This is a genomic window from Mycobacterium sp. AZCC_0083, assembly GCF_014202335.1.
Lineage (GTDB): Bacteria > Actinomycetota > Actinomycetes > Mycobacteriales > Mycobacteriaceae > Mycobacterium.
In genome coordinates this window covers 1-86,063 of record NZ_JACHGP010000028.1, presented here as the reverse complement: position 1 = coordinate 86,063, position 86,063 = coordinate 1, and the positions used below count along the sequence as shown (strand labels likewise).

87 protein-coding genes, 1 tRNA gene and 1 other RNA gene are annotated in these 86,063 nt (G+C 65.3%); 55 read left to right on the top strand and 34 right to left on the bottom strand.

Features of this window, described 5'->3' with window-relative positions; translation table 11 throughout:
• The first annotated feature begins 69 nt into the window (after positions 1-69).
• Positions 70-468 carry a hypothetical protein gene (locus HNP02_RS40400; protein ID WP_309241870.1) on the top strand — a complete coding sequence of 133 codons (399 nt, stop codon included), beginning with the start codon at positions 70-72 and terminating at the stop codon, positions 466-468.
• A 207-nt stretch (positions 469-675) separates the two neighbouring features.
• Here the strand turns inward: HNP02_RS40400 and HNP02_RS40395 are convergent, their stop codons facing one another.
• Positions 676-1,359, bottom strand: coding sequence for a hypothetical protein (locus HNP02_RS40395; RefSeq protein ID WP_184446361.1), 684 nt, complete (start codon positions 1,357-1,359; stop codon positions 676-678).
• Between the two features lie 467 nt (positions 1,360-1,826).
• On the opposite strand from HNP02_RS40395, the gene HNP02_RS40390 reads away from it, so the two are divergent.
• Entirely contained in the window at positions 1,827-2,693 is an 867-nt protein-coding gene (locus HNP02_RS40390; RefSeq protein ID WP_184446359.1) for a trypsin-like peptidase domain-containing protein, read from the top strand.
• Here HNP02_RS40390 and HNP02_RS40385 read toward each other — a convergent pair.
• Positions 2,690-3,592: a hypothetical protein gene (locus tag HNP02_RS40385; protein WP_309241869.1), complete on the bottom strand. Its 903-nt coding sequence runs from the start codon at positions 3,590-3,592 to the stop codon at positions 2,690-2,692. The genes HNP02_RS40390 and HNP02_RS40385 overlap by 4 nt on opposite strands.
• Before the next feature lie 509 nt (positions 3,593-4,101).
• Between HNP02_RS40385 and HNP02_RS40380 the strand changes: the two genes are divergently transcribed.
• Complete coding sequence (locus HNP02_RS40380) at positions 4,102-4,362, top strand: hypothetical protein (RefSeq protein ID WP_184446357.1); 261 nt, start codon at positions 4,102-4,104, stop codon at positions 4,360-4,362.
• Positions 4,363-4,579: 217 nt separating this feature from the next.
• Positions 4,580-5,017, top strand: coding sequence for a hypothetical protein (locus tag HNP02_RS40375; protein WP_255507497.1), 438 nt, complete (start codon positions 4,580-4,582; stop codon positions 5,015-5,017).
• A gap of 767 nt (positions 5,018-5,784) precedes the next feature.
• Here the strand turns inward: HNP02_RS40375 and HNP02_RS40370 are convergent.
• A complete protein-coding gene (locus HNP02_RS40370; protein WP_184446355.1) occupies positions 5,785-6,960 on the bottom strand; it encodes a DUF4062 domain-containing protein in 1,176 nt (391 codons plus the stop codon).
• Positions 6,961-7,104: 144 nt separating this feature from the next.
• On the opposite strand from HNP02_RS40370, the gene HNP02_RS40365 reads away from it, so the two are divergent.
• From HNP02_RS40365 to HNP02_RS40350, 4 genes are all read left to right on the top strand, one after another.
• Positions 7,105-7,401, top strand: coding sequence for a hypothetical protein (locus tag HNP02_RS40365; RefSeq protein WP_184446353.1), 297 nt, complete (start codon positions 7,105-7,107; stop codon positions 7,399-7,401).
• A 60-nt stretch (positions 7,402-7,461) separates the two neighbouring features.
• Positions 7,462-7,905 (top strand): hypothetical protein, encoded by a 444-nt coding sequence (locus HNP02_RS40360; RefSeq protein WP_184446352.1) that lies wholly within the window; start codon positions 7,462-7,464, stop codon positions 7,903-7,905.
• A 197-nt stretch (positions 7,906-8,102) separates the two neighbouring features.
• Positions 8,103-10,340 (top strand): metallophosphoesterase, encoded by a 2,238-nt coding sequence (locus tag HNP02_RS40355; RefSeq protein ID WP_184446350.1) that lies wholly within the window; start codon positions 8,103-8,105, stop codon positions 10,338-10,340.
• A 319-nt stretch (positions 10,341-10,659) separates the two neighbouring features.
• Entirely contained in the window at positions 10,660-10,920 is a 261-nt protein-coding gene (locus HNP02_RS40350; protein ID WP_184446348.1) for a hypothetical protein, read from the top strand.
• A 22-nt stretch (positions 10,921-10,942) separates the two neighbouring features.
• Here HNP02_RS40350 and HNP02_RS40345 read toward each other — a convergent pair.
• The 3 genes from HNP02_RS40345 to pgm form a co-directional block, all read right to left on the bottom strand.
• Positions 10,943-11,015: transfer RNA gene (locus HNP02_RS40345), tRNA-Ala, on the bottom strand.
• A 55-nt stretch (positions 11,016-11,070) separates the two neighbouring features.
• Entirely contained in the window at positions 11,071-12,336 is a 1,266-nt protein-coding gene (locus tag HNP02_RS40340) for an MFS transporter (protein WP_184446346.1), read from the bottom strand.
• The gene (pgm, locus tag HNP02_RS40335; protein WP_184446344.1) at positions 12,333-13,967 is read right to left on the bottom strand and encodes a phosphoglucomutase (alpha-D-glucose-1,6-bisphosphate-dependent); all 1,635 of its coding nucleotides are present in this window, start codon (positions 13,965-13,967) and stop codon (positions 12,333-12,335) included. Before pgm ends, HNP02_RS40340 begins: the two co-directional genes overlap by 4 nt.
• Positions 13,968-14,038: 71 nt before the next feature.
• On the opposite strand from pgm, the gene crcB (HNP02_RS40330) reads away from it, so the two are divergent.
• The 4 genes from crcB (HNP02_RS40330) to HNP02_RS40315 all read left to right on the top strand — a co-directional run bounded on the left by crcB (HNP02_RS40330) (position 14,039) and on the right by HNP02_RS40315 (position 16,736).
• Positions 14,039-14,437 (top strand): fluoride efflux transporter CrcB, encoded by a 399-nt coding sequence (gene crcB / locus HNP02_RS40330; protein WP_184446342.1) that lies wholly within the window; start codon positions 14,039-14,041, stop codon positions 14,435-14,437.
• Positions 14,434-14,799: a fluoride efflux transporter CrcB gene (crcB, locus tag HNP02_RS40325; protein WP_184446340.1), complete on the top strand. Its 366-nt coding sequence runs from the start codon at positions 14,434-14,436 to the stop codon at positions 14,797-14,799. The genes crcB (HNP02_RS40330) and crcB (HNP02_RS40325) overlap by 4 nt, the downstream gene beginning before the upstream one ends.
• Positions 14,796-15,857: a DUF190 domain-containing protein gene (locus HNP02_RS40320; RefSeq protein WP_184446338.1), complete on the top strand. Its 1,062-nt coding sequence runs from the start codon at positions 14,796-14,798 to the stop codon at positions 15,855-15,857. The genes crcB (HNP02_RS40325) and HNP02_RS40320 overlap by 4 nt, the downstream gene beginning before the upstream one ends.
• 534 nt (positions 15,858-16,391) lie before the next feature.
• Positions 16,392-16,736, top strand: coding sequence for a hypothetical protein (locus tag HNP02_RS40315; RefSeq protein WP_184446336.1), 345 nt, complete (start codon positions 16,392-16,394; stop codon positions 16,734-16,736).
• Between the two features lie 8 nt (positions 16,737-16,744).
• Here HNP02_RS40315 and HNP02_RS40310 read toward each other — a convergent pair whose 3' ends face one another.
• The gene (locus HNP02_RS40310) at positions 16,745-17,173 is read right to left on the bottom strand and encodes a hypothetical protein (protein WP_375373765.1); all 429 of its coding nucleotides are present in this window, start codon (positions 17,171-17,173) and stop codon (positions 16,745-16,747) included.
• Between the two features lie 55 nt (positions 17,174-17,228).
• Here HNP02_RS40310 and HNP02_RS40305 point away from each other — a divergent pair, with 55 nt between their 5' ends.
• A complete protein-coding gene (locus HNP02_RS40305; RefSeq protein ID WP_184446334.1) occupies positions 17,229-17,420 on the top strand; it encodes a hypothetical protein in 192 nt (63 codons plus the stop codon).
• Here the strand turns inward: HNP02_RS40305 and HNP02_RS40300 are convergent.
• Together HNP02_RS40300 and HNP02_RS40295 are read right to left on the bottom strand one after the other, a co-directional pair.
• Positions 17,417-18,085 (bottom strand): hypothetical protein, encoded by a 669-nt coding sequence (locus tag HNP02_RS40300; RefSeq protein WP_184446332.1) that lies wholly within the window; start codon positions 18,083-18,085, stop codon positions 17,417-17,419. The genes HNP02_RS40305 and HNP02_RS40300 overlap by 4 nt on opposite strands.
• 47 nt (positions 18,086-18,132) lie before the next feature.
• The gene (locus HNP02_RS40295; protein ID WP_184446330.1) at positions 18,133-18,879 is read right to left on the bottom strand and encodes an IclR family transcriptional regulator; all 747 of its coding nucleotides are present in this window, start codon (positions 18,877-18,879) and stop codon (positions 18,133-18,135) included.
• Positions 18,880-19,013: 134 nt separating this feature from the next.
• On the opposite strand from HNP02_RS40295, the gene HNP02_RS40290 reads away from it, so the two are divergent.
• Genes HNP02_RS40290 through HNP02_RS43475 form a run of 5 tightly spaced genes read left to right on the top strand, consistent with a single transcriptional unit; the run spans position 19,014 to position 24,029 of the window.
• On the top strand, positions 19,014-19,775 hold the full coding sequence (locus HNP02_RS40290; protein WP_184446328.1) for an MIP/aquaporin family protein: 762 nt from the start codon (positions 19,014-19,016) through the stop codon (positions 19,773-19,775).
• Positions 19,776-19,786: 11 nt separating this feature from the next.
• A complete protein-coding gene (gene dhaK, locus HNP02_RS40285; protein ID WP_184446326.1) occupies positions 19,787-20,785 on the top strand; it encodes a dihydroxyacetone kinase subunit DhaK in 999 nt (332 codons plus the stop codon).
• Between the two features lie 15 nt (positions 20,786-20,800).
• Positions 20,801-21,430, top strand: a complete 630-nt coding sequence (dhaL, locus tag HNP02_RS40280; RefSeq protein ID WP_184446381.1) for a dihydroxyacetone kinase subunit DhaL — start codon at positions 20,801-20,803, stop codon at positions 21,428-21,430.
• On the top strand, positions 21,427-23,865 hold the full coding sequence (gene ptsP / locus HNP02_RS40275; protein WP_255507496.1) for a phosphoenolpyruvate--protein phosphotransferase: 2,439 nt from the start codon (positions 21,427-21,429) through the stop codon (positions 23,863-23,865). The genes dhaL and ptsP overlap by 4 nt, the downstream gene beginning before the upstream one ends.
• Before the next feature lie 35 nt (positions 23,866-23,900).
• Positions 23,901-24,029 (top strand): hypothetical protein, encoded by a 129-nt coding sequence (locus HNP02_RS43475; RefSeq protein WP_255507495.1) that lies wholly within the window; start codon positions 23,901-23,903, stop codon positions 24,027-24,029.
• Here the strand turns inward: HNP02_RS43475 and HNP02_RS40270 are convergent.
• Genes HNP02_RS40270 through HNP02_RS40255 form a run of 4 tightly spaced genes read right to left on the bottom strand, consistent with a single transcriptional unit; the run spans position 24,026 to position 26,862 of the window.
• Positions 24,026-24,424 (bottom strand): DUF4267 domain-containing protein, encoded by a 399-nt coding sequence (locus tag HNP02_RS40270; RefSeq protein ID WP_184446324.1) that lies wholly within the window; start codon positions 24,422-24,424, stop codon positions 24,026-24,028. The genes HNP02_RS43475 and HNP02_RS40270 overlap by 4 nt on opposite strands.
• A gap of 9 nt (positions 24,425-24,433) precedes the next feature.
• Positions 24,434-25,597: an N-acetylglucosamine-6-phosphate deacetylase gene (nagA, locus tag HNP02_RS40265; protein WP_184446322.1), complete on the bottom strand. Its 1,164-nt coding sequence runs from the start codon at positions 25,595-25,597 to the stop codon at positions 24,434-24,436.
• Between the two features lie 8 nt (positions 25,598-25,605).
• Entirely contained in the window at positions 25,606-26,391 is a 786-nt protein-coding gene (gene nagB, locus HNP02_RS40260; protein WP_184446320.1) for a glucosamine-6-phosphate deaminase, read from the bottom strand.
• Positions 26,392-26,862: a PTS glucose transporter subunit IIA gene (locus tag HNP02_RS40255; protein WP_184446318.1), complete on the bottom strand. Its 471-nt coding sequence runs from the start codon at positions 26,860-26,862 to the stop codon at positions 26,392-26,394.
• Between the two features lie 144 nt (positions 26,863-27,006).
• On the opposite strand from HNP02_RS40255, the gene HNP02_RS40250 reads away from it, so the two are divergent.
• The 8 genes from HNP02_RS40250 to HNP02_RS40215 all read left to right on the top strand — a co-directional run bounded on the left by HNP02_RS40250 (position 27,007) and on the right by HNP02_RS40215 (position 35,679).
• Positions 27,007-28,590, top strand: a complete 1,584-nt coding sequence (locus HNP02_RS40250; RefSeq protein WP_184446316.1) for a PTS transporter subunit EIIC — start codon at positions 27,007-27,009, stop codon at positions 28,588-28,590.
• Positions 28,591-28,720: 130 nt separating this feature from the next.
• Positions 28,721-29,593, top strand: coding sequence for an alpha/beta fold hydrolase (locus HNP02_RS40245; RefSeq protein ID WP_184446314.1), 873 nt, complete (start codon positions 28,721-28,723; stop codon positions 29,591-29,593).
• A gap of 4 nt (positions 29,594-29,597) precedes the next feature.
• A complete protein-coding gene (gene mdcA / locus HNP02_RS40240; RefSeq protein ID WP_184446312.1) occupies positions 29,598-31,262 on the top strand; it encodes a malonate decarboxylase subunit alpha in 1,665 nt (554 codons plus the stop codon).
• Positions 31,263-31,264: 2 nt separating this feature from the next.
• Positions 31,265-32,113: a triphosphoribosyl-dephospho-CoA synthase gene (locus tag HNP02_RS40235; RefSeq protein WP_184446310.1), complete on the top strand. Its 849-nt coding sequence runs from the start codon at positions 31,265-31,267 to the stop codon at positions 32,111-32,113.
• Positions 32,101-32,415 carry a malonate decarboxylase acyl carrier protein gene (mdcC, locus tag HNP02_RS40230; protein WP_184446308.1) on the top strand — a complete coding sequence of 105 codons (315 nt, stop codon included), beginning with the start codon at positions 32,101-32,103 and terminating at the stop codon, positions 32,413-32,415. Before HNP02_RS40235 ends, mdcC begins: the two co-directional genes overlap by 13 nt.
• The gene (gene mdcD, locus HNP02_RS40225) at positions 32,412-34,139 is read left to right on the top strand and encodes a biotin-independent malonate decarboxylase subunit beta (protein WP_309241868.1); all 1,728 of its coding nucleotides are present in this window, start codon (positions 32,412-32,414) and stop codon (positions 34,137-34,139) included. Before mdcC ends, mdcD begins: the two co-directional genes overlap by 4 nt.
• Positions 34,136-34,756 carry a malonate decarboxylase holo-ACP synthase gene (locus tag HNP02_RS40220; protein WP_184446307.1) on the top strand — a complete coding sequence of 207 codons (621 nt, stop codon included), beginning with the start codon at positions 34,136-34,138 and terminating at the stop codon, positions 34,754-34,756. Before mdcD ends, HNP02_RS40220 begins: the two co-directional genes overlap by 4 nt.
• Complete coding sequence (locus tag HNP02_RS40215) at positions 34,753-35,679, top strand: ACP S-malonyltransferase (RefSeq protein WP_184446305.1); 927 nt, start codon at positions 34,753-34,755, stop codon at positions 35,677-35,679. Before HNP02_RS40220 ends, HNP02_RS40215 begins: the two co-directional genes overlap by 4 nt.
• A 4-nt stretch (positions 35,680-35,683) precedes the next feature.
• On the opposite strand, the gene HNP02_RS43465 is transcribed toward HNP02_RS40215, so the two are convergent.
• On the bottom strand, positions 35,684-36,799 hold the full coding sequence (locus HNP02_RS43465) for a DUF2993 domain-containing protein (RefSeq protein WP_375373764.1): 1,116 nt from the start codon (positions 36,797-36,799) through the stop codon (positions 35,684-35,686).
• Positions 36,800-36,979: 180 nt separating this feature from the next.
• Between HNP02_RS43465 and HNP02_RS40205 the strand changes: the two genes are divergently transcribed.
• Together HNP02_RS40205 and HNP02_RS40200 are read left to right on the top strand one after the other, a co-directional pair.
• Positions 36,980-38,074, top strand: coding sequence for a catalase family peroxidase (locus HNP02_RS40205; RefSeq protein ID WP_375373763.1), 1,095 nt, complete (start codon positions 36,980-36,982; stop codon positions 38,072-38,074).
• Positions 38,071-38,649, top strand: a complete 579-nt coding sequence (locus HNP02_RS40200; RefSeq protein ID WP_309241867.1) for a cytochrome b/b6 domain-containing protein — start codon at positions 38,071-38,073, stop codon at positions 38,647-38,649. Before HNP02_RS40205 ends, HNP02_RS40200 begins: the two co-directional genes overlap by 4 nt.
• Here HNP02_RS40200 and HNP02_RS40195 read toward each other — a convergent pair.
• The 4 genes from HNP02_RS40195 to HNP02_RS40180 all read right to left on the bottom strand — a co-directional run bounded on the left by HNP02_RS40195 (position 38,594) and on the right by HNP02_RS40180 (position 41,401).
• Entirely contained in the window at positions 38,594-39,490 is an 897-nt protein-coding gene (locus HNP02_RS40195) for a hypothetical protein (RefSeq protein ID WP_184446303.1), read from the bottom strand. The genes HNP02_RS40200 and HNP02_RS40195 overlap by 56 nt on opposite strands.
• A gap of 6 nt (positions 39,491-39,496) precedes the next feature.
• Positions 39,497-39,937, bottom strand: coding sequence for a cupin domain-containing protein (locus HNP02_RS40190; protein ID WP_184446301.1), 441 nt, complete (start codon positions 39,935-39,937; stop codon positions 39,497-39,499).
• Positions 39,938-39,974: 37 nt separating this feature from the next.
• Positions 39,975-40,589, bottom strand: coding sequence for a sigma-70 family RNA polymerase sigma factor (locus HNP02_RS40185; protein ID WP_184446299.1), 615 nt, complete (start codon positions 40,587-40,589; stop codon positions 39,975-39,977).
• Positions 40,590-40,735: 146 nt separating this feature from the next.
• Positions 40,736-41,401, bottom strand: coding sequence for a nitroreductase (locus HNP02_RS40180; protein WP_184446297.1), 666 nt, complete (start codon positions 41,399-41,401; stop codon positions 40,736-40,738).
• A gap of 122 nt (positions 41,402-41,523) precedes the next feature.
• Between HNP02_RS40180 and HNP02_RS40175 the strand changes: the two genes are divergently transcribed.
• Entirely contained in the window at positions 41,524-43,254 is a 1,731-nt protein-coding gene (locus HNP02_RS40175) for an L-aspartate oxidase (RefSeq protein WP_184446295.1), read from the top strand.
• Positions 43,255-43,421: 167 nt separating this feature from the next.
• Complete coding sequence (locus HNP02_RS40170) at positions 43,422-44,381, top strand: helix-turn-helix domain-containing protein (protein ID WP_184446293.1); 960 nt, start codon at positions 43,422-43,424, stop codon at positions 44,379-44,381.
• A 156-nt stretch (positions 44,382-44,537) separates the two neighbouring features.
• Here HNP02_RS40170 and HNP02_RS40165 read toward each other — a convergent pair whose 3' ends face one another.
• Positions 44,538-44,729: a GMC family oxidoreductase N-terminal domain-containing protein gene (locus HNP02_RS40165; protein WP_184446291.1), complete on the bottom strand. Its 192-nt coding sequence runs from the start codon at positions 44,727-44,729 to the stop codon at positions 44,538-44,540.
• Between the two features lie 217 nt (positions 44,730-44,946).
• Between HNP02_RS40165 and HNP02_RS40160 the strand changes: the two genes are divergently transcribed.
• A complete protein-coding gene (locus HNP02_RS40160; RefSeq protein WP_184446289.1) occupies positions 44,947-46,890 on the top strand; it encodes a S9 family peptidase in 1,944 nt (647 codons plus the stop codon).
• A gap of 237 nt (positions 46,891-47,127) precedes the next feature.
• On the opposite strand, the gene HNP02_RS40155 is transcribed toward HNP02_RS40160, so the two are convergent.
• A complete protein-coding gene (locus tag HNP02_RS40155; protein ID WP_221318570.1) occupies positions 47,128-47,706 on the bottom strand; it encodes a DUF2165 domain-containing protein in 579 nt (192 codons plus the stop codon).
• A gap of 486 nt (positions 47,707-48,192) precedes the next feature.
• Complete coding sequence (locus HNP02_RS40150; protein ID WP_184446287.1) at positions 48,193-49,263, bottom strand: aromatic ring-hydroxylating dioxygenase subunit alpha; 1,071 nt, start codon at positions 49,261-49,263, stop codon at positions 48,193-48,195.
• Positions 49,264-49,805: 542 nt separating this feature from the next.
• On the opposite strand from HNP02_RS40150, the gene HNP02_RS40145 reads away from it, so the two are divergent.
• From HNP02_RS40145 to HNP02_RS40120, 6 genes are all read left to right on the top strand, one after another.
• Positions 49,806-50,615, top strand: coding sequence for an alpha/beta hydrolase (locus tag HNP02_RS40145; protein ID WP_184446285.1), 810 nt, complete (start codon positions 49,806-49,808; stop codon positions 50,613-50,615).
• An 84-nt stretch (positions 50,616-50,699) separates the two neighbouring features.
• A complete protein-coding gene (locus HNP02_RS40140) occupies positions 50,700-51,542 on the top strand; it encodes an alpha/beta hydrolase (RefSeq protein ID WP_255507494.1) in 843 nt (280 codons plus the stop codon).
• Between the two features lie 13 nt (positions 51,543-51,555).
• Positions 51,556-52,095 carry a DUF302 domain-containing protein gene (locus HNP02_RS40135; RefSeq protein WP_184446283.1) on the top strand — a complete coding sequence of 180 codons (540 nt, stop codon included), beginning with the start codon at positions 51,556-51,558 and terminating at the stop codon, positions 52,093-52,095.
• A gap of 79 nt (positions 52,096-52,174) precedes the next feature.
• Positions 52,175-52,906: an alpha/beta fold hydrolase gene (locus tag HNP02_RS40130; RefSeq protein ID WP_184446281.1), complete on the top strand. Its 732-nt coding sequence runs from the start codon at positions 52,175-52,177 to the stop codon at positions 52,904-52,906.
• A 43-nt stretch (positions 52,907-52,949) separates the two neighbouring features.
• Entirely contained in the window at positions 52,950-53,678 is a 729-nt protein-coding gene (locus tag HNP02_RS40125) for an alpha/beta fold hydrolase (RefSeq protein WP_184446279.1), read from the top strand.
• Positions 53,679-53,793: 115 nt separating this feature from the next.
• The gene (locus HNP02_RS40120; protein ID WP_184446278.1) at positions 53,794-55,191 is read left to right on the top strand and encodes an NAD(P)/FAD-dependent oxidoreductase; all 1,398 of its coding nucleotides are present in this window, start codon (positions 53,794-53,796) and stop codon (positions 55,189-55,191) included.
• Between the two features lie 9 nt (positions 55,192-55,200).
• On the opposite strand, the gene HNP02_RS40115 is transcribed toward HNP02_RS40120, so the two are convergent.
• Together HNP02_RS40115 and HNP02_RS40110 are read right to left on the bottom strand one after the other, a co-directional pair.
• Positions 55,201-57,981, bottom strand: a complete 2,781-nt coding sequence (locus HNP02_RS40115; RefSeq protein WP_184446276.1) for an AAA family ATPase — start codon at positions 57,979-57,981, stop codon at positions 55,201-55,203.
• A gap of 102 nt (positions 57,982-58,083) precedes the next feature.
• The gene (locus HNP02_RS40110; protein WP_184446274.1) at positions 58,084-58,839 is read right to left on the bottom strand and encodes an SDR family oxidoreductase; all 756 of its coding nucleotides are present in this window, start codon (positions 58,837-58,839) and stop codon (positions 58,084-58,086) included.
• Between the two features lie 130 nt (positions 58,840-58,969).
• Here HNP02_RS40110 and HNP02_RS40105 point away from each other — a divergent pair, with 130 nt between their 5' ends.
• Complete coding sequence (locus HNP02_RS40105; protein WP_184446272.1) at positions 58,970-59,932, top strand: DUF808 domain-containing protein; 963 nt, start codon at positions 58,970-58,972, stop codon at positions 59,930-59,932.
• Position 59,933: 1 nt separating this feature from the next.
• On the opposite strand, the gene HNP02_RS40100 is transcribed toward HNP02_RS40105, so the two are convergent.
• Complete coding sequence (locus tag HNP02_RS40100) at positions 59,934-60,209, bottom strand: hypothetical protein (protein WP_184446270.1); 276 nt, start codon at positions 60,207-60,209, stop codon at positions 59,934-59,936.
• A 108-nt stretch (positions 60,210-60,317) separates the two neighbouring features.
• On the opposite strand from HNP02_RS40100, the gene HNP02_RS40095 reads away from it, so the two are divergent.
• From HNP02_RS40095 to HNP02_RS40080, 4 genes are read left to right on the top strand one after another with little or no spacing between them, the layout of a single operon-like run.
• Positions 60,318-61,385: a DUF2855 family protein gene (locus HNP02_RS40095; protein ID WP_184446268.1), complete on the top strand. Its 1,068-nt coding sequence runs from the start codon at positions 60,318-60,320 to the stop codon at positions 61,383-61,385.
• Between the two features lie 12 nt (positions 61,386-61,397).
• On the top strand, positions 61,398-61,751 hold the full coding sequence (locus HNP02_RS40090) for a hypothetical protein (RefSeq protein WP_184446266.1): 354 nt from the start codon (positions 61,398-61,400) through the stop codon (positions 61,749-61,751).
• The gene (locus HNP02_RS40085) at positions 61,748-62,557 is read left to right on the top strand and encodes an SDR family oxidoreductase (RefSeq protein ID WP_184446264.1); all 810 of its coding nucleotides are present in this window, start codon (positions 61,748-61,750) and stop codon (positions 62,555-62,557) included. Before HNP02_RS40090 ends, HNP02_RS40085 begins: the two co-directional genes overlap by 4 nt.
• Positions 62,558-62,561: 4 nt before the next feature.
• A complete protein-coding gene (locus HNP02_RS40080) occupies positions 62,562-63,335 on the top strand; it encodes a DUF1906 domain-containing protein (RefSeq protein ID WP_184446262.1) in 774 nt (257 codons plus the stop codon).
• A 3-nt stretch (positions 63,336-63,338) separates the two neighbouring features.
• Here the strand turns inward: HNP02_RS40080 and HNP02_RS40075 are convergent, their stop codons facing one another.
• A complete protein-coding gene (locus HNP02_RS40075; protein WP_184446260.1) occupies positions 63,339-64,757 on the bottom strand; it encodes an SDR family oxidoreductase in 1,419 nt (472 codons plus the stop codon).
• Between the two features lie 77 nt (positions 64,758-64,834).
• Between HNP02_RS40075 and HNP02_RS40070 the strand changes: the two genes are divergently transcribed.
• A complete protein-coding gene (locus tag HNP02_RS40070) occupies positions 64,835-65,377 on the top strand; it encodes a nuclear transport factor 2 family protein (RefSeq protein ID WP_184446258.1) in 543 nt (180 codons plus the stop codon).
• Positions 65,378-65,517: 140 nt separating this feature from the next.
• Here HNP02_RS40070 and HNP02_RS40065 read toward each other — a convergent pair whose 3' ends face one another.
• Entirely contained in the window at positions 65,518-67,050 is a 1,533-nt protein-coding gene (locus HNP02_RS40065) for an adenylate/guanylate cyclase domain-containing protein (protein WP_184446256.1), read from the bottom strand.
• A 245-nt stretch (positions 67,051-67,295) separates the two neighbouring features.
• Between HNP02_RS40065 and HNP02_RS40060 the strand changes: the two genes are divergently transcribed.
• A complete protein-coding gene (locus HNP02_RS40060) occupies positions 67,296-68,213 on the top strand; it encodes an Ig-like domain-containing protein (protein ID WP_184446254.1) in 918 nt (305 codons plus the stop codon).
• 153 nt (positions 68,214-68,366) lie between these two features.
• Entirely contained in the window at positions 68,367-68,843 is a 477-nt protein-coding gene (locus tag HNP02_RS40055) for a Crp/Fnr family transcriptional regulator (RefSeq protein WP_184446252.1), read from the top strand.
• 102 nt (positions 68,844-68,945) lie between these two features.
• Here HNP02_RS40055 and HNP02_RS40050 read toward each other — a convergent pair whose 3' ends face one another.
• Entirely contained in the window at positions 68,946-70,274 is a 1,329-nt protein-coding gene (locus HNP02_RS40050) for an MFS transporter (RefSeq protein WP_184446250.1), read from the bottom strand.
• A gap of 215 nt (positions 70,275-70,489) precedes the next feature.
• Positions 70,490-70,858: a transfer-messenger RNA gene (ssrA, locus tag HNP02_RS40045) on the bottom strand.
• Between the two features lie 97 nt (positions 70,859-70,955).
• Here ssrA and HNP02_RS43460 point away from each other — a divergent pair.
• Positions 70,956-71,090 (top strand): hypothetical protein, encoded by a 135-nt coding sequence (locus HNP02_RS43460; RefSeq protein ID WP_255507493.1) that lies wholly within the window; start codon positions 70,956-70,958, stop codon positions 71,088-71,090.
• 34 nt (positions 71,091-71,124) lie between these two features.
• Here HNP02_RS43460 and smpB read toward each other — a convergent pair whose 3' ends face one another.
• The 3 genes from smpB to ftsE are packed head-to-tail and all read right to left on the bottom strand — an operon-like array spanning position 71,125 to position 73,208.
• The gene (smpB, locus tag HNP02_RS40040; protein ID WP_184446248.1) at positions 71,125-71,622 is read right to left on the bottom strand and encodes an SsrA-binding protein SmpB; all 498 of its coding nucleotides are present in this window, start codon (positions 71,620-71,622) and stop codon (positions 71,125-71,127) included.
• Between the two features lie 2 nt (positions 71,623-71,624).
• Positions 71,625-72,518: a permease-like cell division protein FtsX gene (ftsX, locus tag HNP02_RS40035; protein WP_184446247.1), complete on the bottom strand. Its 894-nt coding sequence runs from the start codon at positions 72,516-72,518 to the stop codon at positions 71,625-71,627.
• Positions 72,519-73,208, bottom strand: coding sequence for a cell division ATP-binding protein FtsE (gene ftsE, locus HNP02_RS40030; protein ID WP_184446365.1), 690 nt, complete (start codon positions 73,206-73,208; stop codon positions 72,519-72,521).
• 134 nt (positions 73,209-73,342) lie between these two features.
• Between ftsE and HNP02_RS43935 the strand changes: the two genes are divergently transcribed.
• Positions 73,343-73,591, top strand: a complete 249-nt coding sequence (locus HNP02_RS43935) for a hypothetical protein (protein WP_184446245.1) — start codon at positions 73,343-73,345, stop codon at positions 73,589-73,591.
• 130 nt (positions 73,592-73,721) lie between these two features.
• Here HNP02_RS43935 and HNP02_RS40020 read toward each other — a convergent pair whose 3' ends face one another.
• Positions 73,722-74,690 carry a mechanosensitive ion channel family protein gene (locus tag HNP02_RS40020; RefSeq protein ID WP_184446243.1) on the bottom strand — a complete coding sequence of 323 codons (969 nt, stop codon included), beginning with the start codon at positions 74,688-74,690 and terminating at the stop codon, positions 73,722-73,724.
• On the bottom strand, positions 74,680-75,795 hold the full coding sequence (gene prfB, locus HNP02_RS40015; protein ID WP_184446242.1) for a peptide chain release factor 2: 1,116 nt from the start codon (positions 75,793-75,795) through the stop codon (positions 74,680-74,682). The genes HNP02_RS40020 and prfB overlap by 11 nt, the downstream gene beginning before the upstream one ends.
• A gap of 176 nt (positions 75,796-75,971) precedes the next feature.
• On the opposite strand from prfB, the gene HNP02_RS40010 reads away from it, so the two are divergent.
• The 8 genes from HNP02_RS40010 (at position 75,972) to HNP02_RS39975 (ending at position 85,504) form a co-directional block, all read left to right on the top strand.
• Positions 75,972-77,336, top strand: coding sequence for an FAD-dependent oxidoreductase (locus HNP02_RS40010; RefSeq protein ID WP_184446240.1), 1,365 nt, complete (start codon positions 75,972-75,974; stop codon positions 77,334-77,336).
• A gap of 219 nt (positions 77,337-77,555) precedes the next feature.
• On the top strand, positions 77,556-79,361 hold the full coding sequence (locus HNP02_RS40005; RefSeq protein WP_184446238.1) for an SDR family oxidoreductase: 1,806 nt from the start codon (positions 77,556-77,558) through the stop codon (positions 79,359-79,361).
• 30 nt (positions 79,362-79,391) lie between these two features.
• Positions 79,392-80,288, top strand: a complete 897-nt coding sequence (locus tag HNP02_RS40000) for a metal-dependent hydrolase (protein WP_184446236.1) — start codon at positions 79,392-79,394, stop codon at positions 80,286-80,288.
• Between the two features lie 89 nt (positions 80,289-80,377).
• Entirely contained in the window at positions 80,378-81,385 is a 1,008-nt protein-coding gene (locus HNP02_RS39995) for a PDR/VanB family oxidoreductase (RefSeq protein WP_184446363.1), read from the top strand.
• A 92-nt stretch (positions 81,386-81,477) separates the two neighbouring features.
• The gene (locus tag HNP02_RS39990; RefSeq protein ID WP_184446234.1) at positions 81,478-82,851 is read left to right on the top strand and encodes an AarF/ABC1/UbiB kinase family protein; all 1,374 of its coding nucleotides are present in this window, start codon (positions 81,478-81,480) and stop codon (positions 82,849-82,851) included.
• A gap of 157 nt (positions 82,852-83,008) precedes the next feature.
• On the top strand, positions 83,009-83,662 hold the full coding sequence (locus HNP02_RS39985; protein ID WP_309241871.1) for a TetR/AcrR family transcriptional regulator: 654 nt from the start codon (positions 83,009-83,011) through the stop codon (positions 83,660-83,662).
• Positions 83,663-83,692: 30 nt separating this feature from the next.
• Positions 83,693-84,664, top strand: coding sequence for an oxidoreductase (locus HNP02_RS39980; protein WP_184446231.1), 972 nt, complete (start codon positions 83,693-83,695; stop codon positions 84,662-84,664).
• A gap of 45 nt (positions 84,665-84,709) precedes the next feature.
• Entirely contained in the window at positions 84,710-85,504 is a 795-nt protein-coding gene (locus HNP02_RS39975) for an SDR family NAD(P)-dependent oxidoreductase (RefSeq protein ID WP_184446229.1), read from the top strand.
• Here HNP02_RS39975 and HNP02_RS39970 read toward each other — a convergent pair.
• On the bottom strand, positions 85,485-85,886 hold the full coding sequence (locus tag HNP02_RS39970; RefSeq protein ID WP_184446227.1) for a TIGR03618 family F420-dependent PPOX class oxidoreductase: 402 nt from the start codon (positions 85,884-85,886) through the stop codon (positions 85,485-85,487). The genes HNP02_RS39975 and HNP02_RS39970 overlap by 20 nt on opposite strands.
• Positions 85,887-86,063: the final 177 nt, after the last annotated feature.

The window sequence follows — 86,063 nt, the reverse complement described above, 5'->3', positions numbered from 1 at the left end:
CCAGCAGCATCGAGGGAGGCCCGCCCTTCTCGGCGGAGCCACACGGGTGGGGAATTTCGATGAGCGGCAGTGGGGAATTTCAGCGAGCGCGGTCAACGGATCGGAGAGTCATTATCTCGTCCACCCCTATTGTATGAAGAACACTCGAAAACTCGTTCGAAACGTTTCCTAAAGCTACAAGACATCGTCGACATCGTGCGCCGCTACCAAGCCGGAGAAACGACCCAACAGGTCGGCAGTCACTACGGCATCTCCAAGACACGAGTCGCCAGCATCCTTCGAGAGCAGGGCGTCACCATCCGCCGCCAAGGCCTGAACGACGAACAGGCCAGGGAAGCTGCCACGCTCTATGCCACCGGCAAATCACTTGCCTGGCTTGGTGCCCGCTTCGGCGTCTCCCACACGACCGTCGCTGCCATACTCCGCCAACAAGGCGTCGACATCCGACCGCGTCCAGGTTGGCGTTAACCCATGGATCGACGAGCAGGCCAGAGAAGCTGCAGACCTCTGTCGCGCCGGTCGCTCACTAGCTTGGATCGCCAATCAGTTCGCCGGCATCTTCCCTACAACGGTGCTCCGAGCTCTGCGGCGACAAGGTACCGGGGCTCGTCGCCGACTTGGTCGTCTCAGGGGCTAGCGTCCGTCTGATGCCAGATTGAGGCATCCCGCTCCGGGTCATGTTCGGCCAAACCCATTGCCTGTCGCTATCAAACGTCCTATAGCGAAGCCCATTTGGAAAGCTACACCTGTCACGGCCACGCCAAGCGCCACGGCCAGCGTATTGCCCCTCCAGCCGGCTCGCAGTCGACGAAAGGTTAGCCAAATGGCTTTGTAGGCGAGCCATGCGCAAGTGGCGATGGCAACAATGGTGATCGTCGCCGTCAGACGCGCTATGACGTCGACGACGTCGACGGAACCATTCGCCCGTTCGATGCCCCGATATATGGCGTAGATGGCAATGAGAGAGGCGACTATGAGGGCAAACGCGACGCGCTCTGTAAGAGCCTCATGTAGCTTCTTTGCGGGCACGCTCGTGTCTCGAATCCCAAACGTAACCAGCGCCGCAGCAAGCGAAACCACGGCAAGTCCAATCACCATGCCAACCAGCACCCCCGCCGTAAGCCGCTCATGGCCTTGCATCTCGGAGGGATGTGTCAGTTGCTGATAGAAACTCTGCGTTACCCAAAGCACGCCGAAGAAGATGCCGATACTGAGAAAGAACTGTGAGGCATTCGCCGGGACGATGAGGGCTGGCTGGCCTTGTTTGGCGCTGGAGTCGTCCTTTTGGCTTGGGCTTTGCGTCGTCGCCTCAATTGAGTTGACACTAGTGGTGGAGTCGGAGTCGTCTTCGTCGGTCAACTCGTTCCGATCTGGATCGCTCAGCCGGTTGCCGGGCCTAGGGTGGGGCGGCGCCATATCCGGGGCCCCGGCGTGGGTGCTTGATTCGGCTCATCCCTCTGTTCGGGTACCTGCGGATGCGTCACGGAAGCGCTCCCCCTAGCGTGCTTTCGCAAGCGTATCACCCACCCCAACTTGATTCGGCTGTATCGCCGTCTCCACTACCGAAGCGCCCGGCTCAAAAACGCTTCATGTAGCTCGTTAGCGTGGCCCAATCTTTCCAGGAGGTCATCGAATCGCGGATCGAATACATATTTGGCGTCAGACAAGTGACCGAATCAGCCATGCGGACGGGCGAACGCGCCTACGCCTACGCCGTCGGCGGTCACCTCGTGGTGCACCAAGGTGAAGGGGACGTTGGGCAAGTACGCTGGACATGCAGACGTCCCGGGAGGTGTGAGCGCGGTGCCCGACCCCTTGGTGCGCCCTTGCGGCCGGACGCAGCCCAACGCCTGCAGCCGATAATGTACAGACTCGACTTCGCTAAGTCCAACACCATCGAGGTCGACGTTACCGAAGCAGGATTGCTGTCGACCATCGTGCCAATTGTCCTCCGCCGCAAACGGTTCGATCTATCACTGGAGGGCACCGCGTTCTGCATTGGGACATTGGCGAACGGTGAGGCGATCTTCGTGACGGCGCGACATGTCGTCAAGAAGCTGGCCGAAACCGACGCCATCGACGCGGCGTACATCCCGCTTCCCCGGTCTGGGGAGCCGTGGAGTGCCCTGAACGTCCACGCGGTGCCGCTGAAGGTGTTGTCCACGGCGGACACACACAGCGACGTCGCGGCGTTTGTGGTGAATGTTAACGACGATCCTCAGACTCACGGACTGGAAATCAAGACGCTGCCGGTCGCCGTCTCCGAGCCCGTCGTGGGCGCGGAATTAATCGGCTTCGGCTACCCACAGGAGAAGGGGGTGCTGTCCTTCACGATGCTGGCCGCGCGCGGCACAATTGAAGAAGTCCACCCGCACAAGCGGGACTCGTCGTTTGTGACCTGGCCGAGTTTTCGCATGGACGCCGACTTCAACTTCGGTACCAGCGGCGGCCCGGTACTCGATGGCGACGGACATGTCATCGGGGTCGTGTCCACGAGCTCCCATGGCTTCAGTTACGCCGCCCTCATCGGCGGACTAATGGAACTGAAGGTCGACTTACACGGCGTCGACGGGCGCCTCGGCGAACTCAGCATCAAAGACCTGATGACGATGGACGTGATCGCGACGAGGGGGCAGGCGATTCTGCGTCGGGATGCCGACGGCGTCCAGATCGACTGGTCCCGAATAACTTAGGACGGCGCCGCAGTCGTTTCCATCCATGACGAGTATGCCGCGGCATTCAGCTCGTTGGCCGAGAGGCCGAGCTCGCGGGCGCGGTCTTTGATGTCCTCCAGCAGGTGCGCGTCGAGCCTGCCCGGGACGCTCTTCAGCCCCGCCGATGGCTGCGGAACTGGCGCCGTTCGCAACTCGTCATACGGAAATAGGTCGATGAGCGAAATCATCTGCTCAGCACTGATTTCGATCGGCTTACCCTCGACGAAGCCCCACTGCAGGACAACGGTGTTGGCCGATTCGTCACAGATGCCTTTGTTGTGGACGACGTCGTTTCGGATGAGCCGGATATCACCGAAATAGTCGACGAGTATGTCGCTGCGCCTGATCTTCTCGTCGGTCTGCGAGTCCCAGTACTTCGCCAACCTGCCGCGGAACTGTTCTTCCCAGATCGCGAAGGCGTAAGTGAACCACTGGGCGTAAACGACGGCCTGTATCTCGGGCTGATGCTCAACGCTTTGCTGACCGGCGCCACCCACAAAGGACGTCATGCCGGCATCGCAAGCTGACACCAGGTGCTGCATGTGGATACGCCCCGGCCCAGGTTCGTCGACGCAGCTGAGCGTCCTGACGGCGAAATAGTGACCCATGTCTGAGGGGACGTTTCCCTGCAGGAATCGCTGACGCTCGTTGGTCCATTTGTCCACCAGCGGCAGTATCGGATTGTGCGCCGTGAGTGGGGCCACGATCGAAATGAATAGCGAACGTTCGAGATCGGCGACGATCTCATCGATTGACTCGTCCGGTTCGATAATCCGCTCTTCGAGTACGGGTATTGCATTCTCGATGGCGGCGGACAGCGCTGCGACGCTCGGAACGAAGCCGTCGCCGTAGTCGATGTTGTCCAGCTCTGTCGTCACTTCGCTCAGGGCTTCCGCGAGCCAACTGCCCGGTACGAGTGGCTGACTTCCGAGTGTCATCCGAATCTGGTCCGTCGGAAGCAGCGCCGTGACGCGCTTGTCGCGCGCACGATTTGCCTGGCGTCAGGTACGTGGGCGTGAGCTGCGAAGTACTCCATCATCTGACCGCCCTGGCTGAGAATGGTGCTGGCGTAACGCAACGCCTGAAGCCACCGCCGGGTTCGGCTGTGCAAATACATGTGAGTGAGGGTAAGGCCGTCCGCCGACAGAACGTGGGCGTCAACAACGGTGTTTCAGCCGCTTACGACTTCGGCGGACTGTCCGAGACCCGGTGTACTCTGGCAACCTTCGCCTGGTAGCGGAGTCACAGAAGGAGCCCCGCAATGGCGGGTCTTATCACCTGCTCGTGGTGCGACCACAGCATGATCGGTATTGAGAATCATGGCCAAACCAGGACAGACGAACGGCCGAAGCAGTGCGCCGACTGCGGCGAATGCAAGGCGCGGCGATTGCGCGGAGAAGCGCCCGGCGTCGAGGACGATGTCTCAGTCGCCCGGATCCCAATCGAACAGGCCGACACAGGTATGTCGCTGATGGTCAAGCGCAGTGCCCACGCCTACCTGTTCCAGATCGAGAAGAAGACGTTTTCCTACTCGCCCGACGCTGGAACCGTGTTCACCCTCGAGTCCGAGCCCGTCGACGGTGGCGATCCGTGGGTGATCTGTGGTTCGCCGGGGACACCCGTTTTCCGCGTAATGCGTAAGCGGTAGCCGGCCGCACTGGCGATCATCGATCGAAGGTCAGACAGGCGAAACGACATACCGGTGGACCCTCCGCGGCTCGCTTCCACCGCAGCCGTTCGGGAATTGGCGCGATTCTTACTTGGTCCTGGCACCGCTCTGATCGCTTCGGAGAAGACTCACCGGTGAAAATGCCGCGCGAACCTTTGAGGCGGGGTTCGAGTAAGGACACTTAAGTGCCGGGTCAGTGGAGGCAATAGGAAGAAACTCGAACCTCGGTCACCTCTGTAAAAAGTGGTCTGACCTGCGCGAACACATCGCCGAATCACCGGGTCGACCACTTCTATCGGCCCAGAACGGTCCAATACCCCGCTCCAAACGCTTCCTCACCGCCGAAGATGTCATCGACATTGTGCACCGCTACCAACTCGGCGACACCACTCAGGGGATCGGCAATCGGTACGGCATCTCCAAGACTCGCGTTGCAGACGTGCTCTGCGAACAAAGTGTCGCAATCCGCCGTCAAGGTCTGAATGAAGAACAGGTCAATGAGGCGGCAACCCTCTACGCCGCGGGGAGATCGCTGGCGTGGCTGGGTGTTCGCTACGGTGTCTCGCACACAACGGTCGCCGCGGCCCGTCGGCGCCAAGGCTGTCTGTTGCGGCGACGGCCAGGCTGGATTTGACCCTCGACCCCCGATGACCTCCGCTGCGCCGAGGTCAGTTTTCACCCGCCGCTGACACGATTTGGGGCGGCACAAGAGACGACCGACTGTGTCCGCTGACTCAGGGGAATGCTGCCGCGTTTGTCCCCCAATCCGTCCTCATCCGGCAGGCTCCAGGCGCATAGTTCTCAACCGGCTTATCGCACCGTCTCGCTACGGTCGCATGCATGTACATCGAGTCGTGGGACGAAGACTTCCAGGCACACTTCATCGCCGGCGAGCATCCACCGCCGGTCTTCGTATACGACGTCGCAGCTGCCTTGGTCGCCGACTGCAAAATCAACGCGGCCTGGACGACGTATCAAGTCGGCAGTAACTCATCGCAAGGCAACGATCAGCGGACGACGTGGCGGTCATGGCTGGTTCTGGACGGGTCTATCGCCCATTTCGAGGTCGTATTCGATACGGCGTACTACGACGAGTACGAAGACCGCGATCGCGGTGAGCACCCCGTTCCCGGTTTGGTGACGCAGTGTTGGCAGCGCCACCTCAGCGACGTCGTGGGTTATCGGATCACCGGCTTCGGCCCCGTCGCCCAGACACCGCGTCGTTACATGGCGTGGAACTCAGCTTCGCCAACGGTCAAGTCATTGAGTTACCCGGCGAGAGTGAGCTGCACGGTCCTGATCGCCAACGTGCGAACGACTTCCACGCCGCCCTCCGCCAGGTCTGCTCGTCCTAACCGAATGTCGACGCGTCGTCGAGACGGGATCCGGCGGCGTTGCGGTCTAATGCCGTTTACGGAGCTCGGCAATGATGGCGTGCGCCAGGTCGGCGCCGAGATCGCCGAACGAACTTGCGAGTCGACCGGTCGGGACGACGAAGTCGCCACCAGCTCTCAGTTCGGCCGGTCCCGTCATGCCCAGCCGCCCTCCATTACGGGCCCCAACCAGGCGCGGGTCACCCTCGCCGACCCGGTCAGCCCGAGACAGACTCGCGGCCAGCGTCACCGACTCCACCGTGGGAAGCTGCGCCGCGATGACTCCGAACAACGATGCGAGGTCGGTCTGCAAGCTCTGCTGGTCGACCAGCGCACCGATGATGTCGGTATCGAGCGATCGAAATGCACACAGCCCTGCCGGATGCACGAGTGCACCGCGGAACAGCTCGACGGTTAGTTGCTCGGGGAACGAACCCGACGATGTCGTCGCCGGTGGACGCACCGCCCACCCAAAACCGTCAGCTGCCTTGACGACCAACTGATCACCCTCCGAGACGAACCCGACGAAGCGCATGTCGCGCGCCAAACTCCGAGCTTGTTCTTCGAGCTGACGCAGACTGGGCGCCTTCGTCACGCCGATACCCAGCACGTGAAATTCGAGCACCGGCGCCGACACCGAGGCCGGCACGGCGCTGTTGCGCCCTCCGACGAACCCGCTTGCCGGAGTTATGGCCGTCGAAGGCTGGATCTCGCACAACCACGGCACCGTCACAGGCTCCTGCGGTATCGCACGCGGAATCGGACCCCGTTCTGCGTCAAGTGCTTTCAACGCTTCACCGACCGCCTGATTGCAGCTGGCCGGATCGGTAAACGAACGCCACAAGCGCCCGTTCACGTAATGGCCGACCTCGTTTTTGAAGTCGACCTGCGCCGGTTCGTCCTTCTCATCCACGGTCTTGTTGAAGACCAGGATGGGGATTCCACGTTGACGAGCGCGCAGGAACTCCTCCGCCGTCGGAGAAAGACCGGTATCGGGAAACGGTGTCCCATAACGCGGGCCAAGCAACAGGACGTAGACATCGGCCGCCTCGACCCCGGCCAGGCATGCCTCCCGGCTCGACCGGTCCTGAGCTTCGAAGTCCTCGAACCTCAGCGGCTCGTGATTGAACAATTTCAGGAACGGTGGGAGTGCCCTGCGCGCCTCCTTGAGCAGGTGCGTGACCGAGGAGATGAAGACCTTCATGCCGCTCCTCTCCAGTAGGCGATCGATCAACGGATCCGTTAAGGCGCACGAGCGCGGTTTGGACGATAGAGGTGGCCGCCGACGCCAACGTGCGCTCCCGTGAAAGTGTATTGCACTTTCCAAAAACTGTCATACACTTTACCGGTGGAGATCGTGAACCGGTCGAGCGCCCGCGCGCACCTCATCGTCGATGAGGAGGCTAGGGCCGTGATTGCATATCCCGCACTGCGCGTTGGGCTTGCTCCCCGACGAGCGAACACGGCGCCGGTGCTGTTCATCGGGCCCGGCCGCCGACAACCAACCGTGGATCGAGGTCATCGCCGACCTCACCGCCCGCACGTCGTCGAGGTATTCCACGCGACGATGCTGCGTTCCGGCCTCATCACGCGCCTCGGCCTTGACTCGTCGGTGGATCGCGACTACGGCCCTCAGCGGGCCTGATCATTGAAAGGAGTTATCGACATGGGCAAGTCCCGAATCACTGACGACGAATTCGCCGAGATGGCCGCCGACTACGAAGCCAGTCCCCCAACTGCAGCCGAGGTCACCTCAGTCGAGCGGAATCCTGCCTACCTGCCGACGGGGCGACCGAACAAGGGCACTCGGACGGCAGGCAAGACACCTGTTCTGGCGATCCGGCTTCCCGAATCACTTCGCAACGAGTTAGTGCACAGCGCCACAATCCAGGGAGCAACGCCCTCGGAAATGATCCGTCGTGCCGTGGTCGACAGCGTGTCGTTCTACGTGCTGTGGGAGCAGACGTTCGATGGTGACGATTGGCAATGGGTTCGTTTCGACAAGGCACTGACGCCAGATCAAGCCGAGGAGATGTTCAAGCACTTCTCGCGCATCGCACCAACCCATGGTTATCGTCGCGTCCAGATCCGTCATGGCCGCGACCAAGTGATCAAAGAGTGGACGGCACCGGTGTGCGGCCACCGCTGACATCGCGACCGTCAAGTACTGCACCGGAGCGGGAGCTACCAATGGTGAATGAATGGCTCAAAGCGGAACTCAGCGATGCCATGCCGGTGACCGGGGAACTCAGACAAATGTTCAGGAAGCTTCGTGACGACTACGGGAAGCATCGGGCACTGAACCTGATTATCGGACGGGTCTGCTGAGATTAGGTGGGAAAGCGAATGAACCAGCTCGAGAAAGCATTAATTTTTATCACCGACCACAAGACCGAACTGGTGGCCGTCGTGGTGCACCTTAACGACACATATCTAGTCGACGAGCGCCGCGACCGCAAGCTACCGGGTTTCGCCAAACTCATTGCCACTGTGGGGCGACTGCGGGCCCACATTGAGAAGGAAACGGGAGTCGATCTCCTGCTCGTGGTTCATAGCGGTGACTTCCTCGGTCCGTCCCTGCTGAGCAAGTTCGACAAGGGCGAAGCAATGGTGGAACTCCTCAACAGACTCGGCGTTGACTACTGCGTACTTGGCAATCATGAATTCGATCACGGCGCAGAAGTACTTGCTGATCGCCTCAGAGAGGCGAGATTTAAGGTGCTTCTTGCGAATGCAGCCGACCCGACCGGCCTCATCAAGAACGAGTTGACTGGCCTCGCCATGATCAGGATGACGCGAAGAGCCGTCTGGCCGGAAGACGCCCGGCGCAATCCTCCCCCTCGCGTCGCGCTGACGGCTGTCGTCTCCGCCGACGTGCATAGCAGCTTCGAGAGCCCCGACCCATCCGCCGCCTACGGCAAGAAGAAGGGCAAGAAGACCAAGAAAGGGAAGGAAGATAAGGTGAAGTGGAACTTCACCCCCCCGAACGAAACGCTGATCGACGTCTTCGAAGAGTTCACGACCCTCGAAAAGACGAACAGCTCCAACGTGCCGTTCCGCATCGTGCTCACCCACGCCACGCAGACCGAGGACCGGCAGCTGCGGCGACAGATTCCAAGAACGCCGCGCACTTACATTCTCGGCGGTCATGACCACGACATTGAATGGGTCGAAGATGACCAAGAAGTACTCGTGATGAAGAACCTCGCCAATGCAGAAACCGTGCGAGTGATCGTCCTCCTGACGGGCGGGGATGCCATCACCAACGAGATCGCTTCGGCCCACGGCCGTTTGCGGCGCGAGGCGAGTCGGAGAACCCTGTCGTATCCGAAAGATCTGCCTGCTGTCCTGACACCCGCCTCCGATTTGGACAGCAAAGTCTTCAGAGAGCGCATCCGGAAGGCGAAACCGGACTCAGGGTTCAGCGATCTCGCAGAAGCACTCAACGCAGCAAAAACAAAGCCATCGGAAAGTGACATTGCCACCTTCGTGCTGCGCTACGACGACCACGAGGACGCCGCGCCGGATGAGGTCGAGTTCATTAAGGCGGCGCTCAGGATCACGAAAGATCCGGCTGATGCTGTGCCCGTGTGTAATTTCAGCAAGAGAACTGCCAAACTCGAGGCCCGCGATGGTCATATCCGGCGGCGCCCAACAAACGTGGGAGTCTTTGTCGCCGAGTGCGTTCGGCGACAAGCCGGTGCCCAGATCGCCATCATCAATTCGGGTGCGTTCCGCTGCGATAGCGAGCTCAACGCGGAGCTTTCCGTGCGCGACCTGCGCGAGACATTTTTGTACGACGACCCAGATGCGATCATGGTCTTGGACGTCGACTCAACGGTAGTCGACGCACTCATCCGACACGGCCTCCAGCCGGCCAAGAGCGGAACCGGAGCTTTCCCTCAGATCGCGGACGAACGCAATGGTGACACCGGCACGGTACGCCTTGCGATTAGCTCCTTTCTCCTGACCCGAAGCGACAGCAACGATGGCTACGACGTGGTGCTGCATGACTTTTGGGGATCACCAACCAGGAAGTCACCAACCGTCAATGCGACTCGCGATGCCGCACTGAAGGCGGCCACCGAACCGAAGTTCGGCATCATTGCAGCCGTCAGGAACCAAGCGGAAGCAGTACAACGGAAACCGCCCAAGGCGATGTTCCGAAAGCCTGCAGGGCGGGCCGTCAACGAGACACAAAGAATGGCCGAGTTACTACAGCACTACGCCGCCACCTTCGACAAGCACATGAGTCCTGGTCGCGATTCCAGCGAAAAGTTCCGAAGATGGCTCGGGACGGACGAACCCATCGAAGGACAGCTAGAGATACAGGAAGCACGCGACGACGTGCGCGCCTTCCTCCGACAACGCCCAGCCGTTAAGGCATACGCAAGGCAGAAGGGTCTGCTGCACCCGAAGACCGACTGGAGTACCGCCTGGACCGCCGCAGAGGAAAGGCTCAAATCCTTACAGCGAAGCTTAGTAGGTCACGACTTCGTGTTCCGCTATCGCCGCGACTACGCCAGGATGTTCGACATGGCCGCGCGCGGCATACCGGGCTGGTTCCCTTCTTATCCTGACTGATCCGACTGCACGTCTTATCCTGACTGATCCGACTGCACGTCACATTCGAAGGCGCGGGCCGCGCGAAGCGACATCCCATCCCTTCAGACCTGCTCGCTTATGGAAACCAACAAAGGGCGGCGGGACGCCAGCCGCCCACGATGCCGTCAGAACTGTTCGGAATTGGGCGAACGGGCTGCAGACTGCATGCGAGCAGCCGAGAATTCACTTCAAGTCATCTCAGTCACATAAGTAATGAACCGAATCCCGCGCTGCGCGATGGTCGCGATCGTTCGCATGACACAGCCAGGAACCGACGACCAGTTCTAACCTTCCAGTCATGACGCGTGCTGCGATGCGACTTCAGACCATGCCAGTGCCACTGTCGGCTGCGCGCCGCGTGCTCGGTGCGCGCAGCCGGATCCTGAATCTCGCCGATGCTGCGCTGCCAGGCGAGGCGGCGCTGCTCACCGAAGTCGTGTTCGGAATGCAGAGGACGAAGATCGCGGGCGTGCTCGCCTCTTCGGGATTGGCCGATGCGCTGGGTCTGGTCCCCATTACCAGCACCGCGACCTACGGACGAGCCCAGGGGTTCGAGTAACGACACCGGGGTGCCGTGAAAGTGGAGCTAAGGGGACTCGAACCCCTGACCCCCACACTGCCAGTGTGGTGCGCTACCAACTGCGCCATAGCCCCGTAAGTCGTGCTGGTCGACGGTACACCACACTCACTTATGGTTCAAAACCGCAGGTCACGGCACCTCGCCACCGGCCTCGGGGCCGAGCGGACGAGACGGTGTGTGCTCCGTGCTGTTCGGCGGCCTGGTCTCCGGCGCGAAGATCCAGCCGACGGCTGCGATCAGCAGGATCACGCCGCTGATCACGAACGCACTCCCGAACGTCAGGTGCTCGGCGATCTGACCGACGGCCAGCGAGCCGAGGATCGCCCCGAAGTCCGACATCATCTGAAACGTCGCCACCGCAGTGCCGCCACGCGACTTGCTGCCGATGATGTCGGCGACCGCCGCCTGCTGCGGCGAGATGAACATGCCGGTCGCGGCGCCCGTCAGGTACGCGGCCGCCACGAACAGCGGCAGCGAGTCGGTGAACCCGACCAACGCGGTCGTCACGGCCGACACCGTCAAGCCGCAGATCATCAACTTACGCCTGCCGATTCGGTCGGATAGATAGCCGCTCGGGATCACCGCAGAGACGTTGCCGATCGCGAACGTCGCCAGCGCCAGCCCCGCCATTCCGGCACCGCGCCCGAGCACCTCGACCACGTACAGCGGCACCAGTGCGATGCGAAGCCCGAACGCCGTCCAGCCGGTGGCGAAGTTGGAGAACAGTGCCGCACGGTAGGCCCGGTTGCGCAGCGCCGTCCGCACCGAGATCGCCGGCTCGGTCTCCACGTCCGGCGCCGCCAACGACGAGTGGCGCAGGCGGAAGAACACCACGGCCACCGCGATCAGCAGCGCGACGCCGTAGATGACGAACGGTGCCGACAAGCCGAGTCCCACGGTCAGGCTGCCGAGCACCGGCCCGCCCACCGAGCCGACGAGGAACGCACTCGAGAACAGGCCCGCCACGCGTCCGCGTGCATCCGACGGCGAGATGCGAATCATCAATCCCAACGAGGACACCGTGAACATCGCCGAGCCGAGGCCGCCGAGTGACCGGAACACCAACAGCTGCCAGTAGGTCTGCGCGAACGCGCATGCTCCCGTCGACACGGCCACGATCACCAGGCCGGTCAGGTAGATGCGGCGCTCCCCCAGCCGCTGCACCAGCAGGCCGCTGGCCGGGGCGGCGCACAACCGCATCAGGGCAAACGCCGTGATGACGAACGTCGCGGCCGCGATGCTGACGCCGAAGTTGCGCGCATACTGCGGCAGTACCGGGGCGACGACGCCGTACCCGAGCGCGATCACCACGTTGGCGGTGACGAGAACCCAGACTTCGCTCGGAAGCTTCGGCTTGTTGGGCGTCTTACAGTCACCCTCCGCGACGGAACTCACCCTATGACTGTATTCACCACGTCCTTGGCCGCTTCCTGCACCTCCGCGAGGTGGTCGGGTCCCTTGAAGGACTCGGCGTAGATCTTGTAGACGTCCTCGGTGCCGGACGGTCGCGCGGCGAACCACGCGTTCTCAGTCGTCACCTTGAGTCCGCCAAGTGGGGCGCCGTTGCCGGGGGCCGTCGTCAGCTTCGCCGTGATCGGCTCGCCCGCGAGCTCGGTCGCGGTCACCTGCTCGGCCGAGAGCTTGGCCAGCCGCGCCTTCTGCTCCCGATTCGCGGGTGCGTCGACGCGCGCATACGTTGGCGCGCCGTACTTCTCGGCCAGTGCCTCGTACCGCTGCGACGGCGTCGACCCCGTCACCGCAAGGATCTCCGACGCCAGCAGGGCCAGGATGATGCCGTCCTTGTCGGTGGTCCACACCGAACCGTCAGTACGCAGGAAGGACGCCCCTGCGCTCTCCTCCCCGCCGAAACCGATTGTGCCGCTGATCAACCCGTCGACGAACCACTTGAACCCGACGGGCACCTCGATCAGCTTGCGACCCAGCCCGGCCACCACCCGGTCGATGATCGAGCTGCTCACCGCCGTCTTGCCCACTGCCGTGGACCCCGGCCACGACGGCCGGTGGGTGTAGAGGTAGTCGATCGCGACCGCCAGATAGTGGTTGGGGTTGAGCAGGCCGCCGTCGGGGGTGACGATCCCGTGCCGGTCGGAGTCGGCGTCGTTGCCGGTGGCGATCTGGAAGTTCCCGATCTTGGCGGTCAGCGACGCCATCACGTTCGGCGAGCTGCAGTCCATCCGGATCTTGCCGTCGGTATCCAGCGTCATGAACCGCCACGTCGCGTCGACCAGCGGATTGACCACGGTCAGGTCCAGCTTGTACCGCTCGCCGATCGCGCCCCAGTAGTCCACGCTCGCGCCGCCAAGCGGATCGGCGCCGATCCGGATGCCCTCGGCGCTGATCGCATGCACGTCCACCACGTTCTGCAGATCCTCGATGTAGGCATTGAGGTAGTCGTGCCGTTCGGCGGTCTGCAGCGCGCGCGCCAGCGGGATCCGCTTCACGTCGGCCAGGCCGCCGCACAGGATCTCGTTGGCGCGCTTGGCGATCACCCCCGTCGCGTCCGTGTCGGCGGGGCCGCCGTTGGGCGGGTTGTACTTGAAACCGCCGTCCCTTGGCGGGTTGTGCGACGGCGTGACGACGATGCCGTCGGACAGGTCGGTGTCACGGCCGCGGTTGAACGAGAGGATGGCGTGGCTGACCGCCGGGGTCGGGGTGTACCGGTCGGCGGCGTCGATCATCGCCACCACGTCGTTGGCGGCAAGCACCTCCAGCGCAGAGGCCCACGCCGGCTCGGACAACGCATGGGTGTCGCGGCCGATGAACAGCGGGCCGGTGGTCCCCTGCGAGGCTCGGTACTCGACGATCGCCTGTGTGGTGGCCAGGATGTGGGCCTCGTTGAACGCGGCGTCGAGGCTGGAACCCCGATGCCCCGACGTTCCGAAGACCACCTGCTGATTGACGTCGTCGGGGTCGGGCACCACCGTGTAGTAGGCGGTGACCACGTGGGCCACGTCGATGAGGTCGTCTGGTTGCGCCAACTGTCCGGCGCGGGGATTGGCCGCCATGTTAAGAGATTCTGCTCCTGATGCAATCCCGGCGTTGGGCACTCGGAGACTAGCCACCATACTTTCGTCTTGTGTTCGGCCACGACAATCGTGAGTTGGCCGCCGTGTTCATCGGCGGCGCTGTGGGGACCCTCGCCCGCGCCGGGTTGGAACTGCTTGCCGACGGCGATCCGGGCCGTTGGCCGTGGCCGACATTCGTGGTCAACATCGTGGGCGCCTTCCTGCTGGGCTACTTCACCACCCGCCTGCTGGAGAGGTTGCCGGTGTCGAGTTACCGGCGCCCGCTGCTGGGCACCGGGCTGTGCGGCGGGTTGACGACGTTCTCCACCATGCAGGTCGAGACCGTCCGCATGCTCGAACACCAGCACTACGGTTTGGCGATCGGCTACACGGCGGCCAGCATCGCCGCGGGCCTGCTCGCCGTTTACCTCGCCACCGTGCTGGTGCGCCGAGTTCGGATCCGGCGATGACGGCGGCGGTCTGGGCGGGTGTCCTCGTCATCGGCGGGTTCGGCGCGGTGCTGCGCTTCCTAGTCGATCGTGCGGTGTCGGCGCGCGTCGGCGGTCGGTTCCCGTTCGGCACGCTGGCGGTGAACTTGAGCGGCGCGCTGCTGCTGGGGCTGTTCGGCGGGTTGGCGTTCAGCCCTCACGTCGCACTGCTGGCGGGCACGGCGTTCGTCGGCTCGTACACGACCTTCTCCACGTGGATGCTGGAGACGCAGCGGCTGGCTGAAGAGCGGCAGTTGTTCGGGGCTCTCGCGAACGTCGTGGTCAGTGTCATCCTCGGGCTGACGGCGGCGTGGCTCGGACTGTGGATCGGGAGCGCGCTATGAGCGACGACATCCTCAAGCTCACCAGCTACTTCGCTGAACGACAGCGCCACGGGAAACGCTTCGTCTCCGACGAGTTGCTCGACCTCTACGCCGAGAACTCGGTGGCGACCAGCGTGGTCCTGCGCGGCATGGCCGGATTCGGCCCGCGACACGCGCTGCGTAGCGACCAGTCGCTGAGCATGTCCGAGGACCTCCCCGTCGCCATCGCCGCAGTCGACACCGCCGAGAAGATGGCTGGGTTGGCCGAGCGCGCCGTCGGGCTGATGAAGCGCGGGCTCGTCACCCTTGAACGTGCTCGTCTCGCCGCACCGTCGACACCGGTGATACCGGATACCGCCAAGCTCACCGTCTACGTCGGACGCCAAGAGCGAGTATCCGGGCGCCCCGCCCACCGCGCGGTGTGCGACCTGTTGTATCACCACGGATTTGCCAGTGCCGCAGTGTTTCTCGGCGTCGACGGTACGACCCGCGGACAACGACACCGCGCGCACTTCTTCAGTCGCAACGCCACCGTCCCCGTGATGATCGTCGCCGTCGGCGCCGGCGCACGGGTAGCCGAGGTGTTGCCACCGCTCAAGCTCGTGCTGCGCGATCCACTGGTGACCGTCGAGCGCGCCCAGCTGTGCAAGCGGGATGGGGATCTGCTGACCCGACCCGCGGCGTTGCCGGCCACCGACGGCGACGGTCGGGCACTCTGGCAGAAGCTGATGGTCTACACCTCGGAGGCCACTCTGGACGACGGCGAACCGATCCATCGTGCGATCGTTCGTCGGCTTCGAGGCACGCCCGAAAGTCGCGGGGTCACGGTGCTGCGAGGGGTCTGGGGCTTTCACGGCGACCACCCGCCACAGGGAGACAAGCTGATTCAGCTCGGACGGCAGGTGCCAGTGACGACGATCGTCGTCGGCAGCCCTGATCGCATCGCCGCGGCCTTCGACGTGATCGACGAGCTGACCAGCCGCCACGGTGTCGTCACCGCCGAACGGGTGCCCGCGCTGGTGTCGATCGACGGCGGCGAACGACACGGCGGCACCGCTCTCGGACGTTTCGATCCGTGAGCTCCGGCACAAACGACGTAAGCTCCGGAATGATCGCAGCCATCGGCTTTTCCGCGTTCAACGTCGCACCGGGCATGACAGCACCCTGGTACGCGCAAGCACCGTTGAACGTGGGAATGTGGGTACTCGCGGGCGGCGGACTTCTGGTCATTGGGCTCGCTGTCGGCGGCACACTCATCGGCGGGTCTCGCCCACTTGGGCTGGCGTGGGATCTGATGTGTTTCCTTCCACGCGCAGGGCATCCGCTGGCGCCGCCGTGTTACGCCGGGCGGGTGGTACCCGAGCTTTCCGAACGCTGCCGCGTCTGGCTGAGGGACCACGGCGATCATCCGACGGACATCGTGCTGTCCGCACACAGCCTGGGCTCGGTTCTGGCCGTGGGCGTGATTCTCACGCCGCGCATCGCAGAGTCTTCGAAGAGCGCATTGGTCGTTGCTGTCCTACGGCAGCCAGCTGCGCGCCTACTTCAGTCGGATCTTCCCGGAATTGTTGGGCCCCAATGTTCTTGGAACTCAGGAATGTAGGTCGTCCAGTTTGACGACGCCCGACCCGTGGGCAAGGGAGATCGAGGCACACGGCAAGCCGGTGTCCGAGCTCCCGAACGCTCACCAGGATTCGATGCGTGGAGTGCTGTCGGCAGCGAAAGCCACCAACACCCGATGGCGAAACCTGTGGCGACGCACCGACTATCTCGGCTTCCCAGTGTGGGGATACCTCGACAATCCGATCGACCGGCGCGCCGAGGAAGTCATCCGGTTCGACTACCTCGCTGAGATCCAAACCCATGGCGGTTACCCGCGAACGGTTGCATATGACGACGCGTTCGAAGCATTGACGGGACTTCGCAACGCCGGTCGGCCATCACCGCGGCAGCCCTAGCGAACGCCTCATGCGGTGGTGAGCTGGACGCCCGCGGCGATCAACGCAATCACCTTGACGACCTCGAGCGCCACGTAGGCGTAGTGGCCACTAGACCGACCACCCTCGCCCTCCCCCGCGAGCACGGACGACGTTCGTCGCGCCAGAAAGGGCCGCACTAGAACGATCTGAATGAGCAGGGCCGCGACCGCAACCGTCAGCGCGACGTCGAGGCCGACCGTGCTCTGGTGGGTGAAGAGCGCCACCGCAATGACGACGGCCAGAAGCGATTCGCAGACGTTGAGCGCGCGGAAGACCAGCCGGCCGATGCTCAGCCCGAGCTTGAGGTCCATCCCAGGTGCGCGGAACTTGAGCGGCGCCTCGATGAAGGAGATGGCCAGCACCATGCCGAGCCAGATGAACACCGCCGCGACCGCCAACCGCCAGCTTGCGTCCACGGCGGCAGCCTACGACAGCAGGTCTTGAGATTGGGCGCGTGGAATCCTGGGACGTGTGGATCGCGATCGCGTCGCCGAGCTCGTCCGGTGGGAGGACGCCGGTGCCACGTGGCAGGTGATCTCGCGGACGGCCCAGGGTGTGACGATCGCGCTGCTGCGATGCGACGGCGGCGAGGAGGTCGACCGGTTCAGCTCCGACGATCCCCGCCTGCTGGCCTACATCGACGGCCGCCAGCGACCTGACTAACCGTCGATCTCCCCGGCGATCCCGCGTTCGAGCCCGGCGCGCGTCGTGGCAGGCAACACGATGAGACCGTCGAGCTCGCGCACCGCCACGTCGTAGGCCTGCCCACGTTCCTGCGGTGTCGCGCTCAGGTCGGACGCCACCCGCAGCAGGCTGTGCGCACGCGCGATCCGCTGCCGCCCCTCCCGCGAGAAGTCGTTGCGACGACGCCGGATCGCCTCCGCCTCAGCGGTGTTGAAGGCGCTCGCGTAGTCCTCGACGGCGCTCAGGTAGCGCTCGAACGACGCCCTGTCGTCCACGAGGTCCTCGGCCTTGCCCGGCCGCAGGACCTCGGCGCGCAGCTTCGCCTTGTGGAAGGTCGTCATCAGCGGATCACGCATGTCGGTCATGAGCGGGAAGTCGAGCAGCTTGGTGACGTCGAGCTCGTAGTCCAGCCAGCGCCCGTCGATGCGGGCGTGCTCGTCGAGGGTGCGGGTGATGGCCCGCCATTGCGCGGCGGGGGTCGTGGTGGTGCGATCCGCTGGCGCGCCAGCCACGTCGTCGTACGGCGTTGGCGTGCGGTCGGGCGACTGCGCGTACCGCTGAAACGCCCTGAATCCGGCGATGATGGCCCCGACCAGTGGCACGAGGACGATCAGCAGCTCCGCGAGGCGGAATATCAATCCCACATGGCCAGGATGCCACCGCGGGACCAATACCCGCGTCCGACCGACCGTCAGTGATAGCGGCGCGGCGGCCAGACCGGCGCGCCCAGCTCCCGTGACACGGCGCGGGCGGTGTCGCGCAACGCGTCGATCGCATCGGGCGCCAACGGCCAGCGTGCGGAAGGCACGACCAGCCCGATCGCCCCGGTGGCCTCGTCGGAGGAATCGAAAACCGTTGCCGCCACGGCGCATTCCCCCAGCACGGCCTCCTCGACTTCGGTGGCGATCCCGGTCGTGCGGGCCTGCTCGAGTTGACCGGCCAGCACGGCGGGATCGGTGACCGTCTCGCCGGTCATGCTGCGCAACTCGGTGGCCTCGCGATCCGGGCCGAAGGCGAGCAGCGCCTTGCCGAGCGCGCTGGCGTGCGCGGGGATGACGATCCCGACCTCGGGCATCTGGCGGGTGCCGTCCGGACGCGGTTCGTGGGCGACGACCACGACCTCGTCGAATAGCAACACCCCGGTGCGCACCGCGCAGCCGGTCCGGCGCGCCAGGCCCTCGGTCCAGATCGCCACCCGCGACCGCAGCTCGAGGGTGTCGAGGTACACGTTGCCCAGCCGCAAGGTGGCCGGACCGAGCCGGTAGCGACCCGAATCCAGCTCCTGGCCCACCATGCCGTGCGCCAGCAGCGTGCGGACCAGCCCGTGCACGGTCGACGGAGCGAGGTCGATGGCGGTGGCGATCTCGCCGAGGCTCATCCGACGTCCGCCCTGCAGCACGGTGAGAATCCGCAGCGCACGGTCGACGGCCTGGATCATCTGGCCCCGCCTCTCCTAGAAATCGCGCGAATCCGGTCTTGTGGCCCTCGAAGCATAAGCGTATGGTCCAGATCACATTCGATAATGCCGAATGCCATCCGAGATAGTCGATCGCTACTCAAAGGAGAGCACGCATGGACGAGCCGTCGATCATCCAAAAACTCGCCGCCGAAGTGCTGGGTACGGCGTTCCTGGTGTTCATCGGCGTGGGGTCGGTCCCCGCGACGATCATCGTCAACGGCGATGCGCCCTTCACGATGGCCGACCTCGGCATGATCTCCTTCGCCTTCGCCACCGTCGTCGTGGCGGCCGTGTACGCGCTCGGACACATCTCCGGCTGCCACATCAACCCCGCCGTCACCCTCGGACTGGCCGTCACCGGCAAGTTCCCGTGGTCACGGGTGCCTGCCTACGTCGCCGCGCAGCTCGTCGGTGCGGTCATCGGAGCTGGGGCCATCATCGGCGTGCTCGGCACCGCCGCCCGCGACGCCGGCCTCGGGGTCGCCACCTATTCGGCAACCGTCAGTCCGGTACAGGCCTTCTTCGCCGAATTCGTGGGTACGTTCATTCTCGTGTTCACCGTCTTCGGCGTGATACACCGCAAGGCGACCGCCGGCTTCGCTGGCGTCGCCATCGGCCTGGTCGTGTTCGCCGCGATCATCCCGGTGGCACCCACCACCGGCGCCTCGATCAACCCGGCCCGCACGTTCGGCCCGATGCTCGTCCAACAGCTCGCAGGCGGCTCCGTCTCCTGGCATCAGCTGCCGGTCTACCTGGGCGCCGAGCTGCTCGCGGGTGTGCTCGCCGCCGTTGCCTACGTCGCGATCTCCCGCACCAGCGCCGACGCGGCCCCGCAGTCCGTGCCCGCCCCCGCCGTCCAGACCACCGCAGCCTGAGGAGTCACACCGTGAAGAAACTCATCAACGATCCGGCCGACGTCATCGACGAAGCGCTACGCGGGATGGCGATCGCGCACCCCGAGCTTCGGGTCGATCACACCAACCGCATCATCTACCGCGGCGACGCACCGGTCACCGGCAAGGTCGGGCTGATCTCCGGCGGCGGGTCCGGCCACGAGCCGCTGCACGGCGGGTTCGTCGGACGGGGCATGCTCGACGCCGCCTGCGCCGGTGAGGTCTTCACCTCCCCGGTGCCCGACCAGATGCTCGAAGCGACCAAGAACGTCGACGGTGGCGCAGGCGTGCTGCACATCGTGAAGAACTACACCGGCGACGTGATGAACTTCGAGATGGCCGCCGAACTGGCCGACGCTGAGGGCATCACGGTCGAGTCCGTCCTCATCGACGATGACGTCGCGGTGCAGGACAGCACCTTCACCGCGGGCAGGCGTGGTGTCGGTGCCACCGTGCTCGTCGAGAAGATCGCAGGCGCGGCGGCTGATCAGGGGCGCTCCCTCGCGGACGTGGCCGAGGTCGCCCGTCGGGCGAACGCGGCGTCGCGCAGCATGGGCGTCGCGCTGACGTCGTGCACGGTGCCCGCGGTCGGCCACCCCACGTTCGAGTTGTCCGACACCGAAATCGAAGTGGGCGTGGGCATTCACGGTGAACCTGGCCGGCAGCGCCTGCCCATGCAGTCGGCCAGCGCCGTCGCCGAGCTGATGATCGAGCCCGTCCTTGCCGACCTCGACTTCTCCGGCGACGACGGTGTGATCCTGTTCGTCAACGGCATGGGCGCCACGCCGTTGATCGAGCTGTACCTCATGTACGCGGAGTACGCCGCGCTGCTGGACAAGGCGGGCGTCCGCATCGCCCGCTCGCTGGTCGGGCCCTACATCACCAGCCTCGACATGGCCGGCTGCTCGGTCACGTTGTTGCGCGCCGACGATGACATGCTCCGACTGTGGGATCACCCCGTCAACACCGCGGCGCTGCGGAGAGGATGCTGAATGACCGACAGCACGGTGGGCCTGGACACGCTGACCGCGTGGATCCGTGAATTCGCAAGGGTGATAGGCGAAAACGCGCAGTTGCTCAGCGACCTGGACGCGGCTATCGGTGACGCCGACCACGGCATCAACATGGAGCGTGGCATGACGGCGGTGCTCGGTTCACTCGACGAGACGGTGCCCACCGACATGTCCGCGCTGTGCAAGCAGGTCGGCATGACGTTGGTGAAGTCGGTCGGCGGAGCGAGCGGACCGCTCTACGGCACGTTCTTCCTGCGCATGGCAGCGCCATTGGGTGCGACGGACGGCGTTTCCGCCACCGACTTCGCCGCGGCCCTGCGCGCCGGCGTCGAAGGTGTCGTGCAGCGCGGCCGCGCCGAGTCCGGCGACAAGACCATGTACGACGCGCTGGCACCGGCACTCGAGGCGCTCGACGCCGCACTGGCCTCGGGTACCGACCTGTCGGCAGCCCTGTCGGACGCCGCCACGGCCGCCCAAAAGGGCCGCGACGCCACCGAATCCATGGTCGCGCGCAAGGGCAGGGCCAGCTACCTCGGGCAGCGCAGCGTCGGTCACCAGGATCCGGGCGCCACGTCGTCGGCGATGCTGGTGGCTGCCGCGGCGACCGCCTTCGCGGGCCGATGAGCACGATGTCCGTCGGCCTCGTCGTCGTGTCGCACAGCCGCGCGCTGGCTCGGGCGGCAGTCGCACTCGCCCAGGAAATGCTGCACGGCAAGCAGATTCGCATCAACGTTGCCGCCGGCCTTGACGAAACCACCTTCGGCACCGACGCTGCGGCGATCGTCGACGCGATCACCGCCGCCGACCACGGCGACGGCGTGGTGGTGCTGATGGACCTCGGCAGCGCGGTGCTGTCGGCCGAACTCGCCTGCGAACTGCTCGACGACGACGTCCGCGAGCGCGTCCGGCTGTGCCCCGCTCCCCTGGTGGAAGGACTCATCGTGGCGGCGGTCGCCGCGGCAGGCGGAGCCTCGGTCGACGAGGTCGCCGCCGAAGCCAGTGGCGCGCTGGCGGGAAAGATCGGCCACCTCGGGCCCGCGCCGGTCAGCGCAGCGACCGACGAACCCAACGCAGCCGACGAGGTGTCGGGGGCATTCGTCGTCGCCAACCCGCACGGCCTGCACGCACGGCCTGCCGCGCGGTTGGTGCAGGAGGTGCGCCGCCGCGATGCCCGCGCGCGAATCCGCAACCGCAGCACCGACTCCGGGTGGGTGGACGCAGGCAGCCTGTCCAAGCTGGCCACATTGGGTGTCCGGTGCGGCAACGAGGTCGAGGTGCGGGTCTCGGGCAGCCAAGCCGCCGAAACCCTCGACCACGTGCTGGCGCTGGCCGGCCGCCACTTCGACGAATCACTCACCGCCGCAACCCCGATCGCCGAGCCGGCGGTGGCGCATGCCCCGATCGGCGCAGGGCCTGGCCTGGGAATCGGCCCGGCCCGCTCGGCGAGACTGGCCGCGATCGAGGTACCCGACGTAGCCGCCGAGGAACCGTCGGTCGAATGGCGTCGGCTGAGCAAGGCCATCGCCACGGTGCGCCGCACGATCAGTCAGCTGCGCACCAGGACCGCGCGCGAAGTCGGCGAGGCGGAAGCGGCGATCTTCGACGCCCACCAACTGCTGCTCGACGACGACGCCTTGCTCACCGCGGTGCGGGAGCGCATCGACGGCGGCATGTCCGCGCCTGCGGCGTGGTCGGCGGCGGTCGCGGATCTGGCCGCCGAATTCGCCGACGTACCCGACCCATATCTGCGGGCCAGGGCCGAGGACGTCCGCGCAGTCGGGGAGCAAGTGCTGCGCGTAATGCTCGGCACTGCGACGACGACGTCGGCCCTTGCGGGGGTGCTGATCGCGACCGACCTGACCCCTGCCGAAGCCGCGGAGCTTGACCCCAAGCAGGTGGCCGCCGTGCTGCTGGCGTTCGGCAGTCCCCATGCACACAACGTGATCCTGCTGCGCGCCAAGGGAATTCCGGTGATCGTCGGCGCAGGACCCACGGTGCTGACGATTCCCGACGGCACCGTCCTCGCGGTGGACGGTGCCCGCGGCGAGTACGTCGTCGACCCTCACGAGAACGTGCGGCAGGACTTCGCGGCCAGGGTCGCGGCGCTGGCGCAGCGGCAGTCCGACGCGATGGCACGCGCCGCCGAGCGTGCGGTCACCCGTGACGGTGTGACCGTCGGGGTCGGAGCCAACGTCGGCTCTGTCGACGACGCGCGGGCTGCGGCGGCCCAGGGTGCCGACTTCGCAGGCCTGGTGCGCACCGAGTTCCTGTTCCTCGGCCGTCAGGACGCCCCCGACGTCGAGGAGCAGTTCGCCGTCTACCGCAAGATCGCCGAATCGCTGGACGGGCGCCGAATCACGTTGCGCACGCTCGACGTTGGCGGCGACAAGCCGCTGGAGTTCCTGCCGACGGCGGCGGAGCTGAACCCGTTCCTCGGGGTGCGTGGCATCCGGTTGTCGCTGGCTCATCCGGACCTGCTGGCCGACCAACTGCTCGCGATGGTGCGGCTGGCCGAGCAGACGCCAGTCAGCGTGATGTTCCCAATGGTCAGCACGCTCGACGAACTGTTCGCTGGGCGCAGGCTCTTGGACGAGGCGATCGCGCACAGTGGGCGGGACCGTCCCGCCGGCCTACAGGTCGGCATGATGGTCGAGGTGCCCGCGGCAGCACTCAAGGCGGCGGCGTTCTCACGGCACGTCGACTTCTTCTCCATCGGCACCAACGACCTCACGCAGTACGCGCTGGCGGCCGACCGCAACAACGACGCCGTCGCCACCGTCGGCGACACGTTCGATCCCGGACTGTTGGCGTTGATCAAGGCCACGTGCCAGGGCGCCGCGGGACGCGCGTCGGTGTCGGTGTGCGGGGAGTTCGCGGCGGACGAGCGTGCCGTCGCACTGCTTCTTGGGATGGGCGTCGACTCGCTGTCGGTGACACCGCCAGCGATACCGGCGACCAAGGAGGCCGCCCGCGCGGTGGACACCGGTGAGGCGCGACAGCTTGCCGAGGAGATGCTGTCGCTGGACGGCCCCGCCGCGGTGCGAGAACGACTGGGCTGACGCCGCTCAACGGGCATCATGACGGTGGTCGATGATTGATCCGCCTACGCCGAGGCCATCGGCAAGCGGGCAACACCCTGGTGTGGGGCGGGTCCAACACCGGGCTGATGAAGGTGGCCAGAGTGGACGCCGACGCCCTCGCCCATCTCGAGGCGGTCGTTTAGCGGGAAGGGATCTCGTCGACGTCCCGTGAACGTCGTCGGGTGCCGCCCCAGAGCCCGACGGCGACGCCGACGATCGCGCCGCCAAGGCCGATGACCTGCTGGGAGCGCGTCAACTCGTGGTGCACGCGCAGCCCGCCAAGCAGGTCGGCAGCGTCGGCCCCGCCGGATGCGAGGAACCACCCGCGGGTGTCCCGGCCACGCAGCGCCGCCGCGATCAGCAATCCGCCGATCAAGGAGTCGCGGTAACCCATCGAGTGCAGCAACAGCTTCGTCTGCCCCACCGCTTCCTCCTTGGTGCCCCAGAGCCGGTCCGCCCGGATGGGGTCGACGAGGAACGAGATACCCGAGGCAAGACGAATGCTGCCCGCCGCGAGCGCGGCACGGTCGATCGACATGGCCGCAGCCTAAGGCGAGTAGGAGCGATCGGAGGTCGGTTCGAGCACCCACGCCCCGTGTCGCAGCACACCGGTGACGGCGAGCTCTGCGTCCAACACCACCAAGTCCGCGCTCGCGCCTTCGACGAGCCCCCAGGACGGCAGACCCAATGCCCGTGCGGGATTGAGCGACGCCTGACGCGCGGCTTGCAGCAGGGCCTCGTCGCGGGGCAGTCCAGCGTGGGCGACGGCGAATCCGAACACCCGGTCCATCGTCGCGGTGCTGCCAGCGATGGTGTCGGTTCCCGATACGCGCGCCACCCCGCCGACGACGTCCACCCCCAACGGCCCGAGGTGATAGACCCCGTCGGCCATTCCGGTCGCCGCCATCGCATCGGTCACCAGCGACACCCGGTCGGGCCCCGCGCTGCGGGTGACGTGTCGGTAGATGGCGGGGTCGACGTGCACGCCGTCGGTGATGAGTTCGACGGTCACCCTGGATTGCTCGAGGAGCGCGATGACCGGACCTGGCTCGCGGCGATCGATCGGGCGCATCGCGTTGAACAGGTGTGTGCCCACCGTTGCGCCGGCGTCGATCGCGGCCAGGGTCTGCTCATAGCTGGCCTCGGTGTGCCCAACGGCGACCACCACACCCGCATCGACGAACTGCCGGATCGCTGCAAGGGCACCGTCGCGTTCCGGCGCGAGCGTGACCATGCGGATGGTCCCCTCACCCGCGTCGAGGACGCGGTCGATCTCGGCGGGGTCCGGGTCGCGCATCAGCGACGGCTGGTGGGCACCGGACCGCTTGGTGGACAGCCACGGTCCCTCGAGGTGGATCCCGTCGATCAGGCCTGCACGAACGTCGTTGGCCAATTCGCCGACCTGGCGCAGCAATTCGGCGGAGCCTGCCGTAACCAGGGACGCGATCATCGCGGTGGTGCCATGCCTGCGGTGCAGTGCCACGGCGGTCGAGGTCTCGGCGGTCGACGCGGTAGAGAAGTTCGCCCCGCCTCCGCCATGCAGATGGGTGTCGACGAAGCCAGGCACCACCGTCACCGCGCCAAGATCGCGGTCGGCCGGCCGGGGTGCGGTGCCAGCGCCGATCGCCTGCACGGTGTCCTCGGAAATCTCAATCCACCCGGGTCGCAACAGTTCTCGACCGGTGATCAGAGTGTCGGCGGTGATCAGCATCGTGGCGCTCAGATGCTCTGCCAGTCCGGCTTGCTGCGGTACGTCTCGCGGTAGTAGTCGACCAGTTGAAGCCGGCGGGCCGCCGCGTCGTCGAGCAATACCGTCACGTGCGGGTGATGTTGCAGGATGGTCGCCGGCCACAGCGCGCTGACCGGGCCTTCGACCAGCTGATGCACGGCTTCGGCCTTGCTGCGACCGGTCGCCACCAGAACCACGTGCCGGGCCTCCATGATGGTTGCCAGTCCCTGGGTGAGGCAGTGCGTCGGCACCGATTCGACGTCGCCACCGAAGAATCGGGCGTTGTCGATCCGCGTCTGCCTGGTCAGCGTCTTGATCCGGGTCCGCGACGCCAGCGATGACCCGGGCTCGTTGAACGCGACGTGCCCGTCGGTGCCGATCCCGAGAATCTGGAGATCGACGCCGCCCGCTTCGCGAATCGCGTTCTCGTAGGCCGCACATGCGGCCGGGATGTCGGTGGCCAGGCCGTCGGGACTCTGGACTGCGCCTGGCGCGAAGTCGACCCTGGACACGAAGACGTTGTCGATGACGGTGCGGTACCGCTCGGGATGGTCTGCGGGCAGGCCGACGTACTCGTCGAGGGTGAAGCCGCGGGCGTTGGCGAAGGAGATCAGCCCGGCATCGCAGCGCGCCGCCAGCTCGTCGTAGATCGCCAGCGGTGACGACCCGGTCGCGAGGCCGAGCACCGCGGCCGGTGTGCGTCCGAGCAGGGCGCCAATCGCATCGGCGGCGACTGCGCCGATCTCCTCGGAACCCGCGAGGATGACGACTTCCATTTACTTGTTGGCTATGAAAAGGCCTGCACCGGAAGCGATGTCCGCACCCGCGGTGACGGCATCGGACGGCACCACGTTGCCTGCTTCTCGTTCGTCCATGATCACAACGGGGACAATGGGATTGAGGCCCTTGGCCGCGATCGCAGGCACGTCGTAGGTGATGATCAGCTGACCCGCCGTGACGTCGTCGCCCTGGCTGACGTGCGCCGTGAAACCCTCGCCCTTCAAGGCGACGGTGTCCAGGCCAAGGTGAACAAGAACGCCGACGTTGTCCGGGGTCATGACGACGTAGGCATGCGGCATCAACCGCAGGAGCTTGCCGCTGACCGGGGCGACCGCCTCGATCACCCCGCGCGGCGGGTCGATGGCGGCACCATGGCCCACCATGCCCTGGGAGAACACGGGGTCGGGGACGTCCTGAAGCAGAACCGCCCGCCCTGCGACGGGGGCGAGGACTTGCGTCGTACTCACTGTGGGTGACTCCTTCGTCGGGCCTGTGCGCACCAACAATACGAGCGTGCCCGCAACACGGTCTCACGTTCGCACGTTCTCGTCTAAGCTTCCGCACAGCTTCGACGGCGGGCGACGTCTTGCGGAAGCGGAGAGGCACCAGAAATGACCGATACCACGAAACTGCAAGGAGCGCAGGCTAAGTCGGGCTTGCGCATTCCCGGCTTCGCACAATTGCAGCGGCTGGGCAAGAGTCTCATGCTGCCCATTGCGGTGCTGCCAGCGGCGGGAATCCTGCTCCGACTTGGCCAACCCGACGTGCTTGGCAGCATCAAGACCCCGGTCATCGGGCCGTTCTTCCAGGCCATGAGCGCGGCGGGCGGCGCGCTGTTCGACAATCTGGCGCTGCTGTTCGCCGTCGGTGTCGCGATCGGATTCGCCAAGAAGGCCGACGGCTCGACCGCACTTGCCGCCGTCGTCGGCTATCTGGTGGTGCAGCAGGTCTTCAAGACCATGTCGCCGGTCGTGCTTGCTGGTTTGGTCGACAAGGCGGGCGACCAAGCCCAGATCAACTACGGCGTGTTCGCTGGGATCGTGGTGGGTCTGGTCGCTGCGCTTCTCTTCGACCGATATCACACCATCCAATTGCCCTCGTACCTCGGCTTCTTCGGCGGCAGGCGCTTCGTTCCAATTGTCGTGTCACTGGCGTGCCTGTTCCTCGCGTTCGCCATGAGCTATTTCTATCCGATCTTCAACGCCGGACTGAATCACCTCGGCGCGTTCATCGCCGGCTCGGGAGCAATCGGCGCGTTCGTCTACGGCTTCGTCAACCGCATGCTGCTCCCGCTCGGACTGCACCACATCGTGAACTCGTACGTCTGGTTCCTCTACGGTAGCTATCCCGGCGCAGACGGGAAGGTCATCCACGGCGACATCCCGCGATTCACTGCCGGCGATCCGACGGGAGGCGCCTTCACGGCCGGCTTCTACCCGATCCTGATGTTCGGGTTGCCCGCCGCCGCGCTTGCCATGATCCACGTGGCGAACAAGAAACAAAGGAAGGTTGCGGTCGGCATCCTGTTGGCGGCGGCACTGACCGCGTTCCTGACCGGCATCACGGAGCCGCTCGAATTCGCCTTCATGTTCGTGGCGTTCCCGCTGTACTTCGTCCACGCGGTGCTGACCGGGCTCTCGCTGGCCATCGCACACCTGCTCGACATCCACCTCGGTTTCTCGTTCTCAGCGGGGCTGGCTGACCTCATTCTCTACGGCACTGCCCCAGCCGCCAAGAACGTCCCGCTACTGATCGGCATGGGCGTTGTCTTCTTCGTCGTCTACTACCTGTTGTTCCGGTTCGCGATCACGAAGTGGAACTTGAGAACCCCTGGACGGGAGCCAGAGGCCGAATTCGAGGCCGAGGAGGAAGCGAACCTCACCGCCGGCGCCGACGCCGTCACGTCCACTGTTGCGGGCGGATCCGGCATCGCGACCCAGACGGCAACCGCACCCGCCGCCGTCGATAGCAAGGCCGAGCAGCTCATCGCCGCATTCGGCGGCAGGGAGAACCTGGTGAACGTCGACGCCTGCATCACGCGCCTGCGCATGGAAGTCGCCGACAAGACCAAGGTCGATCAGGCTCGCCTGAAGAGTCTCGGAGCCGCCGGTGTCATCGAGGTCGGCAACAGCGTTCAAGCGGTCTTCGGCACCAGCGCGGAGGCCCTGAAGAACGACATCATCGACATCCTTTAAGGACCACCTTGCAGCTACCCGGTAGTGCACCTGCCCGGTAGCGTCGATGCTTCCGCGGTTCGCATCGAACAAGGTAACTCCCATGACCCGCACAGCTCGCTCAAAGCGCCACACTAATCGACAGGAGCCGATGTCTCGGCCCCTCGTCCGCACGCTCCTGACGTTGATCGGTGCCGCGGTGGTCGCGACAGCGCTCATCGCGTCCTGCTCGCCGAAGACCTCGAGCAGCGAGCCGAGCTCCAGCCCTTCGGTCAGCGCACCGCAGGCGCCACCGCCGAATGGCGTGAAGCCCACCGTCGTGCTCGTTCACGGCGCGTGGGCCGACGCGTCCAGCTGGGACGGTGAAGTCGATGCACTGCAGAAGCAGGGTTACGACGTTCGCGCGATCGCCAACCCGCTGGAGGACCTCACCACCGATGCCGAAGCCGTCTCGGCCTTCCTGAAGACCATCGACGGGCCCGTCGTCCTGGTCGGCCACTCGTACGGCGGATCGGTGATCACGAATGCGGCTGAGGGCAACCCGAACGTCAAGGCGCTCGTCTACGTTGATGCCGCCGCCCCCGACGTCGGCGAGAGCAACGGTTCGCTGAGCGGCGCCGACTCGGCACTGCAGAAGCAGCCCAAGAATGAACTGTTCGACTCGGTTCCATACCCCGGGGCACCCCAGGGAGCCGTCGACCTCTATCTGAAGAAGGACATCTTCCTGCTGCACTTCGGCAACGACCTGCCCACCGACCAGGCCACCCGGCTCTGGGCGACGCAACGGGCGGCGTCGACGGCGGCCTTCGACACCCCATCCAAGTACGCCGCGTGGAAGACGATCCCGTCGTGGTACTTCATCAGCAGCGGAGACCAGATCATCACGCCCACATCGGAAAAGGCGATGGCGGAACGCGCCAAGTCGAAGGTGACCGTGTTCGACGGCGGCTCGCACCTGACGCTGATCTCGCATCCCGATGCGGTGACGGCCGTCATCGATCAGGCCATCGAGTCAGTGCACTGAGACGATGACGACGACACCGGCCGCCACCGCGCAGAGATGGGACACGCGCCGCATCGCGAAAGCCGAACGCCTGCAAGCCGGTGCCGCCTACAGCAGCGACAAGGTCGTCGACCCCAGCCGGTTGAAGGACCTGCTGCAGAACGTCATCCGCCCCGGTGACCGCGTCGCGCTGGAGGGTGACAACCAGAAGCAGGCCGACTTCCTGTCCCGCACGCTTGCCGACTGCGATCCGAAGCGCCTCAACGGATTGCACATGCTGATCTCGTCGGTGTCGCGGTCCGAACACCTCGACCTGTTCGAGCGCGGCATCGCGACCAAGCTGGATCTGGCCTACGCCGGGCCACAAAGCGTGCGGATCGCGCAGATGGTCGAGGACGGCACCGTACACATCGGCGCCATCCACACCTACGTCGAGCTGTACGCCCGCATGTTCGTCGACCTCTCCCCTCACGTCGTGCTGCTGTGCGCGGAGAAGGCCGACCGCAACGGCAACCTCTACACCGGCGCGAACACCGAAGACACCCCGACGATCGCCGAAGCCGGCGCCTTCCATGACGGTGTGGTGATCGTGCAGGCCGACGAGATCGTCGACGACGCAGAAGCATTGCCGCGGGTGGACATCCCCGGCAGCTGGGTGGACTTCGTGGTTCAGGCCGACCAGCCGTTCTACCTGGAGCCGCTGTTCACCCGCGACCCCCGCCACATCGGCGACGTCGAGATCCTCAAGGCCATGATCGCCATCCGCGGCGTCTACGAGCGCCACCAAGTGGTGTCGCTCAACCACGGCGTCGGATTCGACACCGCGGCAATCGAACTGCTGCTGCCGACCTACGGCGCGCAACTCGGGCTCAAGGGCCGGATCGCCAGGCACTGGGTGCTCAACCCGCACCCCACGCTGATCCCCGCCATCGAATCCGGCTGGGTCGAATCGATCCACAGCTTCGGCGGCGAATCCGGCATGAACCGCTACGCCGCCGCCCGTCCCGACGTGTTCTTCACCGGGGCCGACGGCGCGCTGCGCTCCAACCGGGTGCTGGCCCAGCTGGCCGGCCAGTACGCCATCGACATGTTCATCGGGTCGTCGCTGCAGATCGACGCGGACGCCAACTCGTCAACGGTCACCGACGGACGGCTTTCCGGTTTCGGCGGCGCCCCGAACATGGGCCACGACCCACACGGGCGACGACACTCGTCGGCGGCATGGCTGGATCTCGCCAACGGTGAGGGGGCCAGCAGGCGCGGCCGAAAGCTGGTAGTGCAGATGGCCCAAACCTTCAGGGCCGGCGGCGTACCCACCTTCGTGGAGACCCTCGACGCGGTCCAGGTCGGCAAGCAGGCCGGAATGCCGCTGGCTCCGGTGATGATCTACGGCGACGACGTCTCCCACGTCGTCACCGAAGAGGGCGTCGCCTACCTGTACAGGGCACCTTCACTGCACGATCGGCGAGCTGCCCTTGCCGCGATCGCCGGCGTCACGCCGATCGGCCGCAATGCCGACGCACGACAGGTCGAGCAGCTGCGAAAAGATGGACTGGTCGCGTTCCCCGAGGACCTGAAGGTCGAGACCCGACTCGCCAACCGGTCGCTGCTGGCGGCGCGCAGCATCGACGACCTGGTCGCCTGGTCCGGCGGCCTCTACGATCCGCCCGCGCAGTTCAGGGACTGGTGACCATGACTGCCACCGCACCCCTTTTGGCGGTTCTCTCCGATGCCGACATCGCCGAAGTCGCCGTCGCCGCCATCCGGTCCGAAGCCGAGCTCACCCCGAAGCCGGGCCTCGTCGATCGGCGCGGATCCGGCGCGCACACCGACATGGACCTCGACATGCTGCGTGCATCGGCCGAGGCACTGCGGGACGCCTTCGTCGAATGTGCTTCAGCAGCACGACGATTGCCCATCGGTCCCGACCTGCGCGCCCTCATCGGTCGGATCGGTCGGGCAGGCGAAGCGCACATGCTCGACGCCACCGGTGGAGTGAACACGCACCGGGGCGCACTGTGGGCACTGGGCCTGCTGAGCGCAGGGGCAGCGACCGGAGGCGGCCTCGCCGTCGCGGTCGACGTCGCAGCGAGGTTGGCGTTGATCCCCGACCGTGACGCCATCCCGACGACGTCACACGGCGCGCTCGCCCGTCAACGCCACGGCGCTCGTGGTGCGGCAGGCGAGGCGCAGTCCGGGTTCCCGCACGTCCGGTTGCACGCGCTGCCAGCACTGCGCGCCGCACGCCGCTCCGGCGCCGACGAGTCCACCGCACGCCTGGAAGCGTTGCTGGCCTTGATGACTCGGCTCGACGACACCTGCGTCCTGCACCGCGGCGGACCCGATGGGCTGCGCGCGGTGCAGGCCGGCGCACGAGCCGTGCTGACCGCGGGCGGGATCGGCACAGCGCAGGGCCGCAGGCACTTCACCGCGCTCGACGACCTGTGCCTGATGCGGCGGCTGTCACCCGGCGGCAGTGGAGATCTGTTGTCGGCCACGCTGTTTCTCGACGCCCTGGAGAAGCGATCATGCAGACTCTGAACTACACGTTCCCCGCAACACGAGCGGTGCCCCGCGCAGTCCACATCGGATGTGTCGCCTCCGGCGACCTGGAGATCCTCGCCCAACCGGCCGCCGACGGCGATCCATCGGACAACGTCGTCGTCAGGGTGCGCACCAGTGTCAACGGATTCGACACCGTATGGCACGACGTCCTCGAGAGGTTCTTCACCCGCATGCCGTTGGCAGGCACCTGGGAGCTCAACGACTTCGGCGCCACCCCCGGAGTCGTCACCCTGCGACTGCGCCAAGCGGCCGAGGCAGCAAGTGAGGCAACATCGTGACCAACACCGTCCTGCTCCCTGGGCAGAGCTGGCAACAGCTGCTGACGCGCCGCAGCTTCATCGAACTCGACGCACTGGGCCGCGCCACCGCGCTCCTCGATCCCGGCTCCGTGCGGGTGCTCGCAGGTCCGTTCGACCGGCTCGAATCCCCTTGGCTGGCACCGCAAGGCATCACCCCGCAGGCCGATGACGGCACCACCATCGCCCGCGGCACCGCAGACGGTCACCCCGTCGTGATCGCCGCTATCGAGCAGGGTTTCCAGGGCGGAGGGACCGGCGAGGTGTCCGGCGCCAAGATTTCCCAGGCGCTGCTGCTCGCGGCCAAGGAAACTCGAGCTTCACGCACACCCGTCGCTGCCGTGATCCTCTTCGAGACCGGTGGAGTGCGACTGCAGGAGGCGAACCTCGGCCTCAACGCCGTTGCCGAGATCTGTTCGGCCGTCTTGGATCTGCGCCCCCTGGCCCCGGTGATCGGGATCGTGGCCGGCACCGTCGGATCGTTCGGCGGGATGAGCATCGCGGCGGGTCTGTGCACCCGGTTGATCGTAACGCCGCAGGCCCGCCTGGGCCTGAACGGGCCTGCCGTCATCGAACAGGAAGGCGGGGTCGCGGAATTCGACTCCAGCGACCACGCACTCATCTGGGCGATCGACGGCGGTGAGCAGCGGTGCGCCACCGGCCTTGCCGACGATCTCGTCCCCGATGATGCGGATCTATTGCGAGTGGCCCTCATCGACGCAGTCAACGCCCGGGCTACCGACGCCGGGCAGCACCGCAGCCAACGACTCGACGTGCTGGCCTCACGTCTCGCGACGCTGGACCCGTCCGATTCCCCTAGCCCGGATGACCTTCGCCGACTGTGGGGTCCGCACTACACGCCGGTTCCCGCGCCCGCGACCACCGAGGCCACGGCGGTCGACTACCCGCAGACCCGCGGCCGGTCCTGGCTGCGCGCCCTCGTCGGTGACGCCACCATCGACCCGATCATCCCCTCAGTGCTCGCGGCCACCACGCCGACCGCCACCTACATCGCCGTCGTCCCGGACCCGGCCAACCGGTTCTACCGCGCACGGCAAGGCGAGGTCGGATTGACCGAGTCCCTGGCGTTGGCCCAGGCCGTCCACGACGTGATCGACGCCGACGACGGCAAGGCCGTCAAGCGGCCGATCGTCGCAGTCGTCGACCTGCCCAGCCAGGCGTACGGGCGCAACGAGGAGATGGGTGGTCTGCACCAGGCCATGGCCACCACCGTCGATGCGTATCATCGCGCCCGCAACGCGGGACACCCGATCGTCGCCTTCGTGGTCGGCACCGCACTGTCGGGCGGATTCCTCACGCACGGACTGCAAGCCAACCAAATCCTTGTCCTCGACGACCCGCACGTGGAGATCCACGCCATGCACGAGGCCGCCGCGGCACGCATCACGCTGCGCACGGTCGACGAGCTCAACGAGCTCGCCAAGACGATCCTGCCGATGAGCTACCGCGTCGAAGACTGGGCGAAACTCGGTTTCTGCGACGGCTTGCTCTCGGTCGAGAATGCCGATGCCCCAACGCCATCCGACGTCGAGAAGGCGACCACGGCGATCGCCGACGCCACCGACCGTGCTCGTCGCGGTCCTCTCGACCTCTCCAACCGGCTGGACTCCGAGGCTGCCGTCACCGTGCGGCACGCGTCCCGTGCCGTTCGTGAACTGCTTGCGAGACAGTGGAACCCAGAGTGACGCCCCGGCCACACGACCTGTTGCGGCTGTCCGCTGCGGCGGCGGGGGCGTTGCCCTCCCACGCGCCGCCGTGGACACGGGGTGTGCTGCGGACCGCTCCGTGGGTGGTGGTGCGACGCGCCACCGCGCCCGCCGGATTCGTCGCCGCCGGCATCCGCGGCGCCGATCGGTCTCACCGCTACGCCTGGCTGGTCAACTCGGATGACGTCCAAACGACACTGCCCCCGGAGGATCTCGCCGACGTCGGTGCCCTCGCCGGCCGGGACGTACCCGCGATCTTGGCACTGCCCAAGGCACGGGAAATATTGGGCGAAGCACGGTTCCCGTGGGGGCCGACGGGCAGCGTCGGGTTCGAGCTGGCCACCGGAATCCCCACGGCGACTTCGGATAGCGACCTCGACCTGGTGGTCCGGGTGGACCAGCTCGACGCCGTCGCCGTTGCCCGGCTGACCACCCTGTTCGAACGCCTCGCGCACCTAGGCGTCCGTGTCGACTGCCAGGTCGACACTCCCGTTGGCGCGATAGCCCTTGCCGAGCTCGTCTCGGAGAGCAGCGAGGTCCTGGTCAGGACACCGTCAGGACCGCGTCTGGTCGAACGTGCCGTCGCGGTGCGATGAGCCTGGCACTGCTCTTCCCCGGCCAGGGCGCCCAGCAACCGAACATGTTGAGCATGCTGCCGAAGACTCCCGCGGTGACCGAGGTCGTCGACGAATCCCGTTCCTGGCTCGAGCATCTCGGTATCACCACCTCCGTCGACGGTGCCGCCGCGCTGCATGACACGACGAACGCCCAACTGGCGCTCCTGATCGCCGGCGTGGCGTGCGCGCGTGCACTCACCAAGGACCACGGCCTTGCGGCCCAGTTCGTCGCCGGGCATTCCGTCGGCGCGTTCGCCGCGGCCGTCATCGCAGGCGTGCTGACACTCGGCGAAGCGATCACCGCCGTGCAGCTACGCGCAGACCTCATGAAAGAAGCCTGCGGGGAAGGTGATTGGGGAATGGCCGCCGTCACGGGGCTGCCGATCCGGGCCGCGGTGCAGCTGGTCGCGCGAGTGCACACCGACGACGAACCATTGTGGGTGGCCAACGTCAACGGCTCCAGCCAGACCGTCGTCAGTGGGTCGGCATCGGCATTGCGCGAAGCGGCCGTTGCCGCCAAGGCTGCGGGGGCCCGCGACTACACCCTCATCGACGTCGCGGTTGCGTCGCACTGTCCGCTGCAGGCCGACACGGCCGAACAGATGAAGGCGCACCTGGCCGGACTGCCGCGACGTCCCGCCACTGCCTCGTACCTCACCAATGTGCGCGGACGTTCAGTGGGCAGCGCCGATGCGATCCTCGACGATCTGGCCGAGGCCGTGGCGCATACCGTTCAGTGGTACGACGCCACCCGTCTCATGCCCGAACTCGGCGTCACGGTCGCCGTCGAAACCCAGCCCGGCCACGTCCTCTCTCGGCTCAACGCCGCGAATGCGCCGACGGTGCTGGCACTGTCGATGCAGCACAACGGGATTGACGCCGTGGTGGCCCGCGCTCGCTAACCCATTAGAGCCGCGCGAAGCAGGGGTTCGCGTCCGCCTTCGGGATCGACGCGTTCTGGCTGGAGAACTTCCCGACGACACCGGCATCGGTCACCGTGACGCTGTCGGCGTGGATGCCGAGCGGATAGTTGTCGTTCAGCTTCTTCGTCAGCGTGTTGAGTGCGGTCTGCACCGCATCCTTGGGCAGCGGGCCGCTGACGTCGAGGACCTGCAGATCGAGGTCACCGTCGGTGACGACGGGCTTGGCGGTGACGCTGTTGTCGCCTGCCTCGAGGACGATCGTTCCAGCAGCGGGATCCGTCCGCACACCGGTGATCAAGCTGCCCACCCCTGGAAGGTTGGCAGCCACGGTGTCCTTGATGCCTGCGGATTTCCAGGTGAGCGTCGCGTTGAGCGATCCGATGGTGCCTTTGGAGTCCGCCGTCTCCTGCAGCCGCACGTCTTCGAGCGTCACGTCGGCGGTCATGCCGTTGGCCTCTTGCACTCGGTCCCCTGCGGTGGAGACCGAGATGTTGGTGTAGTGGCCAGTGATGTGCTGCCACAGGAAGGGCGGGTTCACACCGAACGAGATGGTGGCGCCGTCCTGCACGACGCACTCGGTGACCTCCGCCAGAATGCTGTCCGCCCGGTGCCGCGCATAGAGCTCGGCGCCGGCAAGTCCACCAGCCAGCAAGGCCACGACGATGACCGCGATCAGGGCGATCGTCTGCCGGTTGAGGAAGCGTGAGCCGCGCTGCTTGTCACCTTCGGGCGGCTCGGTGAGAGCAGGCGGCGGAGTCGGTCGCGGTGGCGGAGGTGGAGCCGCTCGGGGCGGTGGAGGCGGTGCCGCTCGGGGCGGTGGAGGCGGTGCCGGACGCGGAGGCGGCGGCGGTCCCGGACGCTGCGGCGGTCGGCCGGCGGGGGGCGGGGCGCCGGCGGACGGACGCGGCCGGAACTGCTCGGTGGGTACCGCATCCGGAGGCCGTTGCCGCGAGCGGAGCGCCTCGGTGGGCGCGTCGGGCCGATTGGGGAGCGGAATCCGCCGCGTCGCAGGATCGGGCGGCGGAGGTGGAGGGGGCGGCGGGGTTCCCCTGCCGCGCCAACCAGGCTGCCCGGGGCGTTGCGGCGGCGGCGTCGTCACCTGCGCAATTCTGCCTCATCCGCGTGACTTGGCGGGTCAATGCGAGATTCGGGCACATGAGCAGTACCGACGGCGGCCCATGCGAACATCGAGCTCAGGGATAGTTTCGCGGTCTTTGCCAGGCAGCATCGCTACAGTCGCCGACGTGCTGAGTCCTTTGACCGGTCCTGAGGAGCGCTGGTGACCGCATCACCAAGTCCACGCCCGACGTGGGGAGGGGTTCCGCTGACGCGCCGCCGATTGGTGCTCGGCATGGCCGCCGTCGGGGGGTTCCTAGCCGTCGACCTGGGTGCCGTTGCCTGGGCGGGCGGGTGGATCGGCGCTGCGCATCGCCTCGTACCGGATGACTTCATCAAGGCCTTCGCGTGGGTCAACGGGAAGCAACCGGGTTTCCGCAAGAACCATGGGAAGGGCGTCGCCGTCGCCGGCTACTTCGAGAGCAACGGCAACGGTCGCGAGTTGTCCAGCGCGACCGTGTTCCAGTCGGGGCGCACTCCGGTGGTTGGCCGCTTCTCGCTGGCGGGCGGCAACGCGCACGTCGCCGACGCGGCGGCGACGGCGCGGGGGCTCGGCCTGGCGTTCGGGTTTCCCGGCGATTCGCAGTGGCGCACCGCGATGCTGAATCTTCCCGTCTTCCCCGACAACTCGCCTCAGGGGTTCTACGACCGACTCCTCGCCTCCAAGGCGTCCCCCGACACGGGCAAGCCCGACCCGAAGGCCATGGCGGCATTCCTTGCGGCACACCCGGAGACGGCGAAGGCCATGAAGATCATCGGTCAGACTCCGCCAAGTCCAGGTTTCGCGGACAGTACGTTCTGGAGCCTCAACACGTTCTACTTCGTCAGCGAATCCGGCTCCCGAACACCGGTCCGCTGGTCGCTGGTGCCGGTGACTCCCCCGGCGCCGAGGCCATCGTCGGGGCCCAACGCCCTGTTCGACGCCGTCGTCCGCCAGATCCGTTCTAGCCCACTGCAATGGAAGTTGATGCTCACCGTCGGCGAGCCCGAGGATCCCCTCAACGACGCCACCCTGCCCTGGTCTGCCGACCGACGGGCCATCGACGCAGGAACGCTGACCCTGTCGTCGATCGAGACCGAACGGGCGGGCAACGCGCGCGACATCAACTTCGATCCGCTAGTCCTTCCGCCCGGCATCGAGCGGTCCGACGACCCGCTGCTCAGCCCGCGGTCGGCGGTGTATGCGGCGTCCTACCGCGTGCGGGCCCGCGAATCCAACGGCTCCCCCGCCGTCAACGTCGACCAGGTGACACCGTGAGCACCGAGATCCACGACACCGCGGCGACGGTTACGCCTCCGCAGAAGTTCACCGCACTGAGCCGGATGTTCCACTGGCTCACCGCGATTCTGATCTTCGCCGCCCTGCTCATCGGGTTCACCATGGTCAACTGGCTTGCCGGATACGCCACGTTGCGGGTGGTCCACATGTCGATCGGCATACTCGTTCTGATCGTCGTCGTGCTGCGAATCGTCAACCGCCTCGGGCATCACCCGCCCGCATGGCCACCGACGGTCGGGCGACGCGAGGGCAAGGCCGTGATCTGGCTGGAACGCGCCCTGTATGCACTGATTCTCGCCCAGCCGCTGGTCGGATGGGCGATGGTGTCCGCCACGGGAAAGCCGGTACGGGTATTCGGCGTGCTGCCGCTGCCACGTATCGCGCCGTTCAACATCGATGTGTACTCCGTTCTACGCGAGACACATTCGATCCTGGCGTACCTGCTGGTCGTCGTCATCGCGGCACACGTGTCACTGGTACTGGCGCACACCACCGTGCTCAGGGACGGAATGCTGCGCAGAATGACGTTTCAGCTCCGACCCGCGAGGAAGTGACCGGCTCCAGCCAGGTGGCGATGTTGCGGACGTAGTCCTTGAAGACCGCCAGACGCGAAGGGTCGGCCTTGATCTGAGTGCCCGGTGTCTCGGTCACGAATGAGGGCGCCTCGCGATCGAGATCCCAGTTGTAGTCGGCAAAGTGGTGGAACGTCGACTCGGCAACCGCCCGCCCCATCGGCCTGCCATCGAGACCGAGCTCCCCGTCCAGGACGACGGCGAGGTTGAAGCGACGGCCCGTCGTGGCGCTTCGCCCCTGCGCGAGCACTGCGGCGAATGACACGTCGGCCGACACCAAGCCTTCGTGCGGATGGGCGGGGAACCATTCGATTCGCCCGCTGGCGTTCCTCTTGGTGCGCAGCAGCTCGTGCACGGGTTCATTGATCAGTACCGGCTGATAGTCGCCGTTGGCACCGGAATGGAAATTGGGCCAGGAGATCGTGGGGGTGTCCTGATCGTCGGACATCGTGGCCGGGTCGACGCTCTCGTCGTGGAACTGGTTGACCAAGCCCACCGACCCAAGTCCACACAGACAGCTGCCCAAGTTCTCGTGGTCGCGTGCGGTGAGCAACCCGCCGCCCGCCCCGCGGAACCTCGTGATCGCAGCAGCTTCGACATCGGTCAGACCATCTCCGACGTCGACAGCCAAAAGCCACACCTGGTCGTAACCCAACTCGTCGACGTGACTCAGGACCGGGTCGTCATGGCACCCGTCGACGCGGTTGCGCGCAACCACGTCGTGGCCGGCCGACCGCAGCTCGTCGGCAAGAAGCGAGAAGCGACTGATGTCCCAGTCGTCGGGATGAGCTGCGATCGTCGTCTGCAGCAAGATTCTCGACATCGAAACTCAGTCCTCGTCAATGGGTTTCGGCGTGTCCGATTCGGCAGGCACGCGCAGGTGCTTGCGCGTCTCGAGTTCCTCCTCGTCGACGAGGGTGAGCATCGGCTGGCCAGGGACGCAGAGCATGGTGACGACGAAACGGCTGGGGATGTCGTCGCGGTTGTTGCCATCCGAGTAGTGGATGACGTCGCCGCCGGGCTCCCAGAACGCCTCACCCGGGTAGATGACGCGAGGCGGCTCGCCTTCCAGCTCGAAGAGCATTTCGCCTTCCAGCATGAAGCCGAACGCTGGGCCGCTCGGGTGCCGGTGTGGCGGGGCGCCCGCACTGCCCGGCGGGTAGCTGATGACGACGGTCATCGCGTGCGCGCCATCCGGGATGAAGGGAGGCTGCACCTCCTGCACGACGGTGAGCGCGTTCTCCCAATCGGCGTCATACGTCTTCGACATCGGTCGTTCTCCTTCGGTTGGGGTTATCGGATGGTGGTCAGGCGATGCGCTGCTCGGCTGCGGCGTAGTCGCCCCGGCCGTCGGCGACGTGGGCCAATTCGATGCGCAGCCGTTGCCGGCCACGGGCCACCCGCGACATCACGGTGCCATGCGGGATGTTCATCATCACCGCGGTTTCGGCGTAGGTGTATCCCTGCACGTCGGCGTAGTACACGGCGGTCCGGAATCCTTCAGGAAGGGTGTCCATCGCCGCTTTGATGACGTTGTCGGGCAAGGCATCCAACGCCTCCGCCTCGGCGGAACGCAGCCCCGCCGGGAGCCGTTCAGCACTGTCGGCCAGTTCGCGCTCGGTGATGTCGTCGACAGGGACTTCGGATGGGCGGCGCTGATTCGAGCGGTACGTGCTGACCCACCGGTTGTACTGGATCCGGAACAGCCACGCCTTGAGGTTGCTGCCCTGCTTGAAGGTACGGAAGCCCGCGTAGGCGTGCAGCAGGGTGTCCTGCCACAGATCTTCCGCGTCGGCGTCGCTGCGGGTCAGTCGCCGCGCCCCACGCAGCAGGACGTCGAACATGGGTTCCACGTCACGGGCGAAGCGCGCGGCGAGATCCTGGTCCGGCTCGGTGTGCTCGTCGAGCTGCAAGACCGACATGATTTCGAACCTCCAAGGTGCGGATTGGGCTGTCCACCTCAGACTCGCGGTTGCGATGCCGAAGCGAACCCTTGGAAGTCCGTAGTCAGTAGCCCTGGGTCCGTAGTCGTCTCAAGAATCCGCAAGGCGACCTCTGACGCCGACCGCTACCCCTCGACGAACGTCACGGTCTCGTCGAGCGGGGCCCGCGCGTTGCGGACGAACGCGACAGTGGGGTCCTCGTGCCCGATCGACATGCCACAGAACAGCATGAGTTCGTCGGGGGGCGACACCACCTCGGCGACGCTCTTGCGCACCTGCGACCAGGCCATCTGCGGGCAACTGTGCAGGCCTTCGGCGCGCAGCAGCAGCATGACGGTTTGCAGATACATGCCGAGATCCGACCATTGGGGTCGGCCGAGATGACGGTCGATGTAGCAGAACAGCGCGACAGGTGCGCCGAAGCAGTTCCAGTTCGCGATCGCCGCGCGCTGGATCGCGTCCCAGTCGCCCCGCTGAATTCCGAGCGCGCCGTACCGGTCCCTGCCGAAGGCCGACCGACGGTCGCTGTACGGCGACTTCATGTCGTCGGGGTACATCACGTACTCGCGCTCGTCCCAAAGGTCCTTGGACTCCACGCGGGCGGTGGCCACCTTCTTGAGCTGCGTCAGCGGTGCGCCGGTCACGACGTAGATCCGCCACGGCTGGACGTTGGACCCGGACGGGGCGTTACCCGCGGCGGTCAACACGCGCTCAAGGACCTCCCTGGGCACGGGCTCGTCGGTGAAGCCACGCACTGCCCGTCTGCTCGTCACTGCCTCGTAGACGTCCATCCGCTCTTTCTACCGATCTCGGCAGACGAGTGAACCCTTGGAAGTTCGTAGTCACTCGGCACCGATGTGAGAAGCGGAACAGCCATGGATGACTATCTCGGCGTCGATCCGTTCCAACGATCATGCGCACCGCTGAACAGCAGATCGCCACCACCGTCCTCGTCATCGGGACCGGAGGATCAGGGCTTCGCGCGGCAATCGAACTGGCGGAGCGCGGAACCGACGTCCTCATCGTGGGTAAGCGGCCGAAGGCGGACGCCCACACCACGCTCTCCGCCGGTGGCATCAACGCGGCGTTGGCCACCATGGATGCGCAGGATTCGTGGCAGCAGCACGCGGCCGACACCATCACCGAGAGCTATCTCTTGGCCGACCCCGTCACGGTGCAGACGGTGACCGAGGGGGCGGCCGGGTCGATCCGGGACCTCGAGCGGTGGGGCATGGCCTTCGCCCGTGAAAGGGACGGCAGGATCTCCCAACGCTTCTTCGGTGCGCACACGTTCCGCCGCACCGCCTTCGCCGGCGACTACACCGGCCTGGAACTGCAGCGCACCCTCATCAAGAGGGCAGAACAGCTGGACATTCCGATTCTCGACTCGGTCTACGTCACCCGACTTCTCGTCCGTGACAACGTCGTCTTCGGCGCATACGGCTTCAACGTCCTCGACGGCACCCGCTACACGATTCACGCAGATGCCGTCATCCTCGCCACCGGTGGGCACACCCGGATCTGGCGACGCACCTCGTCGCGTCGCGACGAAAACACCGGTGACGCCTTCCGTTTGGCACTCGAAGCGGGCGGGCGGATCCGAGACCCCGAGCTCGTCCAGTTCCATCCGTCCGGGCTGATCGAACCCGAGGACTCCGCTGGCACCCTGGTGTCCGAGGCCGCTCGCGGCGAGGGCGGCATCCTGCGCAACGAGCTCGGCGAACGATTCATGGAACGCTACGACCCCGAGCGGATGGAACTGTCCACCCGCGACAGGGTCGCATTGGCGGCGTACACCGAGATCAAGGAGGGTCGCGGCACGCCCCGCGGCGGTGTGTGGTTGGACGTCTCGCACCTGCCGCGGACGCAGATCATGGACCGCTTGCCGCGCGTCTATCAGACCCTGATGGACCTGCAGTTGCTCGACATCACCTCCAGCCCCATCGAGATCGCACCCACGGCGCACTACTCGATGGGCGGTGTCTGGGTCCGACCGGAAGATCACCGCACCGACGTGGAAGGCCTGTACGCGATCGGCGAGGCATCGAGCGGGCTGCACGGCGCCAACCGGCTCGGCGGCAACTCCCTGATCGAACTGCTCGTCTACGGCAAGATCGTCGGTCGAGCAGCAGCGGCGTACTCCGCGCAGCTCGATGCCCAACGGCGTTCCCGCGCAGCGGTATCCGTGGCCCGAGGCGAGGTCGACGGGGTCTTGTCCACCGACGGTCCCGAGAACGTCCGGTCCCTGCAACGTGCACTGCGCAACACCATGACCGAGTACGCAGGCGTCGTACGTGACGACGCCGGACTACGCAACGGCCTGACCGTACTGGCGGAGATCGAGGAGCGGCTCACCCACCTCGGCGTGCACCCGGACATCGCCGGGTTCTACGACCTCGCCCACGCATTCGACCTCAAGGCCAGTGTGATTGCGGCCAGGGCCACCATCGAGGCTGCTCTGGAACGGCGCGAAACACGTGGCTGCCACAATCGTTCCGACTACCCGCAGCTCGACGAAGCACTCAAGGTCAACATGGTGTGGTCCGGACCGGGCCGCATCCAACGCGAAGCCATCGCCGACATCCCCGTTGAGATTTCGTCTCGGATGCGCGAGGTGTCCAGCCACGGCAAGCTCGTGGAATAGAAGCCAACGCTAGCTTGGTTAGACTGACCTAGGAAGGACAGCAAACTTTTCGACGACGAGGAGGTTGTCATGATCTCGGCTGCAGACCGGTGCGCTCCGCTGACAGACGGTCTTCGATGTGGTCGACGTAGCAACCGAGAGTCGTGCGGTAGCACTCGGACGCCTTGATGACGGTCAGATTCGACGCTCAGGGAATCCCGATTGCCGATCGGGCGGAAGTGGTACGTGCCACGGTCTCGCGGACTCTTGCGCCTCTCGAGATCGACTTCATGGCTGATCGTGGCCCGGCGGCGGCGAGTTTGGCGATCACTGACCTGACTGATCTCACGGTGTGGTCGGTGACCTCGACGGCCAACAAGGTCCACTACAAGGCGTTGCCGCACGACGACTTCAGGCCGAGCCTCTTCCTTGGGCTGCAGAGGATGGGGTCCTGCGTGGTGAGCCAGCGTGATCGCGAAATAATCTTGCGCCCAGGCGATCTTGCGGTCTGGGATTCGACGACGCCATTCGTCATCACTGACGCCGACGGCATCTCCCAGCACAAATTCCGAATACCCCTGGATCGATTGGCGTTGCCGGTTGACGTCATCCGACAAGTTAGCGCTCTTCGACTGTGTCCAGATCACCCAATCGCAGACATGGCCGTCGCCTATTTCCAACGGCTGGCTTCCCGGCCGGGAGCATTTGATCGTCCGGGCGGAGAAGTGGTCAGTCAACCGGGCATTGAGCTGCTTCGAGCGGCGATCACCACCCATCTCGACGCCGTCGACTTGGGCAAGGATGCGCTCCAAGCCACTCTCTTCATGCAAATCATGGAGTACGTAAAACTGCACATTCGCGAACCGGACCTCGACGCCGGCCGCATTGCCGCTGAACATCACATATCGGTGCGGCAGCTCTACCGGGTCCTGGCCGCCGAAGGCGTCTCGTTGGGCGACTGGATCCGACTGCGGCGACTCGAAGGAGTGCATAGGGACCTCGCCTTGGCATTTCAGCAAGATCCAATCTCCGCAGTTGCCCGGCGGTGGGGGTTTACCGATGCCTCCAGTTTCGCGCGAATGTTTCGAACCACCTACGGCGTCTCCCCGAGTGAATGGCGCGAACTGAGCCGCCGACCACCTGCCTGAGCGCGACCGCTCCCCTTCCACACTCAGCAACCTCATGGCTACCGGCGACCGTCGCGAGGCATGTGCCGACAGCGTGCCACAACCGTGTGCCAACACCGGCGAGGCACACGGGCGGCGAGAAGGCCGCCCATGCTCGCGCCGAGCACGACTGCGCTGTCACGACGTTCGGGCGACTAATTCCATTGCCATCGCCGCCAGGGGGTCACGGGCCCCCGCCTCCAGCAGGAGCACGCGGGTACTCAGATCCTCGGACAAGCTCGCCGCCAGCACACAGCACGCAGTTCCCCCGCCCACCACGATGTAGTCATAGCTCTGCCGGGTCGGTCCCACGGGGAGCAAGCTGCTCATCGAGTCACGCTGCCGGTCCCAAGCTGGCGACCGATTCCGCGGTGGCACTCTACGGCACGCATACCGACGCGTCTGATGTCCTCTTGAGCTGCGCCCCAGAAGTTTTCACTGCCTCAGCATCCCCGTCGCGCCTTACGATGCGCTGAATGCCGACTGTGACTTCGGTGCTGCCACGGTGAAAAGGCGGAAGCCGTTGTAGGGCAGCTATAGTCGAAAGATGTCAAGGACGACGCCCTACGGCAGCTGGCAGTCACCGATCGATGCTGTGGCAGTGGCTGCGGGCGAGACCCCGCTCGAATCAGTACAGATCGTCGGACAAGCCGTCTATTGGAGTGAGCGCAGGCCACGCGAAGGCGGTCGCTCGGTCATCATGTGTCACAACGGCTCTGAGGCACATCTGGAGCTCACTCCTCCGCAGTTCAATGTGCGGAGCCGCGTCCACGAGTACGGCGGGGGAGCCTTTATCGGGCATGAGTCAACGATCTATTTCTCGAACTTCGACGACCAACGGCTGTACCGCCAAGACGTCGGCGAGACGATACGTCCCATCACCCCGGAGCCAGGGATCCCTAGTGGGGCGCGGTATGCCGACACACGAGTGACCAATGACGGAAGACTGTTGTTCTGCGTTCGCGAGGTGCACTCGGTAGACGGCGAACAGCCCGTCAACGATGTCGTTGTCATCCCAACCGATGGATCTCGGCCACCGAAGACGGTCGTATCAGGTCACGACTTCTTCGCGGCGCCGCGCATAAGCCCCGACGGCCGTCGCCTTGCGTGGATTGCCTGGGATCATCCACTCATGCCATGGGACGGCTGCGAGTTGTGGGTTGGCGATCTCGCGGAAGACGGTTCAGTGCTCGGGCCGCGTCGCGTCGCCGGCGGCCCAGATGAGTCGATCTTCCAACCGAATTGGAGTCCACGCGGAGAACTGCACTTCGTGTCCGATCGGACCGGCTGGTGGAACATCTACCGGCTCGACGACAATGCGATTACGGCACTGGCGCCCAAGGACGCCGAGTTCGGCGTTCCGCATTGGACGTTTGGGCTCAGCAGCTACGCGTTCTTGTCCGACGGGCGCATCGCGACGGTCTTTTCGAGTGGCGGCTTCGACCAGCTGGCCTTCGTGTCGCCGGATGGCGAACTCACAGTCGCCGAGCTGCCATACACCGCGCACGTGCCGTCATCGTTGTCTGCAAGTGGGGACTCGCTAGCATTCATCGCCGCCTCACCGACGGAGGCCGCAGCAGTCATTCGCATGAATGCGACATCTGGTCAGCGCGAGGTGCTGCGAAGCAGCTCGGAGCTCGCGGTCGAGCCGTCGCACGTCTCACGCCCCCAGGCGATCGTCTACCCCACCAAACACGCTGCGCAGGAGTCGTATGCACTGTATTACCCACCAAACAATCCTGGGTTCGTCGGACCGGACAACGAGCTTCCGCCACTCATCGTGGTGAGCCACGGTGGGCCCACGGCCATGGCGCAAGCCCAACTGAATGCGGAGATCCAGTACTTCACGAGTCGTGGATTCGCCGTCGTCGACGTCAACTATGGCGGTAGCTCTGGATTCGGGCGCCTCTACCGACAGCGCCTCAAGGGCAAGTGGGGACTCGTCGACACCGATGACTGCATAAGTGCCGCACAGTACCTTGCCGCACAGGGGCTTGCCGACAAGGAGAGATTGGTCATCCGGGGAGGAAGCGCGGGCGGATACACGACATTGTGCGCACTGGTCTTCCACGACGAATTTGCCACTGGGGCTAGTTATTACGGAGTAGCAGACTGCGAGACGTTGGCAACCGACACGCACAAATTCGAATCTCACTACCTGGACGGGCTCATGGGTCCATACCCGCAGGATCGAGGCGTGTATCGGCAGAGATCCCCGATCCATTACGCAGACCAACTGTCGTGCCCGGTCATCTTGTTTCAAGGCCTCGAGGACCACGTAGTACCGCCATCTCAGGCCGAAACCATGGTTGAGGCACTACGGGCGAAGCATCTTCCGTTCGCCTATCTGACCTTCGCGGGCGAGCAACACGGTTTCCGCAAAGCGGAAACCATCAAGAGATCACTTGAGGCCGAACTGTTTTTCTATTCGAAGATTCTTGGGTTCCCTTTAGTAGATGACATTGATCCAGTCGATATCGAAAACCTGTAGTGACGTTGGCACTGAACCGGCTCGGGTGAGCTTCTCGGGCACTACGTCAACGAATTCAGGCCCCCGAAACCCCCCGCCCCTCCCGCACCAGGTGAGCGCTCCTGCTTGGGGTCGTCGGGTTTTGGGAACGTCGTCAGACCCGCGGACTGAAACCCGGAGCGGTCACCCGGCGGCGGTGACACGACCGCAGCAGATTGGTCCAATTGAAGCCTGCTAGCTCGGTGGGCATGACCCTGGCTACGAGTCGTCCCGGCAGTGTCGAGCAGTCGGACACCGCCAAGTTGTCACGGGTAGGTGAATCAGAATCAACGGCAGTGATGCCAGCACGATGTTGCGGAAAGCGGTATCCAAGCCGTTCCAGCTGGTTGACCTCCACATCTGGAACCATTCGCCACCGATGTCGATGAAACCGCCCATGAACAGCGAGATGATCATCAACAGGCCGATCGTGGAGAAAGCGCGCGCGCGGGTGTAGCAGGTGCCGCGCTCGATGAACCATTCGGCGGTCGCAGCGACTAGCACAATGCCCGCGACTGACTCCCAGACGATGATGCAGACATAACCGGCGTTCTGCAGTGGCAATGCAGTTGCCGCGCGCCACATCACGTTCGGGTCGAGGCCCGTACCCGGTTTGGCCCCAAAGTTCGTGGTGTCCATCGCCAACACGTGGTGCACAAAGGCTTGGTTGGTTGCGAAGTCGGTAATGTTGCCAACGGCAACGAGCATGATGTAGCCGGCATTCAGGACGACGAAGACACCGATGACGACGGGCAGCGATCCAAGTGCCGTCCAACGCGGCGGCTTACTCGCGCTCACCGCGCGCTCCGTAGGTGTGGCCCAAGTCGTCTCTGCGCTTCGAATGTCAGTCGGATTGCACGAGCGCGGCCCTGCCCACGCGCAGGTGCCGTCACCATTACGGCCCGGCCTTGCACATCACCGCCAGCTGTCATTGCCAAATATTCTCTCCGAGACGGACTTTGCGCAGCCGCCCGACTACGCACACTAGGCGGACAGCTGATGATGGTCGACACACCATCAACGCCTCCGTTTGCAACCTTACCGGATGTCAAATTGCTCACCGGCCAAAGTGAAGGACAGGAACGCCTGTCCCATCAGAAAGGCGGACCCGGGTGGCCCGTCACCCACGGGCGGCGAGAAGGCCGACCATGCTCGCGCAGACGACGACTGCGCTGTCACGACGTTCGGTCATCTAATTCCATTGCTGGTGACACCAATTGGCGAAAGAGACCGCGGTGCCGCACGCCAAACCCGCACGCAACGCGGTTCTGTTCCGCTGCTCTCCTAGGAGGTGAAGAATTGTGTCAGTCCGAGTGAGCGCAGACCCCTGCGGTAGGCCACCGAGCTGCGGTCAGCGGCGATGTTGACTTCGATGCGGGGATCGAGGGGGAGGTTCTCGGGTTTCTGGATCTCGACGATCACCCGATCCTCTTCAAAGATTCTCAAGTTGAAGTCGAAGATGTCCTGCTCGGGTTGATCGATGTCGAAGTTCTTGGCGATCGGGGCGAACATCCTGGTGCGTCGGGTCGACACCGGTGAGGCGGCGTTCATTATGCAGAGCCGTCCTTCGTTGGGGAAGTGCACTACCAGGGTTGCGGTGAAGGGCAGATGCGCCTCGAAGTGCCGCAGCCACTTGAATCCGGGTTCGCCGGTCTTCGCGCCGTGGGGATAGTTCGCCACGGTGCTCCAGTAGTCGACCTCGAAGCCAGAGTCGGTGGTTATGGGGCTGTAGTCGGGGACTTCGGCGTTGTCGGGGTCTCCGAAGGTGTCGACGTGCACGAAGCCGAAGTGCGCGACGTCGAGGAATCCCTCGACCTGGCGGCCGGCGAAGGCCGCGACGTCGAAGGCCGGGCAGGTGACCTGTTGGTAGTCGGGCTCGCCCCAACCGGGCATCCGCGGTATCGGCGCTGTCGAGGGATCGGCGACGTGATGCGGGTCCGGCAGTAGGCAGGTCCAAATCAGTCCGTACCGCTCGACGGCCGGGTAGGTGCGGAGGGTGAGTCTGGCCGGGATCTTCGCCGTGGGGTGGGCAGGGACGGAGATGCACGCGCCGCCCGCTCCATAGCGGATGCCGTGATAGGCGCATGCCACGCTCTGCCCATCGCCAGTGCCTGCCGAGAGTGGCACGCCCCGATGCGGGCAGATGTCGCTGGCGACGACGATCTGCTCCCCAGCCCTGTAGACCACCAGCGGTTCGTCCAGCAGGGTCGCGCTTAGCGGCGCGGTGGTGGCGTCGGACGAACGTGCGATCGGGTACCAATACCGGGCAATGATTGCGAAGTCACTTGCGTCGAAGGTGCAGTCCCTCGGCAATTCGACGACGGGGATTTTCTGATCTGGATCGGTGGCAGTCATGAGACCTTCCCATGCGTGACGGGTGTGGGAGGGCATATGCGCGGCGGGGTTGGGTTGCCTTGCAGCGCAACGCCTCAAGTCGTTCGCCATCCGGCAGCCTTGCCGTATACCCGGGCGAGCAGGCGGGCGACGCACGTCGAGTGCGTCGGTGAGTCGAGATCAAGCTAACACGGTGAACTGGGTGTCCCAGCTGAGAATTGGCTGTCGATCGGTTGTCAGTGGTGCGGGTTGTGCTCGTACACACCGGATTTCGCCACCCGGCGCAGGCGGCTTCGCCCGAGTAATCCCAGCCATCAGCCATCAGCTCTTACGAAGTAGGCCAACGTGCCCTATCTGCAAGTCATCTGGGTTTCACTGACCCCATGAGGAGGCATGTTGCCGACAGCGTGCCTCACCGTGTGCCAACACCTGTGCACCGCGTGCACGACCTGCCTGCCAAGGGTTTGGCGTGCCAGATTCGACCTAGGGTCGCAGTCAAGCGCCATGTCGATGCTCGGCGCCCGAATGAACCAACTCCCCCTTCACACACGAGGAAACGCCATATGACATCGCCCACGAAGCCCAACCCGGTCATCTTCATTCACGGGCTGTGGATCCACTCGTCCGCTTGGCAGCCGTGGCTGGACCTGTTCGAGAACTATGGCTACGCGGTGTCCGCACCTGGCTGGCCCGGGGAACTCGCAACCGTCGCCCAAACACGCGAAACGCCCGATGGGATGAACGATGTCGGCATCCAGCAGATGGTCGATCACTACGCGGAACTGATCCGCGCCCGCGGCGGCGTCAAGCCCCTCGTGGTGGGGCACTCCTTTGGCGGGTTGATCGCCCAAGAATTGCTGGCGGAAGGCCTCATTGCAGCTGCCGTTGCCATCGACCCCGCGCCCATCAGAGGAGTCAAGGCGCTCCCGGTGGCTCAGTTGAGGTCCGCATTCCCCGTCCTCGGCAACCCTGCCAACCGACACCGAACGGTCGCTCTTACTGCCAAGCAATTCCACTACGCCTTTGGCAACGCTCTCAGCGAAGAAGAATCCAACGCCCTGCACGAGGCATGGTCCATCCCCGCAGTCGGCAAACCACTGTTCGAGGATGCGGGCGCAAACTTCTCACGTCACTCGGCAGCCAAGGTCGACACCCACGTGGCCCATCGCGGCCCACTGCTGTTGACCTCTGGCACCGAGGACCACGTCGTTCCCTTGAAGGTCGCCAAGGAAGTCGTTGCCATGTATTCAAAAAGCCCGGCAGAGACGGACTTTCACGTTTTCGAAGGACGTGGCCACTCCCTCACCATCGACAATGGCTGGAAGGAAGTCGCCGGAGTCGTCCTGGACTGGCTCGCGGCCAAGGGATTCTGATCGCCTTGCAGCAGCTTGCTGCGGTACCGCGTCGATGACCGCCAATGCGAATTGGCCTACACCTCAAGCAGATTGGAAGTACTGATGACTTTCAGTTCGAAACGAACCATGCGAGTGGCGGCATGCGCCAGCGCCGCAGCGATGGCATGGGCCATGTTGGGCCCAGCGCCCACCGCCGCTGCTGAACCGGCCGCGCCCCCACCGGGCGGCGTCAAGCCCACCATCGTTCTGGTCCACGGCGCCTTTGCCGACGCGTCGAGTTGGGGCGGCGAAGTCGCGGCGTTGCAGAAGCAGGGATACGACGCCCGCGCGATCGCCAATCCGTTGGAAAACCTCGACACCGACACCCAATCGGTGAAGGACTTCCTCGCCACTCTGAGCGGACCGATCGTATTGGTCGGGCATTCCTACGGCGGATCGGTCATCACGAACGCCGCCGAGGGCAATCCCAACGTCAAAGCACTGGTCTATGTCGACGCCGCAGCTCCCGACGTCGGCGAGACGACTGCCTCGCTCAGCGGAGCCAACTCGGTGCTGACCAGACCCGCAGCCGAATTATTCGACCCCGTACCCTCTTCCGATGGACCCGACGGAGCAGCGGAGCTCTATCTGAAGAAGGACATCTTCCTTCAGCACTTCGGAAACGATCTTCCGCCCGACCTCGCTACCCGAGCCTGGGCCAGCCAGCGGGCAGCCTCGATGGCCGCATTGTTCACGCCGTCCAAGAATGCTGCGTGGAAGGAGATTCCATCCTGGTACTTCATCAGTAGCGGAGACCAGGTCATCACCCCTGACTCAGAATCCGCCATGGCCGAACGAGCACACTCACAGGTCACCCGCTTCAACGGGGGCTCACACCTGACACTGGTCTCACATCCCGAAGCCGTCACACAGGTGATCGAATCCGCAATCGCATCCGTGCACTGAACCGGAGATACCCATGGCTGAATCATTCAATGGCTCAATCGAAACGATCTCATATCGGGTCGACCGGTTGACGATCCAGATCGACGACTCGTTTGATGGTTTCAGGGATCGCTACGAGCGAGCGGTACCGGAGTTCCAGACCGATCGGTTCGACACCCTCATCGAGGAGGGTGTCGACTGGCAGACAATTCTGGATGCGACCGCAGAGAACGCGCCACACGACTTCATCGCCTACTGGTCCCGCGAATTCACCTCGCTCATGGGCCTGGCCGGAGAGCGCGGCCGCTGCGTCGCGTACCTCATGGGCAATCACACCATTGCCCAAAGAATGTATCGCTACAACCCAGGCATCATGCTCCACGCCCCGCTACGTACCGTCATTGTGGAAGACGCCGACCATGGCACGTGGTTCTCCTTCGACCGACCGAGCACCCAGTTCGGCAGCTTCAACACTCCCCAAATCACCAAGGTAGGAAGGGAATTGGACCACAAGCTCGCGGCGTTGCTCAAGCACCTCGACGCCCCCGTGCCTGCCGCTCTCACCGAATCATGAGCAAGCCCGGCTTCCAATTCTCCATGCCGCCGACAGTGAGCACATACATACCACCACCAACAGACGATTGGAAATCAAAATGTCTACTTACATTCTTGTGCACGGCTCGTGTCATGACGGGGACGCATGGGCAGATGTCGCTGAGCACCTACGGCAACGGGGACACCAGGTCCATTGCCCGACCATGGCGGGCCACGGAGAAGGCGTCGATCGCGACGTCAGTCACGATGACTGTGTCGCGTCCGTCGCCGATTACATCGGCCAACACGGCCTCACCAACTTCGTTCTGGTCGGGCACAGTTTTGCGGGTAGCGTCATTGCCCGTCTAGCTGCAAAGACACCCGAAAAGGTGCGGCGACTGGTGTTTTTGAACGCTTTCGTCCCCGAGGACGGGACAAGCGTGTTGGATAACGCACCCGTCGCGTTTCAAGAGCTGTTTCCCATACTCGCCGAGCAGTCGGGAGACAACACCGTCATGCTGCCCTTCGAGATTTTTCGAGACGCCTTCATCGGCGACGCCGACTTGGAACGGGCTCAGGAGACCTACAGCATGCTGAATCCCGAGCCCCTTGGCCCGATTGTCGAAAAGCTTGACATGAAGGCGTTTTACGAGCTGACGACGGTCCCCCGCAGCTATGTTCTGTGCCACGACGACGGTTCCTTTCCGCCGGGAGATCCGCAGGTTGGCTGGCTCGCCAATGCCCGCAGACTCGGGATTTTCAGATTGGTGACCATGGAAGGGTCGCACGAGGTGTTCTACACCAACCCAGCGCTACTGGCGATCAAGTTGGAGCTCGCCGGTCGGGACTGAGAGACGAACGAAGACCTGATTCATCGCGAAGAAGGGAGGCGGGATGCAGTTCGTACTCGTGCATGGGGGCTGGCAGGGCGGTTGGTGCTGGGACGCCGTGTCGGCAGCCTTACGTTCGGCGGGGCATGAAGTCTTCGCGCCCACCCTTCGTGGCAGCGAGCAGGGTGTCGCGGTTGATCGGGTCGGGGTCAATCTCACGGCGATTGGTGACGGACTGGTCGACGCGGTCAGACAGCACGACCTACGGGATTTGGTGCTGGTCGGCCACAGTGGTGGCGGCCCGGTCGCGCAGTACGCCGCGGACCGGCTGGCCCAGCAAACGCGCCGCATCGTCTTCGTCGACGCGTGGGTGCTGCACGACGGGGAAGCCATCAACGACGTGCTGCCCGCGCCATTCGTCGAGAGTTCCGGTCTCGCTGCCCGATATAGCGCAGATCAGACAGTAGCGATCGATCCACAGACGTGGTCGGAGCACTTCATGAACGGCGCCTCAGAGCACGACATCGCCACCGCCACCAGCAAGCTCGTCCCCGTGCCCTTCGGATGGATCAGCGAACCCGTCTCGTTGCCCCGATTCTGGAGTGCGGCGCTGCCGTCTAGCTATGTCTTCCTGCGCCATGATCAGGCAGTTCCCCAAGAGCTTTACCGCGCCATGGCCGGCCGCCTGGATCAACCTCGCCTTCTGGAATGCGACGGCCCGCACGAGGCCATGCTGACCCACCCGGACCTCTTGGCTGCCGCGCTGATCGATGCGGCAAAGGAGCAGATGTAGCGCTGTTGCACAAGGCCTTTCACCAGTCGGGGATGAATCGGCTGACGCACCAGAGCGCAATCAATGCAGCACCGCGACCGCTTTCGCCAATTCGTCTCACCAGCAAAGGAATTGAATGCCCGAGAGTCGTGACAGAGCAGTCGTCCTCGGCGCGAGCATGGGCGGCCTCCTCGCCGCACGTGTACTTGCCGACTTCTTTCGTGTGGTCACCGTTGTCGAACGCGACGTTCTGCCCCATGCTCCGATGAATCGCCGTGGAGTGCCCCAGGACCGACATCCGCACGTCTTGCTCGGCAAGGGCGTGCAGATCGTCGGCGAGCTCTTTCCTGGGTTCTTCGACCAACTCGTCACCGACGGAGCGGTGAAGTGGGACGACGGCGACCTTTCGAGATTCTGGTCCACATTCGGCGGACATCTCATGGTGCGTTCGGCGACCGTGCCGGACCCCACCTCGCTGGTGGACTACCACGTGAGCCGACCGCTGTTGGAGTTCAGCGTGCGAAAGGCTGTGCGCGCCATTCCGAACGTTGAGTTTCTCGAGGGCCACGACGTCGTGGGCTTGACGGCCGATACCGACGCCAACCGCATCACCGGGGCTCGGCTCGCGCGGCAGGGTGATGATGGCGAGACGCTGCTGACCACAGACCTCATCATCGACGCCACCGGCCGCGGCTCGCGGGCGCCGGTGTTCCTCGAGGAATTCGGATACGTCCGGCCGCCAGTCGAGGAACTCGAGATGCGCATCGCGTATGCCACCATGCCCGTACGTGTTCCGCCCGGCATGCTGCGCGAATTGGTGCTGACGGTCAATCCCGTCGCCAGCCGGCCCACCACCTTTGCGATGTTCGCGGTGGAGAACGACACCTACCTGGTACTGGGAGGCACTCTCGGCGGCCAGCAACCCCCGTCGGATCGTGCCGAATTGCTCGAGTTCATCGCGGAGTTCGCGCCACGTCACGCGCTTGACGCGATCCGCGCGGGTGAACCTCTGGGGGACGTGGTCCATCACCGGATTCCATCCAACCGGTGGAGGCGCTACGACCAGCTCGCCCGCACCCCGGACGGACTGCTGGTGCTCGGTGACGCCGTCTGCAGCTTCAACCCGATATACGGGCAGGGCATGACCGTCGCGGCGGCCGAGGCCGAGGTCCTTGGCAAGTGTCTGAGCGTTGGCGACTTGGATCTGCCCCGGCGGTTCTTCGGTGAATCGGCCAAGACCATTCAGGTGGCCTGGCGGACGGCGGTCGGTTCGGACTTGGCGCTGCCGCAGGTCGAGGGTCGGCGGCCGCTGTCAACGCGGATCATCAACACCTACATGGATGCCGTCTTGACCGCCACCGAAACCGACCCGGCGGTAGCACAGCAGTTCTTCCGCGTCGCGTGGATGCTCGACGCACCCGTACGGCTGTTCCGGCCATCCATCCTCCTGAGAATCGCCAAGGCGTTGATCACCGGAGCACGGAACGGCGAGCAGGTCGAGCATCTGCGACAGCTGGCACGACTTCAGAGGTGAAACCGCTGCCTAATTGGCCCACGACAGCGCACGCAGCTGCCGTCGCGAGGCGATGCCGAGCTTGACGAACACCTTGCGCAGATGCCATTCGACGGTGTGCGCGCTGATGAACAGCTGCGCGCCGATCTCCTGATTGGTCAGCCCTTCCGCGGCCAGTCGGGCGATCTGCGACTCCTGTGCCGTCAACTCGTCACCGGAACTGACGGGCTGTTTGCGCACCTTCTCACCGGTGGCCGCCAGTTCCCGGCGGGCCCGTTCGGCGAAGCCCTGCGCACCCATCCCGGTGAACATCTCGTAGGCGGTGTTGAGCTGCCGCCGGGCGTCGATTCGGCGATTCGCCCGTCGGAGCCATTCGCCGTAGGACAGTCGGGTACGCGCCAGGTTGAGCCCGATGTTGGCCCGCTCGAGGCGTTCGATCGCCTCGGTGAAGAGACCGTCGGCGAGGTCATTGGTGGCGAGTTGGGCTCTGGCAGCTGCCACGGCCCCGAGCCCCCAGTCCGTGCCGCTGCTGCCGGCTCTCTCCTCGAACTCCCGCAACGCCCATGCGGCAGTGTCCCGGTCACCGATGTGTGCCGCGGCCTCGATGAGTTCGAGGAGGCACCAGCCGTAGAAACCCAGGTCCTCGTACTCACAGCATTCACGTGCTGCTACGAATGCGTCCTCGTATCGGCCGAGACCGTTGAAGAGAACGGCTGAGGTGTACTTGGTCACCCCGACCAGTCGGCCTTCACCCCGTGCCGCGCCGTTGGCGGCCGCCGCCTCGATCGGATCGGCCGCCTCGGCGAGAATGCCCCGCCACGATGCGACCGTCAGCGAGTGATACTTCACCGGCGTGTAGCCCGTCGAGGCAGTGATGGCGTTCGCCTCTTCGATGAGCGTTGCCGCCGAAGCGAATTCGCCCCGGTATACGTGGACGCCTGCCCGGTAGGCCAGCGCTGCGGGAAGTGCAGCCAGAGCACCGGCGTCACGCGCGCGCCGAACGGTGTCGACCGCGATGCGCTGCAGTACCGCGTCGTCCCACATCTCGTGCGCACCGGACTCCTGGGCAATCGGAAATGGCCAATGCAGAGGCTGCCCGATGCTCTTCTCCGCGTTGGCATTCCAGAGATCCAGCGCAGTCCGCAGATGGTCATAACCGGCACCTGGACCGTCGATGATCCGGCGCGTCATGCCGCTCAACAGGAAGTCGATCGGTCGCTCCAGCTCATCTACCCGAGCGAGCGCGGCGCGGCCTGCAGCGGCCGCCTCCGTCAAGCCGGCCGGGTCACCGAGTCGCCCCGCATACATCGCGGCGGTGAGCGCCTCGAGATGAGTCTCCCTGGCCAGGTCGTCGTCGAGGCCGTCGAGTTCCATTGCAGCACTGAGCAATTGCGCGGCCGCCCCAGTGATCTGGAGTGCCCCCGGCGCACCTCCCCGGCTTCGCACGAACTCCATCTGAGCGCGCATCCGCGCTACCTGAGCTCGCTGAAGCTTGGAAAGTGGCGCCGACTCCGCCGTGGCAAGTAGCTCGTAGGCCGCCTCTGGCGCTGCCGCTTCTCGTTTGGCCTGGGCGGCGGCGATGGCCCTTGATCCACGAAGGGCAGGGTCCGCGGTGAGGACGGTCGCGCGTTCCAGGAAGGCCGCCGCCGCGGCGACGCCACCCCTGCACTGGGCGCGGGCGGCTGAGCCCTCCAATTCGGCGGCCACTGCATCGTCAGGTCCGGCCGCGGCACTCGCGGCATGCCACGCTCGCCGGTCGGGGTCGACCTCGGAATCCGTTGCCTCGGCGAGCGCGCGGTGTATCGCCCTGCGCTCGGTCAAGTCGGCTGCGCGGTAGGCGGCCGAGCGCATCAACGGGTGATGGAATCGCATGCGGGGGCCGAACTCGATCACCCCTGCAGCCTCGGCGGGCGCCAGCGCGTCGACCGGAATGCCGAGTCGCGCTGCGGCGCTCAAGAACAACGCCGCGTCGCCAACCGGTTCCGCCGCCGCAACGAGCAGCAGCGTTTGCGTCTCGGCGGGAAGGGCCTTGATGCGCTGCACCAAGCCTTCCTCGATCGCTGCCGTCGAATTGCGCTTACCCGAGATCCAGAAGCCGCCGGCAAGCTCCGTCGCGGAGACGGTTCGAGGCACTTCGAGTATCGCAAGAGGTACGCCGCGGGTCTCTGCCACGATGCGGTCTCGCACGCGCGGGTCGATCCCGCCGAACATGACCGACTCCAACAGGTCTCGAGCCTCGGCGTCCGACAGGCCGTGGATCTCCAGTTCCGGCAGGCCACTCAACACGTCGGGGCGGTCCCGCACGGCGAAGACCATGGCAATCGACTCGGCCAGCAGGCGACGTGCGACGAACCCCAAGGTCTGCATCGACACCTGGTCGAGCCATTGCGCGTCGTCGACGACGCACAGCAGCGGGCGATCATCGGCGGCGGCCGCCATCAGGCTCAGCATGGCCAACCCGACCAGGAAACGGTCGGGCGCCGCGCCGACTCCGCGACCGAAGGCGACGTTCAGCGCGTCACGCTGCGGTTCGGGCAGTTCGTCGACGTGCTCCATCAACGGTGCGCAGAGTTGTTGCAGTCCTGCGAAGGCCAGCTCCATGTCGGACTGCACCCCCGCCACCTGGACGGTGCGGAACCCCGACGCGAGCTCTGAGGTGTATTCGACGAGCGCGGTCTTGCCAACCCCCGCCTCACCGCGGAGTACCAGCACCTGGCTGGTGCCCGATCGGGCGCGGTCCATCAGGCCCCGAAGTGTCTCTACTTCGGCGTCCCGACCCCGTAAACGTTGCCCCCGACCCTGGCTCGACATAGCACCACTTCGTCTGGTTTTGACAGAACCCTACCGGTTTGCCGTGCGCGAAAGAGCCCGGTCCGATCGTGATCGAACCGGGCTCCTTCGAGACGGTCTTGATTAGGCCTTGGCGGCTGCTTCGAGGATCCAGTCCTCGAACCGGGTGTCGAAGAGCGTCGCGCCATCGCCGGGGCAAAGGGTGCGTTCCCCGAGCTCGATGCCCCAGTAGAGCGCGGTGGGGTCTGCGACGACCTCGCGGGTGTCTCCTCGGGCGACGAGCGCGGTCCTGATGAGGTCTGGCAGCCGAAACGCCTGCGGTCCACCGATTTCGGTGATGCCGTTCACCGGGTCACCGACCGCGGCGATGGCGACACCTTCCGCGACGTCGACGGCTGCCATCGGTTGGAAGTAGGCGGGTGGCATGCGCACGACGCCGTCGACGATCGACGAGTCGGCGAGCGTCTGGACGAACTCGAAGAACTGCGTCGCGTGCACGATGGAGTGGGGAATGGGACCGTCGCCGATGAGCTTCTCCTGGAGCAGCTTCCCCGCGAAGTACCCGCTCTGCAGGGCCAATTGGTCGGTGCCCACCACCGAAAGCGCGACATGGTGACCGACTCCGGCATCCTTCTCGGCCGTGAGCACGTTCGTGGTCGCCATGCGGAAGAACTCGATCGCCGCGTCGTCGAGCGTCGGCGAGTTCGACACGTCGACGACCACCGACGCGCCAGCGAGGACCTCGGACAGACCCTCGCCGGTGAACGTGTTCACACCGGTCGACGGGGCCGCGGCGACGGCGTCGTGACTGCGTTCGGTCAAGGCGCGTACCAGCTTCGACCCGATCAGGCCGGTACCTCCGATTACGACGATTCTCATGGTCAGCCTTCCCTTTTCGTTCCAACGGGCTTCGTGTGACAGCTCCCTGACCGCCAGAACGGATGGGCCGTCGCGAATTCATCCCGGTGCCGGAAGACCCGCTACGCTTCGATGTCATGGTGGGGATGCGATGAGTGCGGGGCTGTTCGGGCTTCTCGACGACGTTGCCGCGCTGGCACGCCTCGCGGCGGCCTCGGTCGACGACATCGGTGCGGCGGCAGGACGCGCGACCGCGAAGGCCGCGGGCGTCGTCATCGACGACACCGCCGTGACGCCGCAATACGTGCACGGCATCACGGCCGACCGCGAGCTGCCGATGATCAAGCGGATCGCCATCGGATCCCTGCGCAACAAGCTGCTGTTCATTCTTCCTGCTGCGTTGCTGCTCAGTCAGTTCGTGCCGTGGCTGCTCACGCCGATCCTGATGGTCGGCGCCACCTACCTCTGCTTCGAGGGCGCGGAGAAGGTGGTGGGCTGGTTCACTGGGCACGACGCCCACGCGGCGCCGACCTCGGCCGTCGGCGAGGACGCCGAAAAGCAGATGACGTCGAGCGCCATCCGCACCGACTTCATCCTGTCCGCCGAGATCATGGTGATCGCCCTCAACGAGGTGGCCGACCAAGCGTTCGTGCCGCGGCTGATCATCCTCGTCGTCGTCGCTCTGGTCATCACCGCCGCGGTGTACGGCGTGGTCGCCGCCATCGTGAAGATGGACGACGTCGGCCTGAGCCTCACGCAGCGCTCGTCACGATTCGCCAAGAAGATCGGCCGTGGCCTGGTCTCGGGGATGCCGATGCTGCTGACCGCGCTATCGACCATCGGTACCGTCGCGATGCTCTGGGTCGGTGGCCACATTCTGCTGGTCGGGACCGACACCCTCGGGTGGCATGCGCCGTACGGCTTCGTTCACCACGCCGAGGAGAACGTGCGCGCGGCCACCGAGGCGCTGGGTGCCTTCAGCGGTGTGCTGGCGTGGCTGGTGAACACCGCTGCCTCAGCAGTGATCGGCCTGGTCGTCGGCGCCATCGTGGTCGGCGTCGTGCACGTGCTGCCGTTCGGCAAGAAGAAGGACGCCGCCAAGGCCGCGCAGTAGGTCAGGGAACGCAGGGGTCCCCGCCCGGCGTGTAGTACGGCACGCCGGAAGGGGTATAGCACGGTGGCTGGCCTGCGGCTTCCTGTACGGCCCAGTCGTCGTCGTTCGCCAGTGCGACTCCCGCGGCCACGTCGCCGACGACGTGCGAGCATCCGCCCACTTCGACGTGGCGACCGCCGACGGCGCCACAGACCTCGGCGTGGGAAACCGGCGCCAAGGCGATCGGAGCCACCGCCATCCCCAGGGCTGCGAACAGTGCCGCTGTCTTCGTCTTCATGGTCATCGTCACCCTTTGCTAGCCCGGTCCCCCGCGAATATCGGGTCACCATATACACGAGGGCGGTGCTTCAGCGGAGGTTTGCGCAGCGCGCATAGGCTGGGACGCGTGGACTTCGAGTTGAACCGCAAGGACCTACACGACAGCCGCTTCGTTCTCGCCGATCCGCCGTCGCCGGAAGACGGGCAGGCGCTGCTCCGGATCGAATCGTTCGGGCTCACGTCGAACAACATCACCTACGCGGTGTTCGGTGATGCGATGCAGTACTGGGACTTCTTCCCGGCGTCCGACCCGGACTGGGGGAAGTTGAACGTCTGGGGCTACGCCCACGTCGAAGAGTCACTGCATCCCGGACTGAAGCAGGGCACACGCGTCTACGGCTACTTCCCCTGTGCCAGCCACCTGTTGGTCACCCCCGATCGCATCGACGAGAAGGGCTTCGTCGACGCCGCCGCGCACCGAGCCCAGTTGCCATCGGCCTATCAGGGCTACCGCGACGTCGACACCGACCCGGTGTACTCGGCCGACCTCGAAGCCGAGCACATCCTGTTCTTCCCGCTGTTCTTCACCTCGTTCCTCATCGATGACTTCCTCGCCGACGAGGACTTCTTCGGCGCGGACACCATCGTGATCTCCAGCGCGTCGTCGAAGACGGCGATCATCGCGGCCCATCTGCTCGCCAAGCGCGAGGGCATCGACGTCGTGGGACTGACCTCCGCAGGCAACCGTGAGTTCGTCGAGGGACTGAACGTCTACGACTCGGTCCATCTGTATGACGCGGTTTCGCAGCTGCCAGGCGAACGGGCGGTCTACGTCGACATCTCGGGTGACGGCGCCGTGCGCACCGACGTCCATGCGCGCTACGGCGATCGCCTCGCCCACAGCGCCGCCGTCGGCGTCACCCACTGGACCCAGATGACCCAGGGGGCAGGCGAACTCGCAAGGCCGAAGCCCGTCTTCTTCTTCGCCCCGGACCGGATCAAGAAACGCGGCGCCGACTGGGGCACCGCGAAGCTGGACGAGAGCGTCGCCGAGGCATGGTTCCCGTTTGCGCGGTGGGCGACGGATTGGCTACGCGTCGAACGCATCTCGACTGAGGACGACATCCAGCAGGTCTATCTCGAACTCCTCGACGGGAAGCTCGACCCGACGGCTGGCACCATCGTAGATCTCTAGAACGGGGCCCTCATGGCCAAGTACTCGCTGAACGACTCCGCTGTGACCAAGGCGCGCAAGCTCATCGATGCCCGGCAGTACGTCCTCGACAGTGACTGGGGTGAAGTACAACCGCGGGCCGATGCGGAAAACGCCTACCTCGAAACGCACTCGTGGGACGAATACGGCGAATGGCATCTCGGGCTGACCGAGGGCGCAAACGACGATACGAAGGCGCGGTACGCCTTCGTCTACGGAGACTTTCGACGCATCCACCGCATCGGGCTGATCGCCTGCGTGTACCGCGCCTCCGAGTGGCGACACAAGGACGTCGAACTGGCCGCCCACGATCTGCTGCAGTACCTCGACAAGAAGGCAACTCAATGACAGACGGCCAAATCGCCACGCACGCACAACTCTTCGACCTGACCGGCAAGTCCGCGCTCGTCACCGGCGGCACAAGGGGCATCGGCATGATGATGGCCCGCGGTCTGCTGCAGGCAGGTGCGCGCGTCGTCATCAGCTCGCGCAAGGCCGACGCGTGCGCCCAAGCCCAGGAGCAATTGTCGGAGTTCGGTGAGGTGCGAGCGATCGCCGCGGACCTGTCCCGGCACGACGAGTGCCTGCGCCTCGCCGACCTCGTCACCTCCGACTCCGACGGACTCCACATCCTCGTCAACAACGCGGGCGCCACCTGGGGTGAACCGCTGGAGACCTTCCCGGACTCGGCGTGGGACAAGGTGCTCGACCTCAACCTCAAGTCGCCCTTCTGGCTCGTTCAGGCGCTGGTGCCCGCGCTCCGGCAGGTGGGCACGGCCGACGACCCGGCGCGGATCATCAACGTGGGCAGCATCGACGGGATCCACGTCCCTACGCTGTCGACGTACTCCTACTCCGCCAGCAAGGCGGCGCTGCACCAGCTGACCCGAGTGCTCGCGCGCGAGCTGGGGCGGCAGCACATCACCGTGAATGCCGTTGCGCCGGGGCCGTTCCGCTCGAAGATGATGGCAGCGACGCTCGATGCCTTTGGTGACGTGGTCGCCGCAACATCCCCGCTCGGTCGGATCGGACGCGACGACGACATGGCCGGTATCGCCGTGTTCCTCGCCAGCCGCGCGGGCTCCTATCTCACAGGGACGATCATCCCCGTCGACGGCGGCATCGCGACGACCGCCACCGGGAGTTCGGCCTAACCCCGTGCCCGTTTCACGCCGCGACGCCATCAAATTCGTTGCAGCCACGCCCGCCCTCCTCGGTCTCGGGACGGCCGCGGCGACGCTCGGCGCGCAGAAGGCGTCAGCCGCCACCATGCAGCTGCTCGACTTCGCCGAGCGCTTGGTCCCGCCAGATCAAATCAAGGCGGCGGGCTACGACGGCGCACTCGTCTACGTCTCCGAGTTACGGCCTGGAGCGGACTTCGACTTCAAGCCCGTCACCCGCGAGTACGCGGATGGCCTACGCGCGCAAGGCCTTCACGTCGTCAGCTGCTACCAGTACGGCAAACCCAGTTGGCCAGCCTCGCCGTCGGACTTCACCCGCGGCTACGACGGCGGTGTGGCCGACGCGCAGACGGCTCTGCGGTTGCACGGCGCGGCCGGGGGCCCGGATTCTGCGCCGATCTTCTTCAGCGTCGACGAGGGCATCGACCTCGGCACCTGGAATAGCTTGGCAGTCGGGTGGTTTCGAGGAATCAACTCGGTACTTGGCGTGGCCCGCAGCGGTGTCTACGGGTCAGCCAACGTGTGTGGATGGGCGATCCGGGACGGTGTCATCGGGCGCTCGACCACTGCGGGATACCGCTGGGCATGGCAGACGAGAGCGTGGTCTGCCGGTGCGCGCGAGCCCGCGGCCGTGCTCTATCAGTACGTGATCGTCACCGCTTCCGACCCGGGTGTCCTCCTCGGCGGGACCCACGTCGACGTGGACGAGGTGCTTGCCGCCGATTTCGGGCAGTGGGACCTCGACAGGTAGCGACTACCAGTTGCTCGGCGCGTAGTCCTTCAGGAAGCAGCCGGACAAGTCCTCGCCGGACTCCCCGCGGACGATCGGGTCGTACACGCGGGCGGCGCCGTCGACGAGGTCGAGCGGGGCGTGGAAACCCTCCTCGGCGAGGCGCAGCTTGGTCGGGTGCGGGCGCTCGTCGGTGATCCACCCGGTGTCGACGGCCGACATGAGGATGCCGTCGCGCTCCAGCATCTCCCCCGCGCTGGTGCGGGTGAGCATGTTCAGCGCGGCCTTCGCCATATTGGTGTGCGGGTGGCCGGGGCCTTTGTACGCGCGGCTGAACTGGCCCTCCATCGCCGACACGTTCACGACGTACTTGCGCCGGGCGGTCGACGCGGCCATCGCCTTTCGCAGGCGGCTCACCAGGATGAACGGTGCGGTTTGGTTGCACAGTTGCACCTCGAGCAGCTCCATGGCGTCGACCTCGTGCACGTGCTGGGTCCAGCTGTTCACCGATGCGGTGTCGGGCAGCAGTCCACCCGCGTCGATGGCGGTGCCTGCGGCGATCCGGTCCGGGGTCGCGCTGCGGGCGACGAGCGCGAGTTCGGTTACCGCGTGCGGCATGGGGTGCTCGGTGAGACTTCCCGCGAGGGCGGCCGGATGGGCGTCACTGACGTGGTCGAATGTGATCACGTCGACGAGCTCGGGCGGCCGGGTCCGCTCGGCCTCGACGAGCGCCGCGTAGGAGCCGGGCGGGCGGCGCACCGTCTGTGCCGCGTTGTTGATCAGGATGTCGAGCGGGCCCTGTTCGGCCACCGTGTCGGCGAGCGCGACGACCTGGGCCGGGTCGCGTAGGTCGATGCCAACGACGCGAAGCCGGTGCAGCCAGTCGGCAGCGTCGGGCATCGCGGCGAAGCGGCGCACGGCGTCGTTCGGAAAGCGGGTGGTGATGGTGGTGTGCGCGCCGTCGCGGAGCAGCCGCAATGCGATGTACATGCCGATCTTGGCGCGGCCGCCGGTGAGCAGTGCGGTGCGACCGGTGAGGTCGGTGCGGGCGTCGCGCTTGGCCCGGTTGAGCGCGGCGCACTCGGGGCAGAGCTGGTGGTAGAACGCGTCGACCACCGTGTATCGGTTCTTGCACATGTAGCAGGCCCGCGACCGGAGCAACGTTCCCGCAATCGCCCCAACCGCGGTGGAGACGAGGGGCAGCCCCTGCGTCTCGTCGTCGATGCGGCCGGGCGCACCGGTGGCGGTGGCCGAGGTGACCGCGTGGTCAGAGGCGGCCACCGCGTCGCGCTTGGCGTGGCGGCGGGCCACCTTCACCGACTTCCACAGGCGGGCCGTGGCCCGGCGGACCGCCACGGCATCCGGGTGCTCGGGAGGCAGCGATTCGATCTCGGACAGCACCTGCAGGCAGGTGCTGAGCTTGTTCTCGTCGATCGAGGTCACGTTGGAAGGGTACGGCGGCTGCTAGACACTGATGAGCGCCGGCTCCGAACACCGAGGCAAGGAACGACCGATACGCGATGGCACACTCAGAAGCCCTTCTGCAGGAAATGCTCGACGAGTTTCAGTTGCGCAAGCTCGTGTACGGCTACTGTCGCGCCGTCGACCGTGGCGACATCGCGCGCCTGCGGGACCTCTACCACCCCGACGCCACCGACGACCATGGCGCCGTCGCAATGGGGTCTGCCGACGAGCTCCTCGATGCGATCACCGCCGCCCGGCCCTACATCCGGTCGATGCAACACAATGTCACCACGGTGAACTTCGCCATCGAAGGAAGCACCGCCGAAGGCGAGATCTACACCATTGCCACGCACACGTTCAGCGCGCGCGATCGGGACGTCGACGTGGTGGTCGGCGGACGCTACCTCGACAAGTACGAGAAGCGGGATGGCACGTGGAAGTTCAGCCAGCGGATGATCGTCACCGACTGGGCCCACGTGAACGACCCGTCCTCGGTTGACCTGAGCCATCCGATCACCAGAGACACCCCAACAGGCGCCCCTGATGCGAATGATCCGTCATACCAGTTCTTCTCGTTACTGATCAAACACGCGGACTAATCGGTGATGCAGTAGCGAGCCTTGGCCGGCCCAAGATGGGAGTAGTGCTACCGGTTCGAGGAGGCCGCATGCGCACGCGCAGGAGCGAACGCCGATGATGAACGGGCGATGACGGTGGTTGGATCGACGGGCGGCTGCGCTCAGCCGCGCGAGATCAGGTCGACGACCGTGCCTGGATTGAGGCCGAAGACCTGTACCTCGGCTGACTTTCCCTTCAGGGCATGGGATCCGCGGTCGGTGAGTCCGGTCGGTCGAGAGGCCAGGGCGTCGACGCAGTGGTGGGTGAGAAGGATCGCGTCGCCGGTGGTCTTGGTGAGCTGCTCGACGCGGGCGGCGACGTTGACGGTGTCACCGATCAAGGTGAACTCGAGCTTGCCTGCACCACCGATGGTCCCGGCGATCACCAGCCCGGTGTTGATGCCGATGCCGATCCGAAGCTCGCCGCCGAATCGCTCGGCGACAAGGCGGTGAATCAGAACAGCGGCGCTCACCGCCGCGTCGGCATGATCCGCGAGATCGTTGGGTGCGCCGAACACGGCCAGCGCACCGTCGCCGAGGAACTTGTTGACATGCCCACCGGCGTCCACGACGGCAGGCACCACGATCTCGAACAAGGCGTTGAGCCGGGCGACCGTGTCCTCGGCGGAGTTGACCTCCGCGAACGGAGTGAAATCGCGAACGTCGACGAACATCACCGTCACCTCGCGACGCTCCCCGGTGAAGATGTCGTCACCCTGCTCGAGCAACCGCGCCGCCAGGGCCGGATCGACATAGGTGCCGAACGCCACCTGAAGTCGTTGCCGCTCAGCCAAACCGGCCTGCATCCGGTTGAACGACGCCGCCAGCGCGCCGAGGTCATCGTCCTGAACCACCGGCAGGCGTTGGCTGTAGTTGCCCGCTGCGACACGTTCAGTTCCTTCGGCGAGATCGCGGATCGGTCGCAGGGACGGTGAGAACGCGGAGCCGACGGTGATCGGCACCGCGATAAAAAGCGTCAATGCACACCCAATCACCACGGCGAGCACGGGGACCGAAGTGGCCCCATAGAACACGGCCGCCAGCATCGCACCCGTGATGGCGAACGCGAACGCGGTCGCGAGCAATAACACGTTCGACCACGCGGCGAATGTGGGGCGAGAGCGGGGCAGGGACTCACCGATCCCTGTATCACCGGCAATGGCGACCCTGGCTGGCCGCAGCCCCACTTCCGCGAAGCTGTGCACAGCGATCAGCTGGACGGCAGTTCCGAAAACTGCGCCCAAGATTCCGTACTGGATTAGCCGCGATCCGCTCGCACCGGCGATCACACCGACAACCACCAGAAGCATGGCGACCGAAACAGCGGTGACCCCCACCGCTCGGGCAACTGCCCTCCGAGCGTAGGTGTAGGTGGCGTCCAGCGCTTTCGCTCGATCGACCTCGTGGCCGGCTGCCCACCGCTCAACAAGGCGGATCTGGCCCAGGCCGGGAAGAGCGACCACGTACACCACCATGAGCACGGTGATGACGGTGACGGAGGCCGCCTCGACGTAACGATCGGACTTCTCGGAAGCGACAACGACACACGACGGGATGAGATAGATAGCCAGCGTCATGGGGAACGAGACCGCGCAGCCCACCCACGAGTATCTCGCCCCATACCGATCCCACGCCCACTGCCAAATGCGGTCCATGCCGCGACACTAAGCGCCCGCCACCTGCGATCCGCGGAAACGGACCGCAGCCGCGGCCATTGGTTGCACGAATACCGCACCCTAGTCAGATCCAGGAGATACGAATCTGCGTTCAATTCGTGCTTATTTCGTTGTGCCGCATATGAGTAAGCACCGACAGAATGTGGAACGGTGGTCATTGGCCATCTGGCCTCACTGCAAGCCGCGCCGGCAGCAGTTGCCGATCTACCTTGCGAGAAATGCACATGCGAAGTCCGACAGGTATCCGAGCAACTGCTGCGATCGGGGCCCTTACGGTTGTGGTGGGTTTGGTGATGGCGCCGCACGCGCTGGCCGACCCCGAAGGAAGTGTTGACTCACCGAGCGATCCGCCGCCCGCGGAAGTGGTTGACCCATCGGGGACCTCGGCGCCGTTGGAGCAGACCGCGGGAGCAGTAGATGAGACGCCTTCCGGCACAGCCCCTTTCAGTCTGGCGTCGGTAAATCCTTCGAACGGATCGACCGTCGGCGTCGCCAAGCCGATCGTCATCACCTTCACCGCGCCAATCACAGACCGGCCGGTGGCCGAGGACGCGATACACATCTCGTCGGATCCGCCGGTGGCCGGAAAGTTCTATTGGATGAATGACAGCCAGGTGCGGTGGCGGCCCTTTGCATTCTGGCCAGAACACACCACGGTGAACATCGACGCGGCGGGCGCCACGTCCAGCTTCACCACGGGAGACGCGCTAGTCGCCACGGCCGACAACAACACCCACCAGATGACGATCACACGTAATGGCAACGTTGAGCAGACATTTCCGATGTCAATGGGCAAGCCAGGCCACGACACCCCCGACGGCACCTACTACGTTCAGGACAAGTTTTCCGACGTCGTGATGGACTCCGAGACATACGGAGTTTCGAATGATTCGCCAGAGGGCTACCGCCTCCACGTCAAGCTGGCCGTGCAGATCGACAACAGCGGCAACTTCGTGCACAGCGCACCCTGGTCGGTGGCCGACCAGGGGAACCGCAATGTGAGCCACGGCTGCATCAACATCAGCCCCGCAGACGCGCAGTGGTTCTACGACAACTTCGGGATCGGCGATCCCATCGTGGTAACGAACTCCGTGGGCAGCTACACGCAAAACGACGGTGGCCAGGACTGGCAAATCGATTGACGAATGGGTTCCTTGGTCGCGGTCAAAGTCAACGTCCACGACCGCTGACCAGGATATTTTGAACTGGAGATGTCTGCTCATTCGGATTTGCCGACAACGGTCGTTCGCTAGGCTCCGCGATGTCAGGGTCACATTGCGGATGGGAAGCCCACTATGAACGAGCGTGAGCGTCTGAAGGAAGCCGCCGCCGCACAGGAAGCGGAGTATCAAGAAAGCGCCCGTCGGCTCCGGGAATTCGTCACGGAGGCGACGCTCTCGGACGATGACCTGCAGCGGATCGTCCGAGCCGCACGTCGCGCCTCGACGTCCGGGCCATGGCCCCTGATTCAGGAACAGACGCCGTCGGACGCCCTTTACATCCTGCTCAGCGGGGAGGCCGGGGTGTACGTCGGACACGACCGCGTTGCCGTGGTGGGACCGGGTGAGGTGATCGGCGAATCCGCGCTTCGCCACGGGAAACTGCGGAATGCGACCGTGACGACGACCGGTAGGGCCGAGGTCCTGCGTGTTGCGGGCGATGACCTCGAGGGCTTGCTCAACCAGATACCTGCCCTGCGCGACATCATGGATGCGACCGCCGCGCGGCACATGCCGGGGCAACCGTCGATCCGAGTTGACACCGAACGGTGACGGGGGGCGCACTCGGACGTGGGTTCACACGCTCGCCGGGAGTGGTCGAGCCATCGCAGGGGCAACCCGTGAGCGCCGCTGAGTTCGTTGGTGGTTGTCCACTTAGGCACGGCTGTAGACAGCCGCGTCGTCGATGTTCGCGCGGGAACGGTCTGGCAGGGCGACTACGCAGGCCACGGTGATAACCGCGGCAAGCACGATGTACGCGGAAATTGAGTACGGTGTGCCGGTCTCGTGCAACAGCCATGTCGCCAGTAGGGGCGCCGGGCCTCCGGCAAAAACCGACGCCAGCTGGTAGCCGATGCCGGCGCCGCCGTAGCGCAGGTGGGTGGGGAAGCTTTCGCCGATCAGCGCGGCCTGGGGCCCGTACTGCATGGCGTGCACCACCAGGGAGAGAACGATGGCGATGAAGATCAGCGCGTAGCCGCCGTGCGACAAGACGGCAAAGTAGGGAAAGGCGAAAATCCCGGTCAAGACGGCTCCGGCGAGGTACACCCGTTTGCGCCCGAACCGGTCAGACAGGTGCGAGAACAGCGGGATCATCACGAGTTCCAACGTTGCGCCCACCAGGACGGCGGTGAGCACAAACGTCTTGCTGTAGTGGTGCGTCGCCACGACGTAGGTCAGCACGAAGGTGGTGAACAGGTAGAACGGCATTTGCTCGCTGAACCGCGCCCCCGCCGAGAGCAGGATCTCCCGCCAGTGCTGCCGGATCGCATCCATCACCGGGGTACTCGCGGTCTTCCCTTCAGCGAGCACCCTGGCGAACATCGGCGTCTCGAGTATCTTCAGCCGGATCGCCAGGCCGACCGCGACCAAAATCAGGCTGGCCAGGAACGGCACCCGCCAACCCCAGGAGTTGAACGCCTCGGGCGACAACGTGGCCGACAGCAGCGTCATGCCACCGGTACCGAGCACCAGCCCGACCGGAACACCGATCTGCGCCGCACTGCCGAGCAGCCCACGTCTATCTTGATCACCCCACTCCATCGCAAGCAGCACCGATCCGCTCCACTCGCCGCCGATCGCAATGCCCTGCACCAACCGCAGCAGCACCAGGATCAGCGGCGCCGCGAACCCGATCGACGCGGTCCCGGGCAGCACGCCGACGAGGGCAGAAGCGATGCCCATCACCAGCAGTGTGATGATCAGGGTGGTCTTGCGCCCGATCCGGTCGCCCCAGTGCCCGAAGATCGCGGCCCCGACTGGGCGCGCGGCGAACCCGACCGCGTAGGTCGCGAAAGACTGCATCGCACCCGCGTAGGCGCTCGAAGCCGGGAAGAACAGATGCGGGAAAACCAGCGCGGCGGCCGTGTTGTACAAGAAGAAGTCGTACCACTCGATCGTCGTGCCGACCGCGCTTCCCAGCGCCGCACGCCGTACCTGTATCCGCCGCGATTCCTGGTCCAGCTCCGTATTGTCCGTGCCCATGAGTCGATGATGGAACTACTCCGCTTGCCGTGCGACCGGATTTACGCAGTTATCTCCAATTGCTTCCCGGCGGCATCAGCAGCCGGGCTGAGCGGCGAGGTCGATAAATCGCGAGCGTTGACGTCGATTCTTCATCGACCGCTACGTCGGTGGCGCAGCCGAGTGTTGACGAAAAAGGCCCAGGCTCGGGATTATGTCCCTGACCTGGGCCTTTCCTGTGGAGCCGCCGGGAATCGAACCCGGGTCCAACGGCATTCCCTCAAGGCTTCTCCGTGCGCAGTTCGCTAAGTCTCTACTTGGATCTCTCGGTCTCGCGAACAAGCCGTGATGACGATCCCAGTCGCTGTTTGGTGTCCCCGTACATCCCGCGACCGGACGTATGGGTTTGTCCCTCTAGCTGATGCCAGGGTCCGGGCCGAGGGCGCTCCCGGTCTGACAGACACACCGTCGCTTAGGCAGCGAGGGCGTAGTCGCGCTGATTGGAATCGGCGCTTAATTGGTTGCAACGACGCTTACGGTGGTCATTTGCCTGCACCGGCACGCTTCCCTTGATTCGATGCGCGATGTCGAAACCGTTCGGCCCCTCGCATCCCCACCGAACTTCGGCGGGACGATCAATCATACCGTGCAGCTCAACCCGGTCCAGCGATTAAGAAGTCCCGGTTAGATCACGTACGCCATGTGATCGACGATCCGCTGGCCCACCTCGGCGTCGCCCTCGAACTCGACGTCACTCGGGCGGTCATCGCCAAGCGGCCTGCCGCCGCACCTGCGGGTGAACTGCAAGCCGTCGCGACGAAGTCGCTGAGGCCGTAACCGAACGCCGACACCAGCGCGAAGACGACCCCGATCAGGTCATGCCCTTGGCGCGCCGCCCCAGTTCCCTGTTGACTTCCCTGTCGGCGTCCCGCCTGGCCATGTCCTGCCGCTTGTCGTGCGTCTGCTTGCCTCGCGCCAGCGCGAGCTCCACCTTGACCTTGCCGTCGGTGAAGTACAGCGATAGCGGCACCAACGTCAGATTGCCGTCGCGGATCTTGCCGACCAGGTTGTCGATCTCGCCGCGGTGCAACAGCAACTTTCGGTTGCGTCGCGGCGCATGGTTGGTCCAGCTGCCCGCGTGATACTCCGGGATGTGCAGGTTGCGCAGCCAGATCTCACCGTCGTCGAGGGTGGCGAACGCATCGGCCAGTGATGCCTGGCCTTCCCGCAGGGCCTTCACCTCGGTGCCCATCAGAGCGATGCCGGCCTCGAAGGTCTCGAGGATCGAATAGTTGTGTCGCGCCTTGCGATTGGTCGCGACCACCTGGTTGTTGCGCCGGGTGGCCTCGTCGACCTTCTTCTTCGCCATGGCTAACGCCGCACGTACAGCCGCAAGGTGACGTAGCCGGTGACACCGGCCATCGCCACGCCGACGAACAACAGGATGGGCGCGATGTAGAGGATGTCGGCGTAGTCGATCCTGGCGATCAGATTCGCTTGATAGAACTGATTCAACGCCTTCTCGAGGAACAACGCGCGCACCACGATCAGCCCGAGAATCGCGATCACGACACCGAGGAACGCAGCGAGCATCGCCTCGACGAGGAACGGCAGCTGGGTATACCAGCGGCTAGCGCCGACCAGTCGCATGATGCCCACCTCCGTTCGGCGGGTATAAGCCGCGACTTGAACCATGTTGGCTATCAACAGGATCGCACCGACCGCCTGGACAAGGGCGACCGCGAACGCCGCGTTGCTCAAACCGTCGAGCACCGCGAACAACCGGTCTATCAGGTCCTTCTGATTGAGCACGTTGAGCACACCCGGCTGGCCGACCAGCGATTCGTCGAACGCCTTGTGCTGCTCGGGATTGTCGAGCTTGACGATGAACGACGCCGGAAACGCATCCTTGCCGGCGACGTCCTTGTACTGCGGGAACTTCTTGATCGCGTCGTCGTAGGCCTGGTCGCGGTTGAGGAAGCGCACGGACTTCACGTCGCCGCGATCCTCGATCTGCTTGCGCAGCGCCTTGCACGGGTCGGCGTCGCACGTCGGGTCATTGGCCGAGACGTCGTTGGTGAGGAACACCTGGCTCTCGACCCGGTCCAGGTAGATGTTGCGGGAGCTGTCGGCGAGCCGGACGACGAGAAGGCCGCCGCCGAACAGGCCGATCGAGATGGCGGTCGTCAAGATCATGGCGACCGTCATCGTGACGTTGCGACGAAGCCCGGTGAGGACTTCGTTGATCAGAAAGCCGAAGCGCACTTAGCGATCCATTCCGTAGACACCGCTCTGCTCGTCGCGGATGAGGCGACCGAGCTCGAGTTCGATGACGCGCATGCGCATCGAATCGACGATGTGGTGGTCGTGTGTGGCCATCAACACCGTGGTTCCGGTGCGGTTGATCCGCTCGAGCAGATCCATGATGTCCTTACTGGTATCCGGATCCAGGTTTCCAGTGGGTTCGTCGGCCAGCAGCACCAGCGGGCGGTTGACGAAGGCCCTGGCGATGGCGACGCGCTGCTGCTCGCCACCGGACAGCTCGTGGGGCAGGCGGTTGGCCTTGCCGGAGAGGCCGACCATCTCCAGCACGTCGGGCACCACGCGGTTGATCACGTCGGAACGCTTGCCGATCACCTCGAGGGCGAACGCCACGTTCTCGAACACGGTCTTCTGCTGCAGCAGCCGGAAGTCCTGGAACACACAGCCGAGTACCTGACGCAGGCTGGGGATGTGGCGGCTGGACAGCTTGTTGACGTGAAACTTGGACACCTGGATGTCGCCGTTGCTGGGCGTCTCCTCGGCGAGCAGCAGCCGCATGAACGTCGACTTACCCGATCCGGACGGCCCGATCAGGAAGACGAACTCCCCCTTGTCGATCTTGAGCGAGACGTTGTCCAGGGCTGGGCGTGCCGAGGATTTGTACTGTTTGCTCACGTGGTCAAGGGTGATCATCACGGCTCGCCAGTGTAGCGGTGCCCGCGGTGAGACCCCGCTACCTCGGTGGTGGGGGCGTCGTCGGCACCGGTCCGAGTCCGGGAAGTGTCGGCAGAACGAGCGGCGGAATCGGGCCTGGGCCGTCTGGATCGATGACCGGTGGAGGCGCGGTGGTCGACGTCGTGGCGGTTGGGCTCGTCGGTGACGTGGACGTCGGGCTTGGCTCCGTGGTGGTCGTGGTGGTCGGCGTCGTCTCCGTGGTGGTCGGCGTCGTCGTGGTGGTCTTTGGCCGCTCCTGGACGTTGGTGCGGGGCACCCAGGTGTACTCGGGGTCGGGCACGAACCCCGGCGGCACTACCGCCGTATCGGGTACCACGGGCGCCGGGGGTGGCGGCGCGTAGGTGTTGTGCACCCAGGCGAGCGCAAACAACGCGATGACGAGCCCAACGGTGGACGTGCGGATTCGCCCATTGATCAGGTATCCCGGCCATCCGTGGTCGGCGCGTCTCCTCGTGAGCCAGCTCCAGAAGTTCATTCGCGGTCCTCAGGTTTCCGCGACTGCTCCCGATCGCTGACGTCCGCCGGACTCGGAATGGTGTTCACCTTCGGGCTGGTATCGGCCGGGGAGGCGATCCCCGCACGCGTCAGCGTGGCGATCACCAGCAGGCGGAGACGGCGGCCGACCTCGAACTGCTTGCCTGGCAGCGTTCGGGCGACCATGCGCAGGTTCACGGTGTCGAGTTCGATGCTCTCCACGCCCATCACCTGCGGCGCATCCAACAGCAGCTTCCGCAGGCTCTCGTCTTTCATCGCGGTTTCGCTGACGTGGTGCAGGAGATCGGTGACCCGAGTGAGGTCGGCGCTGGTCGGGACCGGGATGTCGATGACGGCGCGAGCCCAGTCCTTGGACAGGTTCATCGTCTTGACGATCTGGCCGTTGGGGATGGTGAACACTTCGCCATCACTGGACCGCAGCTTGGTCACGCGCAGCGTGACGTCCTCGACGGTGCCCTCCGCAGGTGCCGCGATGCCCGCGACGGTCAAGGCAACCAGGTCACCGAAGCCGTACTGCTTCTCGGTGATGACGAAGAACCCCGCCAACAGGTCCTGCACGATGCGCTGCGCCCCGAAGCCGAGTGCCGCACCCAGCACGGCGGCTGGCGCAACCAGCGATCCGACGGGAATGGCCAGCACGTCGGTGATCTCGACCGCCACCATCACGAACAGGATCGCGATCGACACCCAGGAGATGACCGAGGCAACCGCCTGGCGGTGCTTGGCGCTCTCGGTGCGCACCAGCTGGTCGCTGTCCCGGAAGTCGGCATCGATGCGGTTGGTGATCTTGTGCGCGGACCAGGTGATGAAGCGGGCGGCCAGCAGCGAGAAGATGATGATCATGGCGATCCTGAGCCCTCGGGTGAGAATCCACTCGCCAATACCGCCCCGCCAGAAGTCATGCCAGCTTTGGGCCCATACGATCGCTTGGTAGCTAGTCGTCATCTTTCCTATTGCGCCAACGGATTCCTGCTTCTAGGAATCCGTCGATGTCTCCGTCGAGCACCGCGGCCGGATTTCCGACCTCATAGTCGGTGCGTAGGTCTTTGACCATTTGGTACGGCTGCAATACGTAGGAACGCATCTGGTTCCCCCATGAACTGCCGCCATCGCCCTTGAGCGCGTCCATCTCGGCACGCTCTTCTAAACGCTTGCGTTCCAACAACTTTGCCTGCAACACGCGCATTGCCGCAACCTTGTTCTGCAACTGCGACTTCTCGTTCTGGCAAGTCACGACGATACCGCTGGGGATGTGGGTGAGTCGAACGGCGGAGTCGGTGGTGTTCACGGACTGACCGCCGGGGCCACTCGACCGGTAGACGTCGACGCGCAGGTCACCTTCCGGAATCTCGATGTGGTCGGTGGTCTCGACCACCGGAAGCACCTCGACGTCCGCGAACGACGTCTGGCGCCTGCTCTGGTTGTCGAACGGGCTGATCCGCACCAACCGGTGGGTGCCCTGCTCGACCGACAGCGTGCCGTAGGCGAACGGCGCGTGCACCGCGAACGTCGCGCTCTTGATCCCCGCCTCTTCGGCATACGACGTGTCGAACACCTCGACGCCGTAGTTGTGCTTCTCGGCCCACCGGACGTACATCCGCATCAACATCTCGGCCCAGTCGGCCGCGTCGACGCCGCCAGCGCCCGATCGGATGGTGACGACGGCCTCGCGTTCGTCGTACTCCCCCGACAGCAGCGTGCGGACCTCTATCGCCTCAAGATCCTCGCCGAGCGACTTGAACTCGGCGTCGGCCTCGGCCAGCGCAGCCTCTGCGCCGGCACCGGCCTCTTCGGCCGCCATCTCGTAGAGCACCGGCAGGTCGTCGAGCCGTTGCCGCAGTTCTTCGACTCGGCGCAGCTCACTCTGCGTATGGGAGAGGTCGCTGGTGACCTTCTGGGCGCGCGCCTGGTCATCCCAGAGGTTGGGATCGGACGCGTCTTGTTCGAGCTTTTCGATGCGCGCGCGCAGACCGTCCACATCCAGCACTCGCTCCACCGTGGTCAAGGTGGTGTCGAGGGCTGCAATGTCGGCTAAACGGTCGGGATCCACGGGAAATCACAGTACCGACCGCGACGGCCGTCCCTTTCATCCCTTACCCATGACCATCCCTTCCCCCTGGAACGGCCAACCGGGTTTAGCATCGGATTCGTACCCAGCCCGGGACGTCGCGACAGCCCCTTTGCGCGCCCCAGATACAGGACATACGGCTTACAGAAAGCTGAAGCATGCGCCCTTACCACGTGGCGATCGTTGGCTCCGGACCTTCGGGTTACTTTGCTGCCGCATCACTACTGAAGTTCGCCGACTCGACCGATGACGCGGACGTGCGCGTCGACATGCTGGAGATGCTGCCGACCCCCTGGGGTCTGGTCCGCTCCGGCGTCGCGCCCGACCACCCGAAGATCAAGACCATCAGCGCCCAGTTCGAGAAGACGGCCGCCGATCCCCGATTCCGCTTCTTCGGCAACATCGCGGTCGGCGAGCACGTCCAGGCCGACGAACTCGCTGAACGCTACGACGCGGTGATCTACGCGGTCGGCGCCCAGTCCGACCGTCCGCTGAACGTTCCCGGCGAGGAGCTGACGGGCAGTGTCGCCGCCGTCGACTTCGTCGGTTGGTACAACGCGCACCCGCACTTCGAGGAGATGACGCCCGACCTCTCGACCGGTCGCGCGGTCGTGGTCGGCAACGGCAACGTCGCACTCGACGTGGCGCGCATCCTGGTCAGCGACCCCGACCTGCTGGCCGTGACCGACATCGCCACGCATGCCCTTGACCTGCTGCACGCCCGCGGTGTCGAGGAGGTCGTGGTCATCGGTCGCCGCGGCCCGCTGCAGGCCACCTGGACCACCCTGGAGCTGCGGGAGCTGGCCGACTTGGAGGCGATGGCCGACGTCGACGTGATCGTCGACCCCGCGGACTTCGCCTCCATCACCGATGCCGACCTCGAGGTGGCGTCCAAGTCCGTCAGGCAGAACATCAAGGTGCTCCGCGGGTACTCCGAGCGGGAGCCTCGAGGTGCGAAGCGGCGCATCGTGTTCCGGTTCCGCACCTCGCCGATCGAGATCAAGGGCGACGCAAGGGTGGAGTCGATCGTCCTTGGCCGCAACGAACTGGTCGACGACGACGGACGGATGGTGGCCAAGGACACCGGCGACCGGGAGGAGTTGTCGGCCCAGCTGGTGGTCCGTGCGGTCGGGTACCGGGGCGTGCCGACGCCCGGACTGCCGTTCGACGAACGGGCAGGAACGATCCCGCATACCGACGGCAGAGTCGACGGCAGGCGCAACGAGTACGTCGTCGGGTGGATCAAGCGGGGCCCGTCGGGCGTCATCGGCAGCAACAAGAAGGACTCGCAGGAGACCGTCGACACGCTCACCGCCGATCTCGCCGCGGGAGCCGTGGCCGACTTCGGTGACGGGCACTCCGAGGAACTCGTCGAATGGCTGTTGTCGCGCCAACCGAAACTGGTCACCGACGACCACTGGAAGCTGATCGACGCCCACGAGCGTTCGGCAGGCGAGAGCCTCGGCAGGCCGCGGGTGAAGTTGACCAGCGTGGCCGAATTGCTGCGGATCAGCCACGGATGAGCCGGGTCGACATCGGCCCGGCGCTGTAGTCGACGTCGAAGTCCGAGCCCATTCGGTCGCCACGCTACCTGCGGTAACGATCTAAATCACCGCGGCGAGCGGTCGGCCAACGCCTGCCGCGCACATGACGCGTGTTTGACACCGCGGTACCGGCGGTACACGATACCTGCTGTAGCGCGTACTGCCGGTACGCAGACTTGGTCTGAGGGGAGCACGAGTATGTGTCCGGTATCGAAGACGACGAGCCCGCGGAGCGTCGACGCGCCGCAGGCAACGGACGTAACCGAACGCATCGTCCGCAACGGCGATGTCGAGATCGCGGTCTACGAGCAAGGCAATCCGACTGGGGAGACCGTATTGCTGCTGCACGGTTGGCCCGACTCGCATCACCTGTGGGACGGTGTGACGCCGTTCCTGACCGAACGCTTCCGCGTGGTCTCCGTCGACAACCGCGGCCACGGCAAGTCGACCAACCCGAAGAACTTCAGGGACTTCGCAGTTGCGGAACTGGCAAGCGACTACATGGCCGTGATCGAGGCGGTCAGCCCCGACAAGCCGGTCCACGTGCTCGCCCACGACTGGGGCAGCGTCGCAATGTGGGAAGCGGTGTGCGACGAACGGGCACAGCGCAAGATCGCGTCGTTCACGTCGGTATCGGGCCCGAACGTCGCCCACCTCGGCGCGTGGGCGCGCAAGAGGTTGTCGCGACCCACCCCGAAGAACGTGGCGTTGGTTCTGGCCCAACTCGGCTCGTTCGGCTACATGTTCTACTTCATGCTTCCGTGGCTGCCGAAGGCCATGTTCGCCTTGACGCTCAACGGCAACCGCTGGCGCAAGGGGCTCTCCCGCGCGGAAGGTGCTGCGCCAGACGATATCTTCCTCGCCGCCACCTTCGAGAAGGACATCGGAAATGGTCTGCGGATCTACCGCGCCAACATCACCTCCATCCTGACACCGCGGGAGCGGTTCACCCGGGTTCCGGTACAGGTGATCGTCGGAACCCGTGATCCCGCAGTTCGTCAGGCCAGCTACGCCGATGCGCTGAACTGGGCGCCTGCGGTGTGGCGGCGCATCGTCAAGGGCGGGCACTGGCTGCCGTTCTCGCATCCGGAGATGCTCGCCACCGCAGCGACCGAACTCATCGATGCCACGGAAGGCCTGCCGCCCGCGCGAAGCTTGCGCCGCGCCCAAATGGGAAAGCAGCAAAGGCCTTTCGAGAACCAGCTGCTGGTCATCACCGGCGGCGGCAGCGGCATCGGACGGGAGACCGCCCTTGCGTTTGCCCGCGACGGGGCCGAGGTCGTGGTCTCCGACGTCAACCTGGCGTCGGCGAAGGAGACCGCCGCACTGATCACCGAAGCCGGCGGCACCGCCCACGCCTACCAGTTGAACGTCGCCGACGAGCAGGCCGCCATCGCGCACGCCGACGAAGTCGAAGCCGCACATGGGATCCCCGACATCCTGATCAACAACGCGGGCGTCGGTCAGGCGGGGCGCTTCTTCGCGACGCCGTCCGAGGACTTCAAGCGGGTGCTCGACATCAACCTGTACGGCGTGATCAACGGATGCCGCGCCTTCGGGCCGAAGATGGCGAACCGCGGGCTCGGCGGACACATCGTGAACCTGTCGAGCATGGCCGCCTACACGCCGCAACAAGGCTTGACGGCATACGCGACCAGCAAATCCGCGGTGTTCATGTTCTCCGACTGCCTGCGCGCCGAGCTGGCGTCCGCCGACATCGGCGTCAGCACCATCTGCCCGGGCATCGTGGCAACCAACATCGTCGCCGCCAGCGTGGTCTCCGGACTGTCCGACACCGAAGCAGCGAAAAAGCTTGCGGCAGTTGATCGTGCCTACAGGATGCGCCGCTACGGCCCTGACAAGGTCGCCAAGCAGATCGTGAAGGCCGTCAAGAAGGGCAAGTCGGTCGTCCCCGTGACACCCGAGGCCCACCTGCAATATCGGTTCAGCAGATTCGCCCCGGCGCTCGGCCGCCTGGCCGCCGCCAAAGCCTCCCTTGGATAACCCCCGATCACGATCAGAACGGAGCATTCCATGACCACGACGCAACCCGCGCCAAACGCCACCACCTCCGAAGAACTCGCGCTTCATGCGCGCAACGTCCACTTCGACGTCAGTGACGCTCCGCTGCACTGGATTCCGAACGAACCGATCGCCTCGCACTTCATTTCCTCGTTCAACCTCGTGCTCCCCATCGGGGAGGAGATGTTCGTCGAGGGCTTCACCGAGGCTCTGCCGTACGTGAAGGACGCCAAACTGCGCGAGGCGATGCTGGGCTTCATCGGGCAGGAAGCGGTGCACTCCCAGGCGCACGACCGCGTGCTGCCGGAGTTCCTCGGACGTCACGGTATCGACCCGCGCCCCGTCGTTCGGCAGCTCGAATACCTTTCCGCACAACTGACTGCCGTCAAACCGAAGCTCAAGCCGCGAGCCCGCTACCGGCTGCTGATCGAGCAACTCGCGATGATCGCGGCGATCGAGCACATGACCGCGGTGCTGGGCGACTGGGTACTCAACGCCGACCTCGACGGCCTCGGCGCGGACCCGGTGATGACCGACCTCTTCAGATGGCATGGCGCCGAAGAGGTGGAGCACCGCTCGGTGGCCCATGACGTCGCGTCCTACTTCGGCGTCGGATACTTCCACCGCAATCTATTGATCACGCCGACGCCGTTCCTCATCCTGTACGTCTTCCTGCGGAACACCAAATACATAGTCCGCCAGGATCCCTCGCTGCCGAACTACGGTTTTGCACGACTGCTCGTCGAGTGGCTGCGGGCAAGCCGACGCGGCACCCTGCCCGGCGCCAAGGCCATCTTCTCGGCCTGGAGTTACCTGCGCCCATCCTTCACCCCAGAAGAGGTCGGAAACACGGCACAGGCCGTCGCGTACCTTGCCCGCTCTCCAGCAGTGAAACGGGCGGCCGGCTGACAGTGCTCGAACCCGACAGCGGCTCCGTCCCACCGGACATCTACGGCCGCTTCAACCGCGCCCCTACGATCGTGGTCGCCGCCAAACTCATGGCGCCTGCGATCAAGGTCATGGGCCGGGTCCTGCGGCAGCTACCTCCGCCCGTTGGGATCGACCGCTCGCTGCGGTTGACCGTGACGGACCGCAGGGTCGAGACGTCCGACGGCGACGTCGTGAGCGTGCGACTGGCCGACCCCTCGGGCGCGCCCCTACCCGCGTGGACCCCCGGGGCCAACGTCAACGTGCGCCTGCCCTCCGGGCGGATACGGCAGTACTCCCTGTCCGGTGATCCCGGCGACGGCACGTACCGAATCGCCGTGCGGCGCATCCAAGATGGCGGCGGCGGATCCATCGAGGTGCACGACTCCGTCCAGGTCGGCGACCAGCTCGTCATCACGGGACCGGTGAACGCCTTCCCGCTTGCGCTGGCCACGGACGGAACCGGCGAGGACCGAATGCACTTCATTGCGGGCGGTATCGGCATCACGCCGATCCTGCCGATGCTCCGGGCGGCCGAGGCCGCCGGCGTTCCGTGGACGATGGTGTACGCAGGTCGCAGCAGGCAGTCGATGCCATTCCTCGACGAGCTGTCCCCCTATGGCGACCGGGTGAGCATTCGCACCGACGAGGAACACGGAATCCCCTCGATTTCCGACCTTCTGCCTCAGCACGCAACCGACGCCGCAATCTACTGTTGCGGGCCAACTTCGATGCTCGACGTGGTTCGCTCGGCGGTGGCGCGACAACACGGGGTGCCCTTGCACTACGAACGGTTCGCGGCGCCGCCCATCGTCGACGGTGTGCCGTTCGACGTCCAGCTCGGCGCGGGCGGCGAGGTAGTCCACGTTGCCGCGGACCGGACCGCGCTGGAGACCATTCGCGCGGTGAGGCCTGCCGTCGCGTACTCGTGTCAGCAGGGGTTCTGCGGAACGTGCAAGGTACGCGTCGTCGCGGGACAACCCCTTGCCTACGGGGATCGGATGTCGAAGAAGGAACCGACCGAGATGTTGATCTGCGTCGACCGCGCAGAGGGCGGAACCCTCGTTCTCGACATGTGATCGACCCCCGGGCCCAACGCGTGAGCGGCGCAGGCGACGGGATGAAACGTGGACGTTTGTACCCTGAGTCATCACCCTCGGAGGGCTCCGCAATGTCAGACCAGGTACCCACCTCGCGAGTTTCGCGTGGCTCCAAGCTTGGCAAAGCGGCGGCAACGCAGGCGGCCCGGACCGCCAGCGCCAGGGTGTCGATGCTCGGCCGCTCCCGCGAGACGAAGGCACGGATCTCGGAGAAGACGGCGCTGCAGACCGCCGACCAGCTGGTGCAGGTGCTTGGCAGCATGAAGGGCGCGGCCATGAAGCTTGGCCAGATGCTCTCGGTCGTCGACCTGGAATTGGTGCCCGAATCGCACCGCGAGAAGTTTCAGGCCAAGCTCGCGGTGCTGCGCGACCAGGCCCCGACGGTGTCGTTCGACGTCATGCGGCGCCAGATCGAGGACGACCTCGGCGGTCCCGTGACGACGCTGTTCGCAGAGTTCGACGACCAGCCCATGGCCGCGGCGTCGATCGGCCAGGTGTACCGCGCCCGTCTGCACGACGGCCGCGACGTCGCGGTGAAGGTGCAGTACCCCGGTGTCGACGTTGCGATCCGGGCCGACATGAAGAACCTGGCGCTGTTCCTGAAGTTCTGGCGCACGGCGATCCCGACGGTATCGGCGCCTGAGCTCGCGGCGGAGATCGCGCGCAACATGGAGAGCGAACTCGACTACGAGCGGGAAGCGCGCACCCAGCACGACCTCGCGGTGCTGTTCGCCGATCATCCGTTCATCGCAGTACCCGACAGCGTGGCGGAGCGCAGTGGCCGCAGGGTGGTGGTGACAGAGCTGTTCGACGGCATCTCGTTCGACGCGATCCGCGAACTACCGAGTGCCGAACGCGACCGGGTCGGCGAGATCATCTACCGGTTCTACGTCGGTTCGCTGTTCCTGCACAACGAGTTCTGCGGCGACCCGCACCCAGGAAACATCCTGCTTGGCCGGGACGGGAAGGTCGGTTTCATCGACTTCGGGCTCTACAACCACATGGATCCAGTGCACGTCGACTTCGAGCGGCAGTGCATGCGGGCGGCAGCTGAGCACCGTAGCCAAGATCTCTTCGACTTGATGGTCCGTCGCGGCGTGATGGCCGATGACACCGGCGTGACGCCCGAGGAATGCCTCGACTACATCTACGCCGCCGCGGGCTGGCACCTGACCGACGAGGTCATCACGGTCACTCCGGCCATGGCCAGCGTCAGCATGCTCGACGCGATCGACCCCCGGATGACGGAATTCTCGGGCATGCGCCACCAGAACCTTCCACCCGAGCACCTGTTCTCGCGACGCGCAGACTTCTTGACCTTCGGCGTGCTTGGCCAGTTGGGAGCCAGCAACAACTGGCACCGGATCGCCCGCGAGTGGATCTATGGCGATGAGCCCGCGACTCCCAACGGTGTCGCCGACGCAGAATGGCGCGCTTCCCGATGACCGCGCCAGGTCAGATGGCCGGAACGCAAATTAGCCAGTACCGCCGGTATCGGATAAAGTGGTGGTTGTGACAACCAGAGCGCGGGCACGCGGAACCGAGAAGCCGGAGGGCCAGCGACCCGACGCGCGCACCGAACGCTGGCGCGAACACCGTGCCGTGGTCCGCGAAGAGTTCGTCGACGCGGCGTTCCGCGCATTGGGCAAGCTCGGACCCGACGTCAGCATGGATGACATCGCCAAGGAGGCGGGCACCGCCAAACCGAAGCTGTACCGGCACTTCAAGGACAAGGTCGACCTCTTCGACGCGATCGTCGAACGGATTCAGGACATGCTGTGGGAGCGAGTGCTGTCCAACATCAACCTGATGAGCGATTCCGCTGGCGAGCTCGTCCTCCGCGGCGCAACCGAGTACGCCAAGGTGGTCACGGAGTACCCGAACGTCTTCCGGTTCATGGTGCACAGCCACTTCACCCAGCAGATGGAAGATTCCGAGCGGACGTTGCAGTCCGCGCGCCAGTCGGCACATCGCGCCGCCGAACTGTTCTCCAACGCCCTCGACGACGAAGCGATCGATGGCGACTATGCCGAGCTGACGATCTATTCGATCGGCGGTGCCGTCGCATCCGCAACGGACTGGTGGCTGGGCGCCAATCGCACCCAGGGCGATCCGATGTCGATCGACAAGTTCATCGAGTACCTCGCGACCACCGTGTCGGGTCTCGCGGAGTCGACCGCCAGGCTCACCGGAATGACGGTCGACCAGAGCCTCCCCCTGCACCTCGCATTCACGAACGCCCAACCCAGTCAGTAACGACGAACCCAGCCAATTTAGGAACATCCGATGACGCGTACTCCCTTGCAGATCACTGACTTCGGACTCAGCGACATACCCGACCAAACCGGGAAGACGATCCTGATCACCGGAGCCAACAACGGCCTTGGCCTGCAGGCGGCGACAGCGCTTGCCGGCGCGGGCGCACGGATCATCCTGGCTTGCCGCAATCAGGCGACGGGGCAGGAAGCGCTGAACCGAGTGCGCACGGTGGGCCCGCAGGCAGAGCATGGCCTCGTCGCCCTCGACCTCGCCGACCTTGCCGGCGTCCGGGAAGCCGCAGCCAAGGCGACGACGCTGGCGCCCACGATCGACGTGCTGATCAACAACGCAGGCCTCATGGCGATACCGTTCGCACGGACCGTTGATGGCTTCGAGATGCAGATCGGCACAAATCATTTCGGGCACTTCGCGTTCACCGACGGGGTTCTGCCCGCGCTGCTGGCGGCGTCGGCACCACGCGTCGTCTCACTCGCCAGCATCGCCCACCGCCAGGGGCGGATCGTGCTGGACGACCTGAACTTCGAGCGTCGCCCCTACGGCCGAATGACCGCGTACCAACAGTCCAAGTTGGCGAACCTCATGTTCGGCACGGAGCTCGCGCGGCGCAGCGAGGCGGCCGGGCTTGCGCTGAAATCCGTGATCGCGCACCCAGGTGTGGCGGCGACGAACCTGTTCGATCCGATGGTCCCGCCGATCCCTGGCGCTCTGGCGGCAACCCACATCGGGCTGCGCGTCTTCGGCAACAGCGAGACGGCCGGCGCGCTGAGCCAGCTCTACGCAGCCACGATGCCCGATGCGCGCAACGGCGACTACCTGGGACCCAATCGCCTGTTCGGCGTCCGCGGTCCTGTCAGCCGGTCCCCGCAGTCCGAGGCGGCACGCAACGAAACCGTGGCGAAGCGGTTGTGGGAGAAGTCGGTCGAGCTCACCGGTGCTGGATACGACGCGCTCCAAACGGCGTCGAGCAAGCAGTCCTGACCCCGAGGTAATACCAGCCGGGCCACCGGCTGGATGATCATCACCATGCAACGTTTCACCAACCGCGTCGCCCTGGTCACCGGTGCGAGTTCGGGTATCGGCCGCGCGACCGCACTCCGGCTGGCCAATGAAGGAGCATCGGTGGCGCTCGTCGCGTTGCCCGGCGCCGATCTCGACGAGGCAGCCGACCTGTGCAGGGCCGCGGGGCCCGCCGCACTGGCGATTGCCGCCGACGTCACAGACTCCGCTCAGGTGATGGCGGCGTTCGACCGCGCCGAAGAACTCGGCACGCCAACCGCGGTGTTCAGCAATGCGGGTATTTCGGCGATCTCGCCGGCGGCCACGACGACCGACGACGATTGGCTCCGCCATCTCCACGTCAATCTGTCGGGCAGCTTCTACGTGTGCCGCGAGGCGGCGAGACGGATGATCCCGGCCGGTCGCGGAGCGATCGTGACGACCGGATCCGAACTCGGAATGCTTGGTCAGGCCGGCTACGTCGCCTACACGGCGTCGAAGGGCGGTGTCCTCGCGATGACCCGCGCATTGGCCGCCGAGTTGGCCGTACACGGGATCCGCATCAACAGCGTCTCCCCCGGCGAGACCGAGACCCCGATGCTGATGGCGGAATTCGCCGCGGCTCCCGATCCCGCCGCCGAAAGGGCCGAGCACGAGGCGTCGATCCCGCTTGGCCGAATCGCCCAACCCGTCGAGATCGCCGACGCCGTGGTGTTCTTGCTGTCCGACGATGCCACCTACATCACCGGCACCAACCTCGTCGTCGACGGCGGGCGGACGTCCTGCTTCACCGTCGGTTCGATCAGCCGCGCGGAGGGGTGACGCTGTCGGCTTCGATGGCGATCACGACCCTCGTCTCCGGCTGGCCCCTGAAGTTCGGGTAGGGCGTGCCGAGATACTTCTGGGAGATCTCGTCGATGCTCTCGGCGCCACCCTCAGTGGTCATGCCGACCACGCGGCCGCGCACCGCGTAGGACCGGAAGAAGTCGTCGGGGTCGACGACGTTGACCGCCACGCGCCCGTCACGCGCGATGTTCCTGGCCTTCTGCATGCCTTCGACGATGTTGATCACGATGTGCTCGCCGTCGGTGCTCACCCAGGTCTGCGTGAGTTGGGGCGACCCGTCGGGCATCAGGGTGGCGATGAAGCACGGGCTGGGGCGGCGGAGCAGGTCGAGTAGGTCGTCGGGCAGTGCAGTCGGCACGGTCTTCCCTTCGCGAAGTCGTCTCGACCAATCGTGTCATAGGGCCGGAGTACAGTCGAACACGTGTTCGAAGGATCCGATGCGGCCGTTCTGCTGATGCAACGGATGTGCTCGGCGGCGCGCGCGGAGGCGTGTGCGTCGGCGGCCCGGTTGGTCGCGGTCGGGGACATGGTGGCG

What these genes read in the sequence shown, in the direction of transcription:
- HNP02_RS40235 (WP_184446310.1), top strand. Translation starts at nt 31,265, where the DNA reads ATGACTGCCACCGCACCCCTTTTGGCGGTTCTCTCCGATGCCGACATC.
- HNP02_RS40065 (WP_184446256.1), bottom strand. Translation starts at nt 67,050, where the DNA reads ATGGACCGCATTTGGCAGTGGGCGTGGGATCGGTATGGGGCGAGATAC.
- HNP02_RS40050 (WP_184446250.1), bottom strand. Translation starts at nt 70,274, where the DNA reads ATGGGCACGGACAATACGGAGCTGGACCAGGAATCGCGGCGGATACAG.
- HNP02_RS39980 (WP_184446231.1), top strand. Translation starts at nt 83,693, where the DNA reads ATGACGCGTACTCCCTTGCAGATCACTGACTTCGGACTCAGCGACATA.
- HNP02_RS40115 (WP_184446276.1), bottom strand. Translation starts at nt 57,981, where the DNA reads ATGTCGAGCCAGGGTCGGGGGCAACGTTTACGGGGTCGGGACGCCGAA.
- mdcC (WP_184446308.1), top strand. Translation starts at nt 32,101, where the DNA reads ATGCAGACTCTGAACTACACGTTCCCCGCAACACGAGCGGTGCCCCGC.
- HNP02_RS40175 (WP_184446295.1), top strand. Translation starts at nt 41,524, where the DNA reads ATGCGCACCGCTGAACAGCAGATCGCCACCACCGTCCTCGTCATCGGG.
- crcB (WP_184446340.1), top strand. Translation starts at nt 14,434, where the DNA reads ATGACGGCGGCGGTCTGGGCGGGTGTCCTCGTCATCGGCGGGTTCGGC.
- HNP02_RS40070 (WP_184446258.1), top strand. Translation starts at nt 64,835, where the DNA reads ATGGCACACTCAGAAGCCCTTCTGCAGGAAATGCTCGACGAGTTTCAG.
- ftsE (WP_184446365.1), bottom strand. Translation starts at nt 73,208, where the DNA reads ATGATCACCCTTGACCACGTGAGCAAACAGTACAAATCCTCGGCACGC.
- HNP02_RS40090 (WP_184446266.1), top strand. Translation starts at nt 61,398, where the DNA reads ATGGCCAAGTACTCGCTGAACGACTCCGCTGTGACCAAGGCGCGCAAG.
- HNP02_RS40355 (WP_184446350.1), top strand. Translation starts at nt 8,103, where the DNA reads ATGAACCAGCTCGAGAAAGCATTAATTTTTATCACCGACCACAAGACC.
- HNP02_RS40370 (WP_184446355.1), bottom strand. Translation starts at nt 6,960, where the DNA reads ATGAAGGTCTTCATCTCCTCGGTCACGCACCTGCTCAAGGAGGCGCGC.
- HNP02_RS40250 (WP_184446316.1), top strand. Translation starts at nt 27,007, where the DNA reads ATGACCGATACCACGAAACTGCAAGGAGCGCAGGCTAAGTCGGGCTTG.
- HNP02_RS40085 (WP_184446264.1), top strand. Translation starts at nt 61,748, where the DNA reads ATGACAGACGGCCAAATCGCCACGCACGCACAACTCTTCGACCTGACC.
- HNP02_RS40160 (WP_184446289.1), top strand. Translation starts at nt 44,947, where the DNA reads ATGTCAAGGACGACGCCCTACGGCAGCTGGCAGTCACCGATCGATGCT.
- HNP02_RS40350 (WP_184446348.1), top strand. Translation starts at nt 10,660, where the DNA reads ATGACGCGTGCTGCGATGCGACTTCAGACCATGCCAGTGCCACTGTCG.
- ptsP (WP_255507496.1), top strand. Translation starts at nt 21,427, where the DNA reads ATGAGCACGATGTCCGTCGGCCTCGTCGTCGTGTCGCACAGCCGCGCG.
- HNP02_RS40190 (WP_184446301.1), bottom strand. Translation starts at nt 39,937, where the DNA reads ATGTCGAAGACGTATGACGCCGATTGGGAGAACGCGCTCACCGTCGTG.
- HNP02_RS40195 (WP_184446303.1), bottom strand. Translation starts at nt 39,490, where the DNA reads ATGTCGAGAATCTTGCTGCAGACGACGATCGCAGCTCATCCCGACGAC.
- nagB (WP_184446320.1), bottom strand. Translation starts at nt 26,391, where the DNA reads ATGGAAGTCGTCATCCTCGCGGGTTCCGAGGAGATCGGCGCAGTCGCC.
- HNP02_RS40130 (WP_184446281.1), top strand. Translation starts at nt 52,175, where the DNA reads ATGTCTACTTACATTCTTGTGCACGGCTCGTGTCATGACGGGGACGCA.
- HNP02_RS40245 (WP_184446314.1), top strand. Translation starts at nt 28,721, where the DNA reads ATGTCTCGGCCCCTCGTCCGCACGCTCCTGACGTTGATCGGTGCCGCG.
- HNP02_RS40005 (WP_184446238.1), top strand. Translation starts at nt 77,556, where the DNA reads ATGTGTCCGGTATCGAAGACGACGAGCCCGCGGAGCGTCGACGCGCCG.
- HNP02_RS40145 (WP_184446285.1), top strand. Translation starts at nt 49,806, where the DNA reads ATGACATCGCCCACGAAGCCCAACCCGGTCATCTTCATTCACGGGCTG.
- HNP02_RS40055 (WP_184446252.1), top strand. Translation starts at nt 68,367, where the DNA reads ATGAACGAGCGTGAGCGTCTGAAGGAAGCCGCCGCCGCACAGGAAGCG.
- HNP02_RS43935 (WP_184446245.1), top strand. Translation starts at nt 73,343, where the DNA reads ATGACCGGTGGAGGCGCGGTGGTCGACGTCGTGGCGGTTGGGCTCGTC.
- HNP02_RS40010 (WP_184446240.1), top strand. Translation starts at nt 75,972, where the DNA reads ATGCGCCCTTACCACGTGGCGATCGTTGGCTCCGGACCTTCGGGTTAC.
- HNP02_RS39975 (WP_184446229.1), top strand. Translation starts at nt 84,710, where the DNA reads ATGCAACGTTTCACCAACCGCGTCGCCCTGGTCACCGGTGCGAGTTCG.
- HNP02_RS40150 (WP_184446287.1), bottom strand. Translation starts at nt 49,263, where the DNA reads ATGACTGCCACCGATCCAGATCAGAAAATCCCCGTCGTCGAATTGCCG.
- HNP02_RS40110 (WP_184446274.1), bottom strand. Translation starts at nt 58,839, where the DNA reads ATGAGAATCGTCGTAATCGGAGGTACCGGCCTGATCGGGTCGAAGCTG.
- HNP02_RS39990 (WP_184446234.1), top strand. Translation starts at nt 81,478, where the DNA reads ATGTCAGACCAGGTACCCACCTCGCGAGTTTCGCGTGGCTCCAAGCTT.
- HNP02_RS40135 (WP_184446283.1), top strand. Translation starts at nt 51,556, where the DNA reads ATGGCTGAATCATTCAATGGCTCAATCGAAACGATCTCATATCGGGTC.
- HNP02_RS40215 (WP_184446305.1), top strand. Translation starts at nt 34,753, where the DNA reads ATGAGCCTGGCACTGCTCTTCCCCGGCCAGGGCGCCCAGCAACCGAAC.
- HNP02_RS40180 (WP_184446297.1), bottom strand. Translation starts at nt 41,401, where the DNA reads ATGGACGTCTACGAGGCAGTGACGAGCAGACGGGCAGTGCGTGGCTTC.
- HNP02_RS40020 (WP_184446243.1), bottom strand. Translation starts at nt 74,690, where the DNA reads ATGACGACTAGCTACCAAGCGATCGTATGGGCCCAAAGCTGGCATGAC.
- HNP02_RS40000 (WP_184446236.1), top strand. Translation starts at nt 79,392, where the DNA reads ATGACCACGACGCAACCCGCGCCAAACGCCACCACCTCCGAAGAACTC.
- mdcA (WP_184446312.1), top strand. Translation starts at nt 29,598, where the DNA reads ATGACGACGACACCGGCCGCCACCGCGCAGAGATGGGACACGCGCCGC.
- HNP02_RS40360 (WP_184446352.1), top strand. Translation starts at nt 7,462, where the DNA reads ATGGCCGCCGACTACGAAGCCAGTCCCCCAACTGCAGCCGAGGTCACC.
- HNP02_RS40165 (WP_184446291.1), bottom strand. Translation starts at nt 44,729, where the DNA reads ATGAGCAGCTTGCTCCCCGTGGGACCGACCCGGCAGAGCTATGACTAC.
- HNP02_RS40125 (WP_184446279.1), top strand. Translation starts at nt 52,950, where the DNA reads ATGCAGTTCGTACTCGTGCATGGGGGCTGGCAGGGCGGTTGGTGCTGG.
- HNP02_RS40100 (WP_184446270.1), bottom strand. Translation starts at nt 60,209, where the DNA reads ATGAAGACGAAGACAGCGGCACTGTTCGCAGCCCTGGGGATGGCGGTG.
- nagA (WP_184446322.1), bottom strand. Translation starts at nt 25,597, where the DNA reads ATGCTGATCACCGCCGACACTCTGATCACCGGTCGAGAACTGTTGCGA.
- HNP02_RS39995 (WP_184446363.1), top strand. Translation starts at nt 80,378, where the DNA reads ATGGCGCCTGCGATCAAGGTCATGGGCCGGGTCCTGCGGCAGCTACCT.
- smpB (WP_184446248.1), bottom strand. Translation starts at nt 71,622, where the DNA reads ATGGCGAAGAAGAAGGTCGACGAGGCCACCCGGCGCAACAACCAGGTG.
- HNP02_RS40105 (WP_184446272.1), top strand. Translation starts at nt 58,970, where the DNA reads ATGAGTGCGGGGCTGTTCGGGCTTCTCGACGACGTTGCCGCGCTGGCA.
- HNP02_RS40185 (WP_184446299.1), bottom strand. Translation starts at nt 40,589, where the DNA reads ATGTCGGTCTTGCAGCTCGACGAGCACACCGAGCCGGACCAGGATCTC.
- HNP02_RS40170 (WP_184446293.1), top strand. Translation starts at nt 43,422, where the DNA reads ATGACGGTCAGATTCGACGCTCAGGGAATCCCGATTGCCGATCGGGCG.
- pgm (WP_184446344.1), bottom strand. Translation starts at nt 13,967, where the DNA reads ATGGCGGCCAATCCCCGCGCCGGACAGTTGGCGCAACCAGACGACCTC.
- HNP02_RS40140 (WP_255507494.1), top strand. Translation starts at nt 50,700, where the DNA reads ATGACTTTCAGTTCGAAACGAACCATGCGAGTGGCGGCATGCGCCAGC.
- HNP02_RS40290 (WP_184446328.1), top strand. Translation starts at nt 19,014, where the DNA reads ATGGACGAGCCGTCGATCATCCAAAAACTCGCCGCCGAAGTGCTGGGT.
- HNP02_RS40295 (WP_184446330.1), bottom strand. Translation starts at nt 18,879, where the DNA reads ATGATCCAGGCCGTCGACCGTGCGCTGCGGATTCTCACCGTGCTGCAG.
- HNP02_RS40320 (WP_184446338.1), top strand. Translation starts at nt 14,796, where the DNA reads ATGAGCGACGACATCCTCAAGCTCACCAGCTACTTCGCTGAACGACAG.
- HNP02_RS40120 (WP_184446278.1), top strand. Translation starts at nt 53,794, where the DNA reads ATGCCCGAGAGTCGTGACAGAGCAGTCGTCCTCGGCGCGAGCATGGGC.
- HNP02_RS40060 (WP_184446254.1), top strand. Translation starts at nt 67,296, where the DNA reads ATGCGAAGTCCGACAGGTATCCGAGCAACTGCTGCGATCGGGGCCCTT.
- HNP02_RS40270 (WP_184446324.1), bottom strand. Translation starts at nt 24,424, where the DNA reads ATGTCGATCGACCGTGCCGCGCTCGCGGCGGGCAGCATTCGTCTTGCC.